The organism is Vibrio chagasii (assembly GCF_002954585.1).
Lineage (GTDB): Bacteria > Pseudomonadota > Gammaproteobacteria > Enterobacterales > Vibrionaceae > Vibrio > Vibrio chagasii_A.
Map to the genome: position 1 here is coordinate 864,226 of NZ_MSCI01000001.1, position 115,343 is coordinate 979,568.

Annotated in this window: 99 protein-coding genes, 5 pseudogenes and 1 riboswitch (2 of these 105 only partly in view); of the genes and pseudogenes, 44 read left to right on the top strand and 60 right to left on the bottom strand. The window is 43.1% G+C overall.

The window, feature by feature from the left end:
* Positions 1–1,105, bottom strand: partial view of a methyl-accepting chemotaxis protein gene (locus tag BTO10_RS04250; protein ID WP_105023673.1) — the 5' portion only. The gene continues 458 nt to the left of window position 1, outside the view; 1,105 of the gene's 1,563 nt are visible here — the first part of the coding sequence; the start codon lies at positions 1,103–1,105; its stop codon lies beyond the left edge, outside the window.
* 165 nt (positions 1,106–1,270) lie between these two features.
* Positions 1,271–1,738, bottom strand: coding sequence for an Lrp/AsnC family transcriptional regulator (locus tag BTO10_RS04255; RefSeq protein ID WP_102479705.1), 468 nt, complete (start codon positions 1,736–1,738; stop codon positions 1,271–1,273).
* Between the two features lie 153 nt (positions 1,739–1,891).
* Here BTO10_RS04255 and BTO10_RS04260 point away from each other — a divergent pair, with 153 nt between their 5' ends.
* Complete coding sequence (locus BTO10_RS04260; protein ID WP_105023674.1) at positions 1,892–2,857, top strand: hypothetical protein; 966 nt, start codon at positions 1,892–1,894, stop codon at positions 2,855–2,857.
* Between the two features lie 80 nt (positions 2,858–2,937).
* Here BTO10_RS04260 and BTO10_RS23340 read toward each other — a convergent pair whose 3' ends face one another.
* Complete coding sequence (locus tag BTO10_RS23340; protein ID WP_146106815.1) at positions 2,938–3,186, bottom strand: hypothetical protein; 249 nt, start codon at positions 3,184–3,186, stop codon at positions 2,938–2,940.
* 207 nt (positions 3,187–3,393) lie between these two features.
* Between BTO10_RS23340 and BTO10_RS04265 the strand changes: the two genes are divergently transcribed.
* Both BTO10_RS04265 and BTO10_RS04270 read left to right on the top strand, forming a co-directional pair.
* Positions 3,394–3,693 (top strand): hypothetical protein, encoded by a 300-nt coding sequence (locus BTO10_RS04265; protein ID WP_102478859.1) that lies wholly within the window; start codon positions 3,394–3,396, stop codon positions 3,691–3,693.
* Positions 3,694–3,730: 37 nt separating this feature from the next.
* Positions 3,731–6,487, top strand: coding sequence for an immune inhibitor A domain-containing protein (locus tag BTO10_RS04270; protein ID WP_105023675.1), 2,757 nt, complete (start codon positions 3,731–3,733; stop codon positions 6,485–6,487).
* Positions 6,488–6,734: 247 nt separating this feature from the next.
* On the opposite strand, the gene BTO10_RS04275 is transcribed toward BTO10_RS04270, so the two are convergent.
* Complete coding sequence (locus BTO10_RS04275; RefSeq protein WP_102478857.1) at positions 6,735–7,910, bottom strand: MFS transporter; 1,176 nt, start codon at positions 7,908–7,910, stop codon at positions 6,735–6,737.
* Between the two features lie 264 nt (positions 7,911–8,174).
* Between BTO10_RS04275 and BTO10_RS04280 the strand changes: the two genes are divergently transcribed.
* Positions 8,175–9,065 (top strand): LysR family transcriptional regulator, encoded by an 891-nt coding sequence (locus BTO10_RS04280; RefSeq protein ID WP_105023676.1) that lies wholly within the window; start codon positions 8,175–8,177, stop codon positions 9,063–9,065.
* 75 nt (positions 9,066–9,140) lie between these two features.
* On the opposite strand, the gene BTO10_RS23970 is transcribed toward BTO10_RS04280, so the two are convergent.
* The 3 genes from BTO10_RS23970 to BTO10_RS04295 all read right to left on the bottom strand — a co-directional run bounded on the left by BTO10_RS23970 (position 9,141) and on the right by BTO10_RS04295 (position 16,252).
* On the bottom strand, positions 9,141–13,982 hold the full coding sequence (locus BTO10_RS23970; RefSeq protein WP_258097043.1) for an ATP-binding protein: 4,842 nt from the start codon (positions 13,980–13,982) through the stop codon (positions 9,141–9,143).
* 82 nt (positions 13,983–14,064) lie between these two features.
* Positions 14,065–15,090, bottom strand: a complete 1,026-nt coding sequence (locus BTO10_RS04290) for an HD-GYP domain-containing protein (RefSeq protein ID WP_105023677.1) — start codon at positions 15,088–15,090, stop codon at positions 14,065–14,067.
* 187 nt (positions 15,091–15,277) lie between these two features.
* Complete coding sequence (locus BTO10_RS04295; protein WP_004738899.1) at positions 15,278–16,252, bottom strand: DHH family phosphoesterase; 975 nt, start codon at positions 16,250–16,252, stop codon at positions 15,278–15,280.
* A gap of 660 nt (positions 16,253–16,912) precedes the next feature.
* Here BTO10_RS04295 and BTO10_RS04300 point away from each other — a divergent pair.
* Genes BTO10_RS04300 through BTO10_RS04325 form a run of 6 tightly spaced genes read left to right on the top strand, consistent with a single transcriptional unit; the run spans position 16,913 to position 22,665 of the window.
* The gene (locus BTO10_RS04300) at positions 16,913–18,451 is read left to right on the top strand and encodes a caspase family protein (RefSeq protein WP_258096988.1); all 1,539 of its coding nucleotides are present in this window, start codon (positions 16,913–16,915) and stop codon (positions 18,449–18,451) included.
* A 34-nt stretch (positions 18,452–18,485) separates the two neighbouring features.
* Positions 18,486–19,148: a hypothetical protein gene (locus BTO10_RS04305; RefSeq protein ID WP_105023679.1), complete on the top strand. Its 663-nt coding sequence runs from the start codon at positions 18,486–18,488 to the stop codon at positions 19,146–19,148.
* Entirely contained in the window at positions 19,148–20,122 is a 975-nt protein-coding gene (locus BTO10_RS04310; RefSeq protein ID WP_105023680.1) for an LPP20 family lipoprotein, read from the top strand. The genes BTO10_RS04305 and BTO10_RS04310 overlap by 1 nt, the downstream gene beginning before the upstream one ends.
* A gap of 23 nt (positions 20,123–20,145) precedes the next feature.
* Positions 20,146–21,369 (top strand): murein transglycosylase domain-containing protein, encoded by a 1,224-nt coding sequence (locus BTO10_RS04315; protein ID WP_105023681.1) that lies wholly within the window; start codon positions 20,146–20,148, stop codon positions 21,367–21,369.
* Positions 21,370–21,378: 9 nt separating this feature from the next.
* Entirely contained in the window at positions 21,379–21,831 is a 453-nt protein-coding gene (locus tag BTO10_RS04320) for a hypothetical protein (protein ID WP_105023682.1), read from the top strand.
* Positions 21,832–21,840: 9 nt separating this feature from the next.
* Positions 21,841–22,665, top strand: coding sequence for an ETEC_3214 domain-containing protein (locus BTO10_RS04325; protein ID WP_181143954.1), 825 nt, complete (start codon positions 21,841–21,843; stop codon positions 22,663–22,665).
* A gap of 93 nt (positions 22,666–22,758) precedes the next feature.
* Here BTO10_RS04325 and BTO10_RS04330 read toward each other — a convergent pair whose 3' ends face one another.
* From BTO10_RS04330 to BTO10_RS04345, 4 genes are all read right to left on the bottom strand, one after another.
* Complete coding sequence (locus BTO10_RS04330) at positions 22,759–23,523, bottom strand: iron ABC transporter ATP-binding protein (protein ID WP_061032327.1); 765 nt, start codon at positions 23,521–23,523, stop codon at positions 22,759–22,761.
* A 12-nt stretch (positions 23,524–23,535) separates the two neighbouring features.
* Complete coding sequence (locus tag BTO10_RS04335) at positions 23,536–24,486, bottom strand: iron chelate uptake ABC transporter family permease subunit (protein WP_105023683.1); 951 nt, start codon at positions 24,484–24,486, stop codon at positions 23,536–23,538.
* Entirely contained in the window at positions 24,479–25,432 is a 954-nt protein-coding gene (locus BTO10_RS04340) for an ABC transporter permease (protein ID WP_105023684.1), read from the bottom strand. The genes BTO10_RS04335 and BTO10_RS04340 overlap by 8 nt, the downstream gene beginning before the upstream one ends.
* 97 nt (positions 25,433–25,529) lie before the next feature.
* Positions 25,530–26,462: a siderophore ABC transporter substrate-binding protein gene (locus tag BTO10_RS04345; protein WP_105023685.1), complete on the bottom strand. Its 933-nt coding sequence runs from the start codon at positions 26,460–26,462 to the stop codon at positions 25,530–25,532.
* 924 nt (positions 26,463–27,386) lie between these two features.
* Between BTO10_RS04345 and BTO10_RS04350 the strand changes: the two genes are divergently transcribed.
* Positions 27,387–27,596, top strand: a complete 210-nt coding sequence (locus BTO10_RS04350) for a hypothetical protein (RefSeq protein ID WP_004738883.1) — start codon at positions 27,387–27,389, stop codon at positions 27,594–27,596.
* A gap of 303 nt (positions 27,597–27,899) precedes the next feature.
* Here the strand turns inward: BTO10_RS04350 and BTO10_RS04355 are convergent, their stop codons facing one another.
* Positions 27,900–28,493, bottom strand: a complete 594-nt coding sequence (locus BTO10_RS04355) for a hypothetical protein (RefSeq protein ID WP_105023686.1) — start codon at positions 28,491–28,493, stop codon at positions 27,900–27,902.
* A 676-nt stretch (positions 28,494–29,169) separates the two neighbouring features.
* On the opposite strand from BTO10_RS04355, the gene BTO10_RS04360 reads away from it, so the two are divergent.
* Positions 29,170–29,709, top strand: coding sequence for a DUF3332 domain-containing protein (locus BTO10_RS04360; protein ID WP_008216319.1), 540 nt, complete (start codon positions 29,170–29,172; stop codon positions 29,707–29,709).
* Positions 29,710–29,768: 59 nt separating this feature from the next.
* Here BTO10_RS04360 and BTO10_RS04365 read toward each other — a convergent pair whose 3' ends face one another.
* Both BTO10_RS04365 and BTO10_RS04370 read right to left on the bottom strand, forming a co-directional pair.
* Entirely contained in the window at positions 29,769–30,428 is a 660-nt protein-coding gene (locus BTO10_RS04365; protein ID WP_105023687.1) for a potassium channel family protein, read from the bottom strand.
* A 48-nt stretch (positions 30,429–30,476) separates the two neighbouring features.
* Positions 30,477–30,604, bottom strand: a pseudogene (locus BTO10_RS04370) (AI-2E family transporter); the annotation flags it as partial.
* 1,064 nt (positions 30,605–31,668) lie between these two features.
* Here BTO10_RS04370 and BTO10_RS04375 point away from each other — a divergent pair.
* Positions 31,669–32,013, top strand: a complete 345-nt coding sequence (locus BTO10_RS04375; RefSeq protein WP_004738871.1) for a hypothetical protein — start codon at positions 31,669–31,671, stop codon at positions 32,011–32,013.
* Positions 32,014–32,112: 99 nt separating this feature from the next.
* Here BTO10_RS04375 and thiE read toward each other — a convergent pair whose 3' ends face one another.
* Positions 32,113–32,730, bottom strand: coding sequence for a thiamine phosphate synthase (gene thiE, locus BTO10_RS04380; protein WP_105023688.1), 618 nt, complete (start codon positions 32,728–32,730; stop codon positions 32,113–32,115).
* A gap of 261 nt (positions 32,731–32,991) precedes the next feature.
* Here thiE and BTO10_RS04385 point away from each other — a divergent pair, with 261 nt between their 5' ends.
* Entirely contained in the window at positions 32,992–34,935 is a 1,944-nt protein-coding gene (locus tag BTO10_RS04385) for a methyl-accepting chemotaxis protein (protein WP_105023689.1), read from the top strand.
* 136 nt (positions 34,936–35,071) lie between these two features.
* Here BTO10_RS04385 and thiM read toward each other — a convergent pair whose 3' ends face one another.
* The 12 genes from thiM to BTO10_RS04445 all read right to left on the bottom strand — a co-directional run bounded on the left by thiM (position 35,072) and on the right by BTO10_RS04445 (position 45,659).
* Entirely contained in the window at positions 35,072–35,857 is a 786-nt protein-coding gene (thiM, locus tag BTO10_RS04390) for a hydroxyethylthiazole kinase (RefSeq protein ID WP_105023690.1), read from the bottom strand.
* Between the two features lie 28 nt (positions 35,858–35,885).
* Complete coding sequence (gene tenA / locus BTO10_RS04395) at positions 35,886–36,566, bottom strand: thiaminase II (protein ID WP_061032307.1); 681 nt, start codon at positions 36,564–36,566, stop codon at positions 35,886–35,888.
* A gap of 8 nt (positions 36,567–36,574) precedes the next feature.
* Positions 36,575–37,531 carry an ABC transporter substrate-binding protein gene (locus tag BTO10_RS04400; protein WP_105023691.1) on the bottom strand — a complete coding sequence of 319 codons (957 nt, stop codon included), beginning with the start codon at positions 37,529–37,531 and terminating at the stop codon, positions 36,575–36,577.
* A 118-nt stretch (positions 37,532–37,649) separates the two neighbouring features.
* Positions 37,650–38,465, bottom strand: a complete 816-nt coding sequence (locus BTO10_RS04405) for an ABC transporter permease (RefSeq protein ID WP_105023692.1) — start codon at positions 38,463–38,465, stop codon at positions 37,650–37,652.
* Positions 38,458–39,222 carry an ABC transporter ATP-binding protein gene (locus tag BTO10_RS04410; RefSeq protein WP_105023693.1) on the bottom strand — a complete coding sequence of 255 codons (765 nt, stop codon included), beginning with the start codon at positions 39,220–39,222 and terminating at the stop codon, positions 38,458–38,460. The genes BTO10_RS04405 and BTO10_RS04410 overlap by 8 nt, the downstream gene beginning before the upstream one ends.
* Positions 39,212–40,096 carry a bifunctional hydroxymethylpyrimidine kinase/phosphomethylpyrimidine kinase gene (thiD, locus tag BTO10_RS04415; RefSeq protein ID WP_181143955.1) on the bottom strand — a complete coding sequence of 295 codons (885 nt, stop codon included), beginning with the start codon at positions 40,094–40,096 and terminating at the stop codon, positions 39,212–39,214. Before thiD ends, BTO10_RS04410 begins: the two co-directional genes overlap by 11 nt.
* 98 nt (positions 40,097–40,194) lie before the next feature.
* Positions 40,195–40,306, bottom strand: a riboswitch (TPP riboswitch).
* Positions 40,307–40,403: 97 nt separating this feature from the next.
* Positions 40,404–41,321, bottom strand: a complete 918-nt coding sequence (locus tag BTO10_RS04420; protein WP_105023694.1) for a DMT family transporter — start codon at positions 41,319–41,321, stop codon at positions 40,404–40,406.
* Between the two features lie 80 nt (positions 41,322–41,401).
* On the bottom strand, positions 41,402–42,139 hold the full coding sequence (locus BTO10_RS04425) for a helix-turn-helix domain-containing protein (protein WP_105023695.1): 738 nt from the start codon (positions 42,137–42,139) through the stop codon (positions 41,402–41,404).
* A 129-nt stretch (positions 42,140–42,268) separates the two neighbouring features.
* Positions 42,269–42,658, bottom strand: coding sequence for an ASCH domain-containing protein (locus tag BTO10_RS04430; protein WP_008216358.1), 390 nt, complete (start codon positions 42,656–42,658; stop codon positions 42,269–42,271).
* A 227-nt stretch (positions 42,659–42,885) separates the two neighbouring features.
* Positions 42,886–43,137 carry a DUF2999 family protein gene (locus BTO10_RS04435; protein ID WP_004738856.1) on the bottom strand — a complete coding sequence of 84 codons (252 nt, stop codon included), beginning with the start codon at positions 43,135–43,137 and terminating at the stop codon, positions 42,886–42,888.
* 102 nt (positions 43,138–43,239) lie between these two features.
* The gene (locus tag BTO10_RS04440) at positions 43,240–44,337 is read right to left on the bottom strand and encodes a YdcF family protein (RefSeq protein ID WP_105023696.1); all 1,098 of its coding nucleotides are present in this window, start codon (positions 44,335–44,337) and stop codon (positions 43,240–43,242) included.
* Positions 44,338–44,687: 350 nt separating this feature from the next.
* On the bottom strand, positions 44,688–45,659 hold the full coding sequence (locus BTO10_RS04445) for a hypothetical protein (RefSeq protein ID WP_105023697.1): 972 nt from the start codon (positions 45,657–45,659) through the stop codon (positions 44,688–44,690).
* A 456-nt stretch (positions 45,660–46,115) separates the two neighbouring features.
* Between BTO10_RS04445 and BTO10_RS04450 the strand changes: the two genes are divergently transcribed.
* Both BTO10_RS04450 and BTO10_RS04455 read left to right on the top strand, forming a co-directional pair.
* Complete coding sequence (locus tag BTO10_RS04450) at positions 46,116–46,439, top strand: hypothetical protein (RefSeq protein ID WP_105023698.1); 324 nt, start codon at positions 46,116–46,118, stop codon at positions 46,437–46,439.
* 102 nt (positions 46,440–46,541) lie between these two features.
* Positions 46,542–47,426: a DMT family transporter gene (locus BTO10_RS04455; protein ID WP_105023699.1), complete on the top strand. Its 885-nt coding sequence runs from the start codon at positions 46,542–46,544 to the stop codon at positions 47,424–47,426.
* Positions 47,427–47,739: 313 nt separating this feature from the next.
* Here the strand turns inward: BTO10_RS04455 and lspA are convergent, their stop codons facing one another.
* A complete protein-coding gene (lspA, locus tag BTO10_RS04460; protein WP_105023700.1) occupies positions 47,740–48,231 on the bottom strand; it encodes a signal peptidase II in 492 nt (163 codons plus the stop codon).
* A 134-nt stretch (positions 48,232–48,365) separates the two neighbouring features.
* Positions 48,366–48,773 (bottom strand): GFA family protein, encoded by a 408-nt coding sequence (locus BTO10_RS04465; protein ID WP_004738846.1) that lies wholly within the window; start codon positions 48,771–48,773, stop codon positions 48,366–48,368.
* A 971-nt stretch (positions 48,774–49,744) separates the two neighbouring features.
* Here BTO10_RS04465 and BTO10_RS04470 point away from each other — a divergent pair.
* Positions 49,745–50,488, top strand: a complete 744-nt coding sequence (locus tag BTO10_RS04470) for a hypothetical protein (protein WP_105023701.1) — start codon at positions 49,745–49,747, stop codon at positions 50,486–50,488.
* A 146-nt stretch (positions 50,489–50,634) separates the two neighbouring features.
* Here BTO10_RS04470 and BTO10_RS04475 read toward each other — a convergent pair whose 3' ends face one another.
* The gene (locus BTO10_RS04475; RefSeq protein ID WP_105023702.1) at positions 50,635–52,125 is read right to left on the bottom strand and encodes a BspA family leucine-rich repeat surface protein; all 1,491 of its coding nucleotides are present in this window, start codon (positions 52,123–52,125) and stop codon (positions 50,635–50,637) included.
* 26 nt (positions 52,126–52,151) lie between these two features.
* Positions 52,152–52,589 carry a BspA family leucine-rich repeat surface protein gene (locus BTO10_RS04480; RefSeq protein WP_105023703.1) on the bottom strand — a complete coding sequence of 146 codons (438 nt, stop codon included), beginning with the start codon at positions 52,587–52,589 and terminating at the stop codon, positions 52,152–52,154.
* Between the two features lie 750 nt (positions 52,590–53,339).
* Here BTO10_RS04480 and BTO10_RS04485 point away from each other — a divergent pair.
* Entirely contained in the window at positions 53,340–54,779 is a 1,440-nt protein-coding gene (locus BTO10_RS04485) for a BspA family leucine-rich repeat surface protein (RefSeq protein ID WP_105023704.1), read from the top strand.
* 152 nt (positions 54,780–54,931) lie between these two features.
* Here the strand turns inward: BTO10_RS04485 and BTO10_RS04490 are convergent, their stop codons facing one another.
* The gene (locus BTO10_RS04490; protein ID WP_004738837.1) at positions 54,932–55,129 is read right to left on the bottom strand and encodes a hypothetical protein; all 198 of its coding nucleotides are present in this window, start codon (positions 55,127–55,129) and stop codon (positions 54,932–54,934) included.
* A pseudogene (locus tag BTO10_RS23860) lies at positions 55,129–55,416 on the bottom strand (hypothetical protein); the annotation flags it as partial. The gene BTO10_RS04490 and the pseudogene BTO10_RS23860, both read right to left, overlap by 1 nt.
* Before the next feature lie 385 nt (positions 55,417–55,801).
* On the opposite strand from BTO10_RS23860, the gene BTO10_RS04500 reads away from it, so the two are divergent.
* Together BTO10_RS04500 and BTO10_RS04505 are read left to right on the top strand one after the other, a co-directional pair.
* Positions 55,802–56,803, top strand: coding sequence for a hypothetical protein (locus BTO10_RS04500; protein WP_105023706.1), 1,002 nt, complete (start codon positions 55,802–55,804; stop codon positions 56,801–56,803).
* Positions 56,804–56,893: 90 nt separating this feature from the next.
* Positions 56,894–57,145, top strand: a pseudogene (locus BTO10_RS04505) (ogr/Delta-like zinc finger family protein).
* Between the two features lie 9 nt (positions 57,146–57,154).
* Here BTO10_RS04505 and BTO10_RS04510 read toward each other — a convergent pair.
* Positions 57,155–57,667, bottom strand: a complete 513-nt coding sequence (locus BTO10_RS04510) for a hypothetical protein (RefSeq protein ID WP_258096989.1) — start codon at positions 57,665–57,667, stop codon at positions 57,155–57,157.
* A gap of 374 nt (positions 57,668–58,041) precedes the next feature.
* Between BTO10_RS04510 and BTO10_RS04515 the strand changes: the two are divergent.
* Positions 58,042–58,413 (top strand): annotated as a pseudogene (locus BTO10_RS04515) (tyrosine-type recombinase/integrase); the annotation flags it as partial.
* A gap of 112 nt (positions 58,414–58,525) precedes the next feature.
* Here BTO10_RS04515 and BTO10_RS04520 read toward each other — a convergent pair.
* The 4 genes from BTO10_RS04520 to BTO10_RS04535 all read right to left on the bottom strand — a co-directional run bounded on the left by BTO10_RS04520 (position 58,526) and on the right by BTO10_RS04535 (position 62,360).
* Positions 58,526–59,569, bottom strand: coding sequence for a GMP reductase (locus tag BTO10_RS04520; RefSeq protein WP_004738824.1), 1,044 nt, complete (start codon positions 59,567–59,569; stop codon positions 58,526–58,528).
* 781 nt (positions 59,570–60,350) lie between these two features.
* Entirely contained in the window at positions 60,351–60,791 is a 441-nt protein-coding gene (locus BTO10_RS04525) for a PAS domain-containing protein (RefSeq protein WP_008216396.1), read from the bottom strand.
* Between the two features lies 1 nt (position 60,792).
* A complete protein-coding gene (locus BTO10_RS04530; protein ID WP_105023708.1) occupies positions 60,793–61,797 on the bottom strand; it encodes a response regulator in 1,005 nt (334 codons plus the stop codon).
* A gap of 317 nt (positions 61,798–62,114) precedes the next feature.
* Positions 62,115–62,360 carry a hypothetical protein gene (locus BTO10_RS04535; protein WP_102424407.1) on the bottom strand — a complete coding sequence of 82 codons (246 nt, stop codon included), beginning with the start codon at positions 62,358–62,360 and terminating at the stop codon, positions 62,115–62,117.
* Positions 62,361–62,555: 195 nt separating this feature from the next.
* Between BTO10_RS04535 and BTO10_RS04540 the strand changes: the two genes are divergently transcribed.
* Positions 62,556–62,993, top strand: a complete 438-nt coding sequence (locus BTO10_RS04540) for a Spy/CpxP family protein refolding chaperone (protein WP_105023709.1) — start codon at positions 62,556–62,558, stop codon at positions 62,991–62,993.
* Between the two features lie 406 nt (positions 62,994–63,399).
* Here the strand turns inward: BTO10_RS04540 and BTO10_RS04550 are convergent, their stop codons facing one another.
* The gene (locus tag BTO10_RS04550; RefSeq protein WP_105023710.1) at positions 63,400–64,752 is read right to left on the bottom strand and encodes an MATE family efflux transporter; all 1,353 of its coding nucleotides are present in this window, start codon (positions 64,750–64,752) and stop codon (positions 63,400–63,402) included.
* A 100-nt stretch (positions 64,753–64,852) separates the two neighbouring features.
* Between BTO10_RS04550 and BTO10_RS04555 the strand changes: the two genes are divergently transcribed.
* On the top strand, positions 64,853–65,827 hold the full coding sequence (locus BTO10_RS04555; RefSeq protein ID WP_105023711.1) for a LysR family transcriptional regulator: 975 nt from the start codon (positions 64,853–64,855) through the stop codon (positions 65,825–65,827).
* Positions 65,828–65,921: 94 nt separating this feature from the next.
* Here the strand turns inward: BTO10_RS04555 and BTO10_RS04560 are convergent, their stop codons facing one another.
* On the bottom strand, positions 65,922–67,322 hold the full coding sequence (locus BTO10_RS04560; RefSeq protein ID WP_105023712.1) for an alpha-amylase family protein: 1,401 nt from the start codon (positions 67,320–67,322) through the stop codon (positions 65,922–65,924).
* A gap of 308 nt (positions 67,323–67,630) precedes the next feature.
* Here BTO10_RS04560 and BTO10_RS04565 point away from each other — a divergent pair, with 308 nt between their 5' ends.
* A complete protein-coding gene (locus tag BTO10_RS04565; RefSeq protein ID WP_105023713.1) occupies positions 67,631–68,530 on the top strand; it encodes a DMT family transporter in 900 nt (299 codons plus the stop codon).
* Between the two features lie 94 nt (positions 68,531–68,624).
* Here the strand turns inward: BTO10_RS04565 and BTO10_RS04570 are convergent, their stop codons facing one another.
* Positions 68,625–69,044 (bottom strand): VOC family protein, encoded by a 420-nt coding sequence (locus BTO10_RS04570; protein ID WP_105023714.1) that lies wholly within the window; start codon positions 69,042–69,044, stop codon positions 68,625–68,627.
* A 396-nt stretch (positions 69,045–69,440) separates the two neighbouring features.
* Between BTO10_RS04570 and BTO10_RS04575 the strand changes: the two genes are divergently transcribed.
* From BTO10_RS04575 to BTO10_RS04590, 4 genes are all read left to right on the top strand, one after another.
* A complete protein-coding gene (locus tag BTO10_RS04575) occupies positions 69,441–70,061 on the top strand; it encodes a heme-binding beta-barrel domain-containing protein (protein WP_105023715.1) in 621 nt (206 codons plus the stop codon).
* 537 nt (positions 70,062–70,598) lie between these two features.
* Positions 70,599–71,840: an MATE family efflux transporter gene (locus tag BTO10_RS04580; RefSeq protein ID WP_105023716.1), complete on the top strand. Its 1,242-nt coding sequence runs from the start codon at positions 70,599–70,601 to the stop codon at positions 71,838–71,840.
* A 142-nt stretch (positions 71,841–71,982) separates the two neighbouring features.
* Positions 71,983–72,252: a DUF3081 domain-containing protein gene (locus BTO10_RS04585; protein ID WP_105023717.1), complete on the top strand. Its 270-nt coding sequence runs from the start codon at positions 71,983–71,985 to the stop codon at positions 72,250–72,252.
* 18 nt (positions 72,253–72,270) lie between these two features.
* Positions 72,271–72,870, top strand: a complete 600-nt coding sequence (locus tag BTO10_RS04590; RefSeq protein WP_105023718.1) for a CIA30 family protein — start codon at positions 72,271–72,273, stop codon at positions 72,868–72,870.
* Between the two features lie 134 nt (positions 72,871–73,004).
* On the opposite strand, the gene BTO10_RS04595 is transcribed toward BTO10_RS04590, so the two are convergent.
* On the bottom strand, positions 73,005–74,030 hold the full coding sequence (locus BTO10_RS04595) for a zinc-binding alcohol dehydrogenase family protein (RefSeq protein WP_105023719.1): 1,026 nt from the start codon (positions 74,028–74,030) through the stop codon (positions 73,005–73,007).
* Positions 74,031–74,230: 200 nt separating this feature from the next.
* On the opposite strand from BTO10_RS04595, the gene BTO10_RS04600 reads away from it, so the two are divergent.
* A complete protein-coding gene (locus BTO10_RS04600; protein WP_105023720.1) occupies positions 74,231–75,154 on the top strand; it encodes a LysR family transcriptional regulator in 924 nt (307 codons plus the stop codon).
* 130 nt (positions 75,155–75,284) lie between these two features.
* On the opposite strand, the gene BTO10_RS04605 is transcribed toward BTO10_RS04600, so the two are convergent.
* The 7 genes from BTO10_RS04605 to BTO10_RS04635 all read right to left on the bottom strand — a co-directional run bounded on the left by BTO10_RS04605 (position 75,285) and on the right by BTO10_RS04635 (position 83,917).
* Positions 75,285–75,665 carry a hypothetical protein gene (locus BTO10_RS04605; RefSeq protein WP_004737837.1) on the bottom strand — a complete coding sequence of 127 codons (381 nt, stop codon included), beginning with the start codon at positions 75,663–75,665 and terminating at the stop codon, positions 75,285–75,287.
* 129 nt (positions 75,666–75,794) lie between these two features.
* Positions 75,795–76,559 (bottom strand): Fe(3+) dicitrate ABC transporter ATP-binding protein FecE, encoded by a 765-nt coding sequence (gene fecE, locus BTO10_RS04610; RefSeq protein ID WP_105023721.1) that lies wholly within the window; start codon positions 76,557–76,559, stop codon positions 75,795–75,797.
* A gap of 2 nt (positions 76,560–76,561) precedes the next feature.
* Complete coding sequence (locus BTO10_RS04615; protein WP_105023722.1) at positions 76,562–77,533, bottom strand: FecCD family ABC transporter permease; 972 nt, start codon at positions 77,531–77,533, stop codon at positions 76,562–76,564.
* Positions 77,533–78,567, bottom strand: coding sequence for a FecCD family ABC transporter permease (locus BTO10_RS04620; RefSeq protein ID WP_105023723.1), 1,035 nt, complete (start codon positions 78,565–78,567; stop codon positions 77,533–77,535). The genes BTO10_RS04615 and BTO10_RS04620 overlap by 1 nt, the downstream gene beginning before the upstream one ends.
* A complete protein-coding gene (locus BTO10_RS04625; RefSeq protein ID WP_105023724.1) occupies positions 78,564–79,505 on the bottom strand; it encodes a Fe(3+) dicitrate ABC transporter substrate-binding protein in 942 nt (313 codons plus the stop codon). The genes BTO10_RS04620 and BTO10_RS04625 overlap by 4 nt, the downstream gene beginning before the upstream one ends.
* A gap of 87 nt (positions 79,506–79,592) precedes the next feature.
* Positions 79,593–81,725 carry a TonB-dependent receptor family protein gene (locus BTO10_RS04630; protein WP_105023725.1) on the bottom strand — a complete coding sequence of 711 codons (2,133 nt, stop codon included), beginning with the start codon at positions 81,723–81,725 and terminating at the stop codon, positions 79,593–79,595.
* A 149-nt stretch (positions 81,726–81,874) separates the two neighbouring features.
* Complete coding sequence (locus BTO10_RS04635; RefSeq protein WP_105023726.1) at positions 81,875–83,917, bottom strand: TonB-dependent receptor; 2,043 nt, start codon at positions 83,915–83,917, stop codon at positions 81,875–81,877.
* A 238-nt stretch (positions 83,918–84,155) separates the two neighbouring features.
* Here BTO10_RS04635 and BTO10_RS04640 point away from each other — a divergent pair, with 238 nt between their 5' ends.
* From BTO10_RS04640 to BTO10_RS04660, 5 genes are read left to right on the top strand one after another with little or no spacing between them, the layout of a single operon-like run.
* A complete protein-coding gene (locus BTO10_RS04640) occupies positions 84,156–85,367 on the top strand; it encodes an ATP-grasp domain-containing protein (protein ID WP_105023727.1) in 1,212 nt (403 codons plus the stop codon).
* Positions 85,364–87,175: an IucA/IucC family protein gene (locus tag BTO10_RS04645; RefSeq protein WP_105023728.1), complete on the top strand. Its 1,812-nt coding sequence runs from the start codon at positions 85,364–85,366 to the stop codon at positions 87,173–87,175. Before BTO10_RS04640 ends, BTO10_RS04645 begins: the two co-directional genes overlap by 4 nt.
* Positions 87,176–87,181: 6 nt before the next feature.
* On the top strand, positions 87,182–88,390 hold the full coding sequence (locus BTO10_RS04650; RefSeq protein WP_105023729.1) for an MFS transporter: 1,209 nt from the start codon (positions 87,182–87,184) through the stop codon (positions 88,388–88,390).
* Positions 88,362–90,227: an IucA/IucC family protein gene (locus BTO10_RS04655; protein WP_181143957.1), complete on the top strand. Its 1,866-nt coding sequence runs from the start codon at positions 88,362–88,364 to the stop codon at positions 90,225–90,227. The genes BTO10_RS04650 and BTO10_RS04655 overlap by 29 nt, the downstream gene beginning before the upstream one ends.
* Entirely contained in the window at positions 90,220–91,422 is a 1,203-nt protein-coding gene (locus tag BTO10_RS04660) for a type III PLP-dependent enzyme (protein ID WP_105023730.1), read from the top strand. The genes BTO10_RS04655 and BTO10_RS04660 overlap by 8 nt, the downstream gene beginning before the upstream one ends.
* 130 nt (positions 91,423–91,552) lie before the next feature.
* On the opposite strand, the gene BTO10_RS04665 is transcribed toward BTO10_RS04660, so the two are convergent.
* Positions 91,553–92,746 carry a benzoate/H(+) symporter BenE family transporter gene (locus BTO10_RS04665; RefSeq protein ID WP_105023731.1) on the bottom strand — a complete coding sequence of 398 codons (1,194 nt, stop codon included), beginning with the start codon at positions 92,744–92,746 and terminating at the stop codon, positions 91,553–91,555.
* A gap of 101 nt (positions 92,747–92,847) precedes the next feature.
* Here BTO10_RS04665 and BTO10_RS04670 point away from each other — a divergent pair, with 101 nt between their 5' ends.
* Together BTO10_RS04670 and BTO10_RS04675 are read left to right on the top strand one after the other, a co-directional pair.
* Entirely contained in the window at positions 92,848–93,408 is a 561-nt protein-coding gene (locus tag BTO10_RS04670; RefSeq protein ID WP_105023732.1) for a helix-turn-helix domain-containing protein, read from the top strand.
* An 87-nt stretch (positions 93,409–93,495) separates the two neighbouring features.
* Positions 93,496–94,335, top strand: coding sequence for a patatin-like phospholipase family protein (locus tag BTO10_RS04675; RefSeq protein ID WP_105023733.1), 840 nt, complete (start codon positions 93,496–93,498; stop codon positions 94,333–94,335).
* Between the two features lie 110 nt (positions 94,336–94,445).
* Here BTO10_RS04675 and BTO10_RS04680 read toward each other — a convergent pair whose 3' ends face one another.
* Both BTO10_RS04680 and BTO10_RS04685 read right to left on the bottom strand, forming a co-directional pair.
* Complete coding sequence (locus BTO10_RS04680) at positions 94,446–95,639, bottom strand: acetate/propionate family kinase (RefSeq protein ID WP_105023734.1); 1,194 nt, start codon at positions 95,637–95,639, stop codon at positions 94,446–94,448.
* Between the two features lie 652 nt (positions 95,640–96,291).
* Positions 96,292–98,304, bottom strand: a complete 2,013-nt coding sequence (locus BTO10_RS04685) for a DEAD/DEAH box helicase (RefSeq protein ID WP_105023735.1) — start codon at positions 98,302–98,304, stop codon at positions 96,292–96,294.
* 308 nt (positions 98,305–98,612) lie between these two features.
* On the opposite strand from BTO10_RS04685, the gene rnb reads away from it, so the two are divergent.
* Both rnb and BTO10_RS04695 read left to right on the top strand, forming a co-directional pair.
* Positions 98,613–100,619, top strand: a complete 2,007-nt coding sequence (gene rnb, locus BTO10_RS04690; protein ID WP_105023736.1) for an exoribonuclease II — start codon at positions 98,613–98,615, stop codon at positions 100,617–100,619.
* A 150-nt stretch (positions 100,620–100,769) separates the two neighbouring features.
* Positions 100,770–101,600, top strand: a complete 831-nt coding sequence (locus tag BTO10_RS04695) for a helix-turn-helix domain-containing protein (RefSeq protein ID WP_004737819.1) — start codon at positions 100,770–100,772, stop codon at positions 101,598–101,600.
* Between the two features lie 99 nt (positions 101,601–101,699).
* Here the strand turns inward: BTO10_RS04695 and BTO10_RS04700 are convergent, their stop codons facing one another.
* Positions 101,700–102,062 carry a DUF3024 domain-containing protein gene (locus BTO10_RS04700; protein ID WP_004737818.1) on the bottom strand — a complete coding sequence of 121 codons (363 nt, stop codon included), beginning with the start codon at positions 102,060–102,062 and terminating at the stop codon, positions 101,700–101,702.
* 256 nt (positions 102,063–102,318) lie between these two features.
* On the opposite strand from BTO10_RS04700, the gene BTO10_RS04705 reads away from it, so the two are divergent.
* Complete coding sequence (locus tag BTO10_RS04705) at positions 102,319–103,134, top strand: phosphate ABC transporter substrate-binding protein (protein WP_105023737.1); 816 nt, start codon at positions 102,319–102,321, stop codon at positions 103,132–103,134.
* A gap of 67 nt (positions 103,135–103,201) precedes the next feature.
* Here the strand turns inward: BTO10_RS04705 and BTO10_RS04710 are convergent, their stop codons facing one another.
* From BTO10_RS04710 to BTO10_RS04720, 3 genes are all read right to left on the bottom strand, one after another.
* Positions 103,202–103,879 (bottom strand): MaoC family dehydratase, encoded by a 678-nt coding sequence (locus BTO10_RS04710; protein WP_105023738.1) that lies wholly within the window; start codon positions 103,877–103,879, stop codon positions 103,202–103,204.
* Positions 103,880–104,203: 324 nt separating this feature from the next.
* Positions 104,204–107,356, bottom strand: a complete 3,153-nt coding sequence (locus BTO10_RS04715) for an efflux RND transporter permease subunit (protein WP_105023739.1) — start codon at positions 107,354–107,356, stop codon at positions 104,204–104,206.
* An 11-nt stretch (positions 107,357–107,367) separates the two neighbouring features.
* Positions 107,368–108,507, bottom strand: coding sequence for an efflux RND transporter periplasmic adaptor subunit (locus BTO10_RS04720; protein WP_105023740.1), 1,140 nt, complete (start codon positions 108,505–108,507; stop codon positions 107,368–107,370).
* A gap of 259 nt (positions 108,508–108,766) precedes the next feature.
* On the opposite strand from BTO10_RS04720, the gene BTO10_RS04725 reads away from it, so the two are divergent.
* Positions 108,767–109,210: a dCMP deaminase family protein gene (locus BTO10_RS04725; protein WP_004737813.1), complete on the top strand. Its 444-nt coding sequence runs from the start codon at positions 108,767–108,769 to the stop codon at positions 109,208–109,210.
* Between the two features lie 86 nt (positions 109,211–109,296).
* Here the strand turns inward: BTO10_RS04725 and BTO10_RS04730 are convergent, their stop codons facing one another.
* From BTO10_RS04730 to BTO10_RS04740, 3 genes and pseudogenes are all read right to left on the bottom strand, one after another.
* The gene (locus tag BTO10_RS04730; RefSeq protein WP_004737812.1) at positions 109,297–110,139 is read right to left on the bottom strand and encodes a mechanosensitive ion channel family protein; all 843 of its coding nucleotides are present in this window, start codon (positions 110,137–110,139) and stop codon (positions 109,297–109,299) included.
* Positions 110,140–110,275: 136 nt separating this feature from the next.
* Positions 110,276–110,743, bottom strand: a complete 468-nt coding sequence (locus BTO10_RS04735) for a DM13 domain-containing protein (RefSeq protein ID WP_105023741.1) — start codon at positions 110,741–110,743, stop codon at positions 110,276–110,278.
* A 76-nt stretch (positions 110,744–110,819) separates the two neighbouring features.
* A pseudogene (locus tag BTO10_RS04740) lies at positions 110,820–111,323 on the bottom strand (peptidase T); the annotation flags it as partial.
* Between the two features lie 426 nt (positions 111,324–111,749).
* Here BTO10_RS04740 and BTO10_RS23430 point away from each other — a divergent pair.
* The 3 genes from BTO10_RS23430 to BTO10_RS04755 all read left to right on the top strand — a co-directional run bounded on the left by BTO10_RS23430 (position 111,750) and on the right by BTO10_RS04755 (position 114,206).
* Positions 111,750–111,893, top strand: a complete 144-nt coding sequence (locus BTO10_RS23430; RefSeq protein WP_004737809.1) for a hypothetical protein — start codon at positions 111,750–111,752, stop codon at positions 111,891–111,893.
* A gap of 341 nt (positions 111,894–112,234) precedes the next feature.
* Positions 112,235–113,287, top strand: a complete 1,053-nt coding sequence (locus BTO10_RS04750; protein ID WP_105023743.1) for an aldo/keto reductase — start codon at positions 112,235–112,237, stop codon at positions 113,285–113,287.
* Between the two features lie 184 nt (positions 113,288–113,471).
* Positions 113,472–114,206 carry an RNA methyltransferase gene (locus BTO10_RS04755; RefSeq protein ID WP_004737807.1) on the top strand — a complete coding sequence of 245 codons (735 nt, stop codon included), beginning with the start codon at positions 113,472–113,474 and terminating at the stop codon, positions 114,204–114,206.
* A 192-nt stretch (positions 114,207–114,398) separates the two neighbouring features.
* Here BTO10_RS04755 and fdxA read toward each other — a convergent pair whose 3' ends face one another.
* Complete coding sequence (gene fdxA, locus BTO10_RS04760; protein WP_105023744.1) at positions 114,399–114,722, bottom strand: ferredoxin FdxA; 324 nt, start codon at positions 114,720–114,722, stop codon at positions 114,399–114,401.
* 256 nt (positions 114,723–114,978) lie between these two features.
* Here fdxA and BTO10_RS04765 point away from each other — a divergent pair, with 256 nt between their 5' ends.
* A protein-coding gene (locus tag BTO10_RS04765) for an NAD(P)/FAD-dependent oxidoreductase (protein ID WP_105023745.1) crosses the window boundary here: on the top strand, positions 114,979–115,343 show its 5' end (the start). Its footprint extends 1,270 nt past the window's final position; 365 of the gene's 1,635 nt are visible here — the first part of the coding sequence; the start codon lies at positions 114,979–114,981; its stop codon lies off the right edge, out of view.

Below are 115,343 nucleotides of genomic sequence, written 5' to 3' on the forward strand. Positions count from 1 at the left end.
TTAGCGCCAGCAGGTTGGTTTGCTCCGCGATGCCACCAATCTCTTCCATTATCTTACTGACACTTTGCGCTTGATCGCTCAATTGGTAAGTAGTTTGCGTCGCTTTCTCAGCTTGCGAAGCTAGGTTTTCAAGGTTGCGATGAGTTTGGTTAATGCTCTCTTTCGCGACAGCACAAGTCTCTAAAGTCACATCGACAATCTGATGCGCTTCTTCAGTACGAGATGAGACTTCATTCGCGGTTAATTCAACCTCTTCGGTAGCCTCACGTACTTGTAGAATATCTTTTGTTTGCTGATCTAGCGCTTCAGACACTTCAAACGACGTAGCATTAAGATTATCAGCCAAATCTTGCAATGGCTTCGCTGAATCCGTCATTCTGCCTAGTACGGTACGTATGCGAGCAGACAACAGTTTTAAGTGGAAATCAGCCACAGAAAACCTGCTGTTCCCTGAGTAAACAAGTCGACTCACACTATCGAACTTTGATTGCAGTTTTTTCAACTGTAGCGGAGTATCGATGAGTTCTTGGCGGAACAACAGCGCAAGAGCAGAAACAGGTAATAGGCTCAAAAGCCATTGGGACACTTGCCCAACTTCAACAAGGTTTGAAATCAGTGGTGCAGCCAGCGAGCCCAGCAACACAGCATAACGAACACTATCACTGATCTGCAGCGACCATTGACGACCAGATTTCTCAGCCTTCAATAAACCTTGGTATGCTTTGTCAGCGACTTGTACCCATTCATTTTTAGGCTTCACACGTACAGACTGGTAACCGCTTACCTTCCCATTATCGTAAATTGGTGTCACATAAGCATCTACCCAGTAAAAACCACCGGATTTAGTTTTGTTTTTTACGATACCGCGCCACGCTTTACCTTGCTTAAGGTTCAACCACATATCGGCAAAAGCAGCCTTAGGCATATCACCATGCCTCACAATATTGTGGTGTTGTCCTAGCAATTCTTGTTGGCTGTACTCTGCGATACGACAAAAAGCATCATTACTGTAAGTAATCACGCCTTTAAGATCCGTCGTTGATACGAGTTGTTCGTGCTCGCTGAGTAACGTTTCACGAGATGGAGAAGATGAACTGACAATCATTGTTATTAACTTTTGTTAATTATTATTTTAGGCGAGGAATATATACAATTATTAAAGTTATGACAAAATGTGAACTTCACATTTTGTGTAAATGCCTGCTATTTATACGAATTTAAGCTAGTTGGCTCACATCGACGTCAGTTACTGTTGATTATCCTTCTCTTATCATGACTCTTCTAACTTCACTTCAGTGCTAAATTTCACCGTTCTCATCGATACTGAAGTATGGAACTTACGAATGTTAAGATCTTTGCGTAGTACTCGCTCAACGAAATCCTCGTAGGCTTGGATGTCTTTAACAGTCACAATAAGCATAAAATCATAGCTACCTGAGATCTGATAACACTGCGTCACTTCTGCAGCCTTAGATATAGAATGGCGAAAAATTTGATAAATATCGCCTCTATCTCGCTCCATTTCGACAGACACGACCAAAGTCATCTTATGACCAGCAAGCTCAGGGTTAATAATAGATACATCGCCTACGATCACTCCCTCCTCTCTCAAACGCTTTACACGCTTTAAACACGCAGGTGGTGACAAACCCACAAGCTCAGCCAATGCTAAATTTGGAATACGGTTATTCTTCTGAAGCTGGATGAGTATGCTTCTATCTATGCGGTCAATTTCCATAATTTCTTAAACACACCAATTTGTGACTAATAATTTCTAATATCTAAGTAATTAAAAAATTATAACTAAATTTATAACGAGATTTAGAAATCAAGATCACAGCAATCACGATAAGATCCTCCTAAATCAAACAGTCACAACATGGACGTATCAATGAAATCTACTTATCAATTTTTTAAAGAACTCTTAAAAGAGATTTTCGATGTCACCTCAACGCTTTTTCGGATCATGGGTCCCATCATCATCGTCATCAAAGTCGTCGAAGAACTCGGTGGCATAGTGATTCTCAGCGAGTGGTTAAGCCCAATAATGGAGAGTGTTGGTTTACCTAAAGAGATGGGCTTAGTGTGGGCTACCACAATACTCACCAATATTTACGCTGGATTAATTATATTGATTAATTCTGAAGTGCCCCTCACTGTCGCCCAAGCGTCTGTGTTAGGGAGCATGATGCTTCTCGCTCATTCTCTACCAATCGAAGGCGCTATCGCGAAAAAAGCTGGGGTAAGTTGGCTTGCCACCTTGTCGGTGAGAGTCGGTGGCAGCTTAGTACTGGCATGGCTACTGAATATTGGTTACCAATACGGAGACTTACTCAACTATCCAGCAACCGTTTTATGGCAGCCAGAAGTATCCTCAGATAGCAGTTATATTGGTTGGGCTATCGAACAGCTGAAAAACTTTGCAGTGATATTCATGGTCATCTCTGCCCTATTGTTGTTACTTAAAACGCTAAAGGTTCTTGGTATAGAGAAGCTAATGGCCATGTTATTGCGACCTTTTTTGAGACTATTAGGCATTAGCAAAGATGCTACGAATCTAACCATCATTGGCATCACATTAGGCCTTTCATTTGGTGGCGGCCTATTGATCAATGAAGCAAAGAAAGGACATATCTCCGCAAGAGATGTATTTACCGCGATCATGTTGCTCAATCTACTTCACAGCTTAATTGAAGATACCTTGCTGATCTTGCTGATCGGGGCTGATTTCTACACCATATTTTGGGGAAGGATCGTATTCTCAGTTCTCATCGTCGCTTTAATTTCGCACGCTATTAAACGTGTCAAACCAACGATTTGTGAGCGTTACTTTTATCGGGATGTTTCGCAATCATAACAACGAAATCTCACCGTAAACCTTTTAGCGAAAGAGCCGATACACAGGCTCTTTAATCATCAGCTTTTTCACTAGCCAACTTATTCGCCACTACCACCAGCCGTACTAACTAAAAATTTGCGTAACATTGCTCCCATAAGCGCTTTCACCTCTCCCCAGTCGAAGAAATAGTGATAATTCGAGTGAAAATAATTTAAACACAAATAATCCACCATTGGGCTGACAATAAAATTCACTATTCTTATATCAACACAAAGTATAACGGTATTTTTATTACTATCTAAAGCCTTACTTCTATTAACACGAGAGACAATAACCATATATTTCACACTGATACTTAATATTAAAACAATCAACTATAAATTCACAAAAATAAAATAAATAACTGATAATAAGGTAATTATCTAAGGGTGTTTGATATTAACTCTTAATGTTGAAAATAGGATAGACAATAACTTGTAAAAATTTACAGTTTGATTGGTTAATTTTATAAATATATTTTGTTACATAACCGAAACAAATGGCTAATTATAACAATGTCACATAAAACAATGGTCTTAATGGTTCTGTCCTTATCCTCACTGTCACAGGCTTCCACTATAGAGAATGATGAGCCATTGCTGAAGTCATTGATTGAACAAGGCATTATCTGTCCCGGCTTAAATTATGAGGACAACCAAGAAGCTTTGCGTATCTATCTCAATGCCAAAGCAAATAAGAACCATCAGCCAAATTTCGATTTAAATAAAGACATAACAAACCAACGTCAGGTAAATAAAGCACCAAAAGAGTGCATTAGACCAATATCGGTGAATAACACCGATGAAGGAAGTTGATATTTATATCGACACGGAAATATAAAAAGGAAATACAATGAAAATAATGAGAAAAACATTGCTCGCTTCAGCAATGCTTACTCTATTTAGCGTCAGTAGCTATGCCAAAACACCGATAGATCTTGGTGTTGTTAATGAAGACAAGCTAATAGAAATGTTAGTAAGACAGGGCTTCGTTGACCAAGATGCAACCGACGCGGTAAAACATGATGCACTGGACCGTTACCTAAAAAATAAGCTTAACTCTGGTTTTAAAGGTGATGCTCAGTTCGGCAAAAAAGCCATGGAGCTGAGAGCCAAGATTCTCAAAGCCATCGAAAAAGAATCTGGCGTTAAAAAAGCGAGTGTTTTTGCACTTGAAGTCGGTACTAAGCGTACAGACAAAGTGCTCGCGCTACTTGTCGACTTTCCCGACTTAAACTGGGATGACAACAGACTGACCAAAGAACACACCCAAATGCTCTACGAGAGCTACAACCCTGAACACTACCAAGAGTTGTTGTTCTCTGACACTGGCTATACTGGACCAAATGGCGAAAACTTAATCTCGATGCGCCAGTATTATCAAAGCGAATCAGGCGACAGTTATAGTGTGGCTGGTCAGGCTGCAGGTTGGTATCGTGCTTCTAAACCTGCCGCTTTCTATGGCGGTAACTCCCCTACTACAGACAATGATCTGAACGCCCAAGAGCTGGTGCGTGAAGCCCTTAACCAGTTAGCTCAAGATCCTAGTATCAACCTTGCTGATTACGATATTGAAGATCGTTACGATTACGATGGTGACGGAGACTTCCGTGAGCCAGATGGCGTAATTGATCACCTAATGGTGTTCCATGCCTCTGTAGGTGAAGAAGCCGGTGGCGGTGTGTTAGGTCCTAATGCAATTTGGTCTCACCGATTCAACCTTGGACGCACCCATGTGCTAGAAGGCACCTCGAGCTCGCTTCCAGACCGTTTTAATGGCCAGTACGCAGCATTTGATTACACGATTCAACCGATCGATGCCGCAGCTGGTGTTTGTGCGCACGAATATGGCCATGACTTAGGTCTACCAGACGAGTACGACACGCAATACACAGGCAAAGGTGAACCTGTCTCTTATTGGTCTATCATGTCTTCAGGCAGTTGGGCTGGTCAAATTGGTGGTACACAACCGACCGCTTTCAGTTCTTGGGCAAAACACTTCTTACAAAAGTCGATTGGTGGTCGCTGGATTAACGATGATCAAATATCAATTGATGACCTAGAAGACAAGCCACAAATTTACACCTTGTTCCAAACGACAGATAACGACCGTCCGAACATGATTAAGGTCGACCTTCCAGAGAAACAAATCGAAGGTTTGAAACCGTTCGAGGGTGAGTACTCGTTCCACTCTCAAAAAGGCGACGACCTGAAAAATAGCATGACTCGTAAGTTGGAAATCCCGGCTGGCGACTCTGCAGTGCTTTCCTTCAAAACTTGGTACCAAATCGAGAAAGACTATGACTTTGCTCGTGTCCTTGTGAACGGACAAGCCATCGCTGGCAACATCACCTCTATGGATGACCCATACAATACTGGCCTAGTTCCAGCGGTTGGTGGCGAGTCTGACGGTTGGATTGATGCTGAATTTGATGTTTCTCAATGGGCAGGCCAAGAAGTAGAACTGTCGTTCGAGTACATCACCGATGGCGGATTAGCCATGGAAGGTTTCTACCTAGACAACCTTAGCCTTATAGTTGACGGTGACACGGTTACGATAGATGACGGCGAAGATAACTCTAGCTTTGCACTTAATGGCTTCAAATTGAGTAATGGCTTCCATCAAGCTCAACACTACTACCTACTGCAATGGCGTAGTCATATGGACGTGGATGAAGGTTTGGCGAATATCAAGCGCATGGGCCAACTCATGTCGTTCGATCCAGGCCTGATCATTTGGTATGTCGATGAGTCACTCACTGATAACTGGGTAGGCAAACACCCTGGTGAAGGCTGGTTGGGAGTGGTCGATGCCGACCAAAATGCCATGATTTGGCAAAACTCAGGAAAAGTCGCTCAAACACGTTATCAAGTTCGAGATGCCGCGTTCTCACTGAAAGACCATACTCCAATGCGTCTTGTGAACAGTGACAATGATGTGCTTCAGGACACAAGCCTAGTGGGTACAGCAAGCTTCTCTGATGATCAAGATTACACATCACCACAAGCTCCTGATTCAGGTCGTATTTTGACTAAATTTGGTTTGGTGGTAGACATTGTTAACCAGAGCGCTGACAACGAATATGGTGTGGTACGTCTATCGAAAGTAAGCCAACACAACATTGCGCCAACGGCTAACTTCGAACTCAATACGGATGGATTGAACGTATCAGCCCGTAACTTCAGTTCGGATCAAGATGGCGAAATCATCAGCTACCTATGGGACTTCGGCAACGGCATAACAAGCAGTGAAATCGCGCCAACGTGGACATACCAAGTAGCCGGCGAATACACAGTCAGCCTAACAGTAGTCGACGACAAAGGTGCTAACGCATCGTTTAGCTCAATCGTTAATGTTGAGGTTCCAAACGCGCTTCCTGAAGCAAGTGCGAAGTACATTCACTTAGGTCGTTGGGTCACCATGTGGTCAACAAGTTCGGACAGCGATGGTCGAATTGTCGATACAGAGTGGACATTACCAAATGGAAAAGTGAAACGAGGTCGCACATTCACTTCTATCTTCCCTTCATACGGAAAGCATGAAGTGAAGCTACGAATCATCGATGACCAAGGCGGGATCACGACTAAGACCATTATGGTCGACCTATAAGTCGCCTCTAGCTCAAATCATTGAAATAAGTACGTAGACAATAACGTGCGTACTGATAAACCAACTTAAGTACTGTTGTCTGTGGCATGAGTCAGGACAGCAGTTTTAAGAAAACGTTATTATTTAAGCCGTAAGCAAAAGCCCTACCGTCATTGGTAGGGCTTTTTATTTGTCTCGACTTCGAACAAGCTATGCAGAGGTACTCTTCTAATGAGGGGGCTATCTCACCCAAACAGATGAAAACTCGTCACACTGGCTGATTTTGAATACGTGATTTACGTGCGCTAAATGCAAATAATAAGATAACGGCTAGCACAAAAGGTAGTACGTAAATATTGAGTTTTTGCCAACCCGCTGTCGATTCCAACCAACCAGAAAGCAACGCAGTCACTGTCACACAGCCAAATACAACAAACTCATTGAAAGCTTGTGCCTTCGCTTTGTTCTGGGGCTGATAAGATTGACTGAACAAACCAGTTGCCGCGATGAACATAAAGTTCCAGCCTACCCCAAGTAAAACCAGGGCTGCTCTAAAGTGCCAAATCGACTCACCATGGATATTGATAGCAATACAAAAAACAAACAATATCCCGCCAGCCAAAATCATCATTCTTGAACCAAATTTCTCGATGAGCGATCCAGTAAAGAAGGCAGGGACAAACATACCCAATACGTGCCACTCAATCACACCCGCCGCTTTAGTAAAGTCGAAACCACAGCCAATCATTGCCAATGGTGTAGCCGTCATCAGAATGTTCATCACCGCATAGGCAACCATTGCTGCAAAGACGGCTCCGACAAAATTCGGAGCCTTGACGATTGCACTCAAAGGATCAGATTTTGGTGTCTGGTTGCTAAACGACACTTTAGGGAATTGAATGGTTTGTAAGATAACGAGGGCCAAAATGTTTAAGCCAATTAATGAAGCAAAAGCCCCAATGTACAGACCATCTTGCGACCATTGCTGAGACATAATCGCTAAGTTCGGCCCGAGTACCGCCGCAAGGACACCACCAGCCATTGAAATCGAGATTGCGCGGTGTCGTGCATTTTCATCACACACTTCAATAGCCGCGAAGCGATAAAGCGTTCCGAAGCCAATGCCGATACCTAATAAAAAAGTCGCAAAACAAAACAGATAGAAATTTTGTTGCAATAACGCGTAAGTTGCTAGACTCGCCCCCGTTATACCGACGAGATTACCGATACTAAAGCCTCGCTTGCGGCCTAACTTACCTGAAATCAAAGAAGCGGGAATGGTGGCAGCCATCAAGCCCAAAAACTGCAACGCGACTGGTAAGGTAATCATACTGGCACTGGGCGCAATCTGTTTTCCTATCAATCCAATCACGGAAATCAGTAAGATATTCCCTGTCATTAATAAGGCCTGACACAGTGACAGTAGCCAAACATTTCTATTCATCTTTGTTCCTAAATATGAGCGCGGCTGATCACTAGACCAAATAACCAACAAAGTCTCAACACTTTGTTACAAAAAATGAAACTCACCTGCTACCAATGTATTGCCTTAAAGCCATCTCCTTTTGGTTCTTCAACGATATCGAATGCATCTCTGCCTATATTTTCAATTCATTCTGGATTTGCATTTATCATTTAATGGGGATAATAATAATTTTCTGTTATTCATTATGGCGTGTTTTACAAACTTCGGCATTAAGAGGCGAGTATGATTAATCCACTTTGGCTCAACACATTTAAGACTCTGGTAGAAGTCGGTCATTTCACCCAAACGGCTGAAAAGTTGTACATGACTCAACCAGGTGTAAGCCAACACATCAAAAAGCTTGAGCAAGCATGTGACTGTGAACTGCTCTCGAGAGAAAATAAGAGCTTCGAGCTGACCGAGCAAGGTCGGATTATGTATCGCTATGCACTTAAACTAGAGAAAGACCAAGAAGACCTTTTCGAGTCGCTCAGTTTTGATAACCCTTACTCTGGGCAGTGTCACCTATCTTGTTCAGGCTCACTCTCTTTACGCTTATATCCCAAACTTCTTGAACTGCAGCAGCAACACCCAGACCTAAGCATTAATCTTGAGGCTGCACCGAATCGAAAGATATTAAATGACCTACTTCAAGGCACGACCGATGTCGGTATCGTAAGACACTCACCGAACGACAGCTACTACCAAAGCCAAGTTATCGGAAAAGAAGCATTGTGTCTTATCGTGCACCACAGCCATGCCGACCTTGAGATAACGCCACAAACACTTCACGAGATTGGTCTGATTGCTCACCCAGATTCTGCGCATTACCTCTCTTTGTACTTTGACCTGTGTGGTGATAAAGAACTCGCGAACATCAACATTAATGAGATACCGAAATCAGGCTATATCAACCAACTTCATCAGATACTGCTACCTGTATCAAAAGGATTAGGGTTTACCGTGCTGCCAGCTGGTGCTGTGGAACATTTTGCTGAAAGAGATAAGTTGCACGTCGTGCCCCCAAAAATAGAAGTTGAGGAAACGCTGTACTTGGTCCAAAAGCGAAACCGCAAACTCCCTCACCGATACAATAACGTGATTGATTTAATCAAACAGAATGTCAGCAATTAAGTTAGTGCGCAGATCAAAAAGCCTTTAACCAAGATAGTTAAAGGCTTTCATTACCAGGAAAAGCTTCTAATGCCACTACTGTAAAGTTGTGAGAACCTCAGAGGCACCTTCAAAATCGTAACTCTCTAGCAATCTCTGAATCTCTTTTAAAGCACTCGAATCAGGGTGTTCAATGAGTAACTCCGAAACGTATTGCGTCGCATCGTTATCGTAAGCTTCGAGAAGAGACAACAGCTTAGAGATTTGCTTGGGATCTAACTCAGAAGAGTCCGATGTATCATCTGCACCTTTCTCTGCCGTGGCTGCGCATGGTTTACCAAAATCACGCTCGACCGCTTCAATCAACTCCCTTAAGCCAACTTCGCTTTGCTCAAGATCTTGCTCTACACAAGCCTTATTGTGAGCTCTGCTTTCAAAGTCACTGAGTAATTCAGCGAGCCTCTGCCCACCAATTGAAGCCGACATACTTTTTAGTGTGTGTAGATTCCGCTCTAACGTTGTCCACTCTTGTTGCGCTAGGTTATCGAACGCTTCAGATAGCATCGATGGTGCCCCTTGGCAGAACCTATCTAACACCTTATTTTGCAAAGCAGTGTCGTTATTGGTGAGCTGCTCAAATCGAGCTTTTGAGAAAATCGGTAAGCCAGAGTTATCAGAAATCGATTTATCAACCGGAACAAGTTCAGGCGCTTTACCTCCAATCAACACCTCAGGAACGATGTATTTAGAGATCAAAGACGTCGCTTTATCAATGATGATCGGCTTGTCCAAAAAGTCTGTTACGCCTGCGTCTCTTGCTCTTTGTTTCGCATCCGCAAACACGTTGGCCGACATCGCAATGATAGGCACAGTGGTATTAAATTCACGGATCAACCTTGTAGCCTCAAAACCATCCATGATTGGCATCTGTAGATCCATAAAGATCATGTCGTAGTCGTTGTTCTGTGCTAATGCCAGTGCCTCTTTGCCGTTTTCAGCAAGGTCGGCGTCTAACTTAGAGCGACTAAAAAAGGCTAACGCAAGATCTTGGTTAAGTTCATTATCCTCCACCAGCAGTATCTTCTGGCCTTTGAACTCTATCTGATAATCTAGTTGTAACTCTTGAGCTTTGAATTGAGCCAACTCTTCATTGGTCGTTCGAGCAAAGGCTACGACAAAAGAAAACTCACTGCCTTGCCCAAACTCACTCTCAACCGTAATTTCGCTGCCCATTGCATTCACGAGTTTCTGGCTGATATTGAGCCCTAACCCTGTTCCACCAAATCGACGTGTCGTTGTGGTATCTGCTTGGCTAAACGCTTGAAATAACTTATGAAGGTTGTCATCAGAAATGCCAATTCCAGTATCCGCGACGCAAACCTTCATCGTCAATTCACGCTCGTTTGAGTCAACAATATCGACCGTCAAAGAAACACTGCCTTTTTCCGTAAACTTAATCGCGTTGCCAATAAGGTTAAGTATCACTTGGAACAATCTGAGTGGATCACCGAGTAAAGGCGTATCGAGTTCTGGGTCAATCGACATCGATAAGTTAAGCTGTTTTTCATCCGCTTTTGACTCCATCAACTCGATCACATCTTTAAAAGTTACCAAGGCATTAAATGGAATATTATCGATAAACAACTGACCCGCTTCTATCTTAGACAAGTCTAAAATATCGTTGATGATGCTTAACAGAGAGTGCCCAGAGCGGTGCACTTTTTCGATATAGTTGCGGGCTGTAGGGTTAGAGATTTCGCCAATCGCTAGATAAGACAAGCCAATAATAGCATTCATTGGCGTTCTAATTTCGTGGCTCATGTTTGCCAAAAACTCTGATTTAGCCTGACTTGCAAGGTTTGCTCTCTCTTTCTCCTCTGCCAATTGCTCATTTAGACGTTTCATTTCAGAAATATCGAATGCCCAAAATAGCGTTGCGATTTCACCATCAAGCTCAAACAAGTAGTAGCTAACAAGTGCGACAAAACGAGTGCCATCTGACTTCCTAAGCACTAACTCTTTGTTCACGACTTTTCCGTTCAGCTTGAGCTCTTTATGAATGTCATCACGAACCTCGAGAGAATCATGAATAGCAATCACATCGATAGACGAGAGTTCCTTATTTTCAACACCAAACAAGCGTTTTGCTGTGTCATTGGCATAACGAACCTGTTCCTCAAAAACTACTGCTGCTGCAATTGGAGAGCTGTTAAGCATGCTATAGAGTTGGTCTTGGGCCTTTTTTAGTGCCTCTGTCGCTTCGTTGGCAATGCTAATCTGCTTCGCAAGTTTTCGGTTCCAGAAGACAATCAGCAAAACAATCACCAACGAAAAAGCGGAGATGGTGTAAACCAGATGATAGTCAACTCTTTCTATTGCCTTTGGTGCCGCCCACTTCGCTGATATCTTTTGATGCTCTTCTGCAGAGATCTTATTAATGGCTTTATTCAAAATAGAAAATAGAAGAGGTTCCGATTTGATCACATGTAAAGTCGGTGATAGAAAAAAGTCCAGTCGGCCGATAATCCCTATGTCTCGGTGACCGTATGAATCAATGAGATAGTTCAAGACATCAACCGTATCGATCATTCCATCTAGGCTCTGATCATCAAGTAGATTCAAACCCTCAGCGGTCGAGTCAACAAATACCCACTCGACGTTTGGATACTTATCTACTATCGCCTCAGTATTCGCTGCATTTCTTAAAATACCGATTTTCCACCCAGTAGCTTCTTCAAGGACTAAGCTGCTCACCTCACGTCTTGATGCAAGTGCCAAGCGGCTCGAGAATAGGCTATTTGCCGCTTTGACATTCTCTCCCAAGGAGCGATTTTCTTGCGCCGCAGAGACAAGTTCTACTTCTTGGTGATCAACCAAGCTTCGAGTTTCAGACCAATTCGCTACGTCAACATGCTCAATATTTAAGCCGGTTTTCTGCTCGATGAGTTTCAGGTAATCATCAATCATACCGATGTACTCACCAGTACTAGAGACTGCCTCATACGGAAGTGAATTGGGATCGATACCGATTCGCACCGTTGGGTTGTTTTTAAGCCACTCCCTCTCCTCTTCGCTTAAATTTAAGATCTCGCCCGTTAAGTTATTGGCTTGATATATATCGGCAATGTATCGCTTAGCGGGTTCACCAAACGAATTAAATTGCTCTATATCTGGGAAGTAGACATGATTTCGCTCTAACGTTTTTGTATCAAAGTAAAAGGTCATTGAGCCGGAGTTAATAATGCCGCCTTTAGTGCGGTAACTGGCCACTTTAGTTACTGATGCAAAATGAGAGGTGTTTCTTTTCTCCCCATGCTCATCGACAAGATTACCGATATACCAAGCCTTAATTGGACGATTGTTGTTATCAGCTTGGGCAGTGATCACCTGAAAAGAACTATCCGTGTCAAACACTTTAAAGAGTTCAAACAAGTCATCAAAACGGTCATTTACGATAAAATAAGCGGAAATTTGAGCAATGATACTCGCTTTCTTTAGAACCTGGCTTAAGTCGCTCTGGATATGGGTCTCAATGATTTGACTCAAACCATCATCGACTTGTTTGAGATTGGCTACTGCCGCGTTAAAGCGATCTCTCAGCTCTTCACTCTTAAAATCGACATAGATTGGATACTCAACTTGCTGTTCGTCGTGCAATCGAAGCTCTGACATTTCAATAAAGCGAGTATTAGTAATAAACCACTCCAGTACTCGCCTCTCAACCATCAATATATCGACGGTTTGTGCTCTTAACTGCGCAAAAGCTGACTCCAGACTGCCGATGTCTTCAACTCGCTCGATATCAATCTCTTGAGAAAGCATCTCTATGGAGTTTTTAATTGGTGAGGTGTCATCAAACAACAGTGCACCCAGAGACAAGCCTTTTTGTGATTTGAGGTTGAGTTGGCGTCTCGCTAGTGACACTGGGACAAATTCAACATTAATGACAGGATCACTTAGAAAGTGAGCATCGGGATCGTCAGCCTGAACACCGGAAACAAAAGAGATTGAATTGCTATTGTCGATCGCTTTTTGAGCAGCACTAGGCGGCAAAGTGACAACGTCACCCAGCATGTAACCCATATCATTCAGAGCACGCTGTATGATGTCGTGTTGCAAGCCAACAGAAGTGCTATCCGGGTACATATAAGGTGGGATACCAAATCCCAAAACCCCTTTAAGGGGCACTCGATAAGGAGAACTATCTAACCACTTTGATAAAACCTGATTTTTTTTATGTACATCAAAGGTTTTGATCTGTTTGTTGAGCAAAGTCTGTAACTGGACTTCGTCGCTACGTAGTAACATTGTGGCCTGTACTGTCTTCCAATGCTCTAATACATAATCAACTGTTAGATCATAAAAATCTATTTGATTAGCAATCTCCATGGTAGTGATCGGTTCAGCAATAAGACCTTGAACATAACCTTCTTTCAATGCTTTCACAGCACCGATAACGCTATCAAAATTAACTCGCTCAATAGAGTTCAACTGAATGCCAGCTTTTCCTAAATCTATGTTTTCATTAACTATAGCGATGCTTCGCTTGTGGTTAGGTCTCAAGCTCCTTGCTATTTGATTATCAAAAGGCACTATCATTGCAACTTGATAAGGAATATACGGGTCACTCGAGAGAAAACGCCCTCCATCACTTGGATCAAACTGTTGGAATGGGAAAACATCGCCTCGCCCATCGAGCAGTGCAGCTTTGGCTTCACTGCGAGAGCTGACGCTTATAAATCTCACATGAACGCCAAACCGCTCTTCAAGATCCTGTGTCCAGTCTTTAACAATACCAGAGACTTTTCCGTCATCATCAAGGAAGGAATATGGGTAATGGTTAGCAAAAGCAATGAAAGTCACTGTTGGCTTGTTGTCTAACCATAGGTCTAGCTCGGCATCAGTCACTTCAGAGGCATAAGCACTGCCAACAAACATAAGCACGGACAGCAACCATACCGCGAATGAAATCACTGAACTTTTCAGCCTCGACACAAAAACACGACATCTATTAGATCGATTACTCATCTTTGAATTTTTCTTTAATCGCTAGAATCTTAGGTAGATTTTCAAACAGCAATTCAACGATTCTAGGATCGAAATGTTTGCCCTTTTGCTCTTCAAACAAGGCCAGCGCTTCATCTACGCTCCAAGCTTTTTTATACGGTCTCTCTGCTGTCAGGGCATCAAACACATCCGCTACCGCTGCGATGCGCCCTACCAGAGGGATCTCCTCGCCTGCTATTTGATTTGGGTAGCCGCTTCCATCCCACTTTTCATGGTGATACTGCGCGACTTGAATAGCCATTCGCATCAATTTAGAGTCACTTTGCCTGCCGAGTATCTCAACACCGTATTCGACGTGCTTTTGCATGGTTGCCCATTCGTCAGCATCCAACTTACCTGGCTTGAGCAGCACGCTGTCAGGGATACCAATCTTACCAATGTCGTGCATCGGCGCTGCGTCTCTTAGGGTCTCGGCATCTTCGTCTGTCATGCCCAATGCCTTCGCCAATATTTCACAATAGTGGCTCATGCGCATAACGTGCATACCCGTTTCGTTATCTTTAAACTCCGCAGCTCGCCCAAGGATATTAAGAGTTTCCAACTTGCCTAAATTAATCTCTTTGGTCTTCTCTTTCACCTGACTAAACAACGCTCGCTGCTGGTTATACAAAGCGATGTGAGTCTTCACACGTTGCAGTGCGATTTCAGGAGTGATCGGCTTGGTCAGGTAATCAACAGCCCCCAGAGATAGCCCTTTTACCTCGGCTTCAGGGTCTATTTTGGCGGTCACAAAGATAATGGGAATATGCGCGGTATTCGGCTGTGCTTTTAGTTGTCGACACACTTCATACCCGTCAATATCGGGCATCATGATATCGAGGAGAATGAGGTCCGGCTGAGGAACCATCTTAGCTATTTTGATACCGATAGTGCCGTTGATCGCGACCTTAACTTGATAGGTATCTTTGAGTATCGCCGTTAACACATCCAAATTGCTTGGGGTGTCATCTACTACTAACACTATTGGTTTACGACTCATTGATACCTCGTATAAAAATCAAACAGTTATAACCCTAGTGTAGAACGTTTTTGGAATGCAAGGCACAAAAAATGGCAAGTGATTTTGAAAAATGAAGGGCAGATCTTCGAGTGACATCAAACTAACGATCATAAATATAGATGTCAAAAACTTGTCATGAAAGTTTATATGAAACAGTACGATTTTTTTAGCCAACAACTAACTGAGGACGAATCAAATCATACACAAACTTTTGTTCATCTGAGTGTTTAAATATCTGATGAATAACTCCTCCCGACATATGAGGGTGCCCACCTCCAAAACCAACACCCGTGTCATTTAGTGCTCGCCTCACAACGAGAGCCACATTGTTCTTCAAGCACTCAGAACGTAATGAAATGAAAGTCCTCTCACGATTCCTGGCACTAAGAACAACGACATCAATTTCATCGACAGTTAATAGAAAATCACCTAGTACCCCTAACATGTTTTTAGGGCATCCTTCAGGCAACGTAGCAAAAGCACAATTTCCCTCTTTGGTCATTGACTCAATCATCGAATCAAAAAACTTTAGTTCATGATACTCGACTTGATTTCTACAAATTCGATTGACCATATCCATATCAGAAAGGGATTGGAGCTGAAATAAAGCTTTAATATCCGGCTTACTCATTGCTCTCGTGAAATTAGCCGTATCGAATGTCAACCCAACAAGCAAGGCCGTTGCAATTCTTTTTGGTATTGGCAATTTATAATAATTAAAATATTCCACCATGATTGTCGCGGTTGAACCGTAAGTCGGTCGAATATCATCAAACCAGGTATATTTAGGGGCTACAACTTGATGGTGATCTATCACACCAACCTCAAGTCCAGGTAAATCAGTAACATTCTTCTCACCGATGCAACCGTCTACAACAATGATCTTATCATTAGGTTTCAAATCTAACAGGTGTGCTTTAGCAATCGGGATGTCGAGCCAAGCAATCAAGTTATGTAGAGATACTCTATCTATAAAACCTTGGTAAGTTATGAGAGGTGAGAAGCCCTTTTTTCGAAGCAAATACGCAAGCGCGAATGCTGAGCCAACCGCATCATGATCTGGGAAATCATGGGCCTGAATGATCACCCTCTCACAACCATTTAAGCGCTCTAAAAACTCATCAAACAAAGAAACAGACATAAATCCTCTAACCTTCTAATCCTTTCACTACACTCAAGAATATTTCTTCAACTTCAGATATTAGCCTCCAATTTCGTCACCATGCTGAATCCCAATAAATATACCTACAGTAATAAGAGCGAATACGATAATTTTTAACATAAGACAAGCACCTATCATTAACATGAGTAATCAATTAGGAGTTAGAAACAAAAATTACTTTACTCTAAGCCTCTCAAACACAAAGCAATTAGGGAATACCAGTTCCAATTTACACAATACTTGCTCACATTTAACAAAACAAATATTGACTTATCTCTCACTTCGAAAATCTTGCAGTTGAGTGATATTCAACTCAGTTATATGTTCCAATGCTCATCTGACACTACTCTCATACGGAAGACTTATCTAATGATACGGAACAGAATTGTCACGGGTATGTTAATAGCGCTGGTGCCTTCACTAAGCTATGCCAATAATGACAATCAATTTGAGTTTTCACACTCCAAACAAGGAACCGTTTGCTCCTCCAGTCCTGATGTCTGGCTTTTAGGAGGAGAGCTACAGGTTGATGCCCCTATAACACTGAATGGTAACGTTATTACGCGGCTTGGTAATACTGAGCTAACAAACCAATTGAACTCAATCACAGGTGCCTCCTCATCTAAAGAGCAACATTACATGACTCAAGCGATAGGATGTATTCAAGCAGAAGATCCCATTTCTCTTGTCGGTGCTGTTGCATCGCTTTACGAAGCTCAATATACATCATTGAGTAGTAGTGATATCCCGGCTCCAATACCAGAACCAGATTTACCGAAAGCTCCAGAGATCGTAAAAGATCAATTTGAGACTAAAATACAATTTGAACAACGCGTCGAAAAACTACGTACACAGCGACAACAAGAGATAGCAGATATACAACAAAAATATCGTCAACAAGTTGAAGCTCGAAATGAGAAAATTCGAGAGCTACAAGAGGCCGCAGATTCTCGAAAAGGTAATTTGGAAGCCAAAAAAACCCAATTAGTCGCAAGTGCGTTTAGAGACGTAATGGGCAAGCCTGTTGTTACGACAAAAAGCTATGATGCAGAAAATCAACAAATGCATTTATTGTTTAAAGCATCGAATCAAAACTATCAACGTGACATCATTCTAAACGTACCTCTAGATCAAGCTCGTGATGTTTTCAATAACATTGATAAATTAGACCTAGCGCTGACGTACTCTTACGACGAAAGCCAATTAGAGCTCATAAATATCAGAGGCAAATACAACGAAGCTCAGTTTTCAGGTGATGTAGCACAAAGCAACTATCAACCAGAAGCTCTTAGTGTTGTTCTCAATAATGGACCAAACCGAGCAGCCACTCCTGGCCTAGAAATGCAAAACCCTAACCTGATCGATGCTTTCGAAGTCGATTCACGTCTTTCGGCAACCGACAGCACCGCTGCTGATGAGTTAAAACAACTATTGAATGGTTTTGTTCCCGTAGAAAGTAATTCTTCAAACTGGTTCTTTAACCTATCTATCGAAGATTACGCAAACTCGGATCAAGTAGCCTTTGCACGTAGCAGCGGCGAAGTAATGTCTGACGTTGCGACAAAAGTGCTTGGTGTGCCTGAACGACATGTCTACGAGTTAATTGACCGTGATGCAACCAGTGGTGCTATTAAAGATAAGTTGCGATTGATGTTGGATAACGTCGATGAAGGCGATACGGTTTACTTCTACTACAGTGGACACGGTATCCCTGCGATTCCGGATAATGACCCTTACATTCTTCCGCAAGATAAGATCCCTGACTACATAACTGATGATGAATTCTTCAAACTCGACAATCTCTACAAAACACTTTCTGCCAGTAAAGCAGGCAAGATTGTCGTTATGGTGGATAGTTGCTTCAGCGGTGCCACTGATGGCGTATCTGTAATCAAGGGGGTTGCAGCTTCAAGGTTAGCACCTAAAAAAGTCAGCATTGACCCTGAGCGCATGGTTGTTATCACAGCTGGCCGAGATAAAGAATACTCCAACATGTATCAAGAGAAACGTCATCGCCTCTTTAGTTATTACCTCATGAAGTCAATGATCGAAGGCAATAAAGATGTTGGCACTCTGTATCAGGACGTCTATGACAAAGTTAAATCTGCATCTTTCGAAATGGGTGATCTAAAACGCCAGCATCCAACGATTACCGGCAACCAGACAATTTCACTTTAACTCATTACCAAAACATTGATTAAGGCTTATATCCATGTTTAACAAAACAATTCTAGCAACATCAGCACTTTTAATTACATCAACGGCCTTCGCTGCAGATATAGAAAACTCTAATCTAGATATCGCATTCCAAGGCGCACATTTCCAAGGTGCTGGTAACCAAGTAACCATGTTACGCGTACCAGTAACTAATAAGGACACAGGGCAAACTCAATTCTTTGATATGAGTGCTGAGTTCGCAGCGGACAAAAATGGCAACCTCATATTCAAAAATATGAGCTCTATAAAATCAGTTGCTTTTTCAAGTGCTAACCAATTGATTGCGGGACACTACCTAGACACTAACAATTGTAGTTGGTTTGTAGAAGGGCCATCAGTTACATCAAATGGAAGATCTAGTTGGAGCTTTTTTAAACCAGCCAATAATATTGGTTGTAAAAACTCCGATCAGCGTTCTGGTCAAGTACTAAGTGGACCGTTAGAAAATAATCAACTAGCTATTACTCAATCAAATACCTACGAAAAGATTGTTAAAACTTCAGAAGGAAACCTTAATTACGGTGTATATCGTGGAAGCTACATTATGTCAGCAGTTCAAACTGGAAGAAGTATTGCAATTAATATCTATGATAAGTACGGACTAGATGGTAGTTGGACAATAATGGAAGCGCCAAACCCTGGTAAAAAAGAAGATTAATGAAAACTCTAGCTCTAATCACCTCGCTATCGAGTGCATGTGCTTTTGCCTCCCCATCTTGGTACGGGGAGGTACCACTTGATACTAATTTAAGTTATGGCTTTGGCCAAGGTAGCACCTATCAACAAGCCAAAGATGCAGCCTATCATGACTTAGCCAAAAGTGTTGAAAACCGAGTAGTAAGTAAAACAATCAGTTCAAAATCGTTTGAAAATGGTGAATTAAAGAAATCCGCAGCATCCCACAAAGAATCTATAACTAGCGTGGTGTTTAGGAACAATGTCACGATTATCAACAGCGAACAGCTCAATAATCAATTCTATGTACAAGTGGAATATGACCCTAAGTCATTCGCACAAAAGCTAGCAGATTGGCTTAAACAGTCCCAGTGTCAGAGTGACTTACACCCATACTGGACAGAAACTACAATGCTACAAAACTGGGTGGAACAACATCAATGCCTACCCAATATCAGTATTGAACGGTTCGCTGGAGGCTGGCAGCTTACCAATAGCTCAGGGCATCTAGTACTACCCGAAAGCCAATACAACTACCTTTTTTTCAATCATTCAGCAAAAAGTCTAAATATTCGCTCTACTAAAAGACGTCTGACAGCTGGTGATAATTACTTTATCAGACTAGAAGCAAACCAAGCCGGTTATCTATCTTTATTTCAAGTTTATGAAGACGGTAGCACTGGTGTATTAGTCGAAAATAAACAAGTTATTAATGGTGACTCTATCGAGTTTCCCGATAGAAAAATGTATGACGGCATCGAAGCACTGCTAAATGAAGGTCAAGAAACTTACGATACTAATATTGCATTACTCTGCCCCTCTGAAATAGACACATCTCGATTTGAGATACTAGATGAGTCTCGCTTATCAACTGACACCCCTGGCTTTGGTTTGATCCTTAAATACCTAGATGAATGCGAATTTGTCATGGAGAGACTCTCCATAGAGAAAGCCTAGCAACCTATTATCAAGGAAAAGATATGAAAAAAACGTTTTGGCAGATCTCCCCACTTGCAATTTTGCTTACAAGTTGTGTTGCTTCTGCCGATAGCCTAAAAGAAGCTTGTCAACTCTCAATAAGCGAACAAAGTTGTCCTAGCGTCGAGCATTTCATCAATCGACCATTCGAGGCAAAAGACGAGTTCGAAAAATTCAAACTTTGTGGTGAAGCTCAATATGACATTTACAAAGTTCAGAAAAACTGTGAGTTTGACCAATACGTGGCGCAAGCTCAGGAGAAGTTTAATGAGTTTAAAAGTGAAGTTTCAAAGTCTTGGGATAACCCAACCTTCAGTGACCAATTTAAATGGGTAAGCTATAGCCCATCTTTGCAATTAAAGCGTGAGGTTAACTTCGAGAAGAACATCATTCAAGTAACCACTATCTCTGGAGAAACTACCTCTATTGAAGAACTCAAAGAAGAGATTATACAAACGTCAAAGTTAACTATAGGACAAGCTCAGAAAGCAGACGCCTACACTTCAGAACTCATCGACGCAACCGATGTACAGAAACTGAGTGAAAAAACCTTTTTGCCCGTTGCCGACTCACCAGAAGTTCAAGAGCAAGAGTTAGGTAAAGCTCTTGATGATATTGCCATCACCAAAACAAAAGATACGAAAGGCAATACCGTTCTTAAAGCTGTAATTGCTTTCCCACCTAGCTGGCTAAACCGCAAAGAACAACGCTTCTTTGAAACCGTTGAGGTGTACGCAGAGAAATACAAACTCGAACCAGAATTCGTTTTATCCATCATCAAGACAGAGAGTGCTTTCGACCCAACAGCAGTGTCTCACGTCCCTGCTTTTGGGCTGATGCAAATCGTACCTAGCTCTGCAGGCTTAGACGCTACCGACTTTCTTTTTGGGGAGCAGAAGTTACTCAAGAAAGAGTATCTATTTGACCCAGAAAAAAACATCGAGGTAGGGACAGCATACCTACATCTACTTCGCTCTAAATATTTCAAAGGTGTCAAAGATGAGACAAGCCTAAAGTACTGTATAACTGCAGCATACAACGGTGGAATGGGCCCTATTTATCGTATTTTTGGTGGCAAACGTTCTGTTGCGATCAAAAATATTAACCAACTCGCTCCAAAGCAAGTCTTCCAGACAATACAAGAAAAGCACTCTGCAGCAGAAACACGCAATTACTTGAAAAAAGTAAGCAAAGCAGAAATGAATTACGAAAAGAATATGATTTAAGGAATGAACATGAAAAAGACACTACTTTTTGCTGCGATCGCTACTATGTCCTTTCAAACTATAGCGGAAACCGAATTTCCAAGTTGGCGCATGAACCCTCAATCCGACTTACCTGAAGGCTTAATTGCTGGTGTAGCTTGCGTTGAAAGTATGGGAGATATGACTCTCGATATGGATATCGCGTCGATGGAAGCGCGTGCTTCTCTAGCTGCATCATTAGAAGCAATGGTACAAAAAGAACTAGATACAAACCGCACAACCGACAAAAAGAAAATTGTCACTGCAGACCGCAAAGATACTGTTGTTACAACATCCATCACAGCGAAATCAACGACAAAACAACTTACGAACCAGTTAATGAAATTTACTTGGGTTACTGAGACGGTATCAGTAGAAAAGGATGTTGACGAATATCTGTGCACACGAGTAGTCGCTCGAACGCCTCAAATTGTTACGGAGTAAGGTGTAGTGATGCCAGAACAAGTTTTGCCTGCCTCTCTTGAAAAAGCAGAAGCAGAACCAAAAGAGAACAAGCCCAATGCTCAAGAGCCACCAGTCAAAGAAGAAAAAGATATTCTTGAAAGGCTTAGAGACAATACACCAAACTCTATTCTTGCTATCGTTGCTCTGATCATAGCTGGAGGACAATTCAACGATGCAATAGATATGGGGAGCAAAGGCTGGGATTTAATCGTTTCTAATTTTTCAGATTCTCCATCTAACAATCGCCTTTCGGAAATCTACATCAGAGCTTCTAGCGGTATTTTGGAAGAGACGTTTGGTTCTCCGGTGTACACCAAAATGTCGAATGGTGAAATGCAAATTAAGTATTACAAAGACAAGAAGTTTATTCTTTCTGCAATTACGTCCAACGATACCATTGACGCATTTCTGGTCTTCCCGAAACCAGATTTTGTCGCAGATGTTAAGTATCATGCTGGTGGTAACGACTATCTAAACTCTAGCTTCTCTTCATCGTCAAACGAAAGTCGAGCAACCTCTAATATTGCACGAACTGGGAATTATTATATAGAAGAGTCGGAAGGAGGTCGCTACGAATTACTTTACCATTCTGTTGGCGGTTATAGTGAGTACCTATCTCCACTATCGGCTCAACAACTAAAGTTGCTCGCAGATTACAATGACAAGTTGATAATGGAAGAAAATACACAAGGCTCTTTATCAAAGTTACGTCAACAGCTTAGTCCCAACTTCTATGGCTATACAACTCTAGACTTAGAATCGTTAGCTCCAGCTATTTTGACGAAATTGGAGTATGAACTAATCACCAATTAATCTATGCGTATTGATATATGTATAGTTTTGTTACTTACGAACGAATAATAAGAGCTCCCCATATAGGAGCTCTTTTCGCTTGCGATAGACTGACTAACGACCTGAGTAGTACATACAGACTCGGACGCCATCGAACTCACGGATTTCAAATGGGATCTCGTAGATCGACTCCATCACTGATTTCTCTACAACCTCAGAAACCTTACCGGATTTCACTACTTGGCCTTTTTTCATCGCTACGATGTTGTCTGAATAGCAAGAAGCAAAGTTGATGTCGTGAATCACAATAACGATCGCTTTATTGAACTCATGCGCCAAGCGACGAAGCGTCTGCATGATCTCAACAGAGTGCTTGATATCTAGGTTATTAAGCGGCTCATCCAAGAAAACATAGTCTGTATCTTGTGCAACAACCATTGCAATGAACGCCATTTGACGCTGACCACCACTCAGCTCATCAAGGTATTTGTTTTGAATATCAGTAATACCTAAATGCTCTAGTGCTGTATCAACAATCTTGTTGTCCTCGTCTTTCAAGCGACCTTGCGAATGCGGAAAACGACCAAAGCAAACCAATTCACGAATCGTAAATCGCATGTTGATGTTGTTTGACTGTCTGAGTACCGCCAGGTGTTTTGCTAGCTCTTTGGTATCCCACTCAGCAAGCAGTTTGTCGCCAATAAGCACTTCACCGGCATCACTTTCTGTTAGGCGGCTAGCCATTGAAAGCAGTGTACTTTTACCCGCACCGTTTGGGCCAATAATAGAAGTCACTTCCCCTTTTGGGAACATAGCGCTGGCATCATCAACAACCAGTGATTTGCCATACTTCTTACTTAAACCTGTTAATTTAATCACTACTTACTACCTTTACTGAATTCTGGTACGTAACAACAAGAACATAAAATACAAACCGCCGACCAAGTTAATGATCACACTGACTGTGGTTTCAAAAGCCATCACTTTTTCAATGAACCATTGGCCAGACACAAGCAGAACCACCGCTAATAAGCTACTTGCAAGAATAAGCACGCGGTGTTGATAGGAGCTGAATATCTGGCGCGCTAAGCTGACCGTGATTAAGCCGAAGAAAAGCACAGGGCCAACCAAAGCAGTTGATACCGCGACCATTACTGACACAATTACCAGAATCATCTGGGTTAATCGCTTGGTATTCACACCTAAACTTGTCGCGTTATCGACGCCCAACCATAGAACATCCAACTTTGGAGCCAACACCCAGAGCCCAAGAAAACACAAACCTAACGGAAGAATACTCAAGTAAACCAGCTCGCTTTTCACATTGTTGAAACTCGCAAACATAACGTTCTGCAGTACCGCAAACTCGTTAGGGTCAATCAACATCACTAAGAAATTCGATAAGCTCGAGAACACGCTGCCACACACAATACCAATCAACAACAGAGTAAATACGTTGTTGCGCTTGCTCTTAAAGTAAAAATGGAAAAGCGCAAACGAGAATAAGATCATCACAGAGACAGACAAACCGAAGTTTGCAATGGAATCAATCACCCAAAAGCTCGTGCCACCAAATACAAATAACAGTGACGTTTGAACCAACATGTACAAGCTATCAAAACCCAATATTGAAGGTGTGAGAATTCGGTTGTTGGTAATGGTTTGGAAGACCAGTGACGACGCAGCAATCGCCACAGCCGCTAGTACGATGGATAACAGCTTAGGCATTCTTAGCGACAAGAAAAATTCATAGTTATCCCAGGTTAGCCCCTGCCCTACAAAAACGGCTGTCATACACAAAGACGCGATAGCCAGAATCGCGATTTTTACTGAATCACGCATTCGACTTGTCTCTCATGATTAGGTAAATAAAAATCAAGCCACCGAAGATGCTGATCACCATCGAGATTGGAATCTCATAAGGGAAAATCACAACTCGAGCTAACAAGTCACAAGCCAGTACCAAGATCACGCCCCAGTATGCTGTCCAAGGCAGGATTCGTTTCATGTTGTCACCCATCATCAGCGAGACGATATTTGGAACGATAAGGCCAAGGAATGGAATGACGCCTACGATCATTACTACTGAAGACGCGCATATTGCTACTAAAGCAACACCAATAAAAACGATCTTCTGATAGTTCAAGCCGATGTTCTTTGCAAAGCTCTCACCAATACTCGCTGCGCTGAACTGACTCGCGAAATAGTAAGCCAGCATACAAGCCGGAACGGCAAGGTACAGAATTTCATAGCTGCCCTGTAATACGCTCGCGAAGTTCGCCATGGTCCATGCAGACATGGTTTGTACTAAATCATACTTGTAAGCAATAAACGTTGTCAGTGCTGAAACCACGTTGCCATACATGATGCCAATCAAAGGCACTAGAACCGCATTCTTGAACTTAAGATGCTGTAAGAAGCGAACCAGCAGCATGGTGCCAAACACAGCAAACGCAAAGATGAAACCTAGGTAGCTCCATTGAGCTGCACTACCTAGCACCAGAATACCAACGATATAACCCAACATGGCACAGTCAATCGTGCCCATCGTAGACGGCGCTGCGAACTTGTTCTGCACAATCTGCTGCATGATCAAGCCAGAGACACTTAGACCGGCTCCAGCGAGCACAATGGCTAGCAAACGAGGGATTCGACTCACGATATAAATAGAGTTGGCGTGTTGGTTGCCGTTAAAGAAGTCACTAAAACTGATTTCAGCGACCCCTATCATCAATGACGCAACGCATAACACGACAAGAAATACAGCGGCTGCAATGGGTTTCAACATAGAAATAATACTAAAGGTAGGTCTCGGGTAGCCCGTATAAAAAGTGGAAAAGGGCTTATAAGAACGTTTCTTATAAGCCCGAAAAACTCATTAAAAATTACTGTTGAATGGTACGTTCGATGTCACCCAACATTCTATGGATTGCAGTAACACCACCACCAGCTAGGTACCATGCACTTGAATCAAGGTAAACAATGTTACCTTGTTGTGCTGCTGGCGTTGCCGCTACCAATGGGTTATCAAACAGTTGAGGTGCACGACCTTCAGAGCGGCCAATCGCTTTTTCACGATCTAGGATGTAAAGCACTTCAGGTTTTGCGTCTGCAATGTATTCAAAAGAGATAAGGTTACCGTGCGTACCTTTGATTGGTGCGACTGTCGCACTCTTTGACTCAACGTAGCCAAAATCGTCAAAGATAATAGAGAAGCGGCTGCCTTTGTTGAACATCGCAATATTGTTACCGTTGTTCATTAGCATCATCGCCGTCGTTTCACCCGAGGTTACTTTGTCATTCACAGCAGTGATTGAACCTTGAGTCTCTTTGATGATCGCTTCAACTTCGGCCTGCTTGCCGAATAACTCACCCAGTGAACGCCAGTTTTGCTGTGCATCAGCCCAGTACTTATCACCTTCAATAGAGAACATGATCGTTGGTGCAATTTGAGCCAACTTGTCGTAAACCTTAAGCATGCGGTTTTCCGCAATGATTACGTCTGGCTTCAACATGTAGATAGCTTCGAAATCAGGTTCTCTTAACGAGCCAGTGTTTTTCGTTGTTTCCTTGTATGACTCAAGATAGTCAGGCATTAGGCTGTGAGGTGCACCAACTGGCTTTACACCAATTTTATCAAGTACATCCAAGCTACCAAAACCAAGAACAACAACTCGTTGTGGTACTTCAGTAAACTGCGCGGTGCCCTTTACGTGTTCAATCGTGACGGTTTCCGCATGAGCGGTCATCAGCGATGATGCAAGAACGATAGCAAGCCCGCTCACTAACTGGCGAACTGATTTGATTGTTTTCTTCATGTTTATTCCTTTGCCATTGAGACAAACCACCACTCATGACAATGAAAGTCAGAATACTCATAGGTGAGTAAGGGTCGTACACAACTGCTAAATAACGATAATTTAAAGTTTGTCATTGATTTGACTACAAACTTGTAACGCAAGTGAGAATTATTATCAATAATATTTGCAATAATTTAGTTGCACAACAACTTTCTTATTCAGAAACGTTAAAGTGATTATTCATATATTGCTAGATCGCTATCTAAAACACGTATATCGACGCAGCGTTCGAAAGCTGGATAGATCTCATTTAAGAAAAATGGAGCAGGATTTGGAAGAACGGAGTTTTAAACAAACAACATAATCAAGGACTCGCAGCATGAAGCCTTGGAATTTACAATGTAAAACTCCTATATGACAGCAACTTAGTTATCACCGATAGTCAAAAACACCGCAAAACATAACAAGAGAACTTTTGTTCAGAAAACATGATCAGTGACACCGCACTAAGAAGAGTAACCTCCCAATGACTCTCCCTTTGCGGCTAAATAACGATGATATTTCAATCAAAATTATTTTTAGATTTCATAAAAAATGGGGTTGTAATTTAAAAAACTAGGCGTATAGTTAGCCATCTGGCTCTAATCTATAGAGCTGTTAATGCTAAAGTAAGTCCAAGTTCCACAAAGACAGTTCTCGATACCTCGTTACACCATCTCTGCGTCAGCTTTCACCTAGATAGTCATTCAATAGCTTTTAAATTCGATCCTAACTACCGATCTATCGTTATTCGCTTTCTTATGCGCGAACTCAGATTAGATCGTTCACTTAAATACAAATGTAATAAACACAAGGCAGAGTTATGTCACGAAGAACAACAAGACAAATCCATTGGTACCAACTCTCACGCGAGAAATCATTCAACAAACTAAAAGGTAGTAAATGCTCAAGATCAAAATAGACTTACACAAAGAACAACTTTCATGGGTCGCCGAGATTAGACAGCTCAATAGCGATATACTTCACCGCCATATATTGCCAAAGCTACAACACAACAGTTATCTCATAGACTTTGAATTTAACGAAAGAGACAGCACCGGAACTATCGTTTCACGCAACGGAAACACCCTAGGACATTTCACACTCCTATAGCTTTTCCCCTAAGGCAACAGAAAGAAACACCGTTAGTCCCACAGATGTCACCCTCAATTCGCTCTAGCAGAATAAAATAGAGTAGAACTGGAACAGAATAGAAACCTAGCCCTTTTTGCATTTCACTCGCGGCTTACGCTAGCTAGGTTATCGTGTTTTCATTGAATTGACGCTTGTCTGAAAAGCGTAGAGATTTGAAAGCGTCATCTTGAATGATCGCTTCTGATGAAAGCCAGTTTCTATTTCAATTAGCTCTTCTTGAAATCAATTAAGATTGAACCTTGAATCACCAATGACACATTATCATTGCGTTAACGGCATAGACCTTAACTTTTGATCAAGCGTATATAGATGTTCTGCAGCTTGCATGTGTTGAGGGTAATCGCTGAACTTATCGCGATTTTCCTCAGTCATCTTACATGTTTCATCCACCAGCATTAACTTCCAATACAGCTTTGTGGTGTGCAGCATAGCCAATAAAGGTTTGAATACCTCTTTCTCATAAGCCTGAATCAACTCTTCAATCAACTCATCGCGTTCGTCTTCACTTGAGATTGAGGCATTAGTCGCTGCCAATACCTTTTGATATTTTGGATTTATCTTCAGCTTGTCCATCACGCTTTGATTGTCTTCAGCTAACTCAACCAACTTTAAGCGAATGATATTCACCCAATTAGCTTGACTAATCACGCCCTCATCAACATTTGAAAAGTCTTCACGGATTTGGCGTTCAATGTCTTTCTGAGCGTTTTTTAAAACAGTGCGTACTTTTTGAAAAGGTAGTTGAAACTCCTTACTTAGCTCGATGATCAGTTTATGAAAACCACCATTTGGAAGGTGTAAGTTTTCCTTAAACATCGCCATTGCAGCTTCTTGCTGCTCTCTAAGGTGGGTCATTCTCTTTCCTTTTCTGTATAACTTCGGTGCAGGCTCAAGATCATAACATTATTAGTCGCTATTTTTCGGCTAGTTCAAACGTTAATACCTTATTTCTATCAATCCTTTCTCGTTCGACTACTTTTCAAACCAAATGGCATCAAATGGTAAGAATGAGTTGATGAATATTCGTACATTACGCGCACAGGGTATTCAACCTGACAGGAGTCATTTACTTATATATGAAAGATAACGGCAAGAAGTGAGATAACACATGACCTATTCAGAATTCAAAGAATCCGACCTGCATAAATGCATGAGCATAGCTGGCGAAGCGGCAGTCTCGATAGCCAAATTTATTTTTAAAGTTACTTCCCTTTTGTTTCGAGGCGCTCGTTGGTTAGTCACCAAAGCATATAACTATGTAATGAAGTAGCTGCATAATAAGATAGCGACATAACGAAATAGCTATTTTGCACAGTCGTAATTACTAACCAAGCTAAATGGTTAAGTCATTACTTTCATTACGACCCCTCACCAATAAAAAGCGCGACCTCCTAGGTCGCGCTTTTTTGTATGCATAGTTTATAAGCACTTTCTATCAGCGATGGCGTTAAATGGTAAAACTATCGTTCAAATAAAAACCATACTACACCTGTTCCAACGAAACAGACTTCTAACTTATACAGGTACTAAAATGAAAAAGATTGCACTTAAAATTGTAGGACTAACGGTTTTGGCTTCTGCGCTAACTGGTTGTATCGGCAGTAACGCCGTAACAGGGAAAGTGATGAAATTTAACGTTGAAGTTGTCGATAACCGCTATGCTCGTGCGGGTGTAAACTTCTTATTAGCGCCTGTGTACGGTATTACAACCGCAGCAGACTACGTGGTATTCAACTCACTTGAATTCTGGACAGGCAAAAACCCTATCAGTGGCGCACCACACGTATTTGATACAAAAACAGACACTCACTTCAAAGTGAACGATGACCTGGACCCAAGCCTAAAAGAAGCGCCTGTAGGTCCAATATCTAACAACCGTACTATTGAAACCGGTGAAATGATTAAGATCGATGAAAACACTATCCAAATGGATATCGTTTATAACAGTGGTGAAACCGCAACACTCACTGGTATCAAAGAAGGCCAAAATGTGACTTACTACATGGATGGCCAACTCGTATCGCAAACAACGATTGCGGAACTAGAAAAAATACAAGCAACTGCATCTTAAGACACAGCTCTGCTAAACAATAAAAAGCCCGGCAATCGCCGGGCTTTTTTGTATATACGCTAATCGGACTGAGACTGTGCCAACCGAATACTGACTAAACTCGCCACCATAATCGCTAAATAGAAGCTGCCGATGATAGATTCCATAAATACAAAGAACTGAGCAACTGGCAAGGCTGGAGAAATATCTCCATAGCCTACCGTTGTCAGAGTAATAAAGCTGAAATACATCGCATTAAACAAATTGGTTAGCCAAATTTGCTCTTCTAAGCCATTAAATGCGTTAGGAAAGATCTCGAGAATCAACAAGTAGATAGTCGACCACGCAAAGCCTAGCAGCAAATAAATACAGATAGAGCCTATGATGTGATTGGGGGTGACCGTTTTCGCTTGCATCACTTGCCTTAAAGCGGAGTAGATATGCGAAAACAGAAACATGGTTAGTGCCGTTAGCGTCACTATCGACAAATTGTAGCCTTCTAGGAAGGAGAAAACACCAGACACCGATGCAGTAATCAATAACAAACCGTACCAAGAGCGATACAGAGACCGCTCTTTATGAATGCCGACAATCGAAACCGCTAAGGTAATGATGATCAAGAACAGAATCGTTTTTTGGCCTTGCGGATAAAACTGCTGCATCACCGCGCAACCAAAAAACAACATCAATAGTGCGTAAAATAGGAAGTAGAAGTTGTCGTCTTCCGAGACTGCTTTCATCTATTTGTCCTCTTCTTTTTGCTCAAAGCCTAAGCAAGATACCATTGTCTAGTACGACAAACTCAAAATGCTGCACCGACAAACAAGCATACGGTGCCGGACATCGTCATTTCACCTAACTCACCGAGCAGAATCACCAAAATTGGAATATGAGAGCCACGACTCAGCAGTTCAACAAAGAGCTCAAACTCTTTCTTATCAACGATTGCGCATGAGGGGTATTAAGCTCCTATCCCCCTTATGCTGTTTATCCATGAAGTCAAATTGTTCCTTACCTAAGATAGCAGATCAAACATAAACTCACATAGGCTTACTAAACAGTAAAGGTTGATTATACCTACCAATAAACAAACGGTTAGTAACCATTAAGCATGTAACCTGTAAGTATTATTCTCGAGCCCCTTTATTGAACTAGAGGCTCAGCTTCCGCACCAAGACAACTCGAATCTTGTTGTTACTCAGATTTGACGCAAGCGCGCAAATGGTTGCACCGATATCCACCACAAATGCCTATCAAATTCCGACATTGAGTAAGTAAGCCGTGATAGGGAGCATTGCTATAAACAAACGAGCTTAAAATAACACAACGTAAAACACTTTTTCTAACGTAATCATACACTCCCATAAATAGTCTAGTATGTGTTGGATTCCCCAGAATTATGTCACCCGAAGTAATGTTCCCTAGCTGCTCAATTCTCAATCGCACATTTCGAAATGATACCGCCACCCACCTTCGATGCAGCGGACTTAGTAAAACGAGGAAAAGCACACATTGGTATTATCTATGCCGGTATTCACGAGTCTGATTGAGAAGCTGGAAGGTTACTCTTTGCAATACAATCAATGGCAAGCAAACTAGCTAAAACTACATTGCAATATCGGTAGTGCGTTTCGCCGCACTACCGCATTTCGACACATTTCACCGATAAATATCTTTGTCGTCTGGACAAAACACCCTAGTTGATGTCCCAAACTGACATAACTAAACTGCGATCCGAAAGGGGTTGTCGTGCCTATGCATGGTTAACGAATCAATCCAAATCGCTCTTTAACACTACTGACCTAACCTCAAATCTCCCGTGTAGGCATTGCTAACGTCGCCTATGACAGCTTCAAATAGATCACTTTTTGAATTTAATTCGCCCCAGTTTATGAGTGCTCTTCGAGTGCTTTTTTATATCTAAATGAACCTTTTGGAAAATTTGTCGTGAACGTTTTAAGAAACATTTGCCCTGAGAAAATGGGTAAAGAGCGTAACAAACGAGAGTATGATTTACGCGTACTTAATTGTGTCAGTGAAAGTGAATATGAATCGCGTATGGCGGTTTGGAACAGCCTAACGATGGCTGCAACGCCGTCAGCTTCGGAAACAAAAGGCTTCATCGATGAGGCTTTCAACAAACTACAAAATGACTTAAAAGAGACAAGTCGCGAGTTATCCATTAACTACACCGACTTTATTGCGATGGCACATGAGGAAATCAATTACATCAAGATTTTCGTTGCCGATAAAACCTCACAGTACGGTTGGTACGCAGCGATCGCTTTGATGATCATCGGCACCATTGCTTTGTGTATTCAGTAAGATAGGTCCTATCTTAAGCTGAAGCTCCCTTGAGCGCTTTCATACGCGCTAACTAGAAAACAAATGACTCGCTTCATTTGTTTTCTAGTCGCTACAAACTCAGTCTCCCATCAGATTTACTAAGTCTTTCGTCGCCTTTTTAGGATCTTCTGCGTGACAGATTGCAGAGACTAGCGCTAAGCCGTGAATACCTGTTTCAACCAACTGTAGGATATTAGATTCGTTGATGCCACCAATTCCGACTATCGGTAACTTGGTTGTTTCCAACGCCAACTTAATACCTTCGTAACCCCAATACTTTTTCAGATTTGTTTTTGTCTGAGTCTCAAACAGTGCGCTGAGGCCAATGTAATCAATCGGCAAGTCATCAGCTTCTTGTAACTGCTGTTCAGTCTCAATCGATAAACCAAGAATCTTGTCTGAACCAATCAGCTTACGTGCTAGTGCGGCTGGCATATCCGATTGCCCTAAATGCAAACCATCGGCATCCACAGCTAATGCTACATCAACTCGATCATTAATGATCAATGGCACACCTGTTCCAACTAAAACTGATTTAACGGCTTGTGCACGCTCGACGAAGGCTCTCACATCTCCGTGCTTTTCTCTTACTTGAACCATAGTAACGCCACCAGCGACCGCTTTTTCAACCACAAACTTAAGCGTTTCTAAATCTTGTTGGTCGTCAGTAACCAAGTAGAGCTTGTAAGGGTTCATACCGTTCCTTTCTAATCGATTTCTATCATTGGTGTTCTGCTATTTTACCGACAAATCGCCTGCTATGCATGGGAGTTAATACTAAAATCTCTGCGTTGCACGAACAGATCAAATACGCAACTCGTTGAAAGCATATCGAAAAATCTGAACTTTTTAACCAAAGCGTTACTTATTACACAAACTATTCACTTTGAGCATGCCCGATACACCGTTTTATGAAATACTCCAAAATGAAGGAATCAGGTAAATATAGGGATAGTTATGCGCCACCTTTCTATAGCGCTTAAGATCAAGCTGGGGTTTGCCATCTGCTTGCTCTTTTTCGTCATTTCAGGCCTTGTTAGCTACAAAGGCATTCAAACCTTGTCGAACGGCTTTAGCGAGTACAGCGAGCTCAGCCACAAAGCGACTCAGTCTGGCAACATTCAAGTGCACTTTCTTAAGATGCGTTTAGCCTCTGAACGTTACTTAGAGTCATTGGATGAGCAATATGAAGCGAATTATCAATCAAGCAAACTAGCGATCGATGATCTGCTTAATAACTTAATCGAAAACACCACTAACACTGATAGCCTATCAAGCATACAGCTGGTTCAAGACAGTGTTGCAGCCTTTGATACTGCCTATGGCTCAATGAAGCAGAGCCAGCTAATGATCGACCAGTTAGTGAATGTTGAAATGGTCAAAAGAGAGACTAACGCGCTAAAAGCCGCACAGAGCTTGTTGTATGAGTCTTACAATAACAACGATCCAAACGCAAGCTTGTACGCAGGTATGCTAATGGAGAACTTTCTCGCAGCTAAGATCGCGGTTATTAGCTACTCGAACAACAACAACCTCAAAACCTACGAAGCAGGTAAAGATATCTTTGAATATGCTCTGCCAGGTATTGAGGGTGATATTGAGTCTCTGAAGTCTTCTCCTTACCAAAGCGAGCTGATTGAAGACTTCTCTCACCAGCGTGAAGCCTATGCGAAAGGCTTTGAGCAAGTTCATCAACAGATGCTGGAGAACACTCAAAGAACCGCTACCCTTTCTTCGATTGGTGATAGCTTAGCTATCGCGGTAGCTGATGCTCAAAGCATTCTAGAACAACAGAAACAGGCGCTGACACCAGAGCTGCAAGCCAGTGAAACGCGCTCAATTCAAATCATCATCTTACTAACGGGTGTGGCGTTAGTTATCGGCATGACAAGCGCCGTTTTAGTGACTCGCTCTATTACCAAAGGTATCGCACAAGTTAAACAGATCACCAATGAGCTTTCTCAAGGTAACTTAAATGTTGAAGTGAACATTGAGAGCAAGAACGAGATTGGTGAACTGCTGACTAACATGGAAATCACCATTGAATCTCTGCGTGATATCGTAAGCCAAGTGAACCGCTCTAGTGTGCGTATTGGTGAAATGTCTGAGTCACTCAATCAAGTGACTAACAACAGCTCGACCAACGCAACGCAGTTGAACAGCGAGATGATGAACATCTCAACCGCAGTCGACCAACTGGCTTCAAGTACATCTGAAATCGCTTCAAGTGCTAATCACGCCTCTCAAGTTGCCAACCAAGCAACTGAGAACGTCGCGATGGGCCTCAAAGAAGTAGACAAAACACTGCATGAAATTGGCAGCGCCGATGAGAGCATGCAGGTCAGCAGCCAGAAAGTGACCGACCTACACAAAGAGTCGATGAACATTGGCGCAATACTGGAAGTAATCAAAGGCGTATCAGAGCAGACTAACCTTCTCGCGCTGAATGCCGCGATCGAAGCCGCTCGCGCAGGTGAACAAGGTCGCGGATTTGCCGTCGTGGCGGATGAGGTAAGAACGCTTGCTAAGCGTACTCAAGACTCTGCTAGCCAGATTGATGAGCTCATCACCTCACTACAACGTGGCGCTAAAGATGCGTTAGAGTCGATCAAAGAGAGCCATAGTACGGTTTCAGATGCTTCAACACAGGCGCAGCAAGCTTCTCAGAACTTACATGTGATAAATCAACACATCCAAGACCTGAACCAAGCCAACAGCCAAATCGCGGTTTCGGTTGATGAGCAGGATCGTCTTACCAAATCACTGGGTGAAAATGCGCAAGGTGCGAATACCATCGCGCAAAGTAACCAAGAGTCAGTCAGCAGCATTTCAGGTGCAGCTAGCGACTTAACTGAGGTTGCGCATCACCTAGAGAGCCAAGTGAACCGATTTAGAACCTAGTCAGCTAGTCTATACACTGCTGGTACAGTTCCAAACCAATAATAAAAAGCCCCCAACACATAAGTGTCGGGGGCTTTTCTATAACTAAAGCGTTTTAAGTTAGGCTTCTAACTGATTTCTTAGGTGCAGATGAACCTTATTGAATCTTCAAACGTTTAATCAGAGTTTCTTCGTCTAACTGATATAGCTCATCAAGCAAGTTCATTTGCAAGCTACCCGGACCGCGAGAGTTCTCAGCAGCAATTTCACCAACCACACCTAATACCGCCGCGGCAGCCAAACCGCTTTCATCACCAACAGCAGCAAATGCGCCAGTCAGTGCGGTTAAAGTACAACCCATGCCCGTCACATACGGCATCATTTGGTGTCCATTGTTTAACGTTACTACGCTGTCTTTGGTGACAACATAATCCGTCTCGCCTGAAATCACCACATTTGCACCGTATTCAGCCACTAAGCATTGTGCAGCACCTAACGCAGCACCACTGCTATCAAGCGCATCCACACCTTTGCTCTGCGCTTGCTCGCCCGCCAATGCAATAATCTCAGACGCGTTACCACGAATGATTAGCTTATCCGCTAAACGTGCGATTTGACGAGAAGTCTCGGTACGCAGCGTACTTGCACCACAACCGACTGGGTCAAGCACCACAACCTTGTTGTTCGCGTTCGCTTGTTCAACCGCGAAGCACATTCTTGGCGCCCAGACACTGTCGAGCGTGCCAATGTTGATCACCAAAGCGCCAGAAAATGACATCATCTCAGCCAGCTCTTGTTGCGAGTGCGCCATGATAGGCGAAGCACCAATTGCCAATAACGCATTGGCTGTATTGTTCATCACCACATAGTTAGTAATATTCACAACCAGTGGCTTTTGCTCTCGTACTGCGCGCAGCGATTGGATGATTTGTTCAGTTAGCATGGATTAGTCCTTATTCGTAAAAGTCGCTTTAAGCCGTTGTTGAGTCATTCAGTGCATTCAGACCTTGCTGCCAGAAAGCCACTTCCATACGCGTTGCGGTTTTAAATATATGCACGATGTTCTGGCCGCGCTCGCTGTTGATATCAATTTCAGCCAGTAGCTGATTGAAATACTCAGCGCCTGTTGCCACGCCAGACTGGAACTCTTCACCACCGTAAAGCTGCAACCAGCTTGCGTATGGGTTACCTTCCAAAACAGTGTCACTGCTTTCTAATAGCGCTTTACCAATCACAGCATAACCAATTGAACACGGAGCCAATGCCGCATAAAGATCAACAAGATCCCCCGTCATACCCGCGTCTAAAACGTAGCGCGTGTAAGCGACGGTGCCGAAATCTTCTGGTTCGTTTTCTAAATCAGATTCCGTTAAGCCCCATTGACCACAGTAAGTCACGTGGTGAGAAATTTCAGAATCCAATAGAGCATGAACACTTGGCAGAGCACGGCGCATATCAGCTAGTGTTTTTGCCTTATAAATCGCCAATGCATAAGCACGGGCATACTGTTTCAAGAACAGAAAATCTTGTTTCAAGTAATGCAGAAAACACGGCTGAGCAAGAGTGCCGTTTGCCAGCGTTTTAACAAAATCATGCTCGGTGTAATCTTGCCAATCTTGCTGACAGGCTTGGATTAAGTCTTGGTATTTCATGAGATCCCTTAGTCAAAAGCCGGTACGTAATCAGCAGCTTTTGGTAGTGATTTGATAATGCCTTTGTCGAACATGAACTGCGCGTAATCATCGTAACGCTTCATGTCTACCGCAGAAGGGCGAAGTGCAAAACGAGTCAATGTGTCGTTCCATGCACGTTGGTTAAGCTCGTTGTTTAACGTATCTGGCGAATACGCCACAAACTCACTCCAAGAGTCTTGCGGGTGGTTCACAATGTAAGTGGTTGCTTGCTCAAGTGCTTTGTTGAATGCTTTGATTGCTTCGTCGTCGTGTTTCTTTGCGTTCGCCACAAAGATCAACTCGTCGTAAGCTGGCACACCGTGCTCTTCTGGGAAGAATGCTTTGGCTTTAAAGCCTTCAAGGGCTAGTTGATTCGTTTCGAAGTTACGTAAGCCACCCCAGATTGCATCTACTTTGCCTGATGCCAGTGAAGACGACAGTGCCCAACCCACATTGATAGTTTGGACGTCAGTAAACTCAACATTTTCCTGAGCTAGCATGGTGCCGATCGTCGCTTCTTCATTACCTGCAATCGCGATACCGATCTTTTTGCCTTTCAGATCCGCTAGTGAATCGTTCTTGCCGTTATCCAGCACCATCAAGGTGTTCAGTGGTGTGGCGATTAGGGTTGATGCACGAACCAAAGGCAAGCCTGCGGCGACATCCATAGTTAAACTTGGTTGGTAGGTTACTGCGAGATCGACCTTACCTGCTGCAACGAGTTTTGCTGGCGTGCTTGGGTCAGCTGGCTCTTGGATTTCAATCTCTAGGCCCTGATCTGCAAAGTAACCACGCTCTTGAGCAATCACAATAGGGCCGTGGTTCGGGTTTACAAACCAATCCAACATCAGTGTCAGTTTCTTGTGTTCCGAATCCGCTAATGCATGACCTGAAACTAGCGAAGCAAGCAGTGCCACTGCACCTACCAATTTGGTGTTTTTCATAGTTAACCTTTCCTTTTGAATATTATTATTGTGTTTGTCGATCTAATTTCTAACGAGGTTTGTTTAGATAAATAGCCTGAGCGAAGCTTTATTAAACAAAGAGTTATTGAGCTAGCCATCATTGGTTCCCCCAGGGGATAGCTTTTTTGAGTAATTTGTCTGTGATGAAGTAGAGCGAGATAGAAAGCACCGCCAAGATAAACAAGGCAGCAAACATCTCATCAATGATCATGCGCGCATTGGCTTGCAGCATTAGGTAGCCTAGCCCTTCACTCGAACCCACCCACTCGCCAACAACCGCGCCAATCGGAGCGATAACCACTGCCACACGAATGCCCGACGCCAATGTTGGCAGAGCAGCAGGAAGTTGAATGTGGCGTAGCAGTTGCCATTTAGATGCACCCATCGTCTTAGCGAGATCAAGATACTCAGTCGGAGTATTTCGCAGGCCGTCATAACAGCAGGTAGTTACAGGGAAGAAAATTATGATCGCCGCCATCACTACTTTTGAGGCGATACCATAGCCAAGCCACAGCATCAGTACTGGCGCGATCGCAAATACAGGAATCGCTTGGCTAGCAATCAAGATCGGCAACAGCCAGCGTTTCAATGGGTCAAACATCAACATCTGCAGAGCGAAAAACAGCCCCATCGTCAGACCTAGTAATAGCCCTAGCAAGATTTCTTGTGCAGTTACCCAAGTGTGTTTGAGCAACACGTCATAGCGTTCAATTAGCTTGAGGAAAACTTCAGCAGGAGCCGGCAGAATAAAGCTTGGCATTTCGAAAACAACGACCACAAGTTGCCATAAGCCGAGAATCACAACACTGCTGATAAGCAAACGCATAACGGGATTCATCTGAGTTGAACGCTCAGACCTAGCCTGCACGTTCGTTGGCTGAGTGACAGCTTCACTTCGCGTTAAATCAGTCATAGTCACGCTCCAACTGGTCTAAGATCGCCTGTTGCAACTCGGCACACTCACCATCGAGCACTCGTGGCGTCGCCGTGTGAGGCACAGATAAAGAGTGAGCGCTCGCAGGTGTGCCTTGGAGCACATACAAGTTATCCGCCAAACGCACTGCTTCTTGCGGATCATGAGTGATCAACACAACGGTTTTATCTCTTAATAGTTCACAGGCTAAGCTCTGTAACTTGTGTCTTGTTACCGCGTCCAGTGCTGAGAAAGGCTCATCCATCAACACCACTGGCTTGTCTTGCATTAAGGTTCGAGCCAAAGCAACACGCTGGCGCATACCACCAGACAACTGATCCGGCATAGTATCCGCGTAATCGGCCAAACCAACTGAAGCGAGTAACTCGAACGCTCGGTTCTTTTGGTCTGCGTTTTGATGCTTGTTCGTAGTGTCTTGGAAGCGATGGCTCAGGCATACATTGTCGATAACCGACAACCATGGCAGTAACAAATCTTGCTGTGCCATGTAAGCGATGCGATTGGTTAAAGGCAGTTCATCAGACGTTACCAATGTGCCCTGCCACTCCACCTTGTCGCCCAACAAACCTGCTAAATAACGCAATACCGTCGTTTTCCCACAACCACTTCGCCCAAGCAGCACTGTCCACTTACCTGCGCTTAAGTTAAGTGACAGCCCCGACAGGGTCGCGTACTCGCTATCTCGGTAACGCAACGTCGCATTGCTAAGTTGAACGCTAACCGTATTAACGGACATTACCGTGCCCAGCGAAAAAGTGATTTACTGGGCCATGACCTTGACCTACTTTCAACTCGTCAGCATGGGCAATCGCGCGTGAAATGTATTGTTTACCTAAGTCGACAGCCTCTGGAAGCGTGTTGCCTTGAGCCAAGAAAGAAGCAATAGCAGAAGAGAGCGTGCAGCCCGTTCCATGAGTGTTTTTGGTAGGAAAACGCTTCGCGGTAATGACAGCAGATGCAGTTGGTAGAATCAGTAAGTCATTGCTGTTTTCATCTTTCTCTAGATGACCACCTTTTAGCAGAACGGCTTTAGCACCTAAAGCGCGTAAGTCTTCAATCATATCCTGCATTTCGGCTTCGCTTTCAGGAACGGCTTTTCCTGTCAGTGCAGCGCCTTCTGGCAAATTAGGCGTGATGATGTCAGCGAGCGGAATCAGCTCTTGTTTTAATGTGGTGATAGCCGAGTTTTCTAAAAGAAGGTCGCCACTTGTCGCGACCATTACAGGGTCAATTACTAAGTGTTTGGGCTGGTACTGTTTGATTTTGTCTGCAACGACTTTGATGATTTCCGAATCCGCTAACATACCGACTTTTACCGCCACGATATTCAAATCGGTGAACACCGCATCTAATTGGCTGACAACATGCTCAAGTGGGATTGGGAAAATGGCTGATACGCCTTGGGTATTCTGAGAGGTAATCGCAGTAATTACCGAACAAGCGAAGCTACCCGTTGCAGACATGGCTTTAATATCCGCTTGAATACCTGCACCGCCGCCACTATCGGAACCTGCAATGGTTAAAACAATCGGAGTATTGACCACCGAAGATTGGTTTTGTGGTGTTTGTGTATTCTTGAGTGGCGCTTGAGTGTTGGATTGCTGCGTCATGGTCGCTCCTACTATCTAAAAGACGTAAGAGAACCGAACTTTGGCCGTAAAGAGAGTGTGGAAGTGAAACCAATGAGAGCTCATTGTTAGACCACATAGACAAAGTCATCATAGTTCCCTACGCCAGTGTTAACTGAATCAGGTTCAACGGGTCTCGAATAACGATCTCAGCAAATACCAATTAAGGTGGATGCCCCCCGACTATTGATAACGATAGTAACAGCACTCTCGCGACTGAGATACTCATTTTATTCATTTATAAGATACAAGCATGAATAAAATTCAATTTAGCTTTGTTAACAAGCACTTAGTTTCGCTGATTATTTGGTTGTGATTGAATGGATAAACACATGACTATCAACAACATACCTATCCAACCGACCAAAGGTATCCGCTCCCCCACAATCCAAACAGCCAATACGGCGGCAACAACTGGCTCAAGCAAAGTAATCAAATTCGCACTACTTGCCGTGACATGTCTTAACCCGAAACTGAACGCGATATAACCCAAACATTGAGGAAGTAACACCAAGTAACTCACCACGAATATATTAGTACTTGAAGCGAATAGATTGTCACCAGTGAACCATAACGTTGGTAATAACAACATTGCACCTAAACCAAATATGCTGCCCATTGCCGCTTGTGACTTAATACCTTCGTCTATCAGAGCTTTTGTCGCCCACGAGTAAATGGCATAACAGAGACCAGCAACCAAACCTAAACCAATACCTAAAAGCTTCAGGCCATCATTAGGTTCGCTCCCCACTGACGACTCAGAAAAAACCAATAGTCCAATACCAACCACGCCAATGGCAAAGCTCGTCAGCCAACGTTTATTAATATTATTATTTTTGCTAATAAGACACTCTAAAAGCGCAGAAAAGAACGGAGCAGTAGCTATCGACACCACCGTTCCCATCGCGACACCCGATAATTTCATCGAAGAGTAGAAAGCCAAAGGATAGATCGCCAAAGCCAATGCACTCGCGGCTAACAGCTTTTTGTTGAGCAAAAGCTTATCAAGTGAAGATAAGATCTTCCGATACGCCAAGCCCGCTTGCATTAAGCCACCAACGCCCATTGAAAACGCGCCAATCGCTAGCGGGCTGAGATCCGGCGCAAAGCTTGCGGCTGTGCCTGTCGTACCCCATAAAACAGAAGCAAACACGATGGCTAAAGTGCCCGTTTGGAATTCGTTAACGCGATTGATGGCAAGATTCATTACTATTACCTAGTTTATTTTTATTTCTGAACTAGATAATAGTGAACATACGCTAGAGTTAGTTTGCCGAAAGGACGCTATTATTGCTTTGAAAGACTCTCTTTCATTGAACCTAAAAACGCCCTCGGAGACATGCCAAAGTGCTGAGAGAAGCGTCGACTGAACGCAGACAAGTCGCTATAGCCCACATTTTCTGCGACCAATTGAACAGGTAAATCGGTATGGCTTAGCAAGGCTTGTGCTTTCTCCATACGATAGCAAGTGATGTATTTAAGGGCACTGATTCCAATACACTCTTTAAAGCGCTTCTTAAATTGAGTGGGGCTCAAACAAGCCGTTTCTGCAAGCTGAGAAATAGAGAGAGACTGGGCGTAATTATCCGCAATAAGCCTTTGCACCGCACGAATACGAGGGTCGATGCTCTTGCTGACTTCTTGTTGCTCTAATAGCAGTGAAAACACATCTAAGATAGATGATTCAATGCCACTGTCCACTTGGTATTCTAACTGCTTTTCCACGAACAGCAAGAAGCTCATTAAAGGTGGTGTTATCGTGAAAACCGAAAGCTCATGCTCTAACAAGTGCTGCGGTAACTCCACCATATCCGCAACAATAAAGCGTGCCGCTTCATCCGCCTTAAACGCATGAGCTGTAGTGACTGGAATTACCACGCATTCACCAACAGCGACCTTTCCAACATACCCAACCATTTCAATACTAATACCCCCTTGAATAGGCAACACCAGTTGATGGTAGCCGTCATGGGCATGAGTATTGAATTGTTTGGTGTAAGATCGAATGCTTAAGCTAGATTTCATGAGCAACGCCGACGTTGGTTAAGTGCGAAAAGGTAACTGTATACAAGTAAAAGTATTTGAGACACATTAACTTATCATCTTCATTTAGTCACACTTCTCGTAAATAGTGACCGTTCCCCTATAGCGATACTATTCGATAACTCGAATCTCAATAGCAAAGATACCGTGAACCGGGATCATCTCTTTGTATTCGTGAAAGCTGTAGAGAAGCTCAACGCCCTCATCAATTGAATCACTCAAATTAGATAGCACTCCTAGTCCCTCTGTCATCAATAACGCTCTTGGGTCAGGATAGTTTCTTACGTCCAATACTTCGACAGTCAGCGCGTTTGGCTTAATCACATCTAAACCAACAAACGGTGGACCTGATATCACTTGAAAAGCAATGTGGTCTCCTTTAGTCAGCTGGTCATATTGAATTGCCTCATAACTGTTATTTGTTCTTATCTCAACACGCTTCGCGCCACTCTTTATTGCGTCTAGCGGTCGTTGGTAGATTTCCAGCTTGTAAGAATTCATAAGCCCTCTTTTCTAAATGTTTTCTAGTATTGATTACCATAATTCAAGTAAGCGCAGCCGTTACTTTCTATTGAGCTTAGTTCACATGAGTACAGAGTCACAAAATTAAAAAAGCCGTTTAAGTATTGCTACTCAAACGGCTTTTTAACTCAAGTCTGATTGGCATGGCTAAGAGCTGTTAACCTAACTGGTGATCGCTCATTAACTAAATTGCCCCCTACACTCAATTACTTTTGAAGTTGCTCTTTAGCGGCTTCAACCTTAGAAAAATCTAGGCCAAGTTCTTCAACGGCTTCTTTGATTAGCGCAGGGTTTTGCATTACCTGACCCATAAGCATTTGAAGCTTGTCTTGTGGTAAACCAAGTTGGCTGATCGTCGCCATTGCTGCAAGAGGGTTTTCAGTCAACGTTTGGAATAGCTCGCTGATCTGTGCATCGCTAATATTGTTCTCTTTCAACATTGCTAGAATCGGGTTCATCTTTTTACCTTTGAAACACTAAATAAAATAGGAGCACAGCATCTAGCTGTGCTCGATTGTACTCGCAACTTATACTTTGCCTACTGTGAAGTAAAGCTAAACTTAGCGAGACTCTAACGGGTAAGAGCGGTAACTCCACATACCATAGGTACGAAGAGCGTCACGATAGATACCTAGTAGCTCACCATCACTCGCTTTCTTAAGCTCTGAAAGTGGCTTATCAGGGTAAGAAACCGTATCGAAAGTAATACTCTGAGGCCCTGTTTGCCAGCTTGCCACTTCAAACAGAGTTTGACCACGGCGAACGTGACTTGCTGAGCTAATAATCGTCGCGTGTTTAATATTGTGGCGAGCTAACGCATAACTACTGAATAAGGCATTGCCGACCGTGCTAGTCGCATAGTTTTCTTCAATGATGCGATCTTTGCTTACCCCTTTCTCGATAAGCCAGTCCGCCATCAACTTACCTTCAGTCTTGTGGTTCTTCGGCACGCCACCCGTTAACACGATGATCGCATCCGGATTCGCTTTAGCCATAGCTAGAGTTGTCTCAAGACGCTCAATCAAGATTTGGTGCATTGAGCCGTCTGGATTCAGCGCGTAACCTAGAGTAACGATAGCTCCGTGATCATCCAGCAAACCTTTGTCAGCAGATTCTTTAAGCGGTGTTTCTAACACGCGATCAACCGTCGCAAAAATGCGTTTAATATCTTCAGCCTTACCTTCGTTCAGTCTTCCTAGCTTCTCCATGTGCTTATTGGATTCACTTTCATTGCCTTCAAATCTCTGCCAAACCGCAAGGTAAGCGTGAAGATCAACATCGTCTGGTGCAACCGTTAGCGCTTGTTCAAACAGCTCAATCGCGCGCTCTGCATTTTTGTTGTAGATCTGAGCGTTCGCTGCCGAGATCAGCAAGTCGGTACGGTAGGGTTCTAGTTGGTATGCCTCTAGCAGTCGGTTGGTCACAATTTCCATGTTACTTGGCATTTTTGCCGTGAAACCGGCGTGAGAAATTCTCGCCGGAGACTTAAACGCTTGCAACGCATCAAGAAGCAGTTGATCGACAACTTGTCGCTTCGTCACTAGCTGCGCGTAATCGGCAGAAGCTTGAACTGCGCCATCGTTAGCAGCAAACGAAAATGGGGTTGCGCCAAAGGCCAGCAAACCACCAAGAGCGAGGGCGATAATGTTCTTTTTCATGGGAGATCCTGTGTAGAAAAGTGTTCACGTCAGATTTTCTGCCTAATGTAAGCAGCTGGGACAAAAAAACTGTGAACTATCCCAAAATATCTGCAGGTGATATTCATTTGTTACATAAGGTATGACTGCAGATCACGATTTTGAAAATATCAGTAAGCGTGCTTGCTGATAAAATTGCAGTTTAAAAAAACTAAGCGAACCTTGCTTCCCTCAAACTACAGAATAACTCGTATACTATGGCATCAATTCAAGAACAGAATTTCAAACAAAAGAACCTCCAACATAGAGGTCCTTTTCCTGTCTCTCTTAATATGTTTAGAGAAAATCTCGTGTAATACCGTATAAAAAAGTTACATAGCAAGAAGTGCTTTGATGTTACCGGAAAGGTTTAGTCTCCAGCAATCCCCATCGCTCTTTAGTATAATAGTTTCATACTGTGTAGTAACTCGGTCGCCGAACTGCTCTTTTTTCTCGACTGTAATATACTTTTGGCCTTGGTAATCAAACTCATTAATTACACTGAACGAAGATAAGCGAGCGATATTAGAACCTTGAGCGATCTTGCGAATATTCAGGAAAGTATTCATAAAGTCTTTATCATCCATAACCGCGATATCTTCTCTAGTACCTCCGGAACCGAAAGCAATATTCACGATATCAAGAACGTTCTGATTTCCGTTTTGAAGACCTTCCATGATGATTGATTTGAGGTCTCTAATGATATCCGTATGATAGAAACTTGCTGACTGGTTAAAACCGACCTTAGTGATGAAATCAAAATACTGCTCAACAAACTCGACAGGATCTTGAGACAAAGATAAATCCCCTTCAACCACAACATCGACATTTTCAATCAATGCGAACACTGAGCTATAAGGGGTAAAGTCGATGCGTTTATCAGCCAACCAATTCTTGTACACCCAAGAGGATTCGTCCAAACAATGCTGCGAAACTTCTTCTAAAGAGACTCTGTCACCTATAGTGGTGTTATGCGTTTTTTCACCTTTAGCGTTTGTCGCGTATGTATAAACCAAAACACCAGATTGCGGATAACGCGCCTCTCTATCTATCTCACTAAAGGTAGTACTAATACACACTCTATCGATGCTACTAAGCGCTATTGGTAACAAGGCACTAGCTTCAGCCCTCTGTGCCAAATACCCCTCACTAAAGTCGAAAAAGTCAAAATTGGGTGCTTCATACAGGTTAGGTTCTTCGGTCAGAGTTGGGAACCCGTGCTTTGTGTTAGGGCTAACCGTGTATGATTCACTCGCAGCGGTCGATGAAATTAATAACATTAGTAGTGGTGTGATATTCTTCATTATTTACTCCCTTCATATTTTTGGCGAGAATATCTTTTATCCTGATAGAAATTTCAACCAGCTATATCATAAATTAAAGAATAAAGAATCCATCTGTGATTACAATCAACTATACAGGAATAATAAAATACATTTAAAACACTAAATATACAAAACACTATGAGCTATAATTTTTATTGACAGTATGATTTAAAGTTAAAAGTATAAATAAAAAACTTTATTTATCCCTTTTACATTCCAACTAACTTAAATTTAAATAAAGAAAATCAAATCAAACATTGATAAAATTAAAACAATGTTTATATTCAACCATTTGTATAATTAAAACACCATCCCCTTTAAATTAAACATCTAAGATATCTAATTTATTAATACCTAATAAAACATTTCACAAAATAAGTGAAAGATAAAATCTACAACTGCATAACTTAACATTATTTTACAGAGCGACTCCCAATGAAATTCAAACTCGCATTACTAACACTACTATCGTTCAACACAGCATCAGCTAGCGAAATATTCTTATTTGATCAAGTCACCGCTTTCAAACTAGGTGGTGTGCAACATAGCTTGAGTGGCATAGAGAAATACACAGGACAAAGAATTCGCATCGAGTGGCAACAAAGCCCCTACGAAAAGCCACAACGTTTAGATAGATGCGTTGGCACTTTCCAACAAGCGATGAATCAACCGGAGCGCTATTACTTACATGTTGAGCTATCCGAATCGACCTTCATAAGTTGCGAGATAGGAATTAAAGAAACCCTTCTGGTCGATTAACGAGCGCATGCTGGTTTGTATATTTCCTAGTAACATAGTCGAAATTTCTTGAGAGCAATCAGAAAATTGAACTAAAACAATCATGATCTGGATAGAGTAATAATGAGTAATTTAGAAAAATTCGCACCGATATTATTTCTTATAATGTGGAGCAGCGGCGCAGTTTTTGTAAAAATGGGACTAGAGGATGCATCCGTTTGGTCATTTCTCACAGTAAGAAGCTTAGGTGCTCTCATGCTAGTTGGCTTGATTGCGATTTTATTGCGGAGGTCGCCATTTACATCATTAACCAGATTGACAAGACCAACGCTAGGAAAACTTCTACTGTCCGGTTTTCTGTTACAAGTATGCTATCAGGGGTGCTACTTTCTTGCTATAGAGTATGAAATATCTCCAGGAATCGTCGCAATTGTACTGGGACTACAGCCGCTATTAACGCCTTTTATTAGCAGAGAAAATGCCTCATTAAAGAGCTACTTTACTCTTATTTTGGGGTTTTCGGGGTTAACTCTAGCGGTCTATGGTGCAAAGGACGTTAGCACTATTACTTTTTTAGGGATGTTATTTTCTCTGATCGCTGTTTTAGCAATAACGGTGGGAAGTATATACCAGAATAATATTGGTGTAGACCCTATAGAGTCCTCATTAGTTCAAAATGCATTTGCTGGATTATTTTTTCTAGTAATATCCGTAACTATCGGATGGGACGTTAATTTAACGACAAAGTTTATAATTTCTGCAGGCTGGATGATTGGTGTCGTATCAACCGGTGCCGTGTTATTACTTTTGTACATGCTGTCCAAAAATTCAGCTAATAGCGTTAGTATATTATTTTTTCTTACACCTATTTTCACTATGGCATTTGATCATATAACTTTTGGCACAGCCATAACAGCGACAACTATGTTCGGCTCCTTTGTTGTGATTGTATCAATCTATCTATTTAAACAACCCAGAGTAAACAACAAAATGATTAAATCTAATTAATAATATTAAAAAATTATGCACATACAAGAAGATATCGCTAGAGCCATCTGTGTAGTCGATGCCTTCGCATTAACCTTAGTACTTAATCCAAATAATCGCTTCAGTACTAAAACTGAATAAAATATAACTCGAGCTTAAGTGACCAAACTAAGCTGGCCACTTAAGCTTCTTTTCAATGTTGCCTGTTACCCTCAACAATGAGAATAGAAAAAACAAACCCCGCTGGGGTTAAACTAGTGGTTAGCAATAAATGAGTGGCTGTTATCAACCAATTCAAAATGTTGTAACTCTTACTCCGTTTATCGTAAGACAGTTACCTACCCGTTTCAGGTTTACTGCCCAATAATAGTAGTAACAGAGCACCTACGACTATAGCTATATCAGCAATATTGAAAATACCAGTACGAAATGAACCAAAGCCTATATTGAGAAAATCCACCACCGCGCCATTATTTATCACTCTATCATAAAGGTTACTCGCTCCTCCGGATAGAATCATTGAGATTGCAAACAACGAGTTCGTACTTAATCGAGGACTTGTCATTAAGTAAGTAATGCCTAAACACAAGAAGAGACTCACAACCAAAACAAAAATACCAAATCGGATCTCATCCGATAGACCATTGCCCAAGCCTAAAAACGCACCAATATTTTCAGTATAGCCAATACGAAGAGTGTCGAAAAAATAACTACGCATCATGTTCCTGGGCAAGTACTCAGCAGCAATAAGCTTTGTTATCTGATCAATACTAACGCACAAGAAGGCGACAACTGTTACCACCTGTATTCTCTTTTTTAATTCCATATTACCTCTACGTTATTAAAGTCTAATTGCTCCCTGCACAAGCGCAGTAAACGTTTCTCGTATTCTAAAAAAGTATCAACTTAGATGCGTCTAAAGTAAGGAGTTAAACACCTTTATAAAGTCTTTGTGTAGGGCTATTTCCGCCCCGGCTCATGCCTATGGTATCGAGGCAATTCTACATTTAAATCTTCCCAGTTAGCTTTCGAAGTCACGAAGTTGTGAGAAAGGGGACGCTCCAATATATCGCTATCTAATGCCCCTATGCGAAGGCGATACCTTTCTCGAGATTGAGCATTTGAACTGTATAATGGCGAACCGCAAGTCCGACAAAAATACTTCCGCTTACCCTCGCTGCTCTCGTAAAAGGTGAGCGAATCACTATGGTCTGTTAGCTTCAGATCTTGCGCATTAATAAAACCATTTGTAGCGTAAGCACTTCCACTCGCTTTACGACACAATGAGCAATGACAGTGAATAATATCAGTTATATTACCGTCAAGTTCAAACTGGATTGAACCACACAAACAGCTACCTTTGTACATCTACTTTTCCTGAATTTAGTTTACGAATATTCGTCAGCACTTATAGCACCACACCATGAAATATCATCTCAATTCCTATCGACTGTATTCGGCCCTCTCACTTTACAAACGTCATTGGAATCACTTCAACTACCACAATCAAAAAATAGGCTACTAATTTCAAGTGAAAACAACGTTTTACTCGTTGAGGAAGCTTCCAATCTGTTAAATACATGTTTTTGATTATTTCTGATAAACAGCTTCCAACTAGGATTGACAAACAAATTCTGTCTATGACTATTGTGAAACATATTTTATACAAATTTATCTCTCGCGGAGGCTACAGCCTTAGTCCACTAAAATTCAAGTACATGTACCCAGCAACGGCATGCGCAACTAGTTTTACAAAACTAAGATTGACTTTATCAAACCGACCATTCATCAAAACAATCAAATAGGAGCTAACTAACTTTAATCGCCTGCTGATCAACAGAAGTTATGTATTAGTAGAAATGTGTCGATTGCCTAGGTGGCATTGTCGGTTTTATATCCACGGTTTAGGCTAACGTGGTCATGCTCTCTTAATTCTAAAATGCCCTATAGTCTGAGTGAAAACAATTCAGCATGTGACAGCATTTCCTTTCCAACGCTTCTCGAACCGCTATTCCGCATAGTCCTCCATGCTTTCAGAGGCAGATTCTCGGGGTTATCTTTAGTAAATATTGATTTAGGGAATCTTTTAATCCCATCAGCAGTAGAAGTAAGTCGACAAAACGATCCATTCACTTGATAGAGCCGTTTTTACTAGTTCAGTAGATTTACATAATGGTAATAAAAAGTGGTTGTAGAAACGAATTAATCAGGTCACAACGTTTGAGGTCAAAAGAAGAATGTAATCAACACACAACTCGACAACAAACAAGTTGCATATGTAAAAAATGTAAATATATTAAGCAAGCTCATTAAAACAACAAGTTAGGCTAATATATATTATGAAAAAACAGATCCTTTGCGCGTCTCTGTTGCTTGCGACTTCTGCCAATGCAGCTATTGAGCTAACTGCCAAAGCACAAATGGACAACGGTTTCCCAATAGAAATACCTTATCCTGAACTCGAGTTTGCGGCAAACCAGCGTGGTAATGTTAACTTTGGTACTAAGTTTAAATCAGTCCAAGAACTTTGCTTCAAGTTCAACAGCATTGCTGATTACAATCCGTTCTACTTTCGCCCTTTTTTAGAGGGCGAGCTTTTCAGTTCATCTTTTGCAATCACATACCGACCTGGTCAGTATCAATGTTGGGTAGGCTCTGGGGACACTTTCTTGAGTGGTGATATCGATTTTATTCTTTGGAGTACTCGGGAGACAACCATATATGATTTCGAGTTAATGATCATAGGAGAGCCAGACGTTGAAGGTGATGTTCTAACCATTAACGCTGAAAAGCACACGATGAATGCCATAAACGGAAACTACCTAACACATACTGTTGAACCGCATACCACCTATGCTGTTTCAGTAATAAAAAATAACGCCATCTATAATACTGCGTATGACAAATTTGGCAGTGTTGGTCTAACGTTTGTAGACCCTGAAGGCGTTAAACGTCTTGTCGCTGTAGAAGATAAAGAAGTATTGATTTCGACTCAAGGCGAGATAAATTTGTTCTTAGCTGACACAGATCAAGATAACAGCGGCGAGGTTTTATTGAACATTAAGAGAGCTTCCCTCGATTGATACACACAAAAAGATACACTCTGATAGTCTCAAGCTGATTCCTATATTTGAGCGTTCAAGTATAAGCCCGATATTGCAAACTCTATAAAAAAGCCAGCGTTGAATCCATCAACACTGGCCTTTGTTTAGCTAAAACGAAACGGGGATTAGTCTACAAAAATTGGCAGTTGTTCTTCAGTCAGAACACTGTCTTTCGCAAAGTCAATGTGGTCTATTACCTTATTAACATTCCAGCTCGTTAAACTTTGAGAAAAAACTTTATTCTTCTCAAACATGCCTCTCATACGTGTCACATTAGATGTGTCCCAATCACCTATATCTTGGGTAAAGGCTTGGGCTCTATAAAACATAAAACACATATTCATCACATTTGACGTATCCCAATCACCTATATCTTGGTTAAAGGCAACTGTGTCAGCAAACATGGCATACATCGTCATCACATTCGATGTATCCCAGTGGCCTATATTTTGGTTAAAGGCATCCGCACCAGAAAACATTGAATCCATATGCTTCACATTCGACGTATCCCAAGCACCTATATCTTGGTTAAAGGCTTCAGCTCCCCTAAACATGCTGCTCATATCCTTAACATTAGATGTATCCCAATTTCCTATATCTTGGTTAAAGGCCTTCGCACTATGAAACATACCATCCATACTCGACACATTCGATGTATCCCAATCACCTATATCTTGGTTAAAGGCTTCCGCACCAACAAACATGGCATACATCGTCATCACATTCGATGTATCCCAGTGGCCTATATCTTGGTTAAAGGCAACTGTGTCAGCAAACATGGCATACATCGTCGTCACATTCGATGTATCCCAGTGGCCTATATCTTGGTTGAAGGCACTGGCTTCCCAAAACATACGACTCATATCCGTCACAGTCGACGTATCCCAGTGGCCTATATTTTGGTTAAAGGCATCCGCACCAGAAAACATCTCGTCCATCTGCCACACTCCCGATGTATCCCAGTGGCCTATATCTTGGTTGAAGGCACTGGCTTCCCGAAACATACGACTCATATCCGTCACATTCGACGTATCCCAGTGGCCTATATCTTGGTTAAAGGCATTCGCTTCAAAAAACATCTCGTTCATATGCCACACTCCCGATGTATCCCAGTGGCCTATATCTTGGTTAAAGGCACTAGCTTCCCGAAACATACGACTCATATTCGTCACATTCGACGTATCCCAGTGGCCTATATCTTGGTTAAAGGCACTGGCTTCACGAAACATAGATCCTATTTTTCTTACCTTGGATGTATCCCAATAACCGATATCTTGGTCAAACGCTTTGGCTCCAGAAAACATGGCTTCCATAGTCGTCACATTCGACGTATCCCAATCACTGATATCGGCATTAAACGATTCGCGATTACTAAGTACGTTGCTCATATTCGTCACATGTGTGGTGCAGAATCCTATGTGGCCTTGCTCTAACTTATCGAGCAACGTCTCGTTTCTTATTAGGGTGTTATCCACCACCACATAGACTTGCCCCTTTTCAATCATCAAGGAGTTAACGGCCTGATCAGGGCATTTTACTGAGATATCTACAGCAAATGCGGTTTGGCTAGCGAGCGCAGCGGCGCCCACGAGAAGTGAGGTTATGGTTCTTTTCATTGTATTTTCCTAGGGTTGAATAGACGTTATTGTGTAAAAGTTGGAAGGCTATCTTCAGACAGGCTACTGCCTTTGGCGAAGTCGGCATGACGAGAGACGCGCTTAACGTCCCAGTGGGTTAAGTCTTGGTCAAAGCGCTTGGTGCCGGAGAACATGCGGTCCATATTGGTCACACGAGAGGTGTCCCAACGGCTGATGTCCTGATTGAAGTATTTGTTTTTAGCAAACAGGTCACTCATGTCTGTTACGTGAGTGGTGCAGAGCAGAATGTTGCCATCAAGAAAGTTTTGCCAATAGTCTGAGTTGCGAATGAGTGCATCATTGACGACCACAAACAGCTCATCTTCTTGAACCATGACGGTTCCTGGTTTATTTGATTCGCAGGTTACCGTTTCTGGTTCACTGGCAAAGGTGTGGCTACAACTCAGCAGCGCACAGGCGGAAATAATCGAATGTAGTTTCATAGTTAAAACCATGATTTAATTAAAATAAGTTCGAAATGATACAGAAAGCTCGCTGGTTATTTTCACTTTTTCAGATAGAGAATAATCCTAAATATATAAATTGGGTCTTCCTCCCAAAAAATAGCTCTAATTAGTAATAATCAGGTTATTAATCAAGCCATCAAATGAACTCTATTCGTTTTATCGAAGATGAGAACAACCCTAAGTATATAAATTGATATTCTCTCCTGAAAAAAGCTCAAATTAACAACAATAAAATTAACTTTATTGAGTTTATCGAAGATAAAGAACAACCCTAAATATATAAATTGAGTCTTACCCCAAAAAATAGCCTAATTAGTAATATTAAAGTTATTAATCAAGCCATCAAATTAACTCTATTGAGTTTATCAAAGATAAGGAACAACCCTAAATATATAAATTGAGACTTCCTACCATAAAATAGATTTAATTAATAACAACCAAGTTATTAATTAACACGTAACATTAACAACATTGGCCTCACCAAAAATAAAAACCCTTTAAAACATACACTTAAAACAAACAGGCAAAAGTTTATAGAAAAATAAACGCCCACTACTTCGAGTTAAAAAAGTGGACAAAGCTCGCAGAAACCCTCCTATATACAGCGATTGATATTCAAATATTAAATTAATAAAAAAATACTCATTCATTTTGAATATAAAACAAGTTACACTTCCGCTCGGCTTTTAGCCTATTTCATAAATATAAGATTGGTAAAATATAATTATGGCTTTAACAACCCCTTTAACACTCACGGCGTTGAGCGCTACTTTGTTATTCAATAGCTTCTCTGCAAATGCTGATCCTGTTTCTTGCCCAAATGCAGAAGTAGGTTCGGTATTTATTGAAAATCAACGTTTATATATGGTTGCAGATGATCGTATTGTCGGTCAGCAAGATAAAATTAACGCTCTCCAACAAGGCTATTTATACTTTTGTACTTCTCAAGTAACCGACATGAGTAACCTATTCCAAGGGAATAGTACGTTTAATGCAGACATTAGTGACTGGGACACGTCTAATGTCACCAATATGGCTAACATGTTCCAAGACGCCAGTGCCTTTAATCAAAACATCAGTGACTGGGACACGTCCAACGTCACCAACATGGCTAACATGTTCCAAAACGCCAGTGTCTTTAATCAAAACATCAGTGCTTGGAACACCAGTAATGTGACCGATATGACCGACATGTTTTTGGGCGCAGATGCTTTCAGTTACGACACCAGCAGTTCGCTTCAATCAACGGTGAGCTGCTTGGATAAAGGCGTCGGTGAAAGGTTTAGATATAAAAACATGGAATATCTTGTGGTTGATGATACGTCGATACGCCTACCCGAAAACCAAGATGCCTTGGTAAACGATGATTTGCGTTTTTGCACCTCTCATGTCACTGATATGGCATACTTATTTTCAAGAGATTTTGAGCCCGCATATAAAGATTTCAATGCCGACATCAGTGATTGGGACACCAGCCAAGTAACTAATATGCAGGGACTTTTCATAAAAACCACTGCCTTTAACCAACCTATCGGCAACTGGGATACATCTAAAGTTACCAATATGCGCTTGATGTTTTATCGCGCTTATGCCTTTAACCAACCCATCGGTGAATGGGATACGGCAGAGGTCACTGATATGCGATCGATGTTTTCCCAAAATACAACCTTTAATCAACCTATTGGCAACTGGGACACGGCAAAAGTCACCAATATGAGCCAAATGTTCGACAGCAACCGCTCCTTTAACCAACCTATCGGTGATTGGAATACGGCTAACGTCACCGATATGAGTCGAATGTTCGAAAGAAGCCAATCCTTTAACCAACCTATCGGTGATTGGAATACGGCTAACGTCACCAATATGAGCAAAATGTTCTCTCTCAGCAAATCCTTTAACCAACCTATCGGTGATTGGGATACAGCTAAGGTTAGAAATATGAAGTATATGTTCTCACATACTCGTATGTTTAACCAACCAATCGGCGATTGGAACACGGCTAACGTCACCCACATTAATGGAATGTTCTCAAGAGCTGAAGCCTTTGAGCAAGATTTATCTGGTTGGGATGTAAACGAGGTTATCGATATTCGCCGTACATGGCATTTCGCTGAAGACAGCAAATTAAGTAGAAATAGAGCATATTTCCCTCGCTTTTTTCAATAGTTAACCGCTATGCATAGATACCAGTCATTGCAGCATATTGCAGTGGCTGGTTTTTATTTTGGTACTCGACAAAAAATGAAAGACCTCAACAAAAGTTGGGGCAAATATACGTTAGGAAGCTTGAACATCCACATTTTGTTTTATTCAAAAAACTATTGCACTTGATAACTCCCCGCAGAGCTGCCGCCTGTTACTGGTACTTGGGCATTCTGAGTAATTTCGTCCACCACTGCATTAGCAATCGCCTCTGCCATCTTTCCTGCCATAGCGAACTCGCCATCAAGAACAAAGCCCTGGGCTTTCAATTCGGTTTCTAATTTTTGTTTCAATGATGCTTTGCTTATGGCCATCAGTCTTTTCCTGCAAATACTGTGGTTGATACGTCAACATGGGGTTTCCCCATAAATGGGCAGATACTCGCGCCAGTGCACACGCCTTTACCACCATTGAATTTGATGGTGTCGGCGTCTTCGGTGATGTTATTAGCTTTGATTGCTCTATTGCCTCTGACGGTTTCAGTGTGGTTACCGTCTATCTCAGTGATTCTATCTTCGAGCACTTTGATTTGTTGAGTGAGGCATTCAAGCTTATCGGCTTGGTCTGTCTTTCGCTCAAAGTTGCCTTCCTGGTCGACTAATTAATACACGCGTTTATACTGATGATAGGCGTCCTGTTGGCATTCTCAACACCTCAACCATCCCTCCTCCCTATTCCTAAAGGGTTCGCGGCTTGCTAGCCTTCCATAGCGGCGGCAGAGTTTCACTGAAATAGAATTGCGAAAAAATGAGATAGAAAACTCTTCAGGTGGGCAGGGGGAGTGCGTTTTCCGTGGGTTAGCATGGTTACCTCGCGATTGAAGAGCCGACTTCATATCATTTGACCTTTCTTGTTACCCGCTCCATCCAAATATGCAACTTACCTCACATAAGGAAGTAAAGCTATATCACTTAAATATACATATCAATTAGATAGTCTTATATTCACACCGCAAATACACCCAACACATAACAACGGACTCAGTTATGCTAAAAAATACCTTTTTATTATCAAGCCTCATATCTCTAGGCGCTACCGCTTCACCTATTCAGATCGACAGCTGCGAACAGTTACTCAATCTTGAAGACAAAACCAACTCTGACTACGTGTTAATTAAAAACATTGATTGCTCTGGATTCGTTCATACCAAGCCCAAATCGTTTGCGGGAAACTTGAATGGTAATGGTTACGCGATATCAAACTTAACAATTTCAGCAACAAAAGGTGATGTTGGCTTATTTTCTAGAATTAGGTCTGGGGTAATCGAGAATCTAAACATCAATAACTTTCAAGTTGATACACAAAACAAAAAAGTAACAACAGTTGGAACTTTGGCCGGGCTTCAAGACGGCGGGCTTATTAAAAACGTTAAAATTACCGACTCATCAATTTCAAACGCTGTAGGTTCTTGGGCTGTAGGTTTGCTTGTCGGAAGAGCTGATAGTGCTATGCTGAAAGACATAGTTGTTCAACATAGTACGTTAAGCACCTCAACAGACTCTGACAAAATTGGGGCTGTATCAGGATGGTTAATAGAGGGCGCTGGCGCAAACAATATAAAGGTTAATGACGTTCATATAACTGTCAAAAATAGCGATTTTAACTACGTTGGGGGGGTATTTGGAAACGTAGTCGAAACACCACTTAGTTTACTCGAAATCACAGATAGCTCAGTTAAAAGAAATAATTTAGGAAAAAGTGGAAAAAACGGACTTCTAGTAGGACAACTAGATAAATCAACCATCAACGATGGCAGTGTCGTAAACGTTGTCCATAATTTGGTGCTTGGTAAATATAATGGCATTGCAGCTGGAGTAATACTTCAACCCGAAGGTGATGAAATTGTACTAGATAGCATCTCTCATAATGATATCGATAGCACATTACAATGGCACTACGTAAACCCGAGAAAAACATATAGAACCAACAATCTATACCTCGATTTGAGCAACGAATCCACATTACCGCCACCTGTGTGTCGCTTCTGAACATCAGTATTTAGCTTTTAGAATGCTGAATAAATCATCACCATAACTTAGTACCATGGGCTTATCATTTCGATAGGTTCATGGTCTCATATGAGAGTAATTTACCAGGAGTGTGGCGAGAAAGCCCGCATACAAAAATCCAACCGTATTTCAGCGAGTTATAGCGATTTATATTGTAGTTGTAGTGACCCTTAGTGTGGCCATACCTTTGTGATGAACCTTTCCTTCAGTCATACTCTGAGCCCTTCAGCTAAAACGACTTCTCTGTTGGTTTTTGAAATGGTTAAAGCCTTGGCACCCGATCAGCGCCAAGAGCTAAAACAACAACTTTTGATATCTTAGTTGGGTTTTCTACTTTGGAACCGCAGTGAAAGGAACCTCATCGTAAATTCCCAAACGCCCATCCTTAAATGTACCGCTTATTTCAGTATCAGAAATGTAATCAATCAGTATTGTTTGCTGCACATAATTCCCGCGGAACGTACCATCTTTAAAATATAAATTAGATCCACGTCCATTTACTTCTCCTGAAATTATGTACGTATTCTCACTAAAACTCATCGTTATACCTGGACGATCTTTAACAGCCCATTGATACGAACTACGAAGAATATCACGACTTGATTCGGTGATATAATGGCCTAAGGCTGCATACTTAAGTTCACCGTTAGACGTTAGATATACAATTTCTTGTTTTCCATTACCGTCTAGATCTGCAAGTTCAAAAGACTGTACATCCTCATTGGGCAATAGAGTTTTTGGATTTGAAAATGAAAGATTTTTAGTGAATGCTGGTGCTGATAACAACGACGCCATTGATAAAATTAAGAAGCTTTTTTCATACTGAATTCCTTTTTTAAACACTAGATTGTGAGGCCAGCACACGATTATCGGCACAATCTAAATCTAAAAAAAACAACAGTCAACAACATCAAGTTATTGATATTATTGCAAATAATAAGATTTTCAACTTTAATCCCATAGAAATATATTTAGCTAGAAATCCCAATTAATTTCGGTTCTCATAAGCCATTTGGATGACCATCTGAATGGCTTCTACTTTGTTGTTATCGGTTTGCCTTGATTGTCTGCGACCACCAGTCCCATCAAATATACTCCTACCTGAGCCCTGCATTATTCATTAGTACTCAGTGCGACACCATCTTCGATCAGCTCCAATACTTGTTAAAAAAGTTAGTTTTACTGTGTTCACTAAATTGAAGGAACTTGGTGTGTGAAAAGGCTCTCAGTTAAGCAAATATAAAGTCACCTTCACCAACACTAAAACAAAAAAGAATCGCTCTGTACCTATCTCTGAAACACTTTACAACGAGATCTATAAACCCACTTCAGGCAAACTCTTCGAGCAATGCTATACCCCTTTCTGCTATATCCTGAAGAACAAACTCGGCATAAGCCTCCCTTCTGGTCAAGCATCGCACGTATTAAGACACTCATTTGCTAGCCACTTCATGATGAATGGCGGAAACATTTTGGTTCTACGCGATATTCTTGCTCATGCTGATATCAGCATGACGATGCGCTACGCACACCTCGCTCCTGACCACTTATCAGAAGCGATTACGCACAATCCACTCACTAACCTTTAACCTAATACCATCCCAAATACGGTCTTTGCTGCCACTTTTTCGTTTTTCAGACAAAAAAAGAGCCACTAAAAAGTGGCTCCATTCTTAAAATTTCAAACAAGCGTTTTAAACGTTACTCTTTACCGAATACGTTGTTCTCTTGCTCTTGTACACGGATGAAAGTAGTACGCTTAGTTAGCTCTTTAAGCTTTGCTGCGCCTACGTATGTACAAGTTGAACGTACACCACCAAGGATGTCAGAAATTGTGTTGTGAACTGAACCACGGAACGGAAGAAGTACAGTTTTACCTTCCGCAGCACGGTACTTAGCAACACCACCTGAGTGCTTGTCCATAGCTGACTGTGAAGACATGCCGTAGAACTTCATGAACTGCTTGCCGTCTTTCTCAACAACTTCACCGCCTGACTCTTCGTGACCTGCTAGCATACCGCCAAGCATTACGAAGTCAGCACCGCCGCCGAACGCTTTAGATACGTCACCAGCACATGAACAGCCACCGTCACCGATGATCATGCCACCAAGGCCGTGAGCAGCATCGCCACACTCGATGATTGCAGAAAGTTGAGGGTAACCAACACCAGTTTTAACACGTGTAGTACAAACTGAACCTGGGCCGATACCAACTTTAACAATGTCTGCACCAGCTAGGATTAGCTCTTCAACCATGTCACCTGTTACAACGTTACCAGCAGAGATAACTTTGTCTGGGAACTCTGCACGTACTTTTTGTACGTACTCAACTAGGTGCTCTGAGTAGCCGTTAGCGATATCGATACAGATAAATACGAAATCTTCGCTAAGCGCCATGATTTGCTTAGTTTTCTCAAACTCAGCTTCAGAAGTACCTGTTGATACAAATACGTTGTTCAGCGTTTTCTTGTCTGCTGTTTTTGCGAACTCAGCCCACTGCTCTACTGTGTAGTGCTTGTGTACTGCAGTCATTACACCGTGCTCTGCTAGAGCCGCTGCCATTTCGAAACTTGCTACCGAATCCATGTTCGCTGCGATTACTGGTACACCAGACCATTGACGACCGCTATGCTTGAATGTAAACTCGCGGGTTAATTCAACTTGAGAACGACTTTTAAGAGTAGAACGCTTTGGGCGGAATAATACATCTTTGAAGCCTAACTTAAGTTCTTGTTCGATACGCATGATAATTTGTCCTGTAATCATATTACGTGTCGTGCGTTTTCGGTAAGCGTTGGCAGACGCTTTACTGAGTTTCGGACACAAAAAAACCGGAGCGTTGGCAGACGCTCCGGTTTTCAGCATTATAGGCTGTGATTTACTAACAGCAAGTCTGATATTTCATTTTTTTTTGTGCTATCCTCTCAAAGATTCCATATCTGGTAAAAGCTCCCCGCTCCTACTTTTCAACTAAATTCTTAGTAATTAATAACTTAACAACACATTCACGCAAACGCTGTCGGTTTATTGCGCAAACGTTTTCCTTTTAGATTCGGTTAAAAAATCTTCGATAAGGCAAATTTGTGAAAAAAGTGCCCTTTAATCACATAAAAATCACGCTTTTCTTTAATCAAAAAATGCATTTTTTCTTAAATAATTTCATTTTTTTCTGACTTTTTTCACTTCGCCAGCCAATCTCAGCCATCTTTCATCACCTCTGAAATTTATAAAGTGCAAAGACAACCCCCATTAATACGTTCGCAACTTGGATGAGCGGAATGAAATCGACGCAGGTTAGATATGGTTGTTGATGAGATTCCAGCGGGTACAAACCGCTGTTGATAGAACTGAATAACGAGTCGACTAAAGTTAACGGACGCGGAACGCCTTCTTTAGCTTGAAATTATTACTACAAAATAAGATACAAAAATGGCCAAGGGGATTAACCTTGGCCATTTTTATTGATGTTCAGACTACTCTTCTAAGTTTGAGGTTCTGAGACGATTCAGCTTTACCTGAAGGTAAATTAAGCCTTTTTCTGAGACATTAGAGCTTCTGCAGTCGCATCCTGAATAGACAAGAACAATGATGTCACTTGTCCAGTTGGAGAACGCATTGGGTTAAGCGTGACGTTCTGATACATAAAGTCGGCTTGCTGAGTTACTGGCCTCACGTTGCGGCACTTAAACAGATACGGCCTTTGTTGCCAAGTAATAAAGCTACGACAGCCTAAGTCATAAACCGGTTTTGTTTTAAGCCTAAACCACTCTTCTGGGATTTCAGGAAACAGTTCAAAGATCGACTTACCAATCGCGTCATGCGATTGCTTACCGCTATGGTGCGTCATGAAACCGTTCCAAACTTGCACCTCAAAGTCTCGATTGATGACCACCAGCCCCATATCGACGTTTTGAACCATGTCCACCATCCAGTGAAACTGTTCAAATTCAGCAGGAAGATTCAGCATATTAAAACTCCTCCATTAGGTAGGCCAATTTGTTGTCTAGAAGAGGCAGGGACTCATCAACAAACATAAATAGAAGGTCACAGCGGATAGAGGTGTCATCGATGTTGTAGCTGACTTCAAAGGTCATGGTCTTATTGAACGAGCCACTCGTGTTTTCGATAACAGAGTCAATTGAGATATGTTGACCTAGCAGAACCGGAGAGCTTTGGAAGAATCGAACCTCAGATTGCTCCCCTAACCCATTCAAGAAAGAGCCTACAAGGATGTTAGATACATCCATCAAGAGCTCTAACTCTTCTAGCTCTTCACTTTCGGTAGGAACCTTCATGAGCTTTTTTAGGTCGCTCACGCTCGAGTCACTTAACAAGACTAGCGCTTCACCGGCAATACCTTCTCCACTGAAGCCTTGGCAAACACCCGATACTTGGTCGTTGTCAGCTAAGTCACGAAGCGCCATGTGCAATTCACTCACTTCGAAGATATTCACGTTTGGTAGCGGTAAGTGAACGAATACATTGAAGTGGCGTGCCAATGCATCTGCTGCTCGACCGATCGCAACGTTCGCCACTTCCATATAGATGTCACGTCGGCGCAGAATCGGTAACTCTAGCGGTGCTGGCGTAATAAGTTGAGGCTGTTTTGGTGGCTCAACATGCTCACGTAAAATCGCTTTTAACGCTTCTTTATCAATCGGCTTTTTCAAAAACGCTTTCGCGCCAAGGTCCAATACCTTTTGTTGCGCTTTAGGTTGAATGTCACCAGAAACCACGACAACTGGCGTGGTATCGCCTAATCGCTTCATCTCTTCCAATGTGCCATAGCCATCGAGCTCAGGCATGGTCAGGTCGAGGAACATCAGTTTAAACTGGTTTTTAGCTAGCTCTTCAAGTGCGTTAAGCCCATGAACAGCAAAAGTTATATCTGCATTTAGAGAACTAGGCAGTGATCGAGCCATCTGCTTCCGTGCTAACGCAGAATCATCACATATAAGAACTGGGAACGACATAAATGCACCACTGATAAATCAAAGCTAATACGGACGAGTGTAACAGATCATTATGGTATCAGGTACGGGGTGAATAGATTTATATGTCGATTATTAATAAGAATGATAAGACAGACAGTTGAGCGATTAATTTTAGTGATTTCTCATGCAAAACAATATGCTACAAAGGATATAGCAACGAAGGTTAATGAGCATCTCAGCGCAAATGGTGAAATAAGAGACCCAATAATTACTTTTACTAAAGCTCAATATTGCCTGTTAACACCACCGTCCATTAAAGCAGTGGTGTTTCGATAACTTGCCTGAGTAAGGAAAAGTTATAACTGGTAACTCGGCCACAAGATAAGCAGTGCGAATCGAATGATCACCGCAAACACTAATAGTGCGATCCCTAAACGATACCACTTGTACTCTGCAACACTCATTGGAATACGTTTATAAAACATAGTGATCACACCTTTCCAATCACTACTGCGTTTTCCATACTGCATCACACTCGTTAATACAAACAGTGCACCAAGTACTAACATTCCCTTCTCTGCCCAGAACAATCCAACTTCCATTTGTATATTCCTTGATATAACGGTGAGCGACTCGGTTCATTTTAGTCAGCTTTGTTCGATGTTTCTGTAAGACCAAGGTCTAACGCGCTTTAGCCAATCATTTAGGCTTAGCAAACGAACTTAACTGAACAGCGTGTTCATATCGAGTTCAGCTTGCTCATCTATACTCTTGTTTCCACCAACAGGAGAAATTCAATGAAATCACTGAAAAAGTCACTTTGTGTATTAACTGCTTCAGCTTTGCTTGTTACTGCTCCGTTTGTGAGTGCATCGTCACCACAACAACCAACACAGCCAGCACTCAGCCCGCTACAAATGGTTATTGCTTCTTTGAATCTAACTGAAGAGCAACAAGCAGAAGTGTTCTCCCTTGTTCAAGACTATCAAACAAGCAGAACAGAAATTGATATGGACAGCGCGATTGAGTTGAAGAAAAAACAGATCGCCCTAGTGACTCAACTTGAATTCGATGAAGCTGAGATGGAAAAAGTTATCGACACAGTTCAAGCCACTGAAAAGTCGATGGTGATGCAAGAGATGCGTCTTAAGAACAACATCTATAACGTGTTAACTGATGAACAAAAAGAGCAGTTTAAAACCATGATGAGGTCAGCCCTCTCTGGTGGACAGTAATTGCACTACGGTGAAACCTAGCTACCAATAGCGCCCCCTAATTCCTGATATTGATTCATTCCCCCTTGAATCAATCAGGGCGTGTTGCTCTTTCGAGCTGATTTTTGCAGCGAGTTACTGGGTATTTCTACAAGGCAGAGGCTTTAATGTGTAGCTAGCCTACATGAGAAGCCGATAACGCAGTAGAAATGACCAGTAAACGCTGCCCAAAGGGTTCGGCTAAAAGCGTTTTACTCTTTGTTGAGGGAGATTTACTTAGAATGACTAGGCTACTTCTCCCTCGCCGCGATTAAAACGCTTTTATGTCGAACGAAATTTAACCACGAAAGATCAACACGCCCTTGACAAACAAAGCCACAGTACTGTCTGTGGCTATTTGTTGTCGATAATAATTTCACTAAAAAAGTTAAGAGGAAGCTGAGCAACCGATATTTAGATCCTTGCTATTTTTGTTAAGCACAACCATCAAATGGATAAGCAGCAGAATACCTGTCACTCCCAAACCAACACCAATTCCGCCCCAGATTCCGGCCAATTCCAACTTGGGCATTAAGTACCAAGCAGCAGGTAGACCAAATACCCAGTAACCAATTGCCGTCATCACCGTTGGCATAGAGACAATCTTCATACCTCTAAGCAGGTTGATTGCTAACAACTGCCAAGCGTCAACAATAAAGCACAGAGCAACAACCCAGATAACAGAGGCCAATAGCGTTGTCATTGCTCCTGTGCCATCATCCAGCTTGAAGATAGAAGCTATCATTTCCGGCCATAAGATGAACACAGCCGATAGCGCCACACTCAACACCGACACTAATATGAAGCTTTGAATCGAGGTTCGTTTGATTCCTTCATAGTTGCCCGCTCCGTAATCACGACCAACCAAAATCGCAGCTGCTTGGGAGAAACCAAAGTTAAAGTTCCATGTAAAGCTCAGGCATTGCAGTAAGATTTGGTGCAGCGCTAAAGAAGCGATACTAATGGTCCCTGCCATTAAGGTTCCACCGTATATCAAGCCATGCTCAAGCAACGCTGCAATCGCGATAGGTAAGCCCATCAATAGCAAAGGGTTCATCAGCTTAAGGGAGTACTCTTCTGTGTGTAGCCAAGGAGCAAACTGTTTGAATTCGTCACGCTTGAATACCCAAACCGTGTATCCAATCATCACCATAAATGCCGCAATAGCGGTACCCAACCCAAGTCCTGTTAATCCCATATCCAATGTAAAGGTTAAGAAATAGCTCACCGGAACATTCAGGATAACCGTGATTATCGACATCACTAAAATAGAACGCACATTGCCAAACGCACTGGTTAAGCCACGCAACACCAATAAGATAAGCGAAGGCAACATCACCCATTTAAGAGCGTGCACGTATTCCATCGCCAAAGTGATCACTTCCTGTGGTTGCTTGGCTGCTTCTAATACCAAGGGGGCTAACCAAAAACTTGCCATTAAGAGCGCACTAAGTACAAACGCCAACATAGTTGCGCCTTTCACTGCCAACCGAATTTGGCTATTCCCAAATTCAGGGCGAGCAACTCGTTGACCATAAGCAATAGCAATCAAATTCGCGACACAGCCTACCGTGCTGCTCGCAATAATGAAGATAAAAAAGTAGATAGACGCGCCTAAGCCACCAGCCGCAAGGGCTGACACGCTGATCCGCGACATCATCCAAACGTCAGTAAGGACTAAAGCCATGGATATCAACTGTGAAATGATCAAAGGGAATGCAAGAGTGAATATTTTTTTCATGAGCGCCTCGGTTAATTTCGACCAAAATACGATCGATGGGGCTAGCGTTCAATTGATAAATTTGCGACTCTAACATTCCAAAAACTCATGCGAGTGAATTATGACCCCATATCCTAGCCTGCCATCCTCACATAATGGCTTAAAAGCCTTCGAAGCGGCAGCAAGACTGATGAGCTTTACACTCGCCGCCGATGAACTCAACGTGACACAGAGTGCAATTAGCCGTCAGATAAAACAGCTTGAAGATGAGCTGAACGCATCTTTGATCATTCGTAAACATCGAGCGATTGAATTAACAGAGCAAGGCCATGATTTGTATACCGCTTTGCGAGAAAGCTACCGCAGTATCGAATCGGTTATCGCATCTTGGAGAGAACCAAAACAGAAACGTATCGTGATCAAGGCAACCTTGAGCTTCGCTACGCGCGTGTTGATCTCTAAGGTTCGTGAATTAAACGAGCGTTACCCAGATTACGAGATCGTGATTGTTCCTGTGATTGAAGAAGATGAAGCCATTAACAGCAGTGAGTATGACCTGTTGATCTTTCATACTCGATTCAAAAGCCGTTATGACAACGCTCCTGACATCACTTTCTTGCGTGAAGAGTTTATGGCACCCGTGTGTTCCACAAGCTTAACCAATGCTTTAGGTTTAACTAAGAAAGATACCGACCTCGATTCGATCTTAACCATGCCAAGGCTTCACCCGACTTTAGATCACCATGACTGGAAGGTATGGCTGGCCGATGTCGAATCACCACCGACAAAGCCTGTTAGAAATACCAGCTTCCTATCTTTGGATATGGCGCTCAGTGCCTGCTTATCTGGTGAAGGCGTGACGGTAACGGATCTGCTTTTGGTTTTGCAGGATTTAAAACGAGGTTTCTTGCATTGCCCGCAAAATGCCAAGATTCAACACAGTGCTTGGACCTACTTCATCCATCAGCGTACTCACTCTGCAGTGATCAACGACTTGATTGAGTGGCTTAAAATAGAGACTGCGAAAGAGATCGAATTGTTGAAAGCACTCTCCCAGAAAAATCATTGGTCAGGAGTGATTGAAGACCAACACTGAACACAAGCTTACGTCAAATGAATAAGCCACAGCATGTGCTGAGGCTTATACTTCGTTCTTACTTAATGAGCTAAGTGGTTTAGCTCGATAGAATTTACAACTTAAACATACGCGCGCTGCGTGGTGGCAGGTTAAACGTATGATAGCGAGAAGAAATGGTTTCTGTCGCGCTGCTTAATACGTCTTTGTATTGAACATGCCAATTGAACTCGTGTTGGTAAGTGTCAACGGTCACGCCACGCGTTTCTCCACATTTGTTTATCCCAACTACCCCTTCTTTGCTACGCTTGAACAGCAAAGTGCACTGGTCACTTGCAATCATGGCCATTGTCTTGCCTTGCATCGCGTTATGGAAGCTCAACATGGCTTTCATTGTCGAACTGTTCCACACATTGCTCCAGCGACCGTTATCCTTGTCTTCAGAATCAGGAAGATCATCACTGTAGATCAGTGGAGTGCCGCCATCTTTACCAAGGATATACGCGTAAGCAAGCTGCTCATCTTGTGGATCCATAATTTGGTAACGGAAGCCGTCGTTGGTTGGAATATCGTGTGTGATAGTAAAGGTAATGGCACGGCTATCAGGCAAGGCTTGTCCGTAAGCTTGTGGATCGTGCAATTGGTTCAAACCACCGCCCATAGAGAACGCCGATCGAATCGAAGCAAACAGCGGGAAATCGTACGCAGAATGATTGGTGTTGTTCAAGTAAGGTGCTAAGAAAGACTCGTACCCACTGTTCCCAGCCCCACCACTGGTAATCACCTCACCAAACACGTGCATGTTCGATGTGATTTCAGGCGTAAATACTTGGTCGATTTGGTACTGGCTCATGTGTTTCACCGCATCAATACGGAAACCCTTGATACCCATCTCTTTTAGCGCCTTCAAATACAAACGCTGCTGTGACACTACCCAGTTGTTTGGGTCGAGATCGGGTAGCCCGGTATCGCCATCAGCACCACATAAACGCCAATATTGAACATGTCCAGGATCATCCCAATCCCAAATACAACCAGCCGCATGAAAATCAGTAGCCGAGACAAAACCTTGCGCTAAGTTGCTGAAAAGAGTCTGGTCAGCATAATAGTTTGAGCGGCTGGCATACTCGTTTAACACTTCTGTACCAGGGTAGTTTAAGTCGTTTCGCTTCCAGCTTTCATTCGCCATGTGGTTAAGTACAACATCCGCGTAAACATCAACACCGACACTTTTCAGCGCGGCAATCATTGCTGCTAGATCTTGTTTATTCCCCAATGGAGAATCAATCGTGCGCAGATCTTGTGGTTGATAACGCGCCCACCATTGGGTGCCACTGGATTTCATTGCCGGAGCGACCAGTACTTTCTTATAACCAGCTTCAGCTATTTGATTAGCATTAGCTGTCACATCTGAATATTTCCAATTAAATGCATGCAAAATGGTATCGGCATAAGTCGCTGAACTAAAAGAGCAAAGCGCGAGTGTGGATATGAGTAAGGTATTTATTGGTTTCATAGAACATATCTCTCATTATAAATTCACAGGAATGATATGAGTGATAAGGACAATTAAAACGCCCGATAAATCAGAGTTGGATTAGCGTCACCTTCTGTTGATGTTGATTTTATAAAATTGAGCTATGACCGATATTATGTGAGGCAAAATGTGATGTGCGTTTGGCGGTACATTGATGTATCCGTAATCAAGTAGAAGAGCGGAAATGAGAATTAATTTAATCAAGTTGACGAGAAAAAGACAAAGGCTTTGGTCGGGTCTTATAAACTAAGCTATGATTCCTTTTCCCTCAACCGATTGATATTTTTATGCCTTCTTTCTCTTTTACAATGATCCCCGTAGGGGTTCGATTCATGCTCCTCTCCGCTTTTGGATTCGCACTGATGTCAGCCTGTGTGAAATACATCAGCAACTATGGCATACCTGTATTTGAGATCGTTGCGGCAAGGGCCTTAGTATCTTTGATCATTAGCTATATCGACGTAAAACGAAAAGGCATTTCTATCTGGGGTAACAACAAACCACTATTGTTTGTTCGCGGTGCAGTCGGCACTGCAGCGCTAATGTGTGTGTACTACGCGGTAACAACTTTACCGTTAGCAGAAGCAACCATTCTACAGTACGTACACCCCGTGTTTACTGCCCTGCTTGGCGTGTTATTCCTCAAAGAACGTGTCCAAAAATCGACTATGATCTGCATTGCATTCTGCCTAGCGGGGTTACTGGTGATGGTACAACCAAGTATGAGCAGCAATACAAGCAGCGAGTTACCGTTGTTCAGTATTTTGGTGGCATTGCTTGGTGCATTTGGTAGCTCAATTGCTTACGTGATTGTACGAAAGCTAAGCCAAACAGAAGACAGCTCTGTCATCATCTTCTACTTCCCATTAGTGGCTCTGCCGATATCGACAGCGCTTATTTGGAACGACTTTGTAATGCCGAGCCTATTCTTAACAGTGATGTTGGTTTTGGTTGGGGTTTTCACTCAAATTGGCCAATACGGTTTAACAAAGGCAATGCAAACTCAAGCAGCAGGTAAAGCTTCGGCTTACTCTTATGTTCAAATCGTCTTCTCAGCGCTACTAGGTGTTTGGATCTTCAATGAGATTCCTTCAGTATGGACATATCTTGGTGGTGGTCTGATTGTCACTGGCGCGCTTATTAATGTGTTTGGGAAACAGCTATTGGTGCCGTTCAAAGCTAAGTAGAACACCGAGCGAAAGAGCATTTAACTAATCAATCTAAAAGGCATTGCGGAGTGTTCCACAATGCCTTTTTCAGTTTTCCTACCTAACGATTCTGCTAACTTGTCGCATTTCGAAGCTTGGGATCATCACTCAGATATTCAACGAACTCGACCTCAAAGCCAGCTGGGTCCACAAAATAAACGTTCTTGCGATAAGGTTCTTCAGCGCCAGGTTTAGCAATCGGAAAGCCCGCATCGATAAGACGTTGAGTGACGCTTTCAATATCATGAGTCACATAGGCGAAATGTGCTAGACCAACAGAGTGGCCATCTAAATCTCGATTATCACCCTCACCATGATCACTCATTGCGATATACTGATACTCATCTCCGAAGTGTAACCAGTTTCGCGGCTTACCTGACCATTCGCCCTTTCCTTCGTCACGAACATACCAATGAGGGAACGCCGCTTTGTAGAAAGTCAGCATTTCCGGGATGTCTTTAACGACTAAATTTACATGTTCAAGTTGGATCATTCTTCTCTCCTTAAAGTATTCTCGTAAGCAACGTTGCATATCCTAATACCTCAAGTTAAGTTGAGGTAAAGCGTTAATTTGCATTTATTTCGAGAACGTTTTTAGAGCCCAGATTGTCGTATTTTCTGAAATACAAACTTTAAGTTTAGATGACTTCAAACCTGATAACTGACCTCAACCTTAAGACGCCAATAAACCTACGACTTCCCCCTTAAATTCGGATGAGAAAGCAAGGTTTCTGTTCAATATTTAAACGCATTAACATCCCCTTATTGACTGATGCATCAGCTTACACTTCGCTTTCATATTAACCAGCAACACTGATCTGGGTTAATAAACTGGTTTCACAGCACGTTTATTGTTAATTAAGTCAAATAACTATATAAGGAAGTTAGTGTGAAAAAAGTATTAGCATTGGGTATCGCAGCGACAATCTCGTCTCCAGCATTTGCAGATCACAACACAATTGATGGGATGGACTTCGGGCCACTAGCAAAATTAGTTGGCACCTGGAAATCCGTAGAAACTGGTGGTATTGATGTATCACCGGGCCAAGAAGGTACTGAAGTGGGGGCGGGAGGCCCTGCTGTCACACCATTTTATGAGGTGATGACATTTGAAGTAGCCGCAGATGCCACCAACGCCAGCGACCAATATCTCGTTGCGCTTTACTATAAACAGGAAGTATTCCGAAAAGCTGACGATTCTAAATTCCACGATCAACGCGGTTACTTTATCTACGATCAAAAAAATCAGATCGTCTACAACTCTTACTGTGTTCCGCGTACCACATGTGTCACCGCGGAAGGCCCTGCTGGCGACACGATGACCTTAGTCGCGTCTAAACGCGGTATCGCCGAGTCTGAATATACGACAGACAACGCTACCACCACAGACTTCACAATGAACATCAGCATTTCTGACGACACACTGACCTACTCTCAAACCACAGGTTTGGAGATCTACGACAAAGCCTTCGCACACACCGATTCAAGTACACTAATTAAAGTGAAGTAGACTCAAATAAAAACGCCTTTCACAACGAAGTGAAAGGCGTTAATTGCGACTATAGTTATCACTATCGAAACAGCTATCTCCCTTTTTACCTCAATAGATTATCACCCTATTTTTTATCCCTTTACCACTAGATGCAATAATTGATATTCCACGAGAAAGTTAGTAATGGCTGATTGAAATAAGTGGAATGTAAAATAAATATTATGTCATTTAATGCGAACCATTATTCTAGATTAGCCAAAGCTACATTAGATAATATATTTAACAAAATAGTTAATTAACTATAGTGAATATCAACATTAATATTGATATTTAGATTAGTTTAACAATCTAGGATTAAGATATAGATCAAAGCTTCAATGTTTATATAAAATATTTATTTCAATATTATTGAACCTATTTTTCGTTCCGTTTACATTCGTTTCCGCATAACAGAAATCAATAACTACTCACCAAAAACGTTCAACCTCAACACACTTTCATGTATTGGATACTTGAAAACGATAACAGCTTCCCTACATCAACAGGAACTTTAATATGATCGCAACTTTCCTTAAGCGAGCCCTAGTAATCTCAGCAACAAGGTTTGTTGCACTGTCTCTCGCGATGGTCGATATGATCATGTTAGGGCATACAAATATGGTGGCGGTGCAAGATTACACCTTGGCTTCACAAGTCTCTCAGGTTTTCGTTATCTTGGCAGTCGTACTCAGTATTGGTATCAATATTGTCATTGGACAAAACAAAGAGGCACCTCGTCAAACTGCTCAAGAAATACTTGGATATTCAATATGTCTTGGCGTGGTTTTACTTGTTATAAGCCTTCTTGTGGGCCAATTTTTTGATGCTACAATCCACGCAACTCAAAGTTATTTTATACTTTCCATTAGTATTTTTCCATTGGCTATTTATGTTGGATTATGCAACATTTTAGAAGCACAAGGCTTAGAGAAAAAAGTGCTAGCGGTAACAATAGCCAGTGCAATAGCGAATATCGCTTTTAACTATATCGCAATAGCTAACATAGATAATGCTTCTGTAGCGGTATCAATATCGACCCTAGCAATACGTGTTATAACCTTATTGCCTGTCATATATCTAGGTTTCAAAAATCAGCTCATCGCTACTCCACGATTCAACAAAGAAAAGGTCGGAATACTTGTTAATTTTGGTCGCACAGAAGCATTAACCAGTATCTGCTTCACTGGTGGTATTTCAATTTTAGTTCTTACGTTTGCTAGCCTTTATAGCCAAGAGCATACTGCGTATCTTGGGTTTGCCCTCAACTTTATGAATAGCTTTTCCGTGCTCTATGTAGGGTTGGTGATATCTCTGTCCATTTCACTCTCTCAAATGGACAAATCCTCTAATGAACCTTACTCTATGCTCACGATTATGTTCGGCTATATCCTAGTGAGTGCATTTGGGTTAAGTTTACTTGCTGAGGCTATTTCTCAGATCTATACACCTACTGCAACAAATGAATTGGTAAAAGCATTAAAACTCTCAGTCGCAGTGATCGCAATTGATGGTATTGCTCTTGTGTTTATATCTTGGTTAAGAGTTAGAGGCTTTTCTCAACTCCCGCCGCTATTTCGACTTGCAATGATCTTTGTTGGGCTGCCAGGTGCCTTCTTTATTACCGCTTTCGATAATCCTGTTCTCAATGTCATCTTTTTTATGGCCCTCGGTAACCTAATCGCTGCTCTAGCGTCTATGGTCTATTTTGTGTTTCGAATCAAGCATAAATCTGAAGCTCTTTTAGGAGCTCATCAGTAGATACATTTCTCGACTTCCATACCGCGAGCACAATCTAAAAGTGCTCGCGTCTCTCTTAGTGATCGGAACCTAAAAGCAAACCGTAACGATTTAAATACAAGTGCTTAGCTATTTATCGTCGTTCACACCGAGGGAGTCACACATGGACAACAGGATCACCATCATCGAGTTTCTTAGAGTATTCGAGTTCATTCGCTCTTCCGGTGAACAACTGAACAACAAATATCAAGTTGGTGAAATGATAGCTTGGCATGATTACGATGGTTACACCTGTTGGCTAAGCTACAAAGACGTCACCGTCACACTAATGTTTCACGGTTCGCTGAAAATTGAGTACGACAACGCGTTAAACTACTCTGAATTCATCGACCATTGTCTGGGAATACTCGCCACTGAACCTTCTGCGGACTAATGAGCAATGGAGTAAATCATGAACGAGTCAAACTTCACAGCGTACCATCTGCATAAGAGAATAACGCTTTTATGGTTAACCCTGAGCCTTTCTTTGTTATGGTCTGAAACGTCAACAGCAGGAATAGAGATGATTGATTTCACGAAATCGAGCGAACACCAGCAATGGTCTGCGATCAACGACAACGTAATGGGTGGCGTTTCAACAGGTGGGATCGTTTATGATGGCGAGCATAGCCTATTTAAAGGTGAATTATCATTAGAGAACAATGGTGGATTCAGCTCAATAAATCGCTCCCTTGAATCGTTAAAACCTACGGTTGACAATGTAGAGTTATCCTTTGTTGGTGACGGGCGCTCCTACCAGTTGAGGTTCACAACATGGAAAGACGGATATCGAACTAACTACAAGCACAGCTTCGAAACTGTCAAAGGCGAGCCACTCACGAAAGTGTTCAGACTAGAGGACTTTCAAGCCGTGTTTAGAGGACGATTACTCAACAATTCACCAGAGCTCAAAGCTCAAGACATCAAACAGTTCGGCTTTTTGATTGCAGACAAACGGCCTTTGCCCTTTGCGTTAAAACTGATTCAGATTCAATTCAAAGCATCCAAATAAATTGAAAAGATCGCAGATGAACGAAGCCCCAGACACCAATCTCTTTGCGGAAAATGTCTGGGGTTTTTCTATTCAAACGTTAGAACTCATCAAATGCTAAAGGGTTCAAACGCTGCATTCTAGATCATTAACACTTAGTATTTGATGGCTGTTTTACCAATTGATGCGCTGCTTTCAATACGTTGGTGCGCCTCTTTCAGCGTATCTGCACTCAAACCATTCAGTGTGATGGTTAGCGTAGATTTAATACGGCCCGCATCAATCAAGTTCGCAGTTTGGAACAAGATATCTTGCTGCTTCTGAATATCGTCGGTATTGAACAGCGAACGAGTAAACATCAGCTCCCAAATGAAGCCTACTGACTTACCTTGTAGTGCAGAGAGGTCAATCTCACTATCAAACTCAACAATTGAACTGATCATGCCTTGCGGCGCAATCAACTCTACCATCGCATCCCAGTGACCTTTTGTGTCCGCAACATTGAAGATGTAATCCACATACTGGATGCCTTGCTCACGCACTGATTCAACCAAGTTACGGTGGTTCACTACGTGGTCTGCACCCATGTCTTTTACCCACTGCTCGGTTTCAGGTCTTGACGCTGTCGCAATAACATTAAGGTTAGTTAATTGCTTCGCTAGCTGAATAGTAATAGAGCCAACACCACCAGCACCGCCAATGATCAGGATAGACTTTTTCTCTTCAGGGCGAACACGCAGGCGATCAAATAACGCTTCCCACGCAGTGAGCGTTGTAAGCGGCATAACAACCGCGGCTTCATCCGTTAAGCTTTGTGGCGCTCTAGCTGTGATGCGGTAGTCAACGGCTTGGTATTCTGCGTTAGCGCCCATGCGTGTTACGTCACCCGCATAGTACACACGATCGCCTAACTCGAAACCTTCGACGTTTGTGCCTTTACCAACCACTTCCCCAACAGCGTCGTAGCCCAACACTTTTGGTTGATCAAGTGTCTTATCTTTTGCGTTGCGAATACGGATTTTCGCGTCTGCAGGGTTAATAGAAGTCGCACTCACTTTTACCAGTAAGTCATTCTCTTTTAATTCCGGCAGGCTCGTTTCAAATTCAAACAGGCTTTCTGGTTCTGTAATCGCTAGCGACTGAGTAAATCCGATGGCTTTCATTGTAGATGGTAGTGACATGATGCTTCTCCTTAAATTCGATAATTGAATCTTAGAGATTTCTCACTTTAGATAAACAGCCTAATGTTTGAATTATTATCAAATTATTTTTGACAATAAGGTGTATATACGCAAGCAAAATACTAAGATTAACCACAGCAAAATGGCCAAACTTATGACGAATAGAGCAACCGATTCACGGCTCAGAACAGGGAAATGAAATGCTTCTTGAAGACTTACAAGTAATTTTAAAGGTAGCGGAGTTTCGCAGTATCACAGCAGCCGCCACTAACCTAGACATGCGCACAGCAACGGCAAGTGCGGCGGTGAAACGCGTTGAAGCGGCACTCGGTGCAGAGCTTTTCGTAAGAACCACTCGTCATCTTCGCCTCTCTCCCGCTGGAGAACGATATTTACCAGAGTGCGAACAAGCGTTGAAAATGTTGGACCAAGCGAAACTCAATATGCGCGAGGAGCTTGGTGTCATTGATGGCGAAATTCGAATCGCGCTTTCGTCAGATTTAGGGCGAAACCTCGTCATACCTTGGCTAGATGAGTTTCTATTTGATTACCCTCAAGCGACACTTCGAACGAGCATCAGTGACAGTAACATCGACTTTTATCGTGATTCTGTGGATATGGCGTTGCGTTACGGTTCACCGACTGATGCCAACATGTACGGCTTCAAAATTTGTGATGTGCCGAGAATCTTATGTGCTTCACCTAAGTATATCGCAGAAAAAGGCAGCCCAGACCATCCAAGTGATTTGGCTGAGCACAACGGACTTCTGTATCAACTTCATGACATGTTGCAAGACGAGTGGGTATTTAACGACGGCACCCAAGACCACAAAGTAAAGCTCAAAGGGAATCGCGCATCCAATGACGCAGACCTGGTTAGACGATGGTGTATTGCAGGAAAAGGCATCGCTATAAAGTCTTGTTTGGATATGTCGAGTCATTTGCTGTCTGGCGATGTGGTCAAAATCATGCCTAACTATGAGCCGACACCAACAGAGCTGTGGTTGGTATGCCCAAGCCGTCAATCCATCACGCCAACCGTTCGTTTACTGAGAGATTTATTCCGTGAGAAAACGGCGGAGATCCTTTCCCAACTCAATGAGCAAGGTATCATCAACAGCTAAGCATCTTAATGCTGAATTTCAAAACTGGATACAAAAAAGGCGCTAGCGAACATTTGTTCACGAGCGCCTTTTGCGAATGGCCTATCACCAGATGTGGCAAACTGATTCGCTTACTTTAGAAGATACTTAGTTACTCTTCGATGATGTCGCAGTCAGCACAACACTGAAGCGCTACTTCATGTTCGAACTCAATCGTGTCTTTACCGTCTTCAAGCAGCTCTGCGATCTCGTCAGCGACTTCTTGCTCATCATCCGCCTCGATTTCACCTTCAAGCTCTTCTTCTGAATAACCAAAGAAGTTCAACAGCAAGTACTCGCGAGCTTCTTCTTTAGTGCAAACAACATTAGCAGTCAGATCAGGGGTAATCTCACCTTGTGCCAGTGTTTCCGTCAGTTGCGCTAAAACCACCTCTTTCATCGCTGGCGTTAACCAACCAAGATCTGTGCTTACTGTCGTTTTTTTGCAGTCAAAACAAGGCAGTTGGTGAAAGTAGTATTGAAACGTAGTCATAGGTAATATCTTCTTTAAATGTTGTATAGCGAGATTATGCGCGTTTTGTAGCAAAATACTATCTCAATCACAACTCTGAATGACTGAATAGCTAGCTGTCGGTCAATAATTGCTTCAAACAATCACTACCTAAATCGCTACACACATCGGCGTATTTGAAATCGGGTCGCGGAATACTTTCGCATTCAAGTCAAAAACATCATCTAGCAACGCCTCTGTCATCACCTCGTCGGGCGAGCCTTCTGCCACAACACACCCCTGCTCTAACACCACCAAATGATCGCAGTAACGACACGCTTGATTTAGATCGTGCAGTACCACTACCACCGTTTTGCCTTTGGCGTTCATCTGTTGCATCAAGTTCATTAGTTCTACTTGATGCGACATATCTAAATAGGTGGTTGGCTCATCAAGCATAACGATGTCCGTATCTTGTGCTATCACCATTGCGATCCACGCTCTTTGCCTTTGTCCGCCAGATAAGGATTCAACTGGCTTATCAGCATATTCAAGTACGCCTGTATCACGCATTGCTTGCTCAACAATGGTTTGATCGTCTTTTCCTAACTTTCCCCAGTGGGATACATAAGGAGAACGTCCATATTCGACCAATTTTCTAACGGTAATGCCTTCAGGGCTAACTAGGATTTGTGGCAGAAGCGATAAAGAACGTGCAAGCGCTTTATCGCCATAACTTGATAATGGTTTACCTTCAAACAATACCTCACCTGACATTGGGTTATTGATTCTTACCAAGGTTTTTAACAAGGTGGATTTTCCACATCCATTGGGGCCAATCAATGCGGTAATTTTCCCTTTAGGGATTGAAACCGTGAGGTTTGGGATGATCGTCTGTTTGCCGTACGCGACGGAAAGATTCTGCGTTTTTAGCATGGTTACCAACCTCGATAACGATAAAGAAGAAAAATGAAATAAGGTGCGCCGATCACTGACGTCAGCACGCCGGCAGGCAGTTCGATTGGAGGGTTCAAACCTCGTGCGAGTGCATCTGCGCAGGTGACTAAAATAGCCCCTAATATAGCAGACGCAGGGATTAGCAACTTATGATTGTGGCCGAACAATAAACGCGCTAAATGAGGCGCCAATAGCCCAACGAAACTGATTGTCCCGGCAACTGACACGCTGACACTTGCGAGTAACACAGCAGCCAACAATGCGAGAACCTGAATCTGTTTTGGCTTGATACCCAAGGTCGTCGCATTTTCCTGACCAAGTCCCAACACGTCTAATCGCCAAGCAAGCCATAATGCCATTGGTAATAGTAAAACCAACGCCCCCCAGATAAATGGGACTTGCTGCCAGTTCCTACCCCAAAGGCTACCTGTGAGCCATACCATGGCTGTATTGATCTCGATAGGGTTAGTGACGAGTAAGAAATCAATACAACTGGCCAGAAACGCACTTACCGCAATACCAATTAATGCCAGTTTAGCCGGTGTTGGCTTAGACCACCATGCCAATAAGGTAATCAATCCAGCTGCAAAAATACCACCACACATCGCAAATATAGGAAGCAAACTCACCGGCGCATTCGGAAACCAAACCAAACTCGCTGTTGCAGCAAGGCCTGCTCCAGCGCTAATTCCCATCAAGTCAGGAGACGCCAGAGGGTTACGTATTACACCTTGTACTAACACGCCTGAAAGCCCTAACCCTGCACCGACACTGATTGCGAGTAACATACGTGGCAACCGATACTGTTGGATAACAAAATCGTCACTAGAGAAAGCAATCAGATGTTCCATCACTTGAGAAATAGAAAGTGATGCAGCCCCAACAAACAAGCCAGAAAAGGCCATCAGCATAAGCAGCCCAAGCAATAACAATAGCTTCGCATTATGATGCATTAAGACTTCCTCGTAGCTATGAGAACAAAACAAGGTGTCCCTAATAAAGCGGTAATGACACCCACTGGCGTTTCTGTCGGGAAAGCAATAGCTCGCGACAACGCGTCTGACCAAGATACCAATGCAGCACCAGACATCGCAGAAACGGGAATTAACACATGGTAATTATGCCCAACCATAGGACGAACTAAGTGGGGAATTAACAATCCGACAAAGCCAATAGGCCCGGCAATAGCGACACTCGCGCCCGCCAGCAAAACAATGGTCACACTACAAATGAATCGCGTAAGGCGGATGTTACTGCCTAGCCCAACCGCAACCTCCTCACCAAGCGCCAGTAAATTAAGGTTGCGCGCCAAGCTAATAGCTAACCCTAGCCCAACCATGATCGGGGGCCACAACATTCGCCATTGTTCATCATCCACGGTAGATAATGAGCCTGTAAGCCAATGCAGCACGCTATAAGCCATATCGTCGGCAAGAATCAATGCTGCTCGAGTCAACCCAATCAGTAGTGCCGTTATGGCGATGCCCGCTAAAACCAAGCGCAACGGGTGAGAACGTGCGGAAAAAAAACCACCGAGGAGCATCACAGCACCGCCACTTAACGAGGCACCGATAACAGCATTAAGGATTGGATTTAGTTCACTGACAACAGGCACGCCTATGGCAGCTAAAGCCATAAAACAGGCAGCACCAGAATTAATACCAAGAATAGAAGGAGATGCGAGTGGGTTTCTTGTTAAGCCCTGCATCAATAAGCCCGCAACCGCTAAACTCGCTCCAATCAATAACCCAGCATAAGCTCTTGGCGCTCTCAGAGTCGCCAAAATTTGATGAGTCATATTGCTCGTATCAAACGCAAACCAATAGTCAACTAAGTCATTAAGAGTCAGAGAAAAGTTGGACCATCCCAGCATCGAAGCCGCATAGCCAGATAGCATCAAGCACAACACTGACAACGTAAATACAGTGGCTCGCCACGGTAATATTGTCAACTTTCGCTTTCCGCTAGAGGTCAATATCGTTCTCATGGTCGTTCCAAGATCTGCTCTAGATGTTTCGCCATCTGTTCAGCCGCTAGCATGCCTCGATTTAATGACCAAAGTGCTGGTGACACTTCAACAACTTGACTATTTTTTGCTGAAGTCATTAGGTTGAATAACGGGTTTTTCTCCCAATCGTTGACTACATTAGGATGCGAGTAAGCACCTAATAACAGCCAGTCCGGATTGGTTTTTAGCAGCAACTCAAAGCTTGTTGGCAAATACGCTTTTTCAGTAAGTTCTTCAATCGGGCTCGCAATTCCTAATGTGGTCAGTACTCCTCCGGCATAAGATACTGGACCATGAAGCCACATACCTTTATCCGAAACGACAGCAAACTGAACGGTTTGCTTTAGAGAAAAGTGGCTCTTAAACTCGAGCATAGCTTGATGATGTTGTTGAATTCGTTGCTCCATATCTGATTGCTTATCAAGAGCAACACCAATTTTGAGCGCTGATTCCAAATTTTCTTGATAAGTTTCTCCTCGGCTTTTTAATAGCAAAGTCGGTGCAATTCGCTGTAGATCTTGATACACAGCTCGATGACGTTCCGCATCTGCGATGATCAAATCAGGCTTGAGCACAGCAATAGCCTCTAGACTAGGTTGAGATCGCATGCCAACAGACTGCCAAGGATCAACCAAGTCTCGTACTGCTGGAATCACTCGTGTGGCATCATTATCGTCGGCAACACCAACGGGAGAAACGCCTACCGCGGCTAATGCATCAACAAATGAGAATTCCAGCACAACAATACGCTGTGGCGTGGTGTTAATCTCAAACTGACCTTGCTCATCTTGGATGACTCTTGTTTTGGCCAAACTCGAAAATGAAATTAAACACATCACCAATGCAGCAAGACTTAACCATAATCTATTCATTGGGCGTAATGTATTCGTTGAAACTGGTTGAGAGCCGTTTCCCATATTAAATTATCCTCTAACGCTAGAACCGTGAAAGTCGCCAAGGGTATTGGCGACTTTTATTCGTTATGATTTTCAATAAATTACTGATTAGAACTGGTAATTCAGATCCAAGGTATAAGATCGCCCTGGCGCCGGATAGCGACCAACTGGGCTGGTATCAATGCCTCGGAAGTAATAGTCCTCATCAAACAAGTTGTTGACAGCGAAGTTCATGCGCAGTTTGCTACTCTCATCCTTGTATAGATCGGAGCCTAAATTGAAGTTCCAAACCATATAAGCTGGGACTTTGCCCGTCGCCCCGATAGCATCCTCGTCACTCGTGTTCGCATTGTCAGAGTATGACTCGCTGAAGTAATAACCAGACAAGGTGGTGTCTAACTTGCTAAATGCGTAAGTCGCATCCCAGCTAAATTGATGTTTAGAGGTGTAAGGCAGTTGATTACCCTTATTTGCACCGTCTTCTTCAATCGTTGCGTCTAGGTAGTTATAACCCGCTCCTAAGCTTAGAGCCTGAAGAGATTCCAGCGTGTAACGGCCGGAAAGTTCAACACCTTGGTGGAGTGTTTTTCCAATATTGTCGAAAGTTTCAGTCGCTTTTTGCCATTGAAGCTGATCTTCAAAATCGATTCGGTAAAGCGCTACGTTGAAACTGGTTGAATCTTGGTTGTAGCGAGCACCCAACTCATAACTCCATGCAAGTTCACTGCCCTCTTCACCTTTACCACGGATGTAAGCAATTTGTGGTGCTCGCAAAGATTTCTGAGCATTGGTATAACCTACCCATTGCTCAGTTAAATGGTACGCCACCGTTAAACCAGGCAACCATTCTGTCACTTTGTTATTTGTCTTTTCCGCCTTACCTAGATCGTAAAATGCCATATCTATTGATTCATAGCGAATACCAGGGGTTACCTTTAACACATCATTAAACAAACCAATTTCGTTACTGATATAGCCAGCATAAGCGTCAGTGTCTAAGTGCCAGTCACGTGGAGTCTTTGTCAAGCCACCAGCAATCGGCGTTTGAGTAAGCTTGTAATCGATATCTTCATTGACGTAGCGTGCCCCAACGATTACGTTTTGGGTCACTGTATTGCCGTCAAAATAGATCGCGAGTTTCGGCTCTACCCCATACACCTTAAATTCACGTGGTGACGTACGAATATCAGTCGATGGCTGCGACGGATCAGACCACGCCACATTTTTAGTACTGTTGTAACCCCACTGGAAGAAACGCTCAGAACGATGGCCAAAGGTCAGTAATTCTAGCTCGGCACTATCAGCAATATTCAAACCATGTAAATATTTTAAGCTCCAACGCGTCGATTTGCCTTGGTACTCATCATAAGGGCGCTTGGATTGTGTACGGTCTTTCTCGTAATCTTCTGGCGATAAAGCACCCGGCATTTGGGTGTCGGCATCATAACGCTGCACGAAAGCTTGCAGTTCTTGAGTATCACTCAGTAACCACTGTAACTTAGCTTGGAAGTTCTTGACGTCTGTATCGGAATGTTCACGGAAACTTTCCCCTTTTAAGAAGTTACCTTCCACTTGAATTGCCAGCGCATCATTCAGCCACCCACCAGTACGCAGATAAATATCGTTCAACGGAGTATCGCCATCTTCAAAAACAGTTAAGCGATTACTCATTTCCGTTTGCCATTGGTAGGGAATAGGCTTGGTCACCAAGTTGATCACACCACCCACGTTGTTTGGCCCGTACTGAACCGCCGCACCACCACGCACAATATCAATACGATCAAGCATAGAAAGCGTCGCTGGGAAGATGGATTGTCCAGTATGGCCATAAGGCGCTAGAGTAAGCGGCACACCATCCATGAGAAACTGAGCATGACCACTTCGACTTGCTTTTAAACCTCGAACTGAGACGTTGGGCAGAACACCTGTGCCCGTTTCATCTTGAACCTTAATACCAGGAACACTTTGAAAAGCTGAATCAACCGAAAGCGTACCCGTTTTTTTAATCTGTTCATTGGTCAAAACGGTACGAGATCCAGGGTACTCTTTCACATCCTCGAGCTCTGAGTTACCTATCAAGCTACCGGTAACGACGACCGTTTCCATGGTTGTTGTTTGAGCTTCAGACGCTGCAAGTGCGCTCATCGAGGTCACGGAAGTGATGGCTATTGCAAGAGCACTTAAACGTAACTTTTTGTTCGATTGAGCACAGGGGTTACCATCCAAATTCTGGTAAGGCATGAAAATCTCCTAAAAAGGCAGGTTAAGGTCAAAGGCACCGTTATCGATTCGATGTGTCCTTTGACCTTTTGGGCTAAACGGCCTCAACATAAGGCCAAAACTGTTCGCTATTTGCTAGCAAACACAAATGTTTGAAACTGAGTTGGCATTTAGAACTGGTAGCCATAGCTGAGCATGAATTCAGCTGGTGCACCGTAACCAACCTGGTTGGTGCCAGACTTACCATTGGTTGTTCCGAGAATGTATTTCTCGTTCAGCACGTTGTAAGCATTCGCTTGGACTTTGTGACGACCGGTGGTGTACGCCGCCATCAAATCAACCGTGGTGTAATCACCTAATGCGACCGCCTCGTTATTACCCGCATAGCGATCACCAACATATTTAACACCGCCACCTAGACGCCAGTTGTCGTCTAACTGATAAGTACTCCAAAGTGAGAACAGGTGATCAGACACGTCGTTCGGCTTCTTGCCCGTCTCTTTGTCCTCAGCATCAAGGAAGCTATACCCGATCGAAATATCCCATTGCTCGGAAATCTGGCCGCGAGCTTCCAGTTCAATACCTTGGTGACGCGCTTCAATCTTGCTGATCACATCCCCATCGGTATTGGTTTGTGGCTGTTCTTGATCAATTTGGAAAATCGCCGCATTTAGCATCAAGGCGTTGTCTAATAAGTAAGCTTTTGCACCCACTTCTTTTAGATCAGTATGGAAAAACTCGGCCAATTTAGGATTGATATAAATGCCTGAGTAAGGCAACTGCCATGAACGAGCTAAGCTTGCATACACCGACATATCACTGTTGAGACGATAGACAACACCACCACGGTAGCTCACCTTGTTATCATCTAGGTGCTCTTTGGCAGATCCTGCCTTTTGTTGTTCCAGTTCCATAGAGTCATAACGGACATTACCTATTACCGATAGATCGCCAAAGGTATAAACATCTTGAATGTAAACGCCAGTGGTCGTTGTGGTGTTATCACGGAACGGTTTAAAACCCGGATCCGGTGTTGGACCAGCAACAGGGTTGTATATATCTTTTGGGGGTAAAGTTTTATCGCTTGCAAGCGTAAGATCGATATTGATTTGGTTGTAGTCAGCACCAATCATCATTTGATTAGAATCGGTTTCCCAAACGAGTTCCGATTGCAGTGTTGTCGTGGTACGAGGGTCATAGCCGAAGTTGTTGACAGTTTGATCAACCTCGCTCCCCGTAACTATATCGTTACTTTGACGCGTGCCCTTTTGTTCTAACTCGATATGGTTGTATGCCGCGCGGTTGGTCCATGCCCATTCACTATTCAAAAGCCATTCGTAATTAACGCCAACACGAATGCTGTCCGACTCTTGATAATCATTGGTACCGCCGTAAAAAGTGCTTTCGGAAACATCGACTGGTTTACCATTTTTGGATGGAACACCACGATAAGGCACTAATTCTTGGTGAGCATATTCAACATCGAGATCAATAGTGTGTCCATCAGAAGGAATCACTCGAATCGTTGGGGCAATAAAGAAATCGTTAGAATCCACATGATCGACGTAAGAATCGGCTTGGCGGTGCTCCACATTGATACGGCCATTAACCTTGTCTGAAAAAGCCATAGAGCTATCAACTTGTCCGACAAACTGGCTGTTGCTGCCCACACTACCATTTACATTGGTGAAGTTTTCACCCTCTGCACGCTTAGTGACTAGATTAATGATACCGCCAGCAGAACCTCGACCATAAAGCGCACCGGCCGGGCCTTTGACAATTTCAACACGCTCAATGTTTGCGAGGCTTCGGTATGACTGTAAGGTCCCATCATCACGCATACCATCACGATACATGTCATTGAGTGAGTCAAAACCACGGATAACGAACTGGTCTCGGCTACCTTCGCCTAGAGTATTATTGACACCAGCTACACCATCGAGTGCATCCACTAAACGTACCGCGCCTCGGTCTTCCATTTCTGTCTTCGTGACCACAGATACTGCTTGTGGTACGTCCAACCATTCAACATCTGTCTTGGTTCCTGACTGAGGCATATGCTCGGCATAGCCTTCGTATTGGTGACCAATAACTTGAATCACTTCATCAACTTTCTTTTTCTCTTCAGCCAAAGCATTTGACGTACCGTAAAGTGTAACGAGCACCCCACCCACTGCCAATGCGAGAGGGGACAGCTTCAATCCTGTGTTCATTTTTTAATCCGACGTTGTTTAAAAGTATTCATCCGTGCGAATAAAAACAAATATCATTTATATTTGCAATATATTTTTTTTGTTCTATATTTGCACGGCAATATGCAACTTGCCTATTAACATCATTATCAATAAAAACAATGAGATAGAAAAAAGCCTTCCCTAAAAACAAGAAAAAGGCCACTTAAAGCAAGTTGTGAGCAGGTAACAACAACGTTTTATAAATTAGGAAAGCCCAATGAAATCTACGATTATTATTGTGAGTCACGTCGTCAATGACGCAGTCACTCACGGCTTCGTACCGACAGCAAAAGCGATGGGGCTTAACGTCATACTGATCACAGATCACAAGCTCAGCCACCTAAAATTGAGTAATGATGACGAGCGTTTTAGCCCAGACGCAATTCTTGAATGTGATGTATTTAATCCACTTGAACTTATCGAAACCATCACAGAACAAAACCTGAAACCTAGCGCTATTTTTAGTAACAGTGATCACTTGCAAACCTCTACTGCTATCTGTGCGCAATTCTTCGGCTTACCAGCAAAAGATTGGACCGTAACGTTACAAGCAAAGAACAAGCACCTCACTCGCCAAGTTCTGAGCGATAAATCTTTACCCAATGTACAAAGTGAATTGATCTATCGCGATACTGACTCTAAGTTGAACTTTACGTTTCCTGTCGTCGCCAAACCCAAAGAGGGCGTTGCCAGCATAGACGTCCAGCGTTGTAATTCTAAAACTGAGCTGGAAAATTATTGCGAGCGCTTTTGGCAGAAACACCCAACGAGCCCAATCTTGGTTGAAGATTTTTTACAAGGCCCGCTGATCACCGTAGAAACCTTGGGAGACGGTGAAAACTTAGCTGTACTTGGTGGGTTTGATGTAGAGCTCTCTGAGCCTCCATTCTTTATTGAAACTGCTGCGACTTGGAATAGCGAAAGCAGCACTCAGTTCAAGGATGAATGTGTCAGACAATTGCAGGCATTTGGCGTGGGCTTCGGTGTTTGTCACAGTGAATTTATTATCACAAAGTCAGGCCCTGTATTAGTTGAAATTAACTATCGCAGCATTGGAGATGGTCGTGAGTTCCTACTCGACAACCTAAGTGATGGGAAGTGGTTTAGCACCATTTTAAGCCTGCACCTTGGCAGCAAGCTAGATCCTTCATTCCAAATAGCTGGTAGTGCGAGTGTCCACTATATTGTGGCAAAACAGAGTGGTGTCATCGAGGGAACATCAACGTCTTTCGTTCATCAAGATGGCGATATTGTCACGCAGCAGCAGGTACTCAAACACCCAGGTGACAACTTTCTACAAAGCTTTTCCAACAAAGATTACTTAGCGCGAATTTCTATAGCATCACCCTCAGGACAAAGTTTAGATGCTGCTCTTCAACGCACTATTTCTCGATTCAATCTAACGTCAAACAGTGAGGTGAACGCATGAACAGCAACGCTTCATACCTAACTCAGCGACTAGTGGACACTTGCCTTCGTGAAGACCTATTCGGCTTAGTGTCTAAAAGTCAGTTCACAGCCAGAACGCCTGCTACCCTTACTAGTTCTAATTACCCGGATGAGCAAGCATGGGCTATCTTTTCCCATTCTGATTTCACGCTTTACCTACCCGTCACGCCAAGTTACTACATGCAGCGCTGGGTTTACGGTTCTCCCAATGGGATGGATGGTAGTGGCTGGTTAATCGAGAAAAAGGGCCAGTTTGAACTTCAGCATGACTATCATGATTGGATACAATTGCTAAAAGCGTGTGCACATGAAAGCTCCCACCCATTGCTAGATGGTTACTTACAAGAACTGGAATGTGCAGAGGAACACAAAGCACTATGTGATAACGCTTTCCAGCAACATTCTAATTCATTAATGCAGCCGATTTCTAAGCTGACGCATTGGAACCAAAAATTACTGCGCGCTGATCAAATCGCGTCGTACCTTGATCACCCTTATTATCCAACCGCTCGCGCAAAGTTTGGTTTGAGTGATACAGACCTCAAGCAATATGCTCCAGAGTTTGCACAAAGCTTTGCTCTGCGTTGGCTCGCGATTGATAAGTCACTCGTCACTCTGACAAGTTCGCAGCCACAATGCTGGCCAACCATGGAGCAAGTAGGTCTACCGGGCGACTTTGCTGTGAGTCATCATTTATTCCCAGCACACCCTTTAACACTCCAAGGCCTTGAGTCTCTTCCTGAAGGCATTATTGAAGCCCCTAATCCATTCCTTGAGGTTACGCCTACACTATCGGTGCGTACCGTTGTTGTGAATTCTGCACCACATATTCACATCAAAGTACCACTTATCATGCGTTCTCTAGGTACCAAAAACATTCGCTTAATCAAGCCTTCAACTCTTTATGATGGACACTGGTTCGAGCGCCTATTAACGCATCTGGAACAAAATGATAGCGACTTACAAGGCACGCTATTTCATTGCAATGAGAAACACGGTGGACACGTAGGAGATGACAAGAGCTTCGCTTACATCGTGCGTGAATATCCATTGAACCATTCGCAAGATAAAGCACTCGTTCCCGTTGCCGCGTTGGCTAGCCCAATGCCCGATGGCCGCTTGTTCTTAGAGCACCTCGCCGAACAGTATTATCACAATGACACGTTAACTTGGTTTAAGGATTACGTTGACTTACTTTCAAAAGTACATCTGAGATTGTGGCTTCAATACGGCATTGCATTGGAGTCCAACCAACAGAACGCCATTATAGCCTTTGATAAGCTGGGAAAAATGACCCTAGCGATGAAGGACAATGATGCAGCGCGAATTTGGCCTGAACGATTTCAAAGCTTTGAACATCTCTCGCCGATTAAGTGCGATCAATTACTGGATCAGCGTATTAAAGTAGACGAGGAGCTGGCTCTTGGTCAGATGTTCACGACCATCACGTTACAGCTAGATATTGCGGCGATTGTTGAAGCAATGGCCGCACAAGCTATTGCGCCATCGGCTGACCTTTACAAAATAGTGGCAACTAGCCTTTCACTTCAGCTAGAGCAACTTCGCAATCAAGGTCATGACGTTTCACTTGCCAACAAGATGCTATTTGAATCACCGAACCTGTACGCCAAGTATTTATTAAGCTCAGGCAGTTTGCTCTCAAAAGAAGCCTCCGGTGCTAGCGATATAAACAAATTTTATGGGTTATCGGCTCCGAACTTCTTACTACTTACCAGTGAAGGGGCACAACACGCTTACTTAGAATCCATCAAACAGAGCGTGAACTAACCCACCATGACCAAACTCATTTATTGTGTGCTGCTCTGCCACTTCATCGCGGCATTTGCAGCCTTAGGTATGCCTCTGTTTTTACCTATGGTGTTACCGACACTTGGCGCACATATCGATTCAGATTGGGCTGGCATTTTATTTGTTTTGCCAACCTTTTGTACTGCGTTAGCTGCACGATTTTGGGGGCAGTTTGCTGATAAATTTGGCAGACGTCGCTCTCTATTACGAGCACAGCTAGGGCTTGCTGCCGGGTTCGCTCTGTGTGGTTTGGCAGATAGCCTAACGATTTTTGTGTTTGGTCTTATTGTTCAAGGAACCTTTGGTGGCACCATGGCCGCCTCGAATAGCTACCTATCAAGTCAAATTAAAGATGCAAAGACCCTCGGAACTTCACTGAATAAGACCCAGCTTTCTGCTCGTTTGGCATTGATTGTCGCACCCATCGGCCTAGGTTGGACATTGTCAGACACGAGTCCGCTCAATGCGTATCTGTGGTTGTCTGCCTTGCCTTTATTAGCATTGGCAATCACGCTAACGCTCCCTGCTGATAACTTAGAGAAATTGGATGCAGAGAAAGAAGCAAAAAAACAAGCAACAAGTCAAAGAGAACAAGCAACACACAAGCCGTTACGCCATCTCTACTGGGTGTTCGGTGTACAGTTCTGCTTTGCTTTTTCGATGGTCGTCACCTTCCCCTATTTCTCACCTTTTGTGCAGCAATACGGTGTGACAAACCAAGCGTGGATAGGCTTTTTATACGCCCTTCCACATGGTGTTTACTTACTCTTTGCCGGAAAAGTTCATCTGTTTTCAGAGAGGCTCAACCGCCGTCATCCGCAAAATACCTTGTACCTTGGTTTTGGCTTGCTCTCAGTAAGCACAGCGATGCACCTGATACCGGACCAAACAGCGCTGATCATCGCACGAGTTGTTTTTGGGCTTGGGATGGTCTGTTGCTACCAAGGGCTGCATCAAGCCTTAGCCAACCAAATCGACCGACAACAAAGTGGCAAGATATTTTCGCGATTTGATGCCATGTCTAAATGGGGTGGCGTTGCAGCAGGATTAAGCGCGTCTTTTATATCAAGCTTAGGGTGGCTTGAGGTTCCTTTCTTACTTTCTACTTTGATCAGCTTTAGTACTGCTATCGCAATGATCATGCTTTCAAAATTTGGACATCGACATGTTAAACACTCATTCATATCCAACTGAGAACCGAGCTGAAAACAAGACACAAATAAATCACAGTCAGGTTCGGCTCAATCAAGAAAAAGCCCAATTAAACACCATCATGGGCGTAGTGAATTGCTACCTGCGTGAATACGCGATACCGAACAAACAAGTTGATTGGTGCTTCAACTCAGCATCACTTCCGCAGACGTTAAAAAGAAACTTTACGGCCAAACAACGTGTGGCAATACATCTCCCACAGCAAAATCAGGCTCAAGAAAGTGACGTGCTAGTCCTGCCTGTTGAGTACGTCAGTAAGCTAGGAAAAGTAAAACTTTTAGATACACCTTGGTCGAAAATGGCTGGTACTGGCTGGTCTAAATTAGACGCAACTCAAACCCTAACACTGTTACTCAATTACCTTAAACAAGCATTAATGATTCCTTTCAACCATGAGTTGATAGAACAAATGCAGAACAGCTTGCTGGTCACCGAGCAATTCCTAAACGCCGACAGTACACTCCAGCAGCATAATGCCTTTATCGCGTCAGAACAGTCACTCCTCTGGGGACATACTTTTCATCCAACACCAAAAAGTCGTTCTGGTGTAAGTATGGATGACTTACTGGCTTGCTCTCCGGAAGTTGGCGCGAAGGTGCCTCTGTATTGGTTTGAGGTGGAGGCAGCTTTACTGGATATATTGCGCTCAGATACGCGTACATCACCTGAAGCGATGCTCGAACAATTGGCCCCAAAAGAAAGTGATTCAGAATCAAAATTACTTTATCCGTGCCACCCATGGGAAAGCTACACACTTCTACAAAATCCAGCAGTTCAACGTGCGATTGAACAAGGAAAAATTACACCATTAGGCCTAGGTGGAGACAAACTGTTACCCACTTCATCCGTGCGTACTCTCTATCACCCAGACATGGAATGGTTTGCTAAGTTTTCCATCAATGTACGTTTGACTAACTGTGTTCGAAAAAACGCATGGTATGAACTCGACAGTGCTGTTCAGTTAACTTCTATTCTACGTTCGATAAAAGAGAGCGAGCAGCTGCGTAACCCTATATTCAAGGTGATGAGTGAGCCATACGCAACAACACTGAATCTAGAATCTATCGCAGGGCAAGAGACTGACGACATCATAAAAGCGCGTGAATCATTTGGCATTTTGTATCGCGAGAACTTCACACTTAGTGAAACCGACGTTCTACAACCGACGTTGGCAGGTTCGCTGTTTGCTTATGATCGTGAAGGAAACAGCTGCATAGCGACCCAGCTAAAACAAAAAGCGAAAGCGACACAAAGCCAGTATGAGAGTGTCGCTACCTTGTGGTTTGAGCGCTACTTGCATTGCTTGATTCCAGGCGTGTTTAACTATTACTTCAAACATGGGGTCGCATTTGAACCTCACTTACAAAACACGCTGATTGGTTTCGAAAAAGGCATGCCTTGTTGCGTGTGGATTCGTGATTTAGAAGGCACAAAATTGTTACCTGAATTCTGGCCTTCAGAGACATTACAACAGCTTTCAGAACGAGCCCGACAATCGGTTTACTACAGCCGAGAACAAGGCTGGAATCGCATTGGTTACTGCACCTTTATTAACAACATAAGTGAAGCCATATTCTTTATTGCTGAGGGAGACGCCAAACTTGAACAGACGTTGTGGGAATTATTGAAAGAATCCATTGTTCGTTGGCAGTCAATCAATGGTAAGCAACCAGAGTTAGTTGCGTTACTTGATGGCGGCTTCTTCCCAAGTAAGAACAACTTCACCACTCGCTTGATGCAAAATGCCGACAAAGAGTCGAGTTACACGCTAATTGCGACACCGTGGGCGACTCAAAACACAGGAGAAAATCATGACTAAGCCAACTCTGCTTCCTTCTCACATCGAGCAAGAAATAAAACAACTCGCGAACCAGCAGGATCAGCCGTTATGTGCTTACCTGTATGACCTTAATACGCTTGAACAGCACATAAAGCAGATGCGTCATGTATTGCCCAAAAACGTAGAGTTGTTTTATGCCGCAAAGGCCAACCCTTCTGCGCCTATCTTGAGAACCTTGGCGCCTTACGTTGATGGGTTTGAAGCGGCATCTGGCGGTGAACTTAGCCACCTGCAGCAGCAACTGCTAAATAAACCACTGATCTTTGGTGGCCCAGGGAAAATGCCAAGCGAATTAGAACAAGCAATACAACTTGATCTGGATGCCATCCATGTAGAAAGTATTACGGAACTTCAGCGCATCGGAGCTTTAACACAAAAGTTGAATAGACCCGCTTCCATCTTTCTGCGCATGAATATCGATATTGGCGACATCACACTCAGCAAGCTAGCCATGGGTGGAAAACCGACTCCATTTGGTTTCGATGAAGCAGAGCTGGATAACGCCATCATGTATTTACGTGATTTCCCATTGATAGAGCTGAAAGGCTTCCACTTTCACCTGATGTCTCATCAACTCGATGTTGGTCGTCACTTAGCACTCGTTCAACGTTATTTCCAAGTGGTTAAACATTGGAAAGAACAATACTCGCTTGAAGATCTCATTATTAACCTCGGTGGTGGTATGGGGATCAATTACCAAGATCCTAGTCAACATTTCCCGTGGATAGAATTTTGCGACAAATTAGAATTCTTGATCGCTGAAGAACATATGCAAGATTGGAAACTGCGCTTTGAGTGTGGACGCTATATCTCAGCTCCTTGCGGCTACTATGTGATGGAAGTGTTAGACATCAAACAGAACCTTGGCGAAAACTTTGTTATTGCTCGTGGCGGCACGCATCATTTCCGTACACCAGCAGCACAAAGCCATGATCACCCTTTTGCTGTCGTGTACAATCATCAGCACTCGACCATTTCGAATCCAATCCACCACACTACTGCCAATTTAGTTGGTCAGTTATGCACACCAAAAGACGTACTCGCTCGAAACCAAAGCATTGAGTACATCGACATCGGTGACTATCTTGTGTTCACCTTAGCAGGAGCATATGCATGGAATATTTCTCACCAGAACTTTTTAATGCATGAGCCGCCTATATTTCACTACTTTTGAGCTTCGAGAAAACCAAGATAAAGCTTTGGAACTTAATGTCATCCATAAACGAGCTGTCATCTAGGTAATACCTCGTAAACAAAAAGGCGCTAGTAAACCATCGCTCACTAGCGCCTTTCATCAAGCATCACTATGACTGAGCTTGTGAAGCTCTATTATCCCCATTCGTTCTGACTTTGTAATTGTGTAACCAGCAACAAAGTAATCCAATACAAAGCCCCCAGAACGCACTTCCGATACCCAATAAATTCGTACCAGAAGCTGTAAATAAGAACGTAAACAGCGCTGGCTCTCTGTAGTGGCTGTCAGCCATCGAGACAGCTAAGCAATTCATTAATGTAGGCATCACTGCTAACCCCGCAACAGCGATAACTACCGCTGGAGGAACCGCACTAAACAGCGACACAAATGACATCCCCATCACGCCAGCCAATAAATAGAACACGCCCATCGAAATCCCTGCCATATAACGTGTTTTCGGGTCGTCATCGGCATTAGGACCCATACAGATCGCTCCGGTGATTGCGGCAAGGTTATACGCAAAGCCTCCGAGTGGCGCTAATAGTAACCCTGTCACACCTGTGGTAGTGATGATCTTGGATGAATCCACTTGGTACCCATTTGCTTTTAGCACGGCAAACCCCGGTAAGTTCTGCGAAGCCATCGTTACGATGAACAGCGGAATACCTACGCTGATAAGAGAAAAGAATTCGAAATCAGGCATTATGAATACCGGTGCCGTTAAACCTAGCGTGACCTGACTGACATCGAGCTTGCCAAGACCAATACACATCACCAAAGCAATGGCGAAAATGCTTGGGATGAGTAAATTTCCTAACCTCGACTTCGCCAAAACAAACACAGCAAGCATGACCACCACTATCTGTACTTCTTCCATTAACGACGTAAACAAGCCCAAACCGAACTGCAATAAAATCCCCGCCAGCATGGCCGAGGCAATCGATGTTGGAATCTGTTTCAGTACCCTTTCAAATATTCCGGCCATACCGACTAGCGTGATCAACAGCGAACTAAACAGGAATACAGCAACCGACTGATTCATCGTCAGACCTTCAAGCGAAGTAATCAACAGTGCAGCGCCCGGCGTCGACCAAGCCGTCACAACCGGTTTCTTGTAGCAGAAAGAAAGCAATATCGTGGTTGCCCCCATGCCAATTCCCAACGCCCAGAACCATGACGCGACCTGCTCTTGAGTTGCTCCGGCACTCATAGCAGCTTGGTAAATGATCGCTGCGGCGCTCGCATACCCAATAAATACAGCAATAAATCCCGTACTGACGTGGGAAAATTTTAGCTTAGTCATGTTATTTTATTCCTATGTGCGTTATAACGTCCATAGCTAAACCTAGCACTTGTGCGCTATAACGCACAAGCTGTTTATAGATAAAATCTTGTAGAAAAAGTATGCAAACAGAAATTAAAGTCGGTACTAACTTAAAACGCCTACGCCAAGAAAAAGGCTGGAGCCTAGATAAAGCAGCAAAAGCAACAGGCGTAAGTAAAGCTATGTTAGGTCAAATTGAACGTGGAGAATCCAGTCCTACCGTCGCTAAGCTCTGGCAGATCGCATCCGGGTTTGAAGTGTCATTTTCCAGTTTCATCGCAGAAAGTTCGAGCAATGAACTTACGAGTTTGTTTAGAGATGCAAACGAGCTAAGACGTGAGGAGTATAACGTTGGCTTTTTCGTCAGTTTATTATTTCCTTTTGAGGAAGCACTTGGGTTTGAGATCTTCGAGCTAACCCTCGCCCCGGGCTATCAGCATGAATCCAAGCCGCATAACACTGGCGTTACCGAGCACATATTATGTATTTCAGGAGAGATGGCTGTACTATTTGATGGTGAATGGCAAACATTACAAGCTGGTCAAGCCGTTCGCTTTAACGCTAACCAAAAGCACGGATATAAGAACCTCGGTGAAGACAATGCAGTGTTCCATAACGTCATCCACTACCCTGAAAAATAGAGGTCAATCTACACATACGACCATTTATCTAGTATTAAAAACAGTGAAAGGATATGCATCTATTAGAATTAGGGAGCCCATAATCAAATGACATCAGAATCAAAACATGCCCTAGTTGTGGAAGGAGGTGCAATGCGTGGCATCTTTGCCGCTGGGGTGTTAGACGGCTTTATAGACCACCAATACAACCCGTTCGATTTCTGCATCGGCGTCTCTGCGGGCTCAACCAACTTAGCCTCTTGGTTGTCTAACCAACGCGGCCGAACCTATACCATTATTTCCGACTACTCATGCCAACCTGAGTTTATTAACTTCAAGAAGTTTGCCAAAGGTGGACACTTGCTTGACCTCGACTGGCTTTGGGATCATATCGCACAACATTATCCATACGATATGGAAGCCTTCGATAAACAACCGCTCCCCTTTCAAGTTGTGACCACGGATGTTGAAACTGGTGAACCGCTCTACACGCAGGGTGAAAAGAGTAACCTAGAAGAACTCCTTAAAGCTTCCTGCTCTGTCCCTATGGCCTACCGCACGCCTCTGAGAGTAAATGGTCGAAAGATGATAGACGGTGGAGTGGTCGATTCCATTCCCGTGGTTGAGGCTTATAAACAGGGTGCGAAACAGATCACCGTGATCCTCTCGCAAAAACAGGGTTACAAAAAGCGTCCACCGAAAGCACCTTGGCTCTTACGTCGCCTAATGAAAGATACACCTCAACTGGCTGAGGCCATGATCACGCGTGCAGAGCAATACAATCAAACCTTAGAGTTTATTGAGAACCCACCTCATGATTGCACCATTAAGGTTATCGTGCCAGACGATAATTTTGCTGTGGGACGGTTAACCACAGATAAAGACAAGCTTGACGCCGGTTACCAAATGGGGCTAAAGGCAGCAGAGCGATTCGTTGCACAAACGTAAAGCAGTTACTGAATGCTAAGTAGCCTGCTTTAATCCCCCTGCTCTCTAGCTGCAAAACAAAAAAAGCGAGCCACTTGGGCTCGCTTTTCAGTATTTAATTTTAAGCTAAATTACAGAAGTTCTACCGACTGCTGAGCAATCACGAACTCTTCGTTGGTTGGGATAACCATCGCTATTGCGTCTAGCATCTCAGACTTAGCGATGATGCCGTCAGCACCAAAGCGAGCAGATTCGTTGCCAGCAACATCTTCAACAAAACCTAGGATCTTAAGGTTTTTCAGGATCTCACGACGGATTGGTAGAGAGTTCTCGCCGATACCACCTGTAAAGATGATGCCGTCTAGAGAGTCTAGTGTTGCAAGGTAAGAAGCAACGTATTTAGCTACGCGGTATGTGAATACTTCGAAAGCCAGCTTAGCGCCTTCATGACCCTCTTCCATAGCTTCTAAAATGCCACGAGCATCGCTCGTTAGACCAGACACGCCTAGGAAACCAGACTCCTTGTTAAGAGAGTTGAAGACTTGCTCTTGTGACCAACCTTTCTTAAGAAGGTATTCGATGATACCTGGGTCTAAGTCACCACAACGTGTACCCATCATAAGGCCAGAAAGTGGTGTGAAGCCCATTGATGTATCAACACTGTTACCATCTTTGATAGCACATACCGATGCGCCGTTACCTAGGTGAACAGAGATAAAGCTAGATTCTTCAACAGGCTTGTTTAGCATCTTCGCAGCTTCACGGCTTACGAAGTAGTGGCTAGTACCGTGGAAACCGTAACGACGTACACCGAAGTCTGTGTATAGCTCTTTAGCAATTGCACCAGTAAATGCGCGTTGTGGCATTGTTTGGTGGAAAGCCGTATCAAATACAGCGAACTGAGGCAGAGAAGGGAAAGCTTCAATCGCGGCGCGGATGCCGATAGCACCTGCTGGGTTATGAAGCGGAGCAAGATCAGATAGGCTTTCAATCTCGTTCGTTACTTCTTCAGTAATGCGAACACTTTGAGTGAACTTCTCACCACCGTGAACGATACGGTGACCGATAGCAACGATATCTGCCGTGAAACCAAGGTCTTCCATCAGGCCTACCAATTTGCCAATAGCAATCTTGTGGTGGCTACCTTCACCCTGAATAGCAATTTCAGTTTTCTCGCCTTGGTATTTCCAGCTCATACGAGCATCTTCAAGACCAAAACACTCCCCTAAGCCACTCAATACTGCTTCACCAGAAACAGAATCAATGACAGCAAATTTAAGGGATGAACTACCCGAGTTAATAACCAGAACAAACGAATTAGACATTGGATATGGATCCTGTTTCAGTACGAATTAGATGAAGTGTTTACTTCAATTTTAGTTAAGCCCATTATTCAATAATTTTTGAATCTTTCAACTTTTGTTTTGAAAAAATCACCAAATGAACACAATTAAGTTGATCTTAGTCATTATTTTATTTATTTCGAGAGCAAAATTAAAAAATAGTTGAATCTAAAAATGAACAAACTGACAACGCAAACGACTGCTTAAAATATTTTTAACTTGATTTGAGTGATCCGGTAGGCGGTCAACATCATGAATCAAAGCAACTGTTCGCGCCCCGTCCAACACTCTCCATTCTCTAAAAACTGAGCCCCGCGTAAGCAGACTACATAGCAATTTAACAGGCTTTTATTACCACTACCCCAACCTGTAGCACGTAAATTAAGTATAGCCTTGCAATGCTATACAGCTACGTTAACGGAACGAAATAAGGTGTTTGCTCCCTTCATACAGAACTGAGATCAATCACTTCTAACTGGGTCACAGAGGTAATATCAATCTTGGCGTAAAGTAAGGCACTTTGGTTACGAGCAGTGTGGTCGGAAAAATAAACAAGCAGGCACAAAAAAGCCGAGCATAATGCTCGGCTTTTAAATTCAGTGTCTAGACTAGAGCGTCTAAGCTAAAAGGTTGATTAGCCTTCGTTGCGCTCTGGACGACGACCACGGTTACCGCCGTTGCCATGGCCACGTTCGCCACGGTAGTTGCCACGGTGATCGCCACCGCGGTTACGGTCGAAACGACGCTCGCCGTCACGGTTGCCGTCACGGTTGCCGTCACGGTTGCCATCGCGGTTACCACGGTATCCACCGCGACCGCCTTCACGATTACCATCACGGTTTCCGCGGTAACCACCACGACCACCATCACGACCGCCACGGCCACCGTTACCACGACGTGGTTCACGGAAATCGTTGAAGTCTACAACAACAGCGCCAGCTTCTTTTTGACGGATGCGTAGCTTGCTTAGTTTACCAGCAGTTTCAGAGTTCATTGCTTTTGGCAGTTGAACGTAAGTTGAACCTTGGTCAAGTTTGATAGCACCGATAGAACCTTTAGTTAGGCCAAGTTCGTTTGCTAGTGCGCCAACGATATCTTTAACCTGAACACCTTGCTCACGGCCAACTTGTAGTTGGTAAGTATCCCAATCTTGATTGCTGAAATCACGGCCACCGTTGTCACGGTTTTCACGACGCTCTCTACGACGGTTCTTGTCGCGCTCAATCGCTGCGATCATTGGGTCTTCACCAATGTAGAACAGTGGGCTCTTGCCTTGCTGACGCTTAAGAAGCATCGCTGCTAGAGTAGCAGCATCAACGTCTAGAGACTCTTGCAGAGTAGTAATGAGACCTGCGAAGTTTTCTAGAGCTTTGCTTTCTTTCTCAGTTTCAAGCTCAGCGCCAAGCTTAGCAACACGTGCAGCAGCAACTTGGTCACGTAGAGGAAGTTGGATTTCTTCCATTGTAGACTTAGTTACGCGCTCGATTGTACGAAGCATACGAATTTGGTTTGTGCGAACTAAAAGGATCGCTTTACCTTTACGTCCAGCACGGCCAGTACGACCAATACGGTGGATGTAAGATTCAACATCGAATGGGATGTCGTAGTTGAATACGTGAGTGATACGTGGAACATCAAGACCACGAGCTACAACGTCTGTTGCAACTAGAATATCGATAACACCTTGTTTGATGTGATCAACAGTGCGCTCACGTAGAGACTGAGGAATATCACCGTGCAGTGCAGCAGCTTTAAAGCCACGTGCAGATAGCCAATCAGCTAGACGCTCTGTATCTTGGCGAGTACGTACGAATACGATTGACGCGTCAGTTTCTTCAGTTTCTAGTAGACGAGACATTGCTTCGTCTTTTTCTACGCCTTTAACAACCCAGAAGTTCTGAGCTACTTTATCAACTGTGTGGTTAGTACCAGCAACGTCAACTTTAGCCGGGTTACGTAGGTAACGGTCAACAATAGTCTTAACCATTGGAGGCATAGTTGCAGAGAAAAGTACACGTTGTGCAGATTCTGGAGCTTGCTCAAGGATCCAAGTAACGTCATCTACGAAGCCCATTTTTAGCATTTCATCTGCTTCATCAAGAACAAATGTGTGTGCTTCATCTAGGTGCAGACGGTCACGAGTTAGTAAGTCTTTAACACGACCTGGAGTACCAACAACAATGTGAGCACCGCGGCTTAGAGCGCGCATTTGGTCAACGATTGAAGCACCACCGTAGATCTCAATAACTTTAAGACCTTTGATGTCACGGCCTAGGTTTTTGATTTCCGCAGCAACTTGGATCGCTAGCTCACGAGTAGGAGCCATGATGATTGCTTGTGGTTTGTGTTGGTTTAGGTTGATTTTGTTTAGTAAAGGCAGAGAGAATGCTGCTGTTTTACCAGTACCAGTCTGTGCTTTACCTAGTGCGTCACGGCCTTCAAGAAGAAGAGGAATAGCTGCTGCTTGGATTGGAGTTGGAGAAACGAAACCCATGCTATCAAGAGCTGAAAGGATGTTTTCGTTTAGGGCTAATTCATTAAATTGAATTACAGATTCGGACATTGGGATCCCACTATATATAAGTAAACAAAAGGTCCCGGGAGCTCTACCATTTCCAATACTGATCCAATCAGATACTGATTCCATTCAGAGTTACGAAGCAGTAATAAAACACTTCAAGCCATTAGGGACGTCTAAGGGAGGCGGATTATTCCTTAAATGCATAAAAAAAGCCAGAAAAAATTGAATTACATCACATATTTTTCGGTTTTCTTTCAATACTGGCTATCATATCGTCAAAACTTGATGAATATCTCGTCATAGCCGTTTACATCAATTGAATTGAACCTAGTAAATAAGATGGCAATTAATTTGCTCTCCTTTCGGCTTTAAGTAGTAATCATGCTTCGCAATGATTATAGTGTGCTCAATTGTTCTCGTAAGATAAAAGTAAGATGTTTCAAGATAACCCTCTACTCGCTCAGCTTAAGCAACAAATCCAAGAAACCCTGCCGAAAAAGGAAGGCACAATCAAAGCCACTGAAAAAGGATTTGGTTTTCTAGAAGTAGATAGCAAGACTAGCTACTTCATCCCGCCACCGTATATGAAGAAATGCATTCATGGTGACAAAGTAGTCGCTATCATCCGTACTGAAAAAGAACGTGAAGTAGCTGAGCCAGAAGAGCTAGTGGAACAAGGTCTTACTCGATTCATCGCACGAGTAACGCTGTTCAAAGGTCGACTTAACGTTGTTCCTGATCACCCACAACTGAAAAAGCTGCAACTTAAAGCCAAAGCTCAGAAAGGTTTAAACCCTGAGACGCTAAAAGAAGGCGACTGGGTTGTGGCACATATCATTCAGCACCCGCTAAAAGGTGATAACGGCTTCCTTGCGCAAATCTCAGAAAAGATCACTGACGCTGACGACAAAATAGCACCTTGGTGGGTAACTCTCGCACAAAATGACCTTCCAAACAGTGAGCCAGAGGGTATCGACAACTGGCAGATCAATGATGATGCTGATCTTGAACGTGTAGACATGACCCATGTTCCTTTTGTGACTATCGATGGCGAAAGCACAAAAGATATGGACGATGCGCTATACGCGAAAAAGAAAGAGAACGGTGATTTTGAACTGACTATCGCGATCGCTGATCCAACAGCATACATCTCTCCAGATAATGCGATGGACAAAGTAGCTCGCGAGCGTGGCTTCACTATCTACCTACCTGGTCGTAACATCCCAATGTTACCTCGTGACCTTGCAGACAACTTATGTTCGCTTATCGAGAATGAAGTTCGCCCTGCCTTATGCTGCACAGTAACCGTATCTAAAGATGGCGTTATTGGCGATGACATTAAGTTCTTCGCGGCGAACATTAAATCCCACGCTCGTTTAGCATACGACAACGTATCAGACTGGCTAGAAACAGGTGCATCAGAGAAATGGCAACCATCTGAAGAAATCGCAGCGATTGTTTCTGACCTACATGAATTTGCACAAGCACGTTCAGCATGGCGCTCAGCAAACGCAGTAGTATTCCCAGATCGACCTGACTACCGCTTTGAACTAAGCGAAGATAACGATGTTGTTGCTATTCACGCAGACATGCGTCGTAGTGCGAACAAGTTGGTTGAAGAGTCGATGATCAGCGCAAACATCTGTGCAGGTCGAGTGTTAAAAGAAAGCTTCAACCAAGGTGTGTTTAACTGCCACTCCGGTTTCAAAGCCGAGAAAGTTGCAGACGTTCTTGAACTGGTTAATCCACAAGCAGAAACACCGTTCACAGAAGAGCAGATCGTTTCTCTTGAAGGTTTTGCAGCATTGCGTCGCTGGTTAGGTTCACTTGACAGCAATTACTACGACAACCGTATTCGTAAGTTCCAAGCGTACAGTGAAATTAGCAACGAGCCTGCACCACACTACGCAATGGGTCTAGACATTTACGCGACTTGGACGTCTCCAATTCGTAAATACGGTGACATGATTAACCACCGTATGCTGAAAGCACATATCCTTGGCAAAGCACCAATTCAAACACCAGATGAGACTATCGGTGATGAACTTGCACTACACCGCCGCCATCACGGTATGGCCGAGCGTAATGTTGGTGATTGGTTATATGCTCGTACGTTAGCTAACGCACCAGCCGAAGAAACACGCTTCCAAGCAGAAATCTTCGACATTAACCGCGCAGGTATGCGTGTTCGCTTGCTAGAGAATGGTGCCGCTGCATTTATCCCTGGTTCTCTCATTCTTGATAATAAAGAAAGAATCGAGTGCAACAGTGATATGGGTACTGTATCTATCGATAAAGAAATGGTATACAAACTGGGAGACGTTTTAGAAGTAGCTCTCTCTGAAGTTAATCAGGAAAACCGTAATTTGGTAGCAAAGCCTACTCAAGTATTTGCGGACTTGCCTAGCGAGCCTGAAACAACAAACGAAACCGAAGCTTAGTAGCTGCAAAGGCTAGGCCTTTCAAGGTCAAATGCTTCAAAGGTTCACCTCTAAAGGCGCTAATTATTAGCGCCTTTTTTGTAAATGTCTCATGCTTAAACAATACTAAAATTAATAAGCAACTCGTTTACAACGCCAAAGAAGCACATTATGTCATCAATAACAGTTACTCAATTCAGAAACTTCATCCCCAGGAAACGAGAACGGTACCCCGCCTCTAAGAATGGTATTTTCATCGTTTCAAAAGGCAGTATCTCTTTTGTGCTCCCCGATGGCACCGAAGCCTCATTGCAGGCAGGCGACTTCACACTTTATAACTCAGGCCAAATCAAAGACATCACAGTAGATACAGAAAACGGCGAATTCAGCGCAACCTGCTTAGATTTTGATTTAGATATTTTCCAAAAGTTCATCAACCAATTCAGTGACCTAGAATCCACTCGAGTCCCCAACCAGTACATCAAATTCAACCAAACGGATACTGAGATCTGCGAACTGAAAGAGCTCATCATGTCTTTAGCTCATTCTTCAACTAAAAATGACTACGCACTCACTCAATTAGGCTTAGGTTTGCTCTCACTGATGGTCGAACAATACCCTGCTCTGCTGGTTATCATCGCACGAGCTTCAAGGTTAACGGTGACGCAAAAAGTTATTCACTACATTGAACAGAATATTGAAAATAATATCTCTCTAGACACGCTCGCCAGCTATATGGGAATGTCGCCAGCCACACTGAAACGTCGTTTATCAGCTGAAGATCTTTCGTTTTCCAACTTATTGAAGATTAAGCGTATTGCTCATGCCGCAACGCAGCTGAGAACGTCGACCAAATCCATTACACAAATCGCTTATGAGTCTGGCTTTAAGAGCGCTGCGCATTTCAGTACCGCCTTTAAAACGTATCATGGAAAAACACCAAAAGATTTCCGATCACTCATCGCACAATCTCAATTGCAAAGCATAAAACCTCAGGTTTAAAGAAGTTAAATTAATCGAGACGAAAGATTTGGTTTCGGCACATCGAAGCCGGTGGCTTTAGGCGTTGTATCACCACTAGCTAGGACATAAGGTTGGAGGCTATGACCAGAAGTATGATTTGGGATCTTTTTCAATTTCAGACAACACTGCTTCAAGGTCTTTCGATTTAGGAAGATAAGGGTAAGGTCCCCAAGCCACAGTATCTGACTGTGCACCCTCTTCTAATGGAACTGTAATCAGCCAACATGCTGACGGCTCATCAAAAGTCACGCAGGCAACGTCGTTTGTGTAATCACTATGAGATGAGTCGAGCAGATAATGCGCCTGTGAGAACATCACACCGCCCTCACACTCTTCAAATAAGGATTTGCCTAACTCAACAGGTAAACTGCTATTACGGGAAGTACAGAGCTTTTCAGCCCCAACGAGAAGACGATTAAGTTCTATATGAATGACGGACATAACACTCCTTGTAACTTCATAGAAATTCTCAAAGTTGAAATCCCTTTTGAAAGCTTAGGACTCAACCGAGATTTTAGCGAACCCTCCCAAACAAAATCCCGACCGCGCTCCCATAAACCAATCTTACTCACGTGAGGGTTCTCAAACCGAATATTCATTAGCCCTTTCCACCATAAAGCAAGCATATGGAATTTCACAAAAGTGTCATATAACCCACCTATGATATGCGACAAATGTTATTAACTAGGAGTTGTTTATGTTACGAGTCGCGCTTGCCTCTCTTTTATCCTTAGCCCTATCTTCTCAAGCTGTTTTAGCGCAAGAAACCAATATTTCGGGCTCCACTTCTGTTTCTCGAGTGATGGACGTATTAGCAGAGGAGTACAACAAGACTCACCCTGAGAACTATATCGCGGTTCAGGGCATCGGCTCGACAGCGGGTATTACCTTGGTTAATAAAGGTGTGGCTGATATCGGTATGAGTTCACGTTACCTAACTGATCAAGAACAGAGCGACAAACTCAAAGTATTCCCAATTGCTTTTGACGGTTTAGCTGTTGTAACTAACCGCTCAAATAGCGTGAATAACGTTTCTCGCGAACAACTGTTTGATATCTACAAAGGTAAAATCACCAACTGGAAAGAAGTGGGTGGTGCCGATCAACCTATCGCGGTTGTGACTCGAGAGGCGTCTTCAGGTTCACGCTACAGCTTCGAAAGCTTGCTTGGTTTAACGAAGATCATTAACGACCGTTTAGTGTCTGACATTAACCCAAATAACTTGGTGGTTAACAGCAACAGCATGGTTAAAACCATCGTGAACCACAACCCGCACGCTATTGGTTTTATCTCTGTTGGCTCAATTGATCGTTCAATCAAGGCCATCACTTTTGAAGGTGTAGAACCGACATCTAAAAACATCGCTAACCATAGTTATGAGCTGGCTCGCCCATTCTTGTTGCTGCACAAGATCGATTCGGTTTCTGAAGAGAGCAAAGATTTCATCAAGTTTGTGAAATCTAAACAAGGCCAAGACCTTATTGAGGAATACGGCTACACTCGCATTAAGTAAGTTTTATCTTATGAAAACAAAAAGAGAGAGCATCACGCTCTCTCTTTTTTGAATCTTTACAAGCCACTTAGAAGTGAAGTTGAATCACTGAAACGATAACCGCACCAGGGCGACGAACACCTTCGATTTCCACGCGGATCTCACGTTCGATCTCTAGACCTTTCTTAATTGGTGTTACTTTCGTTAACGTACTTTTCGCACGAACGTTGCTGCCCGATTTTACAGGGTATGGGAAACGAACTTGGTTAAGACCAATGTTCACAACCATTTTAGCTGTTGGGAATTGAGACTTGTCAGGATCAACGCTGTCAGTCAAACGAGGAAGCAAAGACAAAGTTAAGAAACCATGCGCGATCGTCGTTTTGAAAGGAGAATCAGTCTCTGCTTTCTCAGGCTCAGTATGGATCCACTGCATATCTTCAGTCACAAGACCGAATTGGTTGATACGATCTTGGCTTACATTGATCCAGTCGCCAGTATGAATAACTTCACCAATCTTCTCGTTCAGCTCATCAAACACAAGTTGTGCTTCTGGCTTCAATACGATTGGCTGCTCTACTGGCACATCTTCATTTACCGCAGGTTTGTGGTGATCACGAACCCACGCAAAGAAATGACTATTTTGCGTACGATTCAGAAAGTCGCCCCAGTAATCTTTAAGAGCTGGAGACATCCATTGCATAAACTCTGAGTGCTGCGAAGACAAGCTATCGCCTCGGTGTTTAAATAAATCAATGACCTTCATAAGAACCTCAATGCAAAGAAAATTTCAATATAGCTTCGTAATTTTGAAACAGTTCACACTATTGTGCAAATAGTTTCGAGCATACAAGCGTTAGCCGAATACCTATATTTCATTAATAAACATACACTTATTAATAAAACATCATTTTATTAGAAAACCAAAAATAGAGTGTTAGCTCTATCACATAATAAGAATTTGATTATATAAAAAGCGTTTTTATACACCTGAGTAATAAAAAAGGCTTAGCACACTGCTAAGCCTTAGTTTTTACAAGGATTAAGGATTTACTTTAAGAAGAATCCGCTTTTTGAAAAGTAACTTCTTCTACTCATCATCAAGTGGTACTAATTTAGTATTACCGCCATGTGCTTTTTCACGCTTGCGTTGTACAAATGCATAGAAGCCTGGGATTAAGAAAGTACCCGCCAACAACACACATAGCAGGCCACCGATCAATGAAATACCCAGAGAGTTCTGACTCACGTGACCAGCACCAGCTGCAAAGATTAGTGGGAAGATACCCAAAATAAACGACCAAGACGTCATGTTTACAGCTCGGAAACGTAGCGTACCCCCCTTCACTGCAGCATCGTCGATTGGTGCATCTTTCTCTTCACGTTCGACCTTCGCAAATTCCACAATCAAGATTGCGTTCTTCGCGGCCAAGGCTATCAAGAGAACCAAACCTATTTGCGCATACAAGTTTAGCGGTGTGCCCGTAAGGTTCAGTGCCAAGAAGGAACCCAAAGTCGCGACCGGAACAACCAAGATAATAGCAATCGGGATCGTCCAGCTCTCATACTGAGCCACCATGAACAAGTAAATAAAGATCAGTGCCAACGCGAAGGCAAAGATAGCTTGATTACCCGCTAGAACCTCTTGGTAAGCCATGCCAGTCCACTCGTACTGGTAACCTTGTGGAAGAACTTCTGCCGCCACTCGTTCCATTGCCGCAATAGCATCACCACTTGAGTAACCAGGTGCTGGTTGGCCTTGGATCACCGCACTACGGTACATGTTGTAACGCCATGCTACATCTGGTTCAAAAATCTGATCGTAAGTTACAAGCGTGCTTAACGGGATCATCTCGCCAGCAGAAGAGCGTACGTGGAATCGTTGCAGGTCATCCATGCTACTACGGTGTTCACTGTCTGCTTGCATGGTTACACGGAAGTTCTTACCAAACATGGTGAAATCATTCACGTACAACGAACCGAGGTTGCCTTGTAACGTTTGGAAGATTTCCGACAACGGAATACCTAACTGTTGTGCTTTCTCACGGTCAATGTCCACATAGTAGTGAGGTACGTTGGCACGGAAAGTACTGAATGTATGTGAAATTTCAGGCTGTTTGCTTGCCTCAGCTATCACGTCATTCATCACCATAGCAAGGTCAGTACGGCTACGGCCTAGCGTATCTTCAAGTACAAACTCGAAACCAGATGCAGCACCCATGCCCGGAACCGCAGGCGGCCCCATCGCAAACACGACAGCTTGAGGCAATTCAGTTGCAGCACGACCATTAATACGCTGCGAGATAGCCTGAGCAGAGTGTTGGCCATCCAGTGCATTACGCATGTCCCAATCGTGAAGCTTAATGAACATTGACGCACCATTCGACGCAGAAGCGCCAGTCATGAATGCGTAGCCGTTTACGAGTGTTACACCATCAACACCCGGCTCCTGTTCAACCATTTCAAGCAGCTGTTTAGTCACCTCTTCTGTACGAGACAAGGATGCCGCGTCGGGAAGCTGAACGTTAACCAGCAAAATACCTTTATCTTCTTGAGGTACAAACGCGGTAGACGTTGTCTTCGCAAAGTAAGTCACAGCCGCCAAAGCCACGAAGAAGAAAGTGAACAGCAGAACGCCTTTCTTAACTAAGAAGCCAGCCACTTGACCGTATTTGTTAGTAACAGACTCTAGACCACGGTTAAATGCTTGGTACCAACGCGCCGTATTACCACCACCCTGCTTAAGAACCAGTGAACACAATGCAGGTGATAGCGTTAATGCGTTAATTGAAGAGATAACAACCGCGATACAGATAGTCAGGGCGAACTGACGGTACATGATGCCAGTAATACCCGGAAGCATTGCAACAGGGATGAATACCGCAAGTAGCACCAAGGTTGAGGTGATGATCGGACCCGTTACTTCTTTCATCGCGATCAGCGTAGCTTTACGTGGAGAAATGCTTGGGTCTTTAGCCATCGTGGTATCAACGTTCTCGATAACCAAGATTGCATCATCAACTACGATACCAATCGCCAATATCAAACCAAACAGAGTTACCGTGTTAATGGTAAAGCCCGTCATCTGCATGATGGCAAATGTACCAATCAAAGATACAGGGATCGCAACAACAGGAATCAAGGTTGCACGCGCACTACCTAAGAACAGGTAGGTTACTGCAATTACCAGCAAAATAGCTTCAATTAGGGTTTTTACTACGCCTTTGATCGACTCAGCAACGAAGACCGTGGTGTCGTAACTCGCTTCATAAGCCACACCTTCTGGGAAGTTCTTGCTTAGGTTCTCTAGCATCGCCATCACAGCTTTACCACTTTCCAGGGCATTAGCGTCAGACTGAAGTGACAGCGTTACGATTGAAGCGTCTTGACCACGGTATTTACCATTGCCGTCGTAAAACTTTTTACCAAGCTCAACACGTGCAATGTCTTTTAAGTAAACCGTTGAGCCATCTTGAGTGGCGCGAAGTACAACGTTCTCAAATTCATCCGCTGTTTCCAGTCGGCCTTTTGTTACCAGGTTGAATTGCACTTCTTGTGCGTTGTTATAAGGTGCAGCACCAATACGACCAGCAGCAACCTGAACGTTCTGTTCCGCCAAAGCACGATTCACGTCAGATGTGGTGATATTGAGGTTAGCCATTTTCTCAGGGTCTAACCAAACACGCATCGCGTATTCACCACCACCCAACACGTTAACTTCACTGATGCCCTTCACACGAGCCAGTTGGTCTTTAATGTTTAGGTTAACGTAGTTGATCAGGAATTGGTCATCGTACTCACCGTTTGGCGAGTAAAAGTTCAATACCATCAAAAGGTCTGGCGAACGCTTTTTAACGGTGACACCCACCATTCGAACTTCTTGCGGAAGCTTAGATTCTATTTGAGCAACTCTGTTTTGAACGTTGACCTGAGCCATATCTGGGTCAGTACCAACATCAAAGGTTACGTTAAGGTTGTATGAACCATCGTTAGCACTTTTTGAAGACATGTAGATCATGTCTTCAACGCCGTTCACCGACGTTTCTATGGGGTCGGCTATCGCCTGTTCGACCACTTCTGCACTTGCTCCTGTGTAGAAAGCAGACACACTTACCGAAGGTGGGCTAATTTTTGGGTATTCCGCTACAGGCAAGATAGCGAGAGAGATCGCACCTGCCAGCGTTAATATTATGGATATAACAAGGGCAAACTTAGGCCTTTGAATAAAGAAACGACTTAACATATCTACGCCCCTTACTCTGCTTGCTCAGTCGCAGAAGGTTGAATGCGAACAGACATACCGTTACGAACACGCTGAAGGCCTTGAGTAATAACGGCATCGTCTTTCTCTAGACCAGAGTGAACAATCACACCGCCTTCAACCTGTCGGCCCATCTCAATGTTTCTGCGCTCAGCGACAGGCGCGCCTTCACCGTCAACCAATACCATCACAAAGTCACCTTCAAGATCAGTTTGAACTGCACGGCGCGGAATAGTTACAACATCAATAGACTGCTTTTCACGTAGATCAACACGAACGTGTTGGCCTGGAAGTAGTTGCTGGTCTGGGTTATCTGCAATCGCACGCATCGCGATAGTACCGGTATTCAAGTTAATACGGTTTCCTAGGAAATCTAGCTGGCCTAAATGCTCAAATGCTTCACCGTTCTCAAGCATAATTTGCACTTCAACGCGCTCACTGTCATCAGTACCGTCACCTTCAATTCGGTCCATACCTAGCTCAATGCGCTCACGCTCACTAATACTAAAAGAGGCGTGAATTGGGTCTAGGCTAACCAAGGTTGTTAATACACCAGAAGACGGTGAGACCAGATCACCAGTACTTACTTTGCTGTCGCTAATACGGCCAGAGAAAGGCGCAATAATTTTAGTATGAGATAGCTGAACGTTAGCGGCATTTAACTGAGCTCGGCCCGCTTCAAGTTGTGCTTGAGAGCCTAGCAAATTTGCGGTTAGTGCATCGAATTCCGATTGTGAAATGCTGCCTTTAGGAAGTAGGTTCTTACCACGATTGAAATCAAGCTCAGCTTTTTTCAGGTTCGCGTTCGCTTGAGCAACAGCCGCTTTCGCACTTGCTACTTCAGCTTCAAATGATGAAGGTTCAATCGAATAAAGCAGCTGACCTTTTTCGACCATTTGCCCTTCATTGAAATGACGGCTTTGAAGATAGCCAGAAACCTGCGCAGTAATTGCCGTGTCTTCAACCGCTTCAATACGGCCGATATACGACTTACTTTGCTGATGAGAAATAACGCTAACATCCTGTACAGCTACGAGAGGTAATGGCGCTTGCTTGGCATTCTGGGCATCTTGCCCACATCCAGCAAGAATAAGAGAGCTTGCAAGAGCCGTAAGGATTAACTTTTTACGCATGGTTATACCGTCACTTATGAGAAATAGAACAGCATAAAAGTTACGTAACACAATTACTTCAAATGTCCGAGGAATATCAATTATAACTCGCAAAAGTGTTTCAACTTGTAAATTGAAATTGGATATATATCAACCCTTTACAAACCATCAACAATTCATGATCAAATATACGTTTGTCACTTCCCCTCTCTGTATATATTGTCTAACATAATATGGTTTCAATAATAAAAACTCATACTTCCTTGTTAAGGTAATTCGAATGATTTCAAAATGGGCAAAACGTTTCTATCAAATGGCGGAATTAGTCGGTTCCTGGAGTAAAGATCCGTCCACTCAAGTTGGTGCAGTTATCACCAAACACAACCGCATTGTTTCAGTTGGCTTTAATGGCTACCCTCATGGCGTATCGGATAGTGCTGACACTGACGATCGTGAGATGAAATACCTGAAAACGCTTCACGCAGAAGAGAACGCAATCTTGTTTGCTAAGCGTGATTTAGACAGCTGTGAAATCTGGGTGACTCACTTCCCTTGTCCAAACTGTGCAGCAAAGATCATTCAAACTGGTATTTCTGCGGTTCACTGCCCAGAGCAAAGTGAAGACTTCCTTTCTCGCTGGGGAGACAAAATCAAAGTGAGTCAAGATATGTTTGAGCAAGCAGGCGTACAAGTTGATTGGTTGCCATTGGCAGACCTAGACTAAGCGAACAGATAGCAAGAACAAAAAAGCCGAGAGTCGATATTATCGCTCTCGGCTTTCTTTTGTTTGGGGCTTAGCGGACCGCAGAATTAAGCACTAATCGGGAACGCCTCAGAGTATGCTTCCATAAAGTCTTTACGAATCTCTTGCTCTAAGTGAACCGCCTTCTCTGTTGGGCAGAAAATCATAAAGTGGACCTCTTGTTCACCCGTCGAACTGCTTGTGATGTGAATGTGAGGCTCAGAGCCCGGAAGGTCGACGCCAGCGTGCTTTTCGATAACGCTGTTATAACGACGAGCAACATCAATGAACTCTTCACAATGCTCTTCAATTTTCGAGATTAAACCCGGCACCATTGGGTAGAGGTTCACGAAGTCTTTCACGGTCACCGTGAAGCTATGATATACGTAGCGTTTCATGAAGTTGAGGTTCTTCACCGGGTAAGTAAAGAACATGCTGTTAGGTAGCGTGGCCGTCTTGCCAGTAAAGTGGTATTGCCCATGATACAGGTCGATTTCCTGAATCACAGTCGCCATCAAGTTATGTTCGATCACTTCACCACTAATTTTACCCACTTCAATCCAGTCACCAATTCGGAAAGAGCGTGAGCTAGCACGTTGAATCGAGCCAGTGAAACACAAAATGATCTCTTTTGAAGCAACTACGATCGCAACGGCAATCGCTGTTACAGAGAGAGCAAACTCACTGATTTCAGACTTCCAGAGTAGGAAAAGCGTAATGACAATTATCGCAAAGGTGCCGTTTTTAGTGCGGGACATCCAATTACGTTGGTCTTCGCTAAGGAAAGCAACATCACCCCTAATTTGAGACAAGGTGATTCGGCGGATGATTAAAACCAAACTGATAATCAGCGCACTAAAAATAAACTTATGAGCGAGTAGAAAATCTATTACTTGCCACACTTTTTCCATTACTTAATCCTTAGCATTACAACATTTAGCTTTACGACGGTTCGCTTTACAATAAAGCCGCTAATATCAGTACTATGAAAAAGCGCTCAACTCCTGAGCGCTCGTGGTCATTCTGGTATTAGCCTAACTAAGGCTATCATTTTACCTTGGCAGAAGTAATAAATTGGCCAAAAGTTTCACACCAAATCACAACGGTATTAAATCGATTAAGATCAGTACCTTCCGGTAGTTCAACCATAAACCGGTCAAATGTTCTGACATCTCCGACTCTGAGTAATTCGCTCTTACTGTCATTAAAGGCTTGCTCGGTTTCAATGAACTTAGGAGAGAGGTAAACCTTGTAATCTGGGCCCGGAGCAAGTTCGCCTTCAAACGCAATAGCAGTTTCTGAAACCGAAACGATACCCTCACCCCAATGTAAGAAATCACTGTCTTGGCGGTCTTTACTGAACTCACCAGTATAAATGGCCTGTTGGCTGATCGCTTCAACCGAGCTCGAAGATGGAGAATCAGGCTCAATTAAGATGGGTAATGCGTAAACACCAAGCCCAAAACCAACAGCACCCACGGCTAGGTGGGTGCAGAGTAAAACTGACTTTTTCATCGCATACTCCCTTTTGCTTAAAGAGAGTATTATTGAATAGTTTCAAAAATACAAAGAGATATCGCGTTAAAGGCCGCTATTTTTGGTAGTGAGCGGCTGTGCGTTGCGATAACTCAACAATCACTTTTACCGCTTGTTCCATACCCTGAATAGTGATGAACTCATGAATACCGTGGAATTTGTAACCTCCAGTAAAGATATTCGGGCATTGCAAGCCCATGAATGACAAGCGAGCACCGTCTGTACCACCTCGGATCGGTTTGATCATCGGTTCCACATCGCACTCGATCATCGCTTGCTTCACCAACTCAATAATATGCTGATGGGGTTCAACCATCTCTTTCATATTGAAGTAGCTATCGGTAAGAACCAATTCCACATGCCCTTTCTCAAAGCGCTCATTCAATTCATCGACTTTCTATTGCATGAATGCCTTACGCGCTTCTACACCTTCGCGCTCAAAGTCGCGAATAATGTAACCTAGCTCAGAGCGAGCGACACCCATTTCCGCTGACTTCAAGTGATAGAAACCTTCATAGCCTTCAGTGCATTCTGGCGCTTCTTGTGATGGCATCATCAATTAGGTAATTTGCCCCGGTGAACTTGGGCATTGCTGATTTGAAGGATCGGATTTAGTATCAAAAGTAACGTAATTCAGGAAACGTTCTACAAGCTTTTCCATAATTCATCTCACCATGGATTAAGTAATTGATTTACTGACCTAATTATTAGATAAATACGAGCACAGAGTCAGTAGCGAGGTGTTTCATCTTACGCCCCTGACTATCTATGTATTTGCTCTAAATCATTATTGTGCGAAATTTGATGGGCTTCCTATACTGAATCTAGAGGGTTGCGTCAGTTCAGTATTGCATACGGATGATGAGCGATCGCTTTGTACACATTCTACGCCCTCTGCTCTCAGCCTAAAAAAAGTACAAAGTGGATGATGATCACAATTTATCTCCGATGCAGAATCTGTCATACGTTAGACGGAGATATAGTTGTGACGATTAATAAATATTTCATTTTCTCTCCTCAAGCCTCTGAGGAACAACTTCAACCAGTATTAACTGAAAAAGAAGTTCAAAGGCAGGAAGCTCTAAAGCAGGCGCAGACCCAAGGTGGATTTGATACCAGCGCGGCCTAGTAGCCCACATATATCTAGCACCATCAACCCCCTATAAATGAGCTCTATTCACTATCCGGTAGGGCTTATTTATTTTCAGTACCTCCCCCTCGATTTCTTTTTAATTCATTGACACTGCCAATCATTAGAGTGTGTTTCTCGCCCCTTAGCTTTTGTTACTTTTCAAACATCACGCTCGCTTACTCAAGGCGCTGAGAAATGACTCATTAAACTGCCTCAAGCGATACCTTGTCTTGTCATTTTGTGCTAATAATTCATATTCGTTTTCATTCATCACTCGCCCTTTTTTCAAAACTATAATGCGAGTACCAGAGAACCCAACAACAGGAATCCTGAATTCAATGGAATATTCAAAACTAGGAAGTAGCCAAATTCCCGTTTCCCGAATTTGTCTTGGGAGCATGACTTGGGGGCTGCAAAATACTCAACAGCAAGCCGACCAACAAATTGAATACGCACTAAGCCAAGGCATTAACTTTATTGATACTGCAGAGATGTACGCAGTACCGCCTTCTCCAGAAACCTACGGCAAAACCGAAGCGATTATCGGTAACTGGTTGTCGCGCAACCCACAGCGTCGCCAAGAGTTAATCATTGCCAGTAAAATTGCTGGTCCTGGATTGCCTTGGGTTCGTAACGGCGGCCCTATCACTGGTGAAGCGGTGATCGCCGCAGTTGATGCATCATTGAAGCGCTTGCAAACAGATTACATCGATCTGTACCAACTTCACTGGCCAAATCGCACAACGCCACACTTCGGTAAGCATTTCCCTAATCAGATTCGCTTTAGCGACATCGACCGACAACAACATGAAACTGAGATGCTGGAGATCTTACAAGCTCTTGCAAGCTGTATTAAAGCCGGCAAAATCCGCCACGTTGGTCTATCCGATGACAGCACTTGGGGCATTAACACTTACCTTAAGTTAGCCCAGAAGCATGACTTGCCACGTATGGTCTCTATCCAAAATGAATTCAGCTTGCTGCACACAAAAGACTGGCCATATTTGATTGAAAATTGCGTGCATGAAGACGTTGCTTACTTACCGTGGTCACCTCTAGCGGCCGGTATGCTTAGTGGCAAATACATTGATGGCGCAAGGCCGGAAGGTAGCCGTTGGACTTACATGCAGCGCAAAGGTATTTTCCGTGATACTGAGTTGGCTAATGAAGCAGTTAAAGGCTACGTAGAAGTGGCAAACGCGCATGGATTTACACCGAGTCAACTCGCCTTAGCATGGTGTAACCAAGTGGATGGGGTTACCTCAACCATTATTGGTGCAACCACCATGGAACAGCTTAAAGAAAACATAGCAGCGTTCAGTAAGCCGCTTTCTGAAGAAATTCTGACCGATATCAACACCGTCTTTAAGCGCTACCCTGTGCCGTATTAAGCGGTAGATTAAGCTTATCAGGTTCTGTTGAGCTTAAATTGCTCCTATAAGAGCGCACTATTGAGTGCGCTTTTGTTTTTTAAGTGGGTCGCTTTTGCTTTTATATGGATCGCATTGGCTTATCGCACTTTTGGTTATCTAACCTTTGCTCTATAATGCGCGGGCTTATATCTAGGATAAAAACATGATTTCAAAAAACCAATTAAAACTCCTTCGTGCTTTGGGCCAAAAGAAACAACGTAAAGCCCACGGCCTGTTTCTAGTTCAAGGTGAAAAGAACGTTCTTGAGCTGTTCAATAGCGACTTAGTTGTAAAGAACGTCTTTGCTACTGCTGATTTCTTATCTGAAAATCACGCAGCACTGATTGGGTTTGATTGTGTTGAAGCTTCGCTAGACGATCTAACCAAAGCGAGTACTTTGGTTAGTAACAATGCCGCAATTGCTGTGGTTGAGATTCCAAAGGTTGAATTACCAGAAGCGACAGGTTTGATGATCGCGCTTGATGGCGTATCTGACCCGGGCAACCTAGGTACGATCATTCGCGTAGCAGACTGGTATGGCATTAAACATATCGTTGCGAGCAGTGATTGCGCTGATCCATACAACCCTAAAACCATCAGTGCGACGATGGGTAGCTTTGGCCGAGTTCACGTAAGCCAAACGGATTTACCAGCTTATTTAGAGCAAGCGAACCTGCCCGTTTACGGCGCGTTTTTAGAAGGCGAAAGCGTTCATAAGACTGACTTTACTGCGAACGGTATTTTGCTGATGGGTAGCGAATCTCACGGCATCCGTGAACACGCAGCTAAGTTCGTGACAGACAAGATTACCATTCCAGCATTCGGTGGTGCTGAATCTCTGAACGTAGCAATGGCAACGGGTATCATTCTTGACAACATGCGTCGTCAACATAGCTAACCAATTCAAGGTTAAACGACTAGCCAGAATTCACGGATATAAAGAGCAAGATTCCCTATCTTGCTCGTCCCTCACAGTAGGGAATGACGTGAAAATACAGCTTCGTGGTAAGTTCATATCAATCGTCATCCTCGAGAAGGAGGGACGACTGAGTCGGGGATCTTTTTAAGGGGGGTATTTCAAGTAGAAGAATTACTTCACTAGCATCGCCAACTTATCAGGCACGCCATTCCATTTTTCTGCATCATCCATTGCTGGTTTTACTTCTGTTTGCACAGGCCAAACCTCAGCAAGTTCTGCGTTCACTTCGATGAAGATCTTTTGATCTTCAGGCAGTTCGTCTTCTTGGAAGATCGCTTGAGCATCACATTCAGGTACACATAAACCACAATCGATACATTCGATCGGGTTAATTACCATGAAGTTTGGGCCTTCATGGAACGCATCTGCGGGACACACTGCCACACAGTCTGTGTATTTACATTGAATACAATTATCGCCTACGACAAATGCCATGATGCTCTGCTCTATAAGTTAGTCAAAATTGAAGAATGGGGATAATACTCATCCCAAAGCAAAATTCAACATCATACGACTCTAATATCATGTCTATTTGCTCCATGTTTCCAAATTAGTATGACAGATAAATCAAATTCTCGTAAAATGCGCGCCATTGTGAGCTTATCGTTTCTTCCCAACATCAGTGTTACACCAAACTCTGTATTCACTAGAAGCGGTCTAGCTAAGACACCTATAAGTACGAGACATCGAAATGATACGTTTAACCGAAATTAAACTTCCACTAGACCACGAAGAGTCTGCCATTCAAGAAGCGATTGAAGCGAAGCTTGGCATCAACTCAGATCAGGTTATCTCTTTTAATATCTTTAAACGTGGCTACGATGCTCGTAAGAAATCAAAGATCCTGCTTATCTACACGCTGGATGTTCTCGTTGAAAACGAAGCTGAGTTATTAGAAACCTTCATCAGCGACCCACACGTCAAAGTGACTCCAGACATGGAGTATAAGTTCGTAGCCAAAGCGTTGGAAAACCAAACTGAGCGCCCTGTTGTTATCGGCTTTGGTCCTTGTGGTCTATTCGCTGGTCTAGTGCTTGCTCAAATGGGTTTCAACCC

What these genes read in the sequence shown, in the direction of transcription:
- BTO10_RS04405 (WP_105023692.1), bottom strand. Translation starts at nt 38,465, where the DNA reads ATGACTGATTTAACGCGAAGTGAAGCTGTCACTCAGCCAACGAACGTG.
- BTO10_RS04655 (WP_181143957.1), top strand. Translation starts at nt 88,362, where the DNA reads ATGTTAAACACTCATTCATATCCAACTGAGAACCGAGCTGAAAACAAG.
- BTO10_RS04335 (WP_105023683.1), bottom strand. Translation starts at nt 24,486, where the DNA reads ATGCGTGATTCAGTAAAAATCGCGATTCTGGCTATCGCGTCTTTGTGT.
- thiD (WP_181143955.1), bottom strand. Translation starts at nt 40,096, where the DNA reads ATGACGCAGCAATCCAACACTCAAGCGCCACTCAAGAATACACAAACA.
- BTO10_RS04290 (WP_105023677.1), bottom strand. Translation starts at nt 15,090, where the DNA reads ATGAGTCGTAAACCAATAGTGTTAGTAGTAGATGACACCCCAAGCAAT.
- BTO10_RS04570 (WP_105023714.1), bottom strand. Translation starts at nt 69,044, where the DNA reads ATGATCCAACTTGAACATGTAAATTTAGTCGTTAAAGACATCCCGGAA.
- BTO10_RS04435 (WP_004738856.1), bottom strand. Translation starts at nt 43,137, where the DNA reads ATGAACCCGATTCTAGCAATGTTGAAAGAGAACAATATTAGCGATGCA.
- BTO10_RS04310 (WP_105023680.1), top strand. Translation starts at nt 19,148, where the DNA reads ATGAAAACTCTAGCTCTAATCACCTCGCTATCGAGTGCATGTGCTTTT.
- BTO10_RS04560 (WP_105023712.1), bottom strand. Translation starts at nt 67,322, where the DNA reads ATGAAACCAATAAATACCTTACTCATATCCACACTCGCGCTTTGCTCT.
- BTO10_RS04620 (WP_105023723.1), bottom strand. Translation starts at nt 78,567, where the DNA reads ATGAGAACGATATTGACCTCTAGCGGAAAGCGAAAGTTGACAATATTA.
- BTO10_RS04410 (WP_105023693.1), bottom strand. Translation starts at nt 39,222, where the DNA reads ATGTCCGTTAATACGGTTAGCGTTCAACTTAGCAATGCGACGTTGCGT.
- BTO10_RS04485 (WP_105023704.1), top strand. Translation starts at nt 53,340, where the DNA reads ATGGCTTTAACAACCCCTTTAACACTCACGGCGTTGAGCGCTACTTTG.
- BTO10_RS04650 (WP_105023729.1), top strand. Translation starts at nt 87,182, where the DNA reads ATGACCAAACTCATTTATTGTGTGCTGCTCTGCCACTTCATCGCGGCA.
- BTO10_RS04350 (WP_004738883.1), top strand. Translation starts at nt 27,387, where the DNA reads ATGCTCAAGATCAAAATAGACTTACACAAAGAACAACTTTCATGGGTC.
- BTO10_RS04530 (WP_105023708.1), bottom strand. Translation starts at nt 61,797, where the DNA reads ATGTCGTTCCCAGTTCTTATATGTGATGATTCTGCGTTAGCACGGAAG.
- BTO10_RS04565 (WP_105023713.1), top strand. Translation starts at nt 67,631, where the DNA reads ATGCCTTCTTTCTCTTTTACAATGATCCCCGTAGGGGTTCGATTCATG.
- BTO10_RS04425 (WP_105023695.1), bottom strand. Translation starts at nt 42,139, where the DNA reads ATGAAATCTAGCTTAAGCATTCGATCTTACACCAAACAATTCAATACT.
- BTO10_RS04490 (WP_004738837.1), bottom strand. Translation starts at nt 55,129, where the DNA reads ATGGCCATAAGCAAAGCATCATTGAAACAAAAATTAGAAACCGAATTG.
- thiE (WP_105023688.1), bottom strand. Translation starts at nt 32,730, where the DNA reads ATGAACCCTTACAAGCTCTACTTGGTTACTGACGACCAACAAGATTTA.
- BTO10_RS04710 (WP_105023738.1), bottom strand. Translation starts at nt 103,879, where the DNA reads ATGAAGGTCATTGATTTATTTAAACACCGAGGCGATAGCTTGTCTTCG.
- BTO10_RS04640 (WP_105023727.1), top strand. Translation starts at nt 84,156, where the DNA reads ATGAAATCTACGATTATTATTGTGAGTCACGTCGTCAATGACGCAGTC.
- BTO10_RS04600 (WP_105023720.1), top strand. Translation starts at nt 74,231, where the DNA reads ATGCTTCTTGAAGACTTACAAGTAATTTTAAAGGTAGCGGAGTTTCGC.
- BTO10_RS04700 (WP_004737818.1), bottom strand. Translation starts at nt 102,062, where the DNA reads ATGTCCGTCATTCATATAGAACTTAATCGTCTTCTCGTTGGGGCTGAA.
- BTO10_RS04540 (WP_105023709.1), top strand. Translation starts at nt 62,556, where the DNA reads ATGAAATCACTGAAAAAGTCACTTTGTGTATTAACTGCTTCAGCTTTG.
- BTO10_RS04625 (WP_105023724.1), bottom strand. Translation starts at nt 79,505, where the DNA reads ATGGGAAACGGCTCTCAACCAGTTTCAACGAATACATTACGCCCAATG.
- BTO10_RS04345 (WP_105023685.1), bottom strand. Translation starts at nt 26,462, where the DNA reads ATGAAGAAAACAATCAAATCAGTTCGCCAGTTAGTGAGCGGGCTTGCT.
- BTO10_RS04730 (WP_004737812.1), bottom strand. Translation starts at nt 110,139, where the DNA reads ATGGAAAAAGTGTGGCAAGTAATAGATTTTCTACTCGCTCATAAGTTT.
- BTO10_RS04595 (WP_105023719.1), bottom strand. Translation starts at nt 74,030, where the DNA reads ATGTCACTACCATCTACAATGAAAGCCATCGGATTTACTCAGTCGCTA.
- BTO10_RS04615 (WP_105023722.1), bottom strand. Translation starts at nt 77,533, where the DNA reads ATGCATCATAATGCGAAGCTATTGTTATTGCTTGGGCTGCTTATGCTG.
- BTO10_RS04605 (WP_004737837.1), bottom strand. Translation starts at nt 75,665, where the DNA reads ATGACTACGTTTCAATACTACTTTCACCAACTGCCTTGTTTTGACTGC.
- BTO10_RS04430 (WP_008216358.1), bottom strand. Translation starts at nt 42,658, where the DNA reads ATGAATTCTTACAAGCTGGAAATCTACCAACGACCGCTAGACGCAATA.
- BTO10_RS04470 (WP_105023701.1), top strand. Translation starts at nt 49,745, where the DNA reads ATGAAAAAACAGATCCTTTGCGCGTCTCTGTTGCTTGCGACTTCTGCC.
- BTO10_RS04660 (WP_105023730.1), top strand. Translation starts at nt 90,220, where the DNA reads ATGACTAAGCCAACTCTGCTTCCTTCTCACATCGAGCAAGAAATAAAA.
- BTO10_RS04635 (WP_105023726.1), bottom strand. Translation starts at nt 83,917, where the DNA reads ATGAACACAGGATTGAAGCTGTCCCCTCTCGCATTGGCAGTGGGTGGG.
- BTO10_RS04475 (WP_105023702.1), bottom strand. Translation starts at nt 52,125, where the DNA reads ATGAAAAGAACCATAACCTCACTTCTCGTGGGCGCCGCTGCGCTCGCT.
- BTO10_RS04675 (WP_105023733.1), top strand. Translation starts at nt 93,496, where the DNA reads ATGACATCAGAATCAAAACATGCCCTAGTTGTGGAAGGAGGTGCAATG.
- BTO10_RS04420 (WP_105023694.1), bottom strand. Translation starts at nt 41,321, where the DNA reads ATGAATCTTGCCATCAATCGCGTTAACGAATTCCAAACGGGCACTTTA.
- BTO10_RS04555 (WP_105023711.1), top strand. Translation starts at nt 64,853, where the DNA reads ATGACCCCATATCCTAGCCTGCCATCCTCACATAATGGCTTAAAAGCC.
- BTO10_RS04480 (WP_105023703.1), bottom strand. Translation starts at nt 52,589, where the DNA reads ATGAAACTACATTCGATTATTTCCGCCTGTGCGCTGCTGAGTTGTAGC.
- BTO10_RS04590 (WP_105023718.1), top strand. Translation starts at nt 72,271, where the DNA reads ATGAACGAGTCAAACTTCACAGCGTACCATCTGCATAAGAGAATAACG.
- BTO10_RS04695 (WP_004737819.1), top strand. Translation starts at nt 100,770, where the DNA reads ATGTCATCAATAACAGTTACTCAATTCAGAAACTTCATCCCCAGGAAA.
- BTO10_RS04440 (WP_105023696.1), bottom strand. Translation starts at nt 44,337, where the DNA reads ATGAAAAAGAACATTATCGCCCTCGCTCTTGGTGGTTTGCTGGCCTTT.
- BTO10_RS04525 (WP_008216396.1), bottom strand. Translation starts at nt 60,791, where the DNA reads ATGCTGAATCTTCCTGCTGAATTTGAACAGTTTCACTGGATGGTGGAC.
- BTO10_RS04300 (WP_258096988.1), top strand. Translation starts at nt 16,913, where the DNA reads ATGACTCAAGCGATAGGATGTATTCAAGCAGAAGATCCCATTTCTCTT.
- BTO10_RS04365 (WP_105023687.1), bottom strand. Translation starts at nt 30,428, where the DNA reads ATGAAAGCAGTCTCGGAAGACGACAACTTCTACTTCCTATTTTACGCA.
- BTO10_RS23970 (WP_258097043.1), bottom strand. Translation starts at nt 13,982, where the DNA reads ATGTTTGTTGGCAGTGCTTATGCCTCTGAAGTGACTGATGCCGAGCTA.
- BTO10_RS04725 (WP_004737813.1), top strand. Translation starts at nt 108,767, where the DNA reads ATGATTTCAAAATGGGCAAAACGTTTCTATCAAATGGCGGAATTAGTC.
- BTO10_RS04340 (WP_105023684.1), bottom strand. Translation starts at nt 25,432, where the DNA reads ATGTTGAAACCCATTGCAGCCGCTGTATTTCTTGTCGTGTTATGCGTT.
- lspA (WP_105023700.1), bottom strand. Translation starts at nt 48,231, where the DNA reads ATGGAATTAAAAAAGAGAATACAGGTGGTAACAGTTGTCGCCTTCTTG.
- BTO10_RS04320 (WP_105023682.1), top strand. Translation starts at nt 21,379, where the DNA reads ATGAAAAAGACACTACTTTTTGCTGCGATCGCTACTATGTCCTTTCAA.
- BTO10_RS04375 (WP_004738871.1), top strand. Translation starts at nt 31,669, where the DNA reads ATGGGTAAAGAGCGTAACAAACGAGAGTATGATTTACGCGTACTTAAT.
- BTO10_RS04680 (WP_105023734.1), bottom strand. Translation starts at nt 95,639, where the DNA reads ATGTCTAATTCGTTTGTTCTGGTTATTAACTCGGGTAGTTCATCCCTT.
- fecE (WP_105023721.1), bottom strand. Translation starts at nt 76,559, where the DNA reads ATGCTAAAAACGCAGAATCTTTCCGTCGCGTACGGCAAACAGACGATC.
- rnb (WP_105023736.1), top strand. Translation starts at nt 98,613, where the DNA reads ATGTTTCAAGATAACCCTCTACTCGCTCAGCTTAAGCAACAAATCCAA.
- BTO10_RS04705 (WP_105023737.1), top strand. Translation starts at nt 102,319, where the DNA reads ATGTTACGAGTCGCGCTTGCCTCTCTTTTATCCTTAGCCCTATCTTCT.
- BTO10_RS04280 (WP_105023676.1), top strand. Translation starts at nt 8,175, where the DNA reads ATGATTAATCCACTTTGGCTCAACACATTTAAGACTCTGGTAGAAGTC.
- BTO10_RS04265 (WP_102478859.1), top strand. Translation starts at nt 3,394, where the DNA reads ATGTCACATAAAACAATGGTCTTAATGGTTCTGTCCTTATCCTCACTG.
- BTO10_RS04360 (WP_008216319.1), top strand. Translation starts at nt 29,170, where the DNA reads ATGAAAAAGATTGCACTTAAAATTGTAGGACTAACGGTTTTGGCTTCT.
- BTO10_RS04735 (WP_105023741.1), bottom strand. Translation starts at nt 110,743, where the DNA reads ATGAAAAAGTCAGTTTTACTCTGCACCCACCTAGCCGTGGGTGCTGTT.
- thiM (WP_105023690.1), bottom strand. Translation starts at nt 35,857, where the DNA reads ATGCTAACTGAACAAATCATCCAATCGCTGCGCGCAGTACGAGAGCAA.
- BTO10_RS04455 (WP_105023699.1), top strand. Translation starts at nt 46,542, where the DNA reads ATGAGTAATTTAGAAAAATTCGCACCGATATTATTTCTTATAATGTGG.
- BTO10_RS04670 (WP_105023732.1), top strand. Translation starts at nt 92,848, where the DNA reads ATGCAAACAGAAATTAAAGTCGGTACTAACTTAAAACGCCTACGCCAA.
- BTO10_RS04750 (WP_105023743.1), top strand. Translation starts at nt 112,235, where the DNA reads ATGGAATATTCAAAACTAGGAAGTAGCCAAATTCCCGTTTCCCGAATT.
- BTO10_RS04305 (WP_105023679.1), top strand. Translation starts at nt 18,486, where the DNA reads ATGTTTAACAAAACAATTCTAGCAACATCAGCACTTTTAATTACATCA.
- BTO10_RS04580 (WP_105023716.1), top strand. Translation starts at nt 70,599, where the DNA reads ATGATCGCAACTTTCCTTAAGCGAGCCCTAGTAATCTCAGCAACAAGG.
- BTO10_RS04630 (WP_105023725.1), bottom strand. Translation starts at nt 81,725, where the DNA reads ATGCCTTACCAGAATTTGGATGGTAACCCCTGTGCTCAATCGAACAAA.
- BTO10_RS04465 (WP_004738846.1), bottom strand. Translation starts at nt 48,773, where the DNA reads ATGTACAAAGGTAGCTGTTTGTGTGGTTCAATCCAGTTTGAACTTGAC.
- fdxA (WP_105023744.1), bottom strand. Translation starts at nt 114,722, where the DNA reads ATGGCATTTGTCGTAGGCGATAATTGTATTCAATGTAAATACACAGAC.
- BTO10_RS04355 (WP_105023686.1), bottom strand. Translation starts at nt 28,493, where the DNA reads ATGACCCACCTTAGAGAGCAGCAAGAAGCTGCAATGGCGATGTTTAAG.
- BTO10_RS04665 (WP_105023731.1), bottom strand. Translation starts at nt 92,746, where the DNA reads ATGACTAAGCTAAAATTTTCCCACGTCAGTACGGGATTTATTGCTGTA.
- BTO10_RS04325 (WP_181143954.1), top strand. Translation starts at nt 21,841, where the DNA reads ATGCCAGAACAAGTTTTGCCTGCCTCTCTTGAAAAAGCAGAAGCAGAA.
- BTO10_RS04315 (WP_105023681.1), top strand. Translation starts at nt 20,146, where the DNA reads ATGAAAAAAACGTTTTGGCAGATCTCCCCACTTGCAATTTTGCTTACA.
- BTO10_RS04260 (WP_105023674.1), top strand. Translation starts at nt 1,892, where the DNA reads ATGAAATCTACTTATCAATTTTTTAAAGAACTCTTAAAAGAGATTTTC.
- BTO10_RS04685 (WP_105023735.1), bottom strand. Translation starts at nt 98,304, where the DNA reads ATGGAATCAGTATCTGATTGGATCAGTATTGGAAATGGTAGAGCTCCC.
- BTO10_RS04535 (WP_102424407.1), bottom strand. Translation starts at nt 62,360, where the DNA reads ATGGAAGTTGGATTGTTCTGGGCAGAGAAGGGAATGTTAGTACTTGGT.
- BTO10_RS04720 (WP_105023740.1), bottom strand. Translation starts at nt 108,507, where the DNA reads ATGCGTAAAAAGTTAATCCTTACGGCTCTTGCAAGCTCTCTTATTCTT.
- BTO10_RS04520 (WP_004738824.1), bottom strand. Translation starts at nt 59,569, where the DNA reads ATGCGTATCGAACAAGAACTTAAGTTAGGCTTCAAAGATGTATTATTC.
- BTO10_RS04550 (WP_105023710.1), bottom strand. Translation starts at nt 64,752, where the DNA reads ATGAAAAAAATATTCACTCTTGCATTCCCTTTGATCATTTCACAGTTG.
- BTO10_RS04385 (WP_105023689.1), top strand. Translation starts at nt 32,992, where the DNA reads ATGCGCCACCTTTCTATAGCGCTTAAGATCAAGCTGGGGTTTGCCATC.
- BTO10_RS04645 (WP_105023728.1), top strand. Translation starts at nt 85,364, where the DNA reads ATGAACAGCAACGCTTCATACCTAACTCAGCGACTAGTGGACACTTGC.
- BTO10_RS04585 (WP_105023717.1), top strand. Translation starts at nt 71,983, where the DNA reads ATGGACAACAGGATCACCATCATCGAGTTTCTTAGAGTATTCGAGTTC.
- BTO10_RS04270 (WP_105023675.1), top strand. Translation starts at nt 3,731, where the DNA reads ATGAAAATAATGAGAAAAACATTGCTCGCTTCAGCAATGCTTACTCTA.
- BTO10_RS04295 (WP_004738899.1), bottom strand. Translation starts at nt 16,252, where the DNA reads ATGTCTGTTTCTTTGTTTGATGAGTTTTTAGAGCGCTTAAATGGTTGT.
- BTO10_RS04755 (WP_004737807.1), top strand. Translation starts at nt 113,472, where the DNA reads ATGATTTCAAAAAACCAATTAAAACTCCTTCGTGCTTTGGGCCAAAAG.
- BTO10_RS04275 (WP_102478857.1), bottom strand. Translation starts at nt 7,910, where the DNA reads ATGAATAGAAATGTTTGGCTACTGTCACTGTGTCAGGCCTTATTAATG.
- tenA (WP_061032307.1), bottom strand. Translation starts at nt 36,566, where the DNA reads ATGAAATACCAAGACTTAATCCAAGCCTGTCAGCAAGATTGGCAAGAT.
- BTO10_RS04445 (WP_105023697.1), bottom strand. Translation starts at nt 45,659, where the DNA reads ATGAAGAATATCACACCACTACTAATGTTATTAATTTCATCGACCGCT.
- BTO10_RS04450 (WP_105023698.1), top strand. Translation starts at nt 46,116, where the DNA reads ATGAAATTCAAACTCGCATTACTAACACTACTATCGTTCAACACAGCA.
- BTO10_RS04715 (WP_105023739.1), bottom strand. Translation starts at nt 107,356, where the DNA reads ATGTTAAGTCGTTTCTTTATTCAAAGGCCTAAGTTTGCCCTTGTTATA.
- BTO10_RS04500 (WP_105023706.1), top strand. Translation starts at nt 55,802, where the DNA reads ATGCTAAAAAATACCTTTTTATTATCAAGCCTCATATCTCTAGGCGCT.
- BTO10_RS04255 (WP_102479705.1), bottom strand. Translation starts at nt 1,738, where the DNA reads ATGGAAATTGACCGCATAGATAGAAGCATACTCATCCAGCTTCAGAAG.
- BTO10_RS04400 (WP_105023691.1), bottom strand. Translation starts at nt 37,531, where the DNA reads ATGAAAAACACCAAATTGGTAGGTGCAGTGGCACTGCTTGCTTCGCTA.